This window comes from Sandaracinobacter neustonicus (assembly GCF_006385875.1).
Lineage (GTDB): Bacteria > Pseudomonadota > Alphaproteobacteria > Sphingomonadales > Sphingomonadaceae > Sandaracinobacteroides > Sandaracinobacteroides neustonicus.
Genome location: NZ_VFSU01000028.1, coordinates 108,817 through 201,322, shown reverse-complemented (window position 1 = coordinate 201,322; position 92,506 = coordinate 108,817). Strand labels below are relative to the sequence as shown.

Here is a 92,506-nt window from a genome sequence, read left to right as displayed (position 1 = left end):
CATCAAGGAAGGTAAATATGCCTTCCACTGGACGCGGCTGTCATGCCGGAAGTTCCGCGACAATGAGGTGCGACTGCAACTGCATGCGCTGGCCTACAACCTGGCCATCTTCTTGCGCTGCATCGAGTTGCCCGAGACGATGGCCGACTGGTCGTTGACCAGCCTGCAACTGAAGCTGATCAAGATCGGGGCACGTGTCGTCCGCCATGCCCGCGCCATCACCTTCCAGCTGGCCGAGGTGGCCGTCACCGGTCCGATGGTCCGCGCCATCCTCGCCGCCATCCGCCGATTGCGAGCGCCTCCGCTATGCGCATGACCGCCATCCACGCCCAAACTGAACGAAAACGGCAGGATGGGTCTGTCCGCTGCGCTGAAAAACACCGCCACCAGGGCACAACACGGCGGCTTCGCGGGCCGATCTGCCCTGTCTCAGCGCCTTGCGCGCCCGACGACGCCGCTCGGGACGGAAAATGATTGTCCTGCGGTCGGATTCAGGCGAAACTCACGTCAGACGGCATGCCACTTGGGGAATGTATGTTGTTATGTTCTTGATACGGTTGATGTGGGAATTTCTTAGCAGAGTTCCAGCCTGTTAACCGTGATCAACTGTTAAATCGGGCGCGTGACAATTCGCGGCCAGCCGCCAGTCTGGTTGCGCGCCCATGTGGCTTGCCGCTTGGCATATTGCCGCGTATCCAGTCGCCATCTTTCAATCATTTCAGCTACTTGCACTTCGCCGCGCAGCAGCGCCAGCAGCGGTGGCACGCCGATGGCACGCATCACCGGCAGGGTTTGTGACAAATTGCGTGCGGCAAGGCGCCGCACCTCTTCCAGCGCGCCGGATTGCCACATCGCCTCGATTCGCCGGTCGATCCGCTTTGAAGGCCCATTCCTTGTCGGTGGAATCTTCCTTGTCGGTGTATTCCAGCAGGGACATCGTGTATTTCGACGGGTCGAGGAAGGCTGCCTCGCCCTTGGTCACATCGAAGCCGGGGCGCTGCCAGTCGGAAAAGTCGAACGTCACGCCGAACGCGCCTGCGCCCTGCAGCCGCTGACGGAAGCGGATCGGATCGATGGAGCCATCTTCCTTCTGCTCCGCGCGGGACCAGCTGCCGGAATAGTCCAGCGTCCACGGCCCCACATCGGTGCGGCCACCCGCCACGATGGAGGTCGTCGTCTGCCATTCGCGGCGGTCCTTCAGGTCGCGGCGGATTTCCATACGCCCTGCGCTGCCGGCGGCGCTTTCGAAGGTGAAGCCGGTGTCAGTGGCGGAAATGGGGGCAGGCGTCGGCTTGAACACCAGCCGGGTGCGAAGCTCGGTGTCGTCGAACTTGGAATAGAGGCCGCGCACATACAGCGTGGTGTTGTCGGCCGGGCGCCAGTCGATGCTGAGGTTGCCGCCCCAGCGTTCGCGCTGCACGTCATAATCGCGATATTCGATGGTCTTGGCATAATCATAGCCGTCCTTGGTGGTCGCCCAGTCGGCCGCCTCGATATTGTCGGTGGAGAATTTCCGCTTGTTCCACGAGAAACCGCCGGAAATGCCGAAATCCTCGGTGATCAGCTTGGCGAAGTTCGCGCCGAACTTCGGCGACCATTCTTCCGAAAGCTGGTTGTAGCTGCCCTCGGCGCTCAGCGTCACGAAATCCTTCTTGCGGTCGAACGCGGATGTCGTGTTGATTTCGATGGAGCCGCCGATGGTGTCGCCGTCCATGTCCGGCGTCAGCGTTTTCTTGATCTCGATGGATTCGATGAGTTCAGACGGGATCACGTCCAGCGCCACCATCCGGTCTTCACCGCCGGTCGCGGGCACCCGCGCGCCGTTGATGGAGGTGGAGTTCAGGTTCGGATCAAGCCCGCGAACCGCCACGAAGCGGCCTTCGCCCTGATCGTTCAGCACGTTGATGCCCGGCGCGCGGCGCAGCGATTCCGCCACATTCTGATCGGGGAACTGGCCCATTGCATCCTTCGTCAGCACCGTCACCACCGTGTCGGCGGCGCGCTGGCGCGAGATGGAGGAGAGCATGTTGGCCTGCTGGCCGACCACGAGGATGGTCTCGATATCGGTGCCGTCCGGCGCGAGCGCGAAGCTCATCTGCGCCACGCTGCCTTCCGCGCCCACCGTCACGCTCTGCGTGGAGGCCGTGGCGCCCGCGAAGCTCACCACCACATCATAGGTGCCGGCGGGCAGGCCGGTGAAGCGGAAGCGCCCGGCGGCGTCGGCGCTCGTCACCCGGCCAAGCGCGGGGATGCGCACATCCGCACCCTGCAGCGGGCGGACGCCGCCCGCATCGGCGACCGTGCCCGTCACCGTGGAGGCGATGGCCGGCGCTGCGATCGCAGACGTCAGGAGAAGGGCGGACAACAGGCGAACATTCACGGAACTGCGACCTTTCGGCAGATTGGCAGGAATGCGCGCCAACTGCCGGGCTTCGATGACAGAAGCCGGTCATTGTTGTTTCAGACTTGCGACAAATTTGTTTCAATCCCGAGGCGCGACTATTCGGCCACAGGCCGCGTTCAGGCTGCTTTCTGCAGCGTCACCTCGATGGATTTGTAGCTCGGCGTCCCGCTCAGCCGGTCATGATCGTCCAGCGGCACAAGGCAGTTGGCTTCGGGATAATAGGCCCCCAGCGATCCGCGCGCGATGTCATAGGCCACCAGTGTCAGCCCCGGCAGAACGCGGCCCGGCCCCGCCATCACATCCACCTTGTCGCCCTGCATCAGCCCCAGTTCGGCCATGTCGTCGGCGTTGGCGAACAGGATGTCCCGCCGCCCGAAAATGCCGCGATAGCGATCATCCAGCCCATAGATTGTGGTGTTATACTGATCATGGCTGCGCAGCGTCGTCAGGATCAGGCCCTTTCGCTGCGCTTCCGCAGGCAGCAGCGGATGCGGCAGGAACTGCGCCTTGCCGCTGGGCGTGTTCCACACCCTGTCGGATGCGCCCACCGTCAGCCGGAAGCCGCCGGGCACGCGGATGCGTTCGTTGAAATCGCGGAAATCCGGGAACACCGCCTCGATGCCGTCGCGGATACGGTCATAATCGGCCACCAGCCAGTCCCAGTCGATGCCGCTCTCCAGCGTCGCCTTCGCCATCCCGGCCACAATCGCAGGTTCTGATTTCAGCCCCCCGGATGCCGGTTTCAGCTTGCCCGCAGAGGCATGCACCATCGACATCGAATCCTCGACCGTCACCGATTGCGGCCCACCCGCCTGCACGTCCAGCTCGGTGCGGCCAAGGCAGGGCAGCACGATGCTCTCCGTTGCGGGCAGCAGGCAGCTGCGGTTGAACTTCGTGAGGATATGCACGGAAAGATCCAGCCCGCGCATCGCTTCGAAGCAGACATCCGGGTCGGGCATGGCGATGGCCAGATTGCCGCCCAGCGCGATCAGTGCCTTCGAACGCCCCTCGCGCATCGCCTCCATCGCTTCCACGGCGGCATGGCCGTGCGCGCGCGGGCTGTTGATGCCGAACGCCTTGTCCAGCCGCGCCAGAAATGCCTCGGTCGGGATTTCGGTGATGCCCACCGTGCGGTCGCCCTGCACATTGCTGTGGCCGCGCAACGGGCAGATGCCTGCGCCGGGCTTTCCCATATTGCCGCGCAGCAGCAGCAGATTGGCCAGCTGCTGCACATTGGCGGTGCCATTGGCGTGCTGGGTGATGCCCATGCCATAGCAGATAATCACCCGCTCCGCGCGCCAATAGGTCTCCGCCATGGAGCGGATCGCGGCCTCGTCCAGCCCGGACCCGGCAACGATATCGGCCCAGGCGGTCGCTTCCACCTCCGCCTGCAACGCCGCCAGACCCTGTGTATGCGCGGCGATGAAGGCGCGATCCAGCAGGCCGGGGCCGCCGCCCGTCACATCCACCCGGTCGGCTTCGAACAGCGCCTTCATCATCCCCGTCAGCATGGCGGCATCGCCGCCCACGCGCGGCTGGTGATAGGCAGACGCCAGCTGCGTCGAATGGGTGGAGAGCATCTCGGTCGGATGCTGCGGCGATTTGAACCGCTCCAGCCCGCGCTCCCGCATGGGGTTCGCCACCACGATCGGCACGCCGCGCCGCGCCGCCGCGCTCAGCGTGGAGAGCATGCGCGGGTGATTGGTGCCGGGGTTGTGGCCGATGCAGAAGATCGCGTCGGCCAGATCGAAATCCTCCAGCGTGACGGTGCCTTTGCCCACGCCAATCGATTGCGGCAGCCCCACGCTGGTGGCTTCGTGGCACATGTTGGAGCAATCGGGGAAATTGTTGGTGCCAAACGCGCGGGCGAACAGCTGATACAGGAACGCCGCCTCGTTCGAGGCCCGGCCCGAGCAATAAAATTCAGCCCTGTCGGGATGGTCCAGCGCCCTGAGCCCCGCGCCGATGCGCGCGAAGGCCTCGTCCCAGCTGATCGCCACATAATGGTCCGTTGCCGCGTCATAGCGCATCGGCTCGGTCAGCCGTCCGGCGTCTTCCAGCGCATGGTCGCTCCAGCCCCACAGCTCGCTTACGCTGTGCGCGGCGAAGAAGCCGGGGTCGACGCGCTTCACCGTCGCCTCCCATGTCACCGCCTTCGCGCCATTCTCGCAGAATTCGAAGCTGGAGGTGTGGCGCGGATCGGGCCATGCGCAGCCCGGGCAATCGAAGCCGTCGGGCTGGTTCATCTGCAGCAGCGCCCTTGTGTCGGCGGAGGCCCCCATCTGCTGCTTCACCGCCAGCGCCACTGCGCGCAGCGCGCCCCAGCCGCCCGCAGGCCCGGCATAGGGCTCGACGCCTTTCACGTCCGGTTCCTCGCTCATGCCCGCATCATGGCACCAAGCCGCCGCCATTTCCACCTTGAGCCGCCGGGCCGGGAGGGGAATAACCCGAAGCCATGACCGGTTACGCCCCCATCCCCGCCCTGCTCAGCCCCTATGCGGCGGGCGGCGAACCGGTGACGCGCGATATCCCGCTGGAGACCCCCATCGCCATCGAGATCAGCGGCATCAGCTATGCGGTGATGATGGCGACTCCGGCAGACATCGCGGATTTCGTCACCGGCTTCCTCCTCTCCGAAGGATTGGCAAGCGTTGCGGAGATCGGCGAAATCGCCATCCACCCCGTGCGCGGCGGAGAGGGGATGGTCGCCCGCACCAGCCTGCCCGCCGAACGGATGGAGCCGATCCTCGCCCGCGCCCGGCGGCGGCTGGGTGACAGCAGTTGCGGCCTGTGCGGGCTGGACAGCGTGGAAGAAGCGCTGCGCCCGCTACCCCGCCTCGCCATCCGCAGCAGCGTCAGGCCCGAAGCCATCCGCCTCGGCCTTGCCGCCATGCGCGACGCGCAAGCGCTGGGCGCGCGCACCCGCGCCACCCACGCAGCCGCCTTCCTGTCCGAAACGGGCGCACTGGTCGCGCTGAGGGAGGACGTTGGCCGCCACAATGCGCTGGACAAGCTGATCGGCGCGCTGGCCCGGCAAGGCATCAGCCCGGCGCAGGGCTTCATCGCCGTCACCTCGCGCTGTTCCTATGAACTGGTGGAAAAGACCGTGCGCGCAGGCTGCCCGCTGCTCGTCGCTGTCTCAGCCCCCACCCAACTCGCCGTGTCCCGCGCGCAGGCCGCAGGCCTCGCCATGGCGGCCATCGCCCGCGACGACAGCCTGCTGTGGGTCAGCGGCCCGGCGCTGGACGGCGAATGACGACTGCGGTTGTCATACAAATTCTGCTATTGGCGCAGCGTCCCCTTCGCGGGCAGGATGCCCGACAGTCGGGCAAGACCTGTTCCGCGGCGACGGGACACCCCGACCGCGAAGGAGACCAGCCATGACCAGCAGTTTCGTGACCACCACAGACGGCGTGCAAATCTTCTATAAGGATTGGGGGCCGAAAGAGGCCCGGCCCATCATGTTCCACCATGGCTGGCCGCTCTCGTCAGACGATTGGGACGCGCAGATGTTGGCCTTCCTGCAAAAGGGCTTCCGCGTGATCGCGCATGATCGCCGGGGCCATGGCCGCTCCGCGCAAGTCGATTTCGGCCACGATATGGATCATTACGCGGCAGACGCAGCTGCAGTCGCCAATCATCTGGATCTGAAGAATGCGGTCCACATCGGCCATTCCACCGGCGGCGGCGAAGTCGCCCGCTATGTGGCGCAGCACGGCCAGCCGAACGGTCGCGCCGCCAAGGCCGTGCTCGTCAGCGCGGTGCCGCCGCTGATGCTGAAAACCGATGCCAACCCCGGCGGCCTGCCCATCGAGGTGTTCGACGGCTTCCGCGCCGCGCTCGCCGCCAATCGCGCGCAATTCTTCGTCGATGTGCCCGCAGGCCCCTTCTACGGATTCAACCGCCCGGGTGCGACGGTGAGCCAGGGGCTGATCGACAATTGGTGGCGGCAAGGCATGGCGGGCGGCGCGCTCGCGCATTACCACGGCATCAAGGCCTTTTCCGAAACCGATCAGACGGCCGATCTGAAGGCCATCACCGTTCCCACCCTGGTGCTGCACGGCGATGACGACCAGATCGTCCCCATCGATGCCAGTGCCCGGATGTCGGCCCCGCTGCTGCCGAACGGCACGCTGAAAGTCTATCCGGGCCTGCCGCACGGCATGCTTTCCACCCACCCGGACATATTGAACGCAGACCTTCTCGCCTTCGCGCAATCCTGAACTATGGCCAGCGGCGGCGGACAAGCGCGCCCGCCGTCGCTGCCCGCAGAATCACCGCCCGGCAGCGGATTCGCGCCCGACAAACACCGCCGCGCAATGGAGCAAAGGCTCCAATTTCCTGATTTTCAAGAGAAAGTGGAGCGGGCGAAGGGATTCGAACCCTCGACTTCAACCTTGGCAAGGTTGCGCTCTACCCCTGAGCTACGCCCGCGTCCTGATCATCTGGCAGGGCTGTCAGTGCCGCCCTGCCGGGGTGAGGGGCGCGCTTTAGCCAAGCATTGCACACAGCGCAAGCCCTTCCATAACGCAATTTTCGCACCCATATGCACCAGCAACAGCGAACCAGCGCACTAAATACCGGGAGCAGTACCTTGGCCAGCCTTTCCTCCATGGGCGGACCGTCCGCCGAAGACCGCGCCGCCATCGAGGCTTTCCGCCGTGACGTGCTGGAGGCTTCGCTCACCTCGGTGGTGCTCGTCCGCTTCACTGCGGACTGGTGCGGCCCCTGCAAACAGCTCGCCCCGCTGATCGACAAGGCCGTCGCCGAAGTGGGCCATGGCCGGGTTTCGCAGGTGGTGATCGATATCGACCGCCAGCGCCTGATCGCCGAACAATTCCGCATCCAGTCCGTCCCCACCGTCTACGCCTTCGTCGGTGGCCAGCCGGTGGACGGTTTCGTCGGCGCGAAATCCGAACGCGAAATCAAGGCGTGGATCGAAAAGCTGCTCACCGCTTTGCCTCCCACCGAAGAAGAAGTCTCGCTGGACGCCCTCATCGAAGCCGCCAACGAACTGCTGGCCGCCGGAGAAGCGGAACAGGCCGCGCAGGCCTTCGCCGCGCTGGCGCAGGAAGCCCCGGATCGCGCCGACGTGCTCGCCGGATTCGCCCGTGCCCTGATCGCGCTGGGCGAACTGGACGCCGCCGAATCGACACTTTCGGGCATCGCGGCAGACAGCAAGGATCAGGCCGTGGTGCAGGCCCGCGCGGCGCTGGACCTTGCCCGCACCGCCGCCCCCAGCGGCGAACTCGCCGCACTGGAAGCGCGAATCGCCGCCGATCCGGCCGATCATCAGGCGCGAATCGATCTCGCCAACGCCCTGTTCGCCGCCGGGCAGCGTGATGCCGCCGCAGATCAGCTGCTGGCGGCCATCGCGGCAGACCGGGAATGGAATGAGGGGGCCGCCCGCGCCCAGTTGCTGAAGCTGATCGAAGCGGTCGGCTTCGGTGACGCATGGTCCGTCGGCATCCGCCGCAAGCTCAGCCAGATCCTGTTCGCCTGAGGGGGCGGGCCGCATGACACTGGAGCCGCCCGCAAGCCCCGCCGACCTGCCCGCCACCGTGCGGCTGTTCCCGCTGGGCGGCGTGATCCTGCTGCCGCGCGCGGTGCTGCCGCTCAACATCTTCGAGCCGCGCTATCTCGCCATGGTGCGCGACGCCATGGCGACAGACCAGATGATCGCCATGATCCAGCCCCGGGAATCGCACCCACGCGACGAGGTCGCAAAGCCGGACCTCTATGATATCGGCACCACCGGCCGGATCACCCAGTATAGCGAAACCGGCGACGGCCGCTTCCTGATCTCCCTCACCGGCCTCGCCCGCTTCCGCCTGACAAGCGAACTGGCCGCCACCACCCCCTATCGGCAGGCAGCAGTGGATTACAGCGCCCACGAACGCGACTGGTCCCCGGCGGAGCCGCTGGCCGCCGCCACCCGCGCCCACCTCGAAACCATGCTGAAATCCTACCTCGAAACCCAGGGTCTTTCCGCCGACTGGGACGCGGTGAAATCCGCCGACGACGAAAGCCTGATCAACACGCTGGCCACAGTCTGCCCCTTCAGCAACGCCGAACGGCAAGCCCTGCTGGAAGCAGCCACCCTGCCCGCACGCGCCTCCACCCTCTCTACCCTGATGCAATTCGCCAGCGGCGAAGCCGGGGAAGCGACGCTGCAATAGCGCCAACGCGAGAGGCCTCCGGCGGGGCGGGCGCTGCCCGCCACCCGGCAGGGAGCCGTGCTCCCTGCACCCACATTTGAATTTTTGGCTTCAGAGTCGGCGTATAGTTTCGTTCGTCCGAATGACGCAACTGGATCATCCGGCGGCAGGTAGCCACTATTTACAGCCTCACCTCTTCGACGAACTCGCCGCGCTCGAACTCCCACAACCTCGCCATGTTCAACACGTCCTCGAACGCCCCTTCCGGATGAGATGTGGTGCAGAGAAAGCGCGTTTCGTCGTTTCCATCACCCACCACGATGGCGTCGATCATATCCTCGATCCTCGCACAATCCGGCCCAAACACGGCCAGCAGCGAAACGCCATCATTCAGACATTGCTCAACAAAAGCATCCAGTAAGGCTTCGTCTGATAGCGGGACATGAAGGATGATTTTACGGGCGAACGGCACGCCAGAAATATGCGGATGAAATGCCTGTGGGGCAAGCAAGCCCAACGCCGCAGGCCAAAAACATTCTCAAACGCACAGCGCCGAAGATTCGACACAATGCCAATTTTTGGGATCATGTGCTTTGCAATCCCTTCGGCTTTTCAGCCCTAACCGCCGCTCCTCTCCCCCCGCTCAGGCTGAGCTTGTCGAAGCCCAAGGAGCATTCTCGCCGCGCTCACCATTGAGCTTTCACGCGCGGGGCTTCGACAAGCTCAGCCTGAGCGGAACAGAGAGCAGGCGGGCGATGCGTGTTCGCAAAGAAACAATCGCCAAATTTAGAGGGTGCAGGGAAATCATTTCCCTGCTGGGTTCCAAGGGCAAAGCCCTTGGCCGCGCGGCGCGCAAAAACCCCCGCCGTCGCGCCTACCCCAACTCCCCCCGCAGCAGCGGCGGCAAATCCCCTGCTTCGCCGCGGGCGATTTTCATGAAGGCGCGGCGGAGCGGCGGGATTCGGTTCACAGCGGCCAGCCCCGTCGCGCGGATGCTGGTGGCGGTGCGGCCCGGCACGCCGAACAGGCGGGTGAGGATGTCGGTGGCGGCGGCGGTGGCGCTGTTGTCGCTGCGCCGCCAGCGTTCGTAGCGGCGGGCGACGTCGGGGTGGCCGAGGTCCAGCCCGAGGCGGGCGCTGTCGGATAACACTTCGGCCAGTGCGGCGACGTCGCGCAGGCCCATGTTCAGGCCTTGTCCGGCGATGGGGTGGATGCCGTGGGCGGCGTCGCCCACCAGAATCAGCCGCTCCGCCCAATAGCGTTCGGCGTGCTGCAGGTTCAGCGGATAGGATTGCACCGGCGCGATCAGCTCCAGCTTGCCGAGGAAGCTGCCCATCTTCTTCTCGGCCTCGTGTGCGATGGCGCGGGGGGAGAGCGCCTTCAGCCCGTCCGCATCCTTGCGCCGCACCGTCCACACCAGCGCGGAGCGGTGTCGGCCATCCGGCAAGTCTATCATCGGCAGCTGCGCGAAGGGGCCGTCGGCGTAGAACAGCTCAGAAGCGACATGGTTGTGCGGCTTTTCATGCGCCAGCATCGTCACGATGGCGGTGGCGTCATATTGCCAGCTGGCCAGCCGAATTCCGGCCTGCTGCCGCAACTGGGAGCCGCGCCCGTCGCAGGCGATGATCAGCGGCGCGGTGAGCAGGCGGCCGTCTGCAAGGGCCACACTGGCCATGTTCGGCCCGCGCTCCGTTCGGGCGATGGCGGTGGGGGCGAACAGGCTGATCCCCGGCATCTGCCGCAGCTTCGCCAGCAGCGCGCCGCGCAGGGCGCGATTTTCCAGCATGGTGCCCAGCGGCTCGGCCGGATCGGCTTCGGCTGAATCGAAGTGCAGGAAGCGCGGGTCCAGCCCGTCGGTCACGCGGATGGCGCGGATGGCGCAGCCTTGCGTGTCCAGCAGGTCGCCCAGCCCCAGTGCCCGCAGCATCCGCGCCGTGGACGACGCGATGGCAGAGGCGCGGCCGTCGAATTCCGGGGCCATGTGCGCGTCTGGATCGGCGCGCTCCACCACCGCGACGGACAAGTCATGCGCAGCCAGCGCGATGGCCAGCGTGAGGCCCACAAGGCCGCCGCCGACAAGAATGCAATCGAAGGGCTGGAGGACCGCAGCCGGGGGGGAAGCCTTTGCCATGGCCATGTGATAGCGCAGCGCCGGGCGCGCCCCAACCCCCGTAGTGTCGCACCCGATGTGCCCGTTATTCAGGCATTGCCCAACAACGCAGCCCGCCATGCCGAATTTTTAGGCAATTCCATCGCATGACGGCCGCATCATCCGCTTGTCCGCAGTTGGCACGGCTTTTGAATGTTACAATTTTGGGTGCCTTCGGGCTCCTGTGCTCGCTTCGGGACTTTCCAAAGTCCTCCCCTTCCCCGGCCCGGAACTCCCCATGGTTCCGGGCCGCTTTTATGTCGGCCAGCAGTGACTCCCCCGCCACAAGCCCGCACAAAAGGGGAACAGACTCTTGACCGACGGAGTCCGCTGCGGGCAAACTCCGTGCAGCAAGCGCCGCCCCGGCGCGCGGGAGTTTTTTCACCAGTGGCCAGCACCCCCCAATCGCTGATGGATGCAGCCCCGTGGCGACGGGCCGGCGCCCAAAAGGACGGGCGCCGAACTGGGCGCGACGGCGGCCCCAGCCTTGGCGACCGCGCACGCGATTTCGGGCGGGGCACGTTGCGCGTTCTGGCCGGGCTTCTGATCGTCATCGCGGGCCTTGCGCTGGCCGCCGCGCTGATCAGCCACAACCCGGCGGACCCGTCGCTGAACAGCGTCACCGGCCGCAGCGCCACCAACATCGTCGGCGCGCCGGGCGCATGGCTGTCAGACCTGCTGCTGCAAGGCTTCGGCTTCGCCTCGGCGCTGCTGGTGCCGCTGTTCCTCGTCGCCGGGGTGCGCATCATCACCGGCAGCCATCCCGGCCGCCTGCGCCGCGCCGCCATCTTCACCGGGCTTGCCACCCTGTTGGGCGCGGCCGCATTGGGGCTGGCATGGCCCGCGCCCATCGGCAGCCTGAACGCAGGCGCAGGCGGGGTCACCGGCTTTGCCGCGGCACATCTGGTGTCGCTGATCCCGCTGCCGTCGGGCTTCGATCCGGCGCTCGCCGCGCTGGCAGGCGCGCTGATCTTCGGCCTTGCCGCGCTGGCGCTGTTCATTCTCGCGCTGGAGCCACGCCGCAGCGAACTGGGTGGGCTGTTCGGCGCGCTCAGCTTCCGCCGCCCCCCCCGGGAGGATTATTGGGAAGAGGATGAGGCGGACGAGGATGAACCAGCCCCCCGCCCCGCCCCGCGTCAGGCCCGGCCCAACCCGCTTCCGCCCGCCGACGCAGAGCCGGAGGCGACGCAGCGCCGCATCGAAGGCCCCGCGCCGCGCCCGCAACCGCCGAAAAAGGCGCATGACGCGCAGCGCAGCCTCGATCTGGGGGACCGTGCGGACCTGCCGCCGCTGTCGCTGCTGAAGCCCCCGCCCAAGGGCGGCAAGGCGCAGATCGACGAAGCCGCGCTGGAGCAGAACGCCCGGCTGCTGGAAGCAGTGCTGGACGATTATGGCGTGAAGGGCCGGATCGTCGGGCTGGCGCAAGGCCCCGTCGTCACCCTGTATGAACTGGAACCCGCGCCCGGCATCAAGGCCAGCCGCGTGATCGGCCTTGCAGACGATATCGCCCGCTCGATGAGCGCGGTGTCCGCCCGCGTCGCCGTGATTCCGGGCCGCAACGTGATCGGCATCGAACTGCCCAATCTGAAACGGGAAATGGTCTCGCTGTCGGAACTGATCGCGGCGGACGCCTTCCATGCCTCGGGCGGCACGCTGCCGATGGTGCTGGGCAAGGATATCTCCGGTAACCCCGTGGTCGCCGATCTCGCGCCCATGCCGCACCTGCTGATCGCCGGGACCACCGGCTCGGGCAAATCGGTGGGCCTGAACGCCATGATCCTGTCCTTGCTCTACCGGCTGCGCCCGGATCAGTGCCGGATGATCATGATCGATCCGAAGATGCTGGAACTCAGCGTCTATGACGATATCCCCCATCTGCTGGCCCCGGTGGTGACGGAGCCGCAGAAGGCCATCCGCGCGCTGAAATGGGCGGTGGAGCAGATGGAGGAGCGGTATCGCAACATGGCGCACATCAATGTGCGCTCCTTGAGCGGCTACAATGAAAAGGTGCGCGAGGCGCAGAAGGCCGGCAAGCCCTTCGTGAAGCGCGTGCAGACCGGGTGGGACGAAGAAGGCAAACCCGTCTTCGAGGATGTCTCCCTGCCGCTGGAGCCGCTGCCGCTGATCGTGGTGGTGGTGGACGAACTCGCCGACCTGATGATGACGGCCGGGAAAGAGGTGGAATTCCTCATCCAGCGCCTCGCCCAGAAGGCGCGCGCGGCTGGCATCCACCTGATCATGGCGACACAGCGCCCATCGGTCGATGTCATCACCGGCGTTATCAAGGCCAATTTGCCCACCCGCATCAGCTTCCAGGTGACGAGCAAGATCGACAGCCGCACCATCCTCGGCGAAATGGGCGCGGAGCAGCTGCTGGGCAAAGGCGACATGCTCTACATGCCCGGCGGCAAGCAATGCGTGCGCGTGCATGGCCCCTTCGTGTCCGATGAGGAGGTGGAGGAAGTCGCGAAGCACTGGAAGGCGCAAGGCACGCCGGATTATGTCTCCAGCGTGACGGAAGAGCCGGACGGGCCGGATGGCTTTGAAGGCATGGGGGCAACGCCCGGCTCGCCGCGCGGCGGCGCTGGCGGGGCCGCTGCGGACGATCCGCTGCAACAGGCGATTCAAGTGGTCGCCACCAGCCGCAAGGCGACGATCTCCTACCTGCAGCGGCAACTGCGCATCGGCTACAACTCGGCCGCGCGGCTGATCGACCAGATGGAGGAAATGGGCCTCGTCTCCTCGCCGGACCATGTCGGCCGCCGCGAAGTGTTGATGGACGAAGCGGGCAACCGGCTGCCGTGACTGGCGTCACCGCGCATCCGGCGCTGCTCTATCCGGCGGCAGCGCTGGCGGAAATCGCGGGCTGCTTCACCGTCTGGGCGTGGTGGCGCATGGGCGCAAGCCCGCTATGGCTGATCCCCGGCATGGCCAGCCTTGCCGCCTTCGCCGTCCTGCTGGCGCTTGTGCCCGCCGATCATGCGGGCCGCGCCTTCGCGGCCTATGGCGGCGTCTATATCAGCGCCTCCATCCTCTGGGGCTGGCTCGCCGAAGGCACCCGGCCGGATCGCTGGGATCTCACCGGCGGCCTGATCTGCCTGATCGGCGCGGCACTGATCCTCGCAGGGCCACGCCCGGCCTGAGCCTATGATCAGACCTTGATGTCGAAGCTCGCCGCCGTCTGCCAGCCGCCGCGCGTGAAATCGGGGATGTCCTGCGCGGCGCTGCGGTTTTTCACCGATCGCTGCGTCAGATCGAACAGGCTGGACCAGCTGGCCCCGTCATACACCGGCTGATCCACCGGCCAGCCTTCGCGCAGACAGGAAATCGCCCGCCACAGCATCACGAAATCCATTCCGCCATGGCCGCCGCGCTCCAGCGCCAGTGCCGACAGTTTCGACCATAAGGGATGGTCATATTTTGCCTGCCACGGGGCCATGTCCGTATCCCACTTGTGGTGCGCATTGCCGCCGTCATCGATGGCGATCCGCGCCGGATAGCCGCCGAACGCGCCCTTGGTGCCTTGGATGTAATTCAGCCGATCATAAGGACGCGGCGTGTTGATATCGTGCTGCACCAATATCGTCCGCCCGCGCACCGTTTTCACCAGCGCGCTGCTCATGTCACCGGCGATGAAGCGCCAGTTCCGCTGCGGGTCGCCCGCGGGCAGCCGCTCCTGCGCGAAGGCCGCCATCCCCAGCGCAGGCGAATCCATCGCCACCAGATAATCGAAGCGGTCGCCCCGGTTGATGTTCATATATTGCGCCACCGGCCCCAGCCCGTGCGTGGGATAGAGATTGCCCCGCTGCCGCGTCTGCCAGCCCGGCCGCCACACGCCCTCGCCCCGCTCCGTGCGGAGCATCTGCCCGCGCAGTTCGTGGATATAGGCCCCCGCGCCATGCGTCAGTTCGCCGAACAGGCCCTGCCGCACCATGTTCAGCAGCATCAGTTCCTCGCGGCCGTAGCAGCAATTCTCCAGCATCATGCAGTGCTTGCGGGTCGCCTCGCTGGTTTCCACCAGTTCCCACAGCTGGTCGATGGTCACGCCCATCGGCACTTCCACGAACGCGTGCTTGCCTGCCTTCATCGCCGCCAGCGCCATCGGCGCGTGCAGATCCCATGGGGTGAAAATGAACACGGCGTCCAGATCGTCGCGCCCGGTCAACTGCCGCCACGCCTCAGCCCCGCCGCTGATGCGCGCAGGCGCGCGGCCCTGCTTCGCCGTCACTTTTGCCACGGCGCGGTCCAGCACAAAGGCGTCGGTGTCGGCGATGGCGCGGATGTCCACCCCGTCCAGCGTCAGCAGCAGGTCCGTCATCGGCGTGCCGCGTTCGCCGACGCCGATGATGCCGATGCGCACTGTGCTCAGCTTGGGCGCGGCGAAGGCCATCATGGAACCGGCGGTGGGCGGGGGTGCTTTTGCGGTGGCGGCGGTGGCGAGGGCGGTGCCTGCTATCAGGGTGCGTCTGGTCAGGTCTGTCATGCGGGCCAGTTTGCACGGGTCGCGGCCGCAGGCAAAGCCTGCGAGTCCGCTGCGGTGACGGAAAGAAGGGTGATTCCATCCTTTTCCAACAGGCATCGCTCACCTGTCCTCTGTCCCGCTTCCTCAGTCCCCGCTCAGGCTGAGCTTGTCGAAGCCCCAGACGTGGAAGCACAACGGCTCAAGCCGTAGGGGGCATACTCCATGGGCTTCGACAAGCTCAGCCCGAGCGGGAAAATCGGTCTGAGTGGGGGAGATAGGAGCGGCAGTACAGCGCGCCGCGTGGGGCTGGCCGGCGATAGAGATCGCCGACTCAGCCGGCCGACATTTCGGCGAGTCTGCGAGTTATGGCTTCGCCATAATCGCAGCCGCCTTCACTCACATGTTCGGATAATTCGGCCCCCCGCCCCCCTCCGGCGCAACCCACGTAATATTCTGCGTCGGATCCTTGATGTCGCACGTCTTGCAATGCACGCAATTCTGCGCGTTGATCTGGAACCTCGGCTCGCCTGTGTCCTGCCCCACCACTTCATACACCCCGGCCGGGCAGTAACGCTGCGCCGGTTCGTCATACAAAGGCAGGTTGATGCGGATCGGCACCGTCGGGTCCGTCAGCTTCAGGTGGACCGGCTGGTTTTCCTCGTGATTGGTGTTGGAAAGGAACACGCTGCTCAGCTTGTCGAAGCTGATCTTCCCGTCCGGCTTGGGATAGTCGATCGGGAAGCAGGCTTCCTTGCGCCAGATTTTGGTGTTGTCCGGCTCATGCTTCAGCGTGAAGGGCATGCGCAGCCCCAGCCATTCCGCCCACATCGTCGCGCCCGCCAGCAGCGTGCCCACCGTGCCGCCGAACTTGCTCACCAGAGGCTCGGTGTTGCGCACCAGCCGCAGCTCCTCATACACCCAGCTCGATTCATAGGCGGCGCTGTAGGCTGTCAGCTCGTCGCCCTGCCGCTGGCTGGCGATGGCATCCACGGCGGCTTCCGCCGCCATCATCCCCGTCTTCATCGCGGTGTGGGTGCCCTTGATCCGGGGCACGTTCACGAACCCGGCGGAACAGCCGATCAGCGTCGCGCCGGGCATCGTCAGCTTCGGCACCGCCTGCCAGCCGCCCTCGTTGATGGCGCGCGCGCCATAGGAAACCCGGCGGCCGCCCTCCAGAATCGCCTTGATTTCCGGGTGGGTCTTCCAACGCTGCATCTCGTCGAACGGAGAGAGATGCGGGTTGCGGTACGACAGCGCCACCACGAAACCCAAGGCCACCTGATTATTGGCCTGATGATAGAGGAAGCCACCGCCCCACGCATCGGAAAGCGGCCAGCCCTGCGTGTGGATCACCCGCCCCGGCACATGCTTGGCCGGATCGATATCCCACAATTCCTTGATACCAATGCCATAAACCTGCGGCTGGCTGTCTTTCGCCAGATCGAAATGCTTGATCAGCTGCTTGGACAGATGCCCGCGCACCCCTTCGGCGAAGAAGGTGTATTTCGCGTGCAGCTCCAGCCCCGGCTGATAGTTCGGGCCGTGCGTGCCGTCGCGCTCCACACCCATGTCGCCGGTGGCGACGCCCTTCACCGAACCATCTTCGTTGAACAGCACTTCAGCGGCCGGGAAGCCGGGGAAGATTTCCACCCCCAGCGCTTCGGCCTGTTGCGCCAGCCAGCGGCACAGATTGCCAAGGCTGCCGGTGTAGGTGCCCTTGTTGTGCATGAAGCTGGGCGTGATGATGTGCGGGAAGTCGTATTTCTTACCCTTGGTCAGCACCCAGTGATGATTCTCCGTCACCGGGGTTTCCGCCATCGGGCAGCCCTGATCGCGCCAGTCGGGGATCAGCTCGTCCAGCCCCTTTGGGTCCACCACCGCGCCGGAGAGGATATGGGCCCCCACTTCAGAGCCCTTCTCCAGCACGCAGACGGACAGATCGAGGCCCTTTTCGGCCGCAACCTGCTTGGCCCGGATCGCGGCCGAAAGCCCTGCCGGGCCGGCGCCCACGATCACCAGATCATAGGGCATTGCTTCACGATTGCTCATTCACTCTCTTCCGCTTGCATCTGCTGATGGCGATTGTTGGCCTCTATTCATCGCGCTGTCATGGGTTTTCAACCCGAAATCCAGACAGGTTGGCCGATGGATGCTTGACCGTTGCCGCTGAACTGTCATTTGTCGCCCCCCATGGGACCGGGTGCGGATGCGGCCCGCGCGGCCGGAATGGATCCGGCGGCGCTCGCCGCGCTTCTGAATTGGTGGAAACTGGCCGGCGTGGAGTCGCTGGTGGGGGAGAACCCTGTGCCGTGGCTGCGCGCCGCCGAGCCGGACCAACTCACCGCACCCGCCCCTCGTGCCCCTGCCCCGCCGCCACGCACGGCTGCCGAGGGCTGGTGGACCAGCGCGGAGTCCCTCGCCGCCCTCACCGCCGAAGTCGCCGCCCGCCACCCACGCGCGCCCTTCGCCGATGGGAACGCCGCATCCGGCCTGATGATCATGGGCGAAGCGCCCTCTGCCGAGGATTTGCGCAGCGGACGCCCCTTTTCCGGCCCGGCCGGGATTTTCCTCGATCGCATGCTCGCCGCCATCGGCCGGGATCGAAGCAGCTGCTACATCGCCCTGCTCTGCCCACGCCGCGCCACCCCCGGCCCGGCCGCGCCGGAGGATATCGAACAGGATATCGCCCTGACGATGGCGCATATCCGGCTGGCCGCGCCCCGCCACCTGCTGCTGCTGGGCGCGAACCCGGCGCAGGCTTTAACGGGCGAAACCGCCCCCATCACCCGGCTTCGGGGAAACTGGCTGTCTGTGGGGGGAATTCCCGCGCTCGCCAGCTTTAACCCGGCCTATCTGCTTCGCCGGCCAGAGGAAAAGGCCCTTGCATGGGCCGACCTGCTGGCGCTGAAGCACAGGATCAACCAGTGAAATTTCTGCTTTTCGCCTCCGCGCTCCTGCTGGCTGCCCCTGTGGCCGCGCAGGAAACCATCGAAGTCACCGCAACCCCGCTGCGCTCGCCTTTCACCGCAGCCGAGCGTTCGGTGCCCGCGCAACTGTCGCCCGCGCAGCGCGAAGCCTATGGCCGCGTGTTCCGCGCGATCGACAGGGGGCAGATCAGCGCCGCCTCCGCCGAACTGGCCTCCATGCCGCGCGGGCTGCTGCACCCCACCGCCGAAGCGCAGATTCTGGTGGCGCAAGGCTCCGGCGCGGGGCTGATGCGGCTGGTTGCTTTCCTTGAACAGAATCCGGACGCGCCGCAGGCGGGCACCATCGCCGGGCTGGCGCGCAAGGCCGGGGCGACCAACCTGCCGCCGCTGGCGCGCACCAAGCAGCTGATCCCGGTGCGGCTGACGCCGCCGATGGGTCCGCGTGGAGCCCGGCTGGAGACCTCTGCCGACCAGAGCTTCGCGGCAGCCGCCAAGGCGGCGATCACCGCCAGCAATCCGGGCGAAGTCGAGGTGCTGCTGGATCGCTATGGCCCGCAGCTATCCGCCGAAGTGCGCAGCGAATGGGCGCAGCGCGCCGCATGGGACGCCTATCTGGAACTGAACGACAGCCTTGCCCTGAAGCTGGGCGCGCGCGCGGCGGACGGGCAGAGCGAATGGGCCGCCATGGGGCATTGGGTGGCGGGTCTCGCCGCCTTCCGGCTGGTGGACTGGGACACCGCCGCGAAGCATTTCGACGCCATCTCGCAAGTCTATTCCGCCTCCAACGACCTGCGCTCGGCGGGGGCCTATTGGGCGGCGCGATCCTATGTGCGGGCGGGCAAGCCATGGCTGCAGACGGAGCGGCTGAAATCCGCCATCGCGCGCGATCGTGATGGCTTCTATGGCCTTCTCGCCAGCTATGCCCTTGGTCTTGAACCCAATATCGACTGGCGGGAACCCGATTTCATTCAGGCCGACTGGACGACGCTGAAGGGCCATCCGGGCGCGGCGCGCGCCGTGGCGCTGGTGGAAATCGGTCAGCTGGGCCTTGCCGACCGGGAGCTTCGGCATCTGGCCGCCGCCACCGCGAACGACACCTATGAACCGGTGCTGCGGCTCGCCGCGCGGCTGAACCTGCCCGCCACGCAATATTGGCTGGCCCAGAACCCGCCGCCCGGCATGATGCCGCCGATGTCCGCCCGCTTCCCCACGCCGGACTGGCGACCGGTGCGCGGCTGGCGGGTGGATCGCAGCCTGGTGTTCGCCCATGCCTTGCAGGAATCGAAGTTCATCACCTCCGCGCGGTCCGGCGTGGGGGCGAAGGGGCTGATGCAGATCATGCCCGGCACCGCGCGCGATCTCGCCAAGGCGCTCGAGCTGGACCCGACGCCGGAGCAATTGGCGGACCCGTCCTTCAACGTGGAATTCGGGCAGTCCTACCTCGAAATGCTGCGCGACAGCCCGCACACCGGAGGGTTTTTGCCCAAGGTGATCGCCGCCTACAACGCCGGGCCGGGTTCGGTGCAGAAGTGGAACAATGGCGGCGTGCGCGACAATGGCGACGTGCTGCTGTTCATCGAAAGCATCCCCTTCCGGGAAACCCGCCACTATGTGGAAGTGGTGATGCGCAACTACTGGCTGTATCAGGCGAAGGAGGCCGTGCAGGAGCCGAAGCGCGCAGCGGCCGCCCCCAGCATCGCCTCCGTCGCGGCCAACAAATGGCCGCTGTTCCCCGTCACCCAGCCAGCCGGGCGCTGATGCCCATCGATCCCGCGCGGCCGTTCATCCCCGTCCGCATCGCCATCCTCACCGTGTCAGACACGCGGACCGCCGCAGATGATCGCAGCGGCGACACGCTGGCCGCCCGCATCGAAACGGCGGGGCATGTACTAGCGGATCGCGCCATCGTCGCGGACGACACCGACCTGATCCTTGAACGCATGGCTGGCTGGGTGGAGGATGCGGGCATCGACGTCATCATCTCCACCGGCGGCACCGGCGTGACCGGGCGGGATGTCACACCGGAAGCCGTGGAAGCCCTGTGCGACAAGCTGATCCCCGGTTTCGGCGAGCTGTTCCGCTGGCTCAGCTTCGCGAAGATCGGCACCTCCACCATCCAGTCCCGCGCGGTGGCGGGGGTTGCGCGCGGAACCTATGTGTTCGCGCTGCCCGGCAGCACCGGCGCGGTGAAGGACGGTTGGGACGAAATCCTGTCCCACCAACTGGATAACCGACACATGCCTTGTAATTTCGTTGAACTCATGCCACGGCTGCGCGAGGTTTGACGAAGCCCCGGCAAGAGGAGCAGGGTCGTGGAATATATCAACCTCAACCTTGTGCCGATTACCCTTGCGGCGGCCGTGGGACTTTTGATCGGACTTCTTCATTTCCTGATCTCGCGCCCCGGTGATCGCCCCGGCGTGGACTTCCTGTTGCTCTCCGCGATTGCCGAATTCTGGATCGCCTGCATTTTGGCCGGGGCGCTGATCATCGCGCCGCCGCTGGATCAGCCATGGGTGATGGCGGTGGCGACCCCGGTTCTGCTGTGGATCGGCCTGCTGGTGCCCGCGCTGATGGTGAACCTGCGCTTCCGCGGCATGCCCGGCCACATGGCCGCGGCAGACAGTTTGCACTGGCTGTTTGTGCTGCTGTCTCAGGCGCTGGTGATGAGCGCGATCGGGCTGACCCGCCCGCCCGGCCTTTAACGCCCGGCGCCGGACTCCAACCCATGGAACCCCGACCATGCTGCGTCTGCACCTGCCTGATGTGCGCACTGCCCCCCTGTCTGCCGAAGTAGCGGCCGGCGGCGGCCTGCCCCTGCAACCCGCGCCCGGCGCGGACGAAATCCGTGCCGCCGTGTGGATCGATCTGGCCTTCCCGCTGCCGCATGAACGGCAGGCGGTGGAGGATGCGCTGGGCATTTCCCTGCCGGACAAGGCCGACATGATGGAGATCGAAGCCTCCAGCCGGGTCTATCGCGAAGCGGGCGCGCATGTGATGAACGTGCTGATGGTGGTGGGCGTGGACAGCCATGAACCCGCCGCCGTGCCCGTCAGCCTGATCCTGATGCCGGATCGGCTGATCACAGTGCGCTATTCGGATCCGTCCGCCTTCCGCACGCTGGACCAGAGCTGCACGCGGGTGCCGGCGGGGGCCAACAGCCGGTCCCTGCTGTATCGGCTGATCGAGAATGTGGTGGACCGCACCGCCGACATCTTGGAGCGGATGGGCAACGAGATCGACAGCCTGTCAGGGCAGGTGTTCGGGCGCGATCAGCCCAAGACGCTGCGGCTTTCCACCGACGATCTGCAGACCATCCTGCGCCGCATCGGCACCACCCAGTTCGTGCTGAACAAGGTGCATGATTCGCTGGTGACTCTGGCGCGCGCGACGAACTTCCTGCAGGTGGGCACCACCGAGACGGACGGCAATGGCAAAAGCCAGCTGAGCCGGATCGACAAGGTGGGGCGCGAGCAGCTGAAATCGGTGGCGCGAGACGTGGCGAGCCTGTCGGAGAATTGCAGCTATCTCACCAGCCACACGGGCTTCCTGCTGGACGCAGCGCTGGGGCGGATTTCCATCGAACAGAACGCCATCGTGAAAATCTTCTCGGTGGCGGCGGTGATCTTTCTGCCGCCGACGCTGGTCGCTTCTGTGTATGGCATGAACTTCGTGCATATGCCCGAACTGGAGTGGGTGGGCGGTTACCCGATGGCGCTGGGGTTGATGGTGTTGTCGGCGGTGCTGCCGTATTTGTGGTTCAAGAGTAAGGGGTGGCTGTAGCCGGCCGCGATTAAGGCGAAGCCTTAACTCGCAGACTCGGCGAAAGCCCGGCCGGCGGAATCGGCGATCTCACTCGCCGATATCCGTCCGACGAATCCGGCTTTGCCGGACTTTTTCTTTCTTCCTTTTCTTCTCTCTATCCCCAAGCGGACTCGTCGGCTTCGCCGACGGCCGCTCTTGCAAATATGTTCCCTATATGTTCCACTCACCCTATGCCCACCCCCAAAGGCCGCGCCGCGCCCGAAAACCAGCTCAGCACCCGCTTCAACCTCCCCGCGCGGCAGGCCGAGGGCGACTGGCTGGACTGGGCCATGCAGGACTGGGCCACAGAGGAAGGCGAACTCCCGCCACTGCGCACCAGCGTGCAGATCGAGCGCCCGCGCACCGCACTCAACCGCAACGACAGCCCAGATATTCCGTTCGACCGCAGCTTCAACGCCTATCGCGGCTGCGAACATGGCTGCATCTATTGCTTCGCCCGGCCGACACACGCGTATCACGATCTCTCGCCGGGGCTGGATTTCGAAACCAAGCTGTTCGCCAAGCCCACAGGCCCGGCCCTGTTGCGCGCGGAATTCGCGAAGCGCGGATACCGGCCCGACGTGCTGGCGATGGGCACCAACACCGATCCCTACCAGCCGATCGAGGCGCGGTTCCGCATCACCCGCGCGGTGCTGGAACTCTGCCTTGAAACCCGCCACCCGGTGGCCGTCACCACCAAATCCGCGCGCGTGCTGGAGGATCTGCCGCTGTTTGCGGACCTCGCGCGGCTGGGGCTGGCGGCGGTGATGCTCTCCGTCACCACGCTGGACCCGGCGCTGGCCCGCGCCATGGAGCCGCGCGCCAGCGCGCCGCGGCTGCGGCTGAAGGCCATCGCCGTGCTGGCGCGCGCAGGCGTGCCGGTTTACGTCTCGGTCTCGCCGATGATTCCGGCATTGAACGATCATGAACTGGAGGCGATTATGCAGGCCGCGGCAGAGGCTGGCGCGGTGCATGCGATCACCATTCCGGTGCGGCTGCCGCATGAAGTGGCCCCGCTGTTCGAGGCATGGCTGGATGCCAACCGGCCCGACCGCAAGGTCCGGGTGCTGAACGCCATTCGCGCCATGCGGGGCGGGCGGCTGAACGATCACCGATTCGGGGCGCGGATGCGGCCGCAGGGGGAATGGGGGCGGCTGATGGCCACGCGGTTTGCGACAGCCCGAAAGCGATATGATCTCAACCGGTTCGTTGCCCCATTGCGCACAGATTTGTTCACGCCGCCCCGGCTTGATGAACGGCAGGGTGAACTCTTTTTGACGGGTTGAAAATCAGGCTTGCCATCGGAATTGACAGGTTTAACGTCTGAATTCTGGTCAACCTTGGGGGAATGACGATGCTTTCCAACGCATTCGGTATCGGATTGTGGACGATTTTGTTCTGGCTGGCGCTCGGCGTGGCGCTGGGCGGCCTGCTCGCGCGGCTGCTTGGCAGCACGGCCACATCCACGGCAACCGCACTTGGCCTCGGCGATTTCGAGGGCAAATCGGTGACGGTGAAGGCCGAAACCAGCCATCTGGCGGATCAGCTGGAGGCCATTGAGGGCGTCGGCCCGCAGATCGCCGAACTGTTCCACAAGAATGGCGTGCACAGCTTCGCGCAGATCGCGAAGATGACGCCCGGCGACATTACGAAAATTCTGGCGACGGGCGGCAGCGCCTTCGCCATCGCCTCCCCCACCACATGGCCGTTCCAGGCCAAGCTGCTGGAAAATGGCTGGATCGCCGAATTCCTGACTGTGGGCCAGAAGCTGATCGCGGGCCGCCTGCCCGTCACCGGCCTTGCCGGAATCGGCGAAGCGACCGCCGCGCGCCTGCAAGCCGCGGACGTCGGCTCTGTCGAGGCGCTGGCCGGCGCGGATGTCGCCGCCCTCACCACCAAGCTGACGGACGCGGGCGAGAGCATCTCCGAATCGCGCCTGACGGGCTTCATCGACGAAGCCAAATCCATCCTCGCCGGTGATTTCACCAAGCTGGCGGGCTTCTTCGGCCTGCCCGCCGCCGTTGTCGGCAGCCGCGCCACCGCGAGCTACAAGAAGACTGCAGACGTGACCGGCCCGATCGTGGGCGCGCAAGGGCTGCTCTCAAGCCTGCCCACCGCGACAGCTACCGCCACTGGCGGCGCTTCGATGCTGCCGGTGTGGATCGGCCTCGGCACCGCGGGCTTGCTGGCGCTGCTCTGCCTGCTGGGCATCGTGTGCCCGAAGCCGCTCACCACGAATGTGGACGTGCGCGGCGTGGTGATCACGCCCCCCGCCCCCGCGCCGGAACCGGTGATCCCCACCGGCTCGGGCCTGATCAGCCGCCTGCTGGAAGGCAAGCCGGAACTGGTGATCTACTTCGACACGGCCAAAAGCGACGTGACGAACGAACTGACGCCGGAATCCGCCAAGCTGAAAGAGTATCTGGATAGCCACCCGGATACCAAGCTGTCGGTTTCGGGCTATGTCGATCCGCGCGGCGACGCGGCGTTCAACGCTCAACTCGCCAAGGATCGCGCCACCAAGGTGCGCGATGCGCTGGTGGCCGCCGGCATCCTCGCCGAGCGTATCGACCTCGACAAGCCTGCCGACATCGTCGCCGACGAAGCCAGCATGGCCAACGAGCGCAAGGTGGAAGTGAAGATCAAGGACGCGGGCGAAGTCGCCCCGGCCGCTGCGGAACCGGCTGCGAAGTAACCGCTGCCAGTTCTGAACGAATGGGGCCTGCCCGGATCATCCGGGCAGGCCCTTTCTTTTTTGAAAGGATGCGTTCGGATCATTGCAGTTGCACATGGCCCCGCAATGCCCAAATGACGCGGCATGGAAAACGCCCCGCCCCGCATGCCCGCCCTGTTCATCGGCCATGGCAGCCCGATGAACACGCTGGAGCGCAACATCTGGACAGACGGCTGGCGCGCGCTCGGCGCGGAACTGCCGAAACCCCGCGCGCTGCTGGTGGTGTCTGCCCACTGGTATATCGGCGCCACCGCCGTGACGGCGATGCCCGCCCCGCGCACCATCCATGATTTCCACGGCTTCCCGCCGGAGCTGTTCGCCTTCCAGTATAACGCCCCCGGCGCGCCGGACGTGGCGCGCGAAGTCGCCGAAATCGCCAAACCCACCCCCGTTGCACTGGATGACAGCCAGTGGGGGCTGGACCATGGCACATGGAGCGTGCTCGCCCACCTGTTCCCCAAGGCCGACGTGCCCGTGGTGCAGCTGTCCATCGATCGCACAAAGGGCGGCGAACATCATCTGGAGCTGGCCAGCCGCCTGAACGCCTTGCGCGATCAGGGCATCATGATCCTCTCCAGCGGCAATGTCGTACACAACCTCGGCCGCATCGACTGGCATGCGGGCAATACGGGTGCGGACTGGGCTGACCGCTTCGACATCCATGTGGAACAGCTGATGCGCGACCGCCCGGGCGACATCCTCGCCAGCACCCGCCACCCGGATTTCCGAGCCGCCGTCCCCACGCCGGACCATTTCATCCCCCTGCTGACCACGGCAGGCCTCGCGGCGGAGAGCGGCGAAGCCGTGCTGCCGATGTTCGTGGGCCGGACGATGGGGTCGCTGTCGATGACGAGCTATGCCGTGGGGCTGGCACGGAACTGACGCTGCGCGTGGAAATTGAGGGAGCTCTGCTCCCTCAAACTCCCCCGTCCCCACCCCATGAACAAGTTCATGGGGACCCCGGGCAGGGGCGTGACGCCCCTGCACCCCCAAACTTTTAGCTCCTCCTCCTTTAGGGAGGGGTTGGGGTGGGGGTCCTCCGCCGGGCGCGAGGTTGGGAGTTATGGCCTGCGGCGCTTTTTGGGCGGTGTCCCGCTATCCATCCCATGCTCACGCTGCCCTCCCCGCTCAGGCTGAGCTTGTCGAAGCCGCGCGGAGCATGTCCCCGAACTCAGCCATTGCGCCTTAGCTTCGGGGGCTTCGACAAGCTCAGCCTGAGCGGGTGGACAGCTAGTTGGGGAGCGGGTTGGGGTGGCAGCGGTTTGTGGGGATGGAGGTAGATCAGGCCAACCGGTGACACCCCCTCTCCTACTCTCCCCCTTGCAGGGGGAGAGGGCTTCATAGCGCCGCAGGCAATCGAATCTAATCACTCGCACGCTGTGCTGGAATTTTGGCGCAACGCCAATGTTGAGGGTGCAGGGAAATCATTTCCCTGCCCGCCGGAGGCAAAAAAACGCGGGCCGGGTTCCAACGGCAGAAGCCTGGCCTTCCCTCTCAAACCGTCACCCCACAGGCGGCGAAAACGCAGCCCGCGCCTCGGCCGCGCGGGCGCGGATCGCGCAGCCTTCGGCGTGATCGTTGATCAGCCCCATCGCCTGCAAAAAGGCGTGCACGGTGGTGGGGCCGACGAAGCGCCAGCCGCGTTTCTTCAGATCTTTGGAGAGCGCGACGGACGCGGCCGAAACAGAGGCCGTCTGCGGGGTGGCCAGCGTGGCCGGGTCTGGCTCGAACCGCCAGATATAGCTGGCGAGCGAGCCTTGTTCGGCGATCAGCGCCTGCGCTTGGCGGGCATTGTTGATCACGGCCTCGATCTTGCCGCGGTGGCGCACGATGCCGGCGTCTTGCAACAGCCGTTCCACATCGGCTTCGGTGAAGGCGGAGACGCGGTCGATCTCGAAGCCATGGAAGGCGGCGCGGAAATTCTCCCGCTTCATCAGGATGGTGCGCCAGCTGAGGCCGGACTGGAAGGCTTCCAGGCTCAGCTTTTCGAACAGGCGTCGGTCATCCGAAACCGGGAAGCCCCATTCCGTGTCGTGATAGGCGAGATAGTCCGGCGTGACGGCGCACCAGTTGCAGCGCGGCAGGCCGTCCGGGCCGGGGATGGTCATAGCACGGAATCGCCCACGAACGGGTTGGTCTGCCGTTCGCGGCCGAAGGTGCTGATGGGGCCGTGGCCGGGCACGAACGCCGTCTGGTTGCCCAGCGGCCACAGGCGGCCGGTGATGGATTGCACCAGCTGCTGGAAATCGCCCTTTGGGAAATCGGTGCGGCCCACGCTGCCCTGAAACAGCACGTCGCCCACGATGGCGAGGTTGGAGGGCGGGTGGTGGAAGATCACATGGCCCGGCGTGTGGCCGGGGCAGTGATACACGTCCAGCACCAGATTGCCCACCGTCACCTGATCGCCATCGAACAGCCAGCGGTCCGGCGTGAAGGCGGTGGCCCCGGCGATGCCATATTTCGCGCCGGTTTCCGGATTCATGTCGATCCAGAATTTGTCGTCCGGGTGGGGGCCTTCGATGGGCACGCCCAGCCGCTCGGCCAGCACGCCCGTCAGCCCGCAATGATCGATATGGCCGTGCGTCACCAGCAGCTTTTCGATCTCCACCCCCTGTTCGGCGGCGACCTTCAGCAGATGATCCAGATCGCCACCCGGATCGGTGAAGGCGCCCTTCATCGTTTGGGTGCACCAGATCAGGGTGCAATTCTGCTGCAGCGGCGTGACGGGCACGATTACCGCCTTCATGGGAGGATTGGGCATAGCACCCATGTGGCATTGCGGGCGGCCCGCTGCAATGCCACATGGCAGGCTGTGACGCCGCCTTCCCCCTCTCCTTCCCAAGCCAGCACCGGCCGGCAAGACCCCGGCTTTGCCACGCTGAAGCGGTTCCTGCCCTATCTGTGGCCGGCGGATCAGCCGCAACTGAAGCTGCGCATCATTATCGCCATGCTGCTGGTGCTGCTGTCCAAGGCGATCCAGCTTTCGATGGGCTTCCTCTATGCGGGCGCGGTGGATCGCATGGCCCCGGGGCTGCAATCCGGCGCGGGCATCGCCATGGCGCTGGTGGTGGCCTATGCGGGCGCGCGCTTCGGCGCGGTGCTGTTCGATAATTTGCGCAACGTGGTGTTCGAACGTGTGGGGCAGGATGCCACGCGGCGGCTGGCCGAACATGTGTTCGCGCACCTGCACCGGCTGTCTTTGCGCTTCCACATGAACCGCTCCACCGGGGCGCTGGCCAAGGTGGTGGAGCGCGGCACCAAGTCCATCGACGTGATGCTGTATTTCCTGCTGTTCAACATCGCCCCCACGCTGATCGAACTGGTCGCGGTGGCGGCGATCTTCTGGACCCGCTTCGGCGTGGAACTGGTGATCGCCACCGGCGTGATGGTGGCGGCCTATATCCTGTTCACGCAAAAAGTGACGGACTGGCGCAATGCCCTGCGCGAGGAAATGAACGAGTTGGACACCGCGACCGTCGCCCGCAGCGTGGACAGCCTGCTGAACTATGAAACGGTGAAATATTTCACCGCCGAGGGGCGCGAGAGCGACTATTATGGCCGGGTGGCGCGCCGTTACGCAGACGCCGCGGTGAAATCGGAAAACTCGCTGGCGCTGCTGAACATCGGCCAGTCCCTGTTGACGAACCTGCTGATGGCGGGCGCGATGGCCTATAGCGTGTGGGGCTGGAGCGTGGGCAAATTTTCCACCGGCGACGTGGTGCTGGTGAACACGCTGCTGACGCAGCTGTTCCGCCCGCTGGACCTGCTGGGCATGGTCTATCGCACCATCCGGCAGGGGCTGGTGGACATGGCCGCGATGTTCGCGCTGATCGATTCCGAAACCGAGATCGTGGATGCGCCCAACGCACAGCCGCTGGCGGTGAAGGCGGGCGAAATCCGCTTCGAAGAGGTCCGCTTCGCCTATGAACCCGAACGGCGCATCCTGAACGGCATCAGTTTCACCGTGCCCGCGGGCACCCGCACCGCCATCGTCGGCCCTTCGGGCAGCGGCAAATCCACCATCGCCCGGCTGCTGTTCCGCTTTTACGATGTGGAAGCCGGGCGCATCCTGATCGACGGGCAAGACCTGCGCGAGGTCACCCAAACTTCGCTCCGCGCCGCCATCGGCATCGTTCCGCAAGACACCGTGCTGTTCAACAACAGCATCGGCTACAACATCGGCTATGGCCGCGACGGCGCATCGCAGGCCGAAATCGACGCCGCCGCCCGATCGGCGCAGATCGCGGGCTTCATCGAGAGCCTGCCCGAGGGCTATGCCACCAAGGTGGGCGAACGCGGGCTGAAGCTCTCCGGCGGGGAGAAGCAGCGCGTCGCGATTGCCCGCACCCTGCTGAAAAACCCGCCGATCCTGATTCTGGACGAAGCCACCAGCGCGCTCGATTCCGCGACCGAGGCGGGCATTCAGGACGCGCTGGAACTGGCGGAAAAAGGCCGCACCACGCTGGTGATCGCCCACCGCCTCTCCACCATTATCGACGCGGACCAGATATTGGTGATGCGCAGCGGCGAGATCGTGGAACGCGGCACCCACGCCGCCCTGCTGGCGAACAACGGCCTCTACTCAGAGCTGTGGGCGATGCAGGCAGCGGAAGACGAAGCCCGGGTCGACACACCCGGAGAGATCGCAGGCGAAACGGATCAGTCCGCGCTGGCGTGAACCTGCTGGCTGCCGACATTGTTGGCGACGGCGACAACGGAAAAGCCGCCGAGGAACCCCAGCGTGATCGCAATCAGCAAAATCTTCCCGTTCGACATAACGCCGCTCATGTCCTGAACCCTTTGCGATTCGCACGCCCTCACGCATACGCCCTCGCAACGCCACCCTGCTGCCACAGGGAGGCAAACGCCAAGTTAACGATTGTAACGGACGCGGACGGAACAGGTTGAGGGGGGCAGCGCCCCCTCATTTCTGCAGACCGTCTACCGCGCCTCCGCGCCCACGCCCGCCGCCAGCAACTCCGCGTTGAAGCGGTTCAGCGCGAAGCCCAGCGGCTCCTTGGCGGCGGCGAAATCGCGGCTGATGGCGGTTTGCGCCAGATCGTCGAACACGCGGTCGATCGAGAGTGGTTGTTGCACCAGCAGTTCGTCGCGCCAGGCCGGGGCGAAATAGGTGCGCAAATTGTTGGCCGGTTCCGGCCCCAGCAGGGAATCCGGCTGGATATGCCCGGCGGAAAGCTGGTCGATCGTCAGGCGATAGGCGGTGTCGGGCACATAGGCCCCCACGCGAACGGCGCGGTCTGCATCCCATTGCGGGGATGCCGGTTCGGCGTGGATCAGGTCGCGGAACAGGCGGCTGTCGGCGATGGAATCCTGCCAGTCGTGCCGGTCCTGCATGGTGGCGCTGGGCATCAGCGCTATCCAGTTGCCGCCTGCGTCTGCGGTGACGGCGGTGGAGCCTGCGGGCGCGCCGCTCGAATCGACGAGGCTCAGCACCAGCCGCGCGCCGGATTGCGCGGTGCCGGAGTAGATGCCGTCGATGCGCGGCAGCCGTTCGACATGCCGGTCTTTCAGCCAATGGCCTGAGGGTTGCTCGCGTTTCGGCACGTCTCCGGGAAGGACGTTCACGCTTGCGGTGTCTTCGCTGCCTGCCGGGCGGCCGCCTTCGCCGGGCACCTGATCCCATGTGACGGTCGCGGTGTTCAACAGCGGCACGGTGGGATCGACGGTGTAGGCGATCTGCGCGTCGAAGCGGATCACCAGTTCCGTGCCCAGCGGCAGCAGCGGAATGGAGACGGTGGTGCCCTGAATGCTGACGGGGATGCTTTCCGGCGCGGAGACGATGATCATCGAGCCGGGCACCAGCGTGAGGCCGGGGGCGAGGGTGTCGATCACGGCCACATCGGCCGCCACCACCGAATCCGGCGAGTGGTAGACGCGGATTTCATAGCTGGCGATCTGCCCGAGGAAGCGGTCCGGCGTGAGGGCGATCTTGTCGATCCTCAGCGTCGGCTCGACGATATCCAGCGGGACGGAGGCGACAGCGGTGCCGGTGCCGAAATCGAGCAGCACGGGGGCGTCCAGCCGGTTGCCGCTGACGTTGCGAGGATCATCCGGCACGCGGGCCGTCACGTCGATGCTGATCGTGTCCCGCGCGTCGATCACATTGTCACCCAGCACGGTGACGCGGCCGAAATCGAAGCGGAAGCTGTCCACCAGCCCGTCGCCATCGGTATCGAACAAGGTGGGTTCCGGGTTCGGATGTTCGGCGATCACGTTCGCGCCCAGCACCGGGCGGCCCAGCGCGATCAGTTGCAGCACACCGCCCGGCCCGGCGGGCAGGTGATCGGTGATGACGACATGGGTGGTGCCTTCGGCCAGCACCGCCGTCAGCCGGGTGGTCACTTCCTCGCCGATCGTCAGGTCCGTCACGTCCGGCTCGAACGCACCGGTGCCGCTGTTGGGGTTGCTGGTGGCGATCACCGTTTTCACGACCGTGCCCGCGCCTTGCAGGAAAATCTGCGCGTCTGCGGCAGCGCTGTCCGCGCGGCCGCCGGGGCCTGCCAGCGTATCATATCCCAAATCCACATGGTTGGGCAGCGCGCTATCATACATCGTCGAATCGAGGATTCGCGCCTGATAGCTGATGGTGAAGCTTTCGCCCGGCAGCAGCAGCGCGACTTGCGCCGTGATGTTGTTGCCGTTCACGCTCAGGTTCACGCCCGCCATGCTGGCCACCACCGAACCGGGGACGATGGAGAGGCCGTTCGGCACCAGATCGCTGATCGCCAGATCATAGGCCGGGCCGGTGGAGCCGGGGGCCTGCCCCACGGTGATGGTGTAGGTGAAGATGTCGCCCGCCGTGCCCGACAGCGGCGCGGCAGGCGGCAGCAGGCCGTGGAGGCTGCCGCTGTCTGCGACCGTTTTCACCGCCGTCTTGGTGAGGGTGAGGTCCGGCTGGACGAGATCGACGCCCGCAGACGCGGTGAGCGGCTGGATGCTGCCGTTGGCCGTATCGTAGGTAAGGCTGGCGGCGAGGTCGAGTTGGTCGCCGCCCTGGTTGGCCGGGATATCCAGCGCCATCACCTCATAGTGGATCACCAGCGGGTAGGTCGCCGGATCGGCTGCGCCGGGCACCGTCAGGCTGGCGAAGTGGAACGACACGCTGTCGGCGATGCCGTCATTGTCGGCATCCACCAGCGTGACCGTGTAGCTGGCCGGATCGAGCACGATGCCGCCGAGGCTGACTGAAACGCTGCCGGGCAGGAAACCCAGCTTGGCGTCGGCGGTGGTCAGTTGATCGGTGATGGTGACGTTCTGGATCGTGCCGCGCGGCAGTGTGGCCGCCAGTTCGATCTGCGCGGTCTCGCCGATGCCGAGGTCTGTGATGCCGGGGCGCAGTTGTGCGTCGCCGGTGTTGGCGTCGCTGGTGGGCGGCACCGGGATGGATTTCACCAGCGCGGGCTGGGTGGAGGGCGTGACCGTGACGGCCGCGTCATCGGTGACGGGGCCATATTCGCGCTGGCCGGTTTCTGTTCCGGGCAGGGAATCATAGCCGGTGGAAATCGTGTTCGGCAGCACGGAATCGACCAGCACGCCGTCTGCCACGCGGGCGGCGTAGCTGATGATCGCGACTTCGCCGGGCAGCAGACCGGCAATCACCACATCGTTGATAGAGGCGAACTGCGTGCTGACGCCATTCAGCAGCAGCGTCACCGGGCCTTCGGGCAGCAGCCCCGCCGCCTGCACGTCCGTCAGCACCATATCATAGGCCGGGCCGTTGCCATGGTTGCGGATGGTGACCTGATAGCCCACCAGCACGCCCGCCTCGCCGACCATGGGGGTGACGATCTTTTCGATCCCCAGCCCCGGTTCAACGATGTCCGCGCCCGCCGAGGCGGTCAGCGGCTGAATCGCGCCATTGGCGGTTTCGTAGGTGAGGCTGACGGCGAGATCGAGTTGGTCGCCGCTTTGGTTCGCCGGGATATCCAGCGCCATCACCTCGTAATGGATCACCAGCGGATAGGTCGCCGGATCGGCTGCGCCGGGCACCGTCAGGCTGTTGAAGTGGAAGGAGACGCTGTCGGCGATGCCGTCATTGTCTGAATCCACCAGCGTGACCGTGTAGCTGGCGGGATCGAGCAGCGTGCCGCCGAGGCTGATGGAGACGCTGCCGGGCAGGAAGCCCAGTTTCGCGTCGGCCGTGGTCAGTTGATCGGTGAGCGTTACATTCTGCACGGTGCCGTGCGGCAGCGTGGCCGTCAGTTCGATGCGGCCGGTTTCGCCGATGCCGAAATCCGTCACGCCCGGGCGAAGCTGCGCGTCTCCGGTGTTGGGATCGCTGGTGGGCGGAACCGGGATCGCCTTTGTCAGCGTCGGCTCCTGCACCGGCGTCACGGTAACGACGGCGTCATCGGCGACCGGCGCGTAGCTGCGTTGCCCGGCATCCGCGCCCGGCAGGGAATCATAACCGGTGGAGACTGTGTTCGGCAGCACCGAATCGACCAGCACGCTGTCGGCGATGCGCGCGGCATAGCTGATGATGGCGACTTCGCCGGGCAGCAGCCGGGCCACGACGACATCGTTTGCCGAGGCGAACAGGGTGCTGGAACCGCCTTGCAGCAGCGTGGCCGGGCCTTCAGGCAGCAGCCCGGCGTCCGCGAGATCGGCCAGCGCCATGTCATAGGCGGGGCCGGTGCCGAGGTTGCGCAGCGTCACCTGATAGCCGACGACCGTGCCCGCTTCGCCCACCACCGGGGTGACGATCTTTTCGATCCCAAGTTCCGGCTCAACGAAGTCCACGCGGATGGAATCCACCACATTCCCATAAACATAGTCGAGGTTAGCGGGCAGCGTCAGCAGGTCTCCGCTGCTGTTGCCGGGCACATCCGGCACGCGGGCGACGACCGAGATGATGATGTGATTGTCGCCGCTGCCGGTGAAGTTGACGGTGCCGAAATCCCACGCCAGCCGGTCTGCGATGCCGTCTCCGTTGGTGTCAGTCTGCACCAGCGTCGGGTTGGGGATGCTGGCCGTCACGCCCGAGCCGATGGCGATGGTGGGCGCGCCCACCAGTTCCAGCGTGCCGAACGCGCCGAGCGACAGCAGCCTGTCTGTCACCAGCACGCCGGTGTCGCCATCCGGCAGGGTGACGATGATGTCGTAGAACAGCAGTTCGCCGATGGCGAGATCCTGCACGCCGGGGCGATATTGTTCGTCTCCGGTGTCGGCGAGGCTGCTGCCGGTGATGACCTTGTTGAGGTTGGGCACGCCGAAGGTGAAAGTGTCGCTGGCGCTGTCCGGGCGGCCGCCGGGGCCTTCGGCGCTGTCGAAATTCGCCTGCGCGATGTTGGGCACGCTGGCACCCGGCGGAACGGTGCCGACAATGGCGCGATATTCAACGATGGTTTCCTCGCCCAGCGCCAGCGTGGGGATGGAGATGGAGACGCCCGAGCCGGAGACGCTGCCGGGGCCGGACAGCACCACCAGCGAGCCGGGCACCAGCGTGAGATCGCCGGTGGAGAGATCGTCGGTCAACAGGATGTCGCGTGCGGCGGCGGTGGAATTGCCCGCGTGCGTGAGCACCAGCCGGTAGGTGATGACGTCGCCCGGAATGCCGGTGGTGGCGCTGGCGGTCTTGTCCAGCACCAGTTCCGGCTCGACGATTTCCACCGAAACCTGATCGGCGCGCAGGCCCAGCGGCGTGTCCAGCGTGGCGGGCAGCAGTTGCACCCGGCCGGGCGCGGCGAAATTGGCAGCCACGTCCGGCACGAGCGCCGAATAGCTGATGATGATATGATTGTTGGACGGATCATTGTCGCCGGGCAAGGCGATGGTGCCGAAATCGAACAGCAGCCGGTCGCCGATGCCGTCGCCGTTGGTGTCCGTCACGGTGGGGGTGAAGCTGATGGCGACGCCGCCGATTTCCACCTGCACGCTGCCGGGCACAAGGTCGAGCGTGCCGAAGGCAGAGAGCAGCGTGTCGGTGATGATCACCGGGCCGAGCACGCCTTCGGGGATGGTGGCGACGAGGCGGAAATCCACCCGCTCGCCGATCACCAGATCTGGCACGGCGGGGTCGAACTGCTCCGATCCGGTGAGGCTGTCCGACGTGCCGGTGATGCTTTTCACCAGCGATTGCGGGCCGGTGACGTCGATGGTGGCGGTGTCCAGACCGCTGTCCACCCGGCCGCCGCTGCCGGGCAGGCTGTCCCACCCCACGCTCGCGCTGTTGGTGATGGCGGATGGCAGCAGGTTGGTGTCGTCGATCCGCGCCTGATAGTGGATCACCAGCTCCTGCCCCATCGCCAGTGTCGCGCCCGTTACGCGGATGCTGTTGGCGGGGGCGGATGGGTCGATGGCAGCGCCGGGCGCGCCCGTGCCGGAGAGTGTCGGCGTGCCGACAAGCGTCAGGCCCGTGGGCAGCAGATCGGCGATGGTGAAATCGCGCGCGTCTGCGCCCGACGTACCGCTGTGGCGCACGGTGACGGTGAAACTGACGAGATCGCCCGCGTCTCCGGCGCTGCCGCCATTCACGGAGGCCGCCTTGTCGATGTCCAGACGCGGCTCGACGATGCTGACGACGGGCGGTGTGGGATCGGTGAAGCTGCCGAGGCTGGTGATGGCCGTGACGGGGTTGACGAGGTTCACGCCCTGGAAGTTCAGCGGCACGTCGCGCACCAGCGCCTGCAGCGTCACGATCACCCGGTCGTCTCCGCCCGGATCCGGCGGGTTCACCAGCGAGCCGAAGGCGAAATCCACCTGCTGGCCGGATACGGAAACGGCGAAACCGGCAGGCACCGTGCTGCTGCCGAAGGCCGAGACGAAGCTGGCCGAGCCGACCACATATTCAAGGCCGGCAGGCAGCACATCGCGCAGGTTCAGCGAGATGGTGCCGTTCGGCAGGGTGGCGACGATCTGGTAGGTCAGCAGTTCGCCGATCACCACATTCGGGCTGGTATCCCCGTTCACCGAGGTGAAGATCAGCGCTTTATCCACCAGCACCGGCCCCACCACGGGGATCGACACGCTGGAAGACGGCGGCGGGCTGGGCACCCGGCCAAGGTCCGTGCCGGGCAGGCTGTCGTAGCTGGTGCTTGCGGTGTTGACGATGTTCGTGCCGTGCGACGCCGTATCCAGCACCAGCGCCTGATAGCTGACCGTCAGGCTTTCGCCCGGCCGCAGCTGCGCCAGCTGGATGTCTGCGAAGCTGGTCGCGGTGCCGCTGGCGATGCCGCTGAAACTGATATCCCCGATGCGCTGGATATCCGGGTGCAGCGGGTCCGCCACCGTCACGTCGAAGGCGATGCCGTCGCCATTGTTGCGGATGGTGAAGCTGTAACTGATGACATCGCCCGCCTGCACCGAGGCAGGGACGGCGGATTTCACGATGCCGAGGTTCGGTTCGATAATGTCCAGAGACGATGTCGCCTGACGGCTGCCGGTGCTGAACAGGGCGATGGCCGTGTTGGTGACGACATCGTCTGAAGCCGTATTCTCCGGCACGTCCGGCACGACGACGGTCACGCGGATGATGATCTGGTCTGCCGCAGTGTGGCCGGGGCTGGCGAGCGTGTAGACGTCGCCCAGCGCGAAGCTCACCGTCTTGCCGTCGCCCGAGAGCGTGCCGGTGGAGCCGACGCCCAGCAGGCTGCCCGAGATGTTGCCGCCCGCCGTCGCGCCCGCCGTGCTGTTGCCGCCGATGGAGATCAGTTCCGCCGAGACGAAGTTCAACGTGGCGGCGCCCGTGGGCAGCACGTCGCGCAGCACCAGCGATTTGGTGAGACCGTCCGGCAAAGTGGCAACGATGTCGAAGGTGGCGGTTTCGCCGATCTGCACCTTCGGATTGGCGTCATTGCCGATGGAGGTGGTGATCAGCTGCTTGGTGATGCCGGTGCTGGCGATGGTGAGCGTGGCGCTGGCCGGGGGCTCGTTGGTAATGACGCGCGCGTTCGGATCGTCGCCGGGCAGCGTCGCATAATCGGTGATGCGCGCGACGTTGGTGAGCGTGGAGCCGGTCTCCACCGTGTCTGAGACCTTCGCGGTGAAGGTGACGGTGATGCTGCCGCCGTTGATCAGACTGTCTGCCGAGACGCGGACGATGCCGCCCGCATCCGCCGTGGCCGCCGCGTTCACCGCGCCCGACGAGGAGACGCCGGTGATGGTGACGTTGCTGAAGCCCAGCGACGCCAGATCGCTGTCGATCAGGTTCAGATCGAAGGCGGTGGTGCCGTAGGTGTGGGCGGGGTTGCTGACGGTGAGGGTGTAGGTGACGATATCCCCGCCATCGGCAGTGGTGGGGTTCACCGTTTTCGTGAGCGCGAGATCGGGCGCGACCATCCGCACCGTGGCGTTGGCGGACAGCGCGCCCGCCACCAGCGAGCCGCCTTCCAGCGTGGTGATCCAGTTGATGTGGCCGCTGTTGGTCGCGGTGTCCCCGCGCTGATTGCGGACATCATCCGTGGCGCGCGCGACAACATCGAAGACGATGCTGTTGTTCGACGCCACATTGTCGCCGGCGTTGACGACATTGCCGAAATCGAAGCTGAACGTGTGGCCCGACAGCGTGGCGGACGAGCCGATGGCGGGGATGCCCGCGCCGCTGATCCCGCTGCCCACAGAGACCAGCGTGGCGCTGATCGGAGTCAGGGTGCTGGCCATGCTGTCCGGCAGCACGTCTGACAGCTTCAGGTTGTTGGTCGTGCCTTCGGGCAGAGTCACGGTGATGCGGAAGGTCACGGTTTCGCCGATGGCGAGGTTGTTGCCGCTGGTGAAGCTGTGGCTGCTATCGATCACCGTCTTGCTGATCGTGGGATCGGGCGTGGTGACGGTGGCGGTGTCGCTCAGATCCTCGAACACGAAGTTCGCACCGCCCGGAAGCGCCGCGAAGGCGAACAGCGTCGCCTCGTTCGTCCATGTCTGGCGCGGCTGCACGCTATCCAGCGCCACCAGATCATAGGTGATGATGATGATGTCGGCGGTGCTGGTGCCGCTGGTGCCGCTGCCGTCCTGATCGGGGGCGATGGCGCCGCTGCTGGCGCTCGGGTCCGTCAGGCGGATGCCGCCGTCGAACAGGCCGCTGCCGATCAGCGCATAGGCAACCGGGGTTCCATCCCCGGTCGTCACTTTCAGGTTCAGCCCCGCGCCGTCGGTGGGGATGCCGAAGCCTGCGGGCAGCGTGTCGCGGAACTGCACGTCGAACGCACCGTTGCGCCCGGTGCCGTTGTTGTTGATGACGATGGCGAAGGTCAGCTTGTCGCCCGCGTCCGCCCCGCGCAGGTTGGCGTCGATCGCGCCCAGCGTCAGCCCGGCATCGGTGATCTGGCCGGTGAAGGCGGCCGCACCGGTGTTGCCCACCGCTCCGGCGAACGACACCCCCGGCGGCGAGCGCGAGCCATCGAACGTGACGCTGTTCGAGCCGAGATAATCCACCACGCCCTTGCTGATCACCAGTTCCGGCTGGCTCAGTTTGAACTGCCCCAGCGCGCTGGTGGAAACGGTGTTGCCCTGCGATCCCGCCTCGCTCGCCGTCACAAGGTTGGTGAGTTGCAGCTGGTCTGCGAAGGCCTGATCCGTCACGCGGACGGTGAACAGGATCTGCACCACCGAGGCTTCGGCCTGCGGGTTCCCCGGCTGGGTCTGCAGACTGTAGGAACCGAAATCGAAGGTGATCGAATTGGCGGCGGTGTCTGCCGTCACCGTCGGCGTGGGGGCGTTCAGCAGGGTGTGGAAGCTGTCCGCCGTGCCATAGCCCCACTGGCCCACGTCGGGGATGCTGCCCACCGCGCCGGTGGATTGCGTCAGCCTCATCGCCTCGAACACGGGCAGCGGCAGGAAATCCACCAGCCGGAATTCATCCACCGAGCTGTTGGGAAGGGCATAGGTTATGCGGAACGTCACGGTGTCGCCCTGCGTCACCACCGGGCTGTTGCCCACCATCACCGGGGCCAGCCCGTTCACCGCCACCACTTCCTTGGCGTTCACATGCCCCACCGGCACCACCAGCGAGACATGGCTGTCGTCTGTGATGCTATTGCCCGTGGGGGCCTGCGTGACATTGTTGCGCACCGTCGCCGAGACATCGACGTCGTTGCCGATGCGGTCGCCCTGGCTCACCGCCTGCCCGTTCACCTGCGGAGAGACATATTCCGCCTGCACCACGGCGCGGAAGGTGATGCTGAGCGTGGTGGCCCCCGTCAGCAGCGCGGCATCCCCCGCCTGCGTACGACCGCCCGCCAGCACGCCGTCGCCACCGAACAGATTCTGCCCGATCAGCTCCTGCGACATGTCGATTGAAATCGCCGTCTGCCCGGTCGCGCTGTTGTAAATGGTGGTGAAAGCCCCGCCGCCGAATTCGCCGCCCGAGGCAGACACGCCCGCGAAGCCCAGCGCGCCGGACGCGATTCCGCGTTCCGTTACGGTAAAGGTCGGCAGGAAGCTGGTGTCGATGCGTTGCCCGTCTGACAGAAGGTCCGTCAGGTTGATGTCGCCCAGCGTGAAATAGTCCGACAGCTGGACCTGGATGGTGTAGATCACCACATCGCCAGCGGAGAGGCCGGACGAATTGTTGTCAACGAGGCTGCTGCTTTTCTGCACCGCGATCGCGCGGTTCGTCAGGATATGATCGTCCGGCCGGGCATCTTCCAGCATCACCGTCACCGGATCGCGGCCATCGATGGGGGTGAACTCCCCGGTCGCGCGCACGTCATTGATTGTTTGTGTATCGCCGCCGGTGACAGGGTCGATCACGTTGCTGCCATCGCCCGCCACATCAGCAACGTAGAAGCTGACGACGATGCGCGCATCCACCCCGGCCACGCCGGTGACAGAGCCGAAATCATAGGAGAGGAGATTGTCGGCCGGATCGACCACCACGCCGACGGCGGGCGCATCGACCAGCGTGCCGCTGCCGATGCTGACGACAGAGCCCATGTAGACGATATTGGCGGGCAGCAGATCCTGAATGTTCAGCGACGTGATGGTCTGCCCGGTCGCGATGTCGAGATCGATGGTATAGGTGCGCAGGAAGTTCGGGCCGGTCGCGGTTTCATTCTCGGGCGCGTTCGACACCTTCGTCAGCGTGACGAGCGAGGGCGAGACCGACAGCGACACCGGCGGCTGCTGCAGCACCGGCGCGTCTGTTGTGGGGTTGTCGTGCGGGTCGCGGCCAAGGAAGAAGCCGCCTTGCGCCAGCAGCGTCAACTGATCGGAAATATGCCCCGGATCATAATCGGCCAGCGGCGACATGTTCAGGTTCACGGTAACCACGGCTGCCGTCTGCTCCGGCGTGAACGAGCCGAACGGCAGCGTCAGCACCGCCAGCGTGTCGCCGGGCGTGCCATGCACCACGCGCGCATTGCCGCTGGCATCGCGCGCGAAGGGGTGGATCGCATCGCCATTGGCGTCGAACGTCAGCAGAGTCGTCTGCACCGGCACGCCCAGATAGGTGGCCGAGCCGAAGGTGATCCCGTCATCCGCCGCCGCGCCCGCGCCATCCTTGCCGGTGGTGGGGATGATCAGGTCGATATAGGGACCATAGCCGACGTTGCTGCCGGGATCGCCATCCGCCACATTGTCGAACGTCAGCGTGATGGCGAAGCTGCCGCCCAGCGGGGCCGTGGCCGGGCCGTCGATGGTCACCTGCGCTTCGGCGTCCAGCATGATGCGCTCTTCCAGCAGCATCACCGCTTCGTCTGTCGGCCTGCGCGCCGCCAGCGAACTGCCGCGAAGCCAGCGGGCCAGCCGCCCGCCCAGCCCTGCGTCCGCCGTCACTTGCCCGCCGCCCGGCCCAGCCGATAGCGCGGCAGATTCGCCTTGCCGCTGGCCGGGTCTTCATCCGCCACGATCTCATAGCCAAGGTCCGCCAGCAGCGTGCCCCTTGCGCGGGACAGGTTCGCCCGCGCCACCATCACCGTCGCCTGCGCTTCGGCGAAATCCAGTTCGGCGCGCATCAGCCTGTCCTGCCCCGTCAGCAGCTGGTCCAGATAGAAGACGCCATCCGCACCGGCCCCGCCGCTGCCGATCCCGGCCTTCCACCGTTCCTCCGTCACCTTCTGATCATCGGACGCCAGCGACAGCGCCTCGGCCCGTTCCGACAGTTCATTCTGCGCGGTTGCCATTTCGTTGGCGGACACTTCCAGTTCCAGCAGCACGGTATCCACCGTGGTGCGCGTCTGCAGCGCCTGCTGCACCGTTTCCAGCCGCCGACGCTTGTGCCGCGCGTCCCGCTCGTCCGGGCCGAGCGGGATCGAGAAGCGGACGCCCGCCGTGTAGCTGGGCCGGTTGTCATAGGCGTCGTTGAAGGGGGCGGAGATGAACTCGCCGTTCCCGCCGCCGTTCACCGAGCCTTCCAGCACCAGATCGAGCTGCGGCATGCTTTCATTCTGCGCCATGCCTTCACGCAGCAGCGCCGAGCGATAGCCAAGGAAGGCCGAGCGGATTTCCGGCCGCTGCCGCATCGCCGTTTCCACCAGCGCCTGCGGATCGACTTCGGTGCGTTCGAGGTTGGGCCGGTCCGCCGGGACGATAGCGGGCGCGCCCGCATCGGTGATCAGCGGATCGTTGATCAGCGCCTTCAGCCGCGCCTCTGCGTTGCGAACGGCGTTTTCCGCCCGCACCAGCCCCGCCGAACGCGTGGCGCTGACGGCCCGCGCGCGGCTGATCTGCAGCGGCAGCGCATCCACGCCTTCCCGGCCGGACAGCCGCTTCGCCAGCGCCCCCACCTCGGTTGCGCCGCGCTGCTCCTGCGCGAAATTGCTGCGCGCCAGATAGAGCACCCAATAAGCGCGGATCACTTCCAGCAGATGGCTTTCGGCCTGCCGCCGGAACTCGTCGCGCGCGGCCTCCGCCTCGTTGCCGGCCACGCGCTCCACCGCCCGGCCATAATCCACCCCCGCGCCGCGCCACAGCGGCTGCACAAGGCCAAGGCTGGTGCGCGCGCGGGACTGGCGGCGCGGATTATAGGTGATGATATTGCTGTCCAGCCGGGAGAAGCGCTGCGCCAGCGTGACTTCCGCGCCGGTGCGGAACCGGGTGCGAACACCGGCTTCCGCGACATATTCCGTGTCTTTCTGGCGCGGATCGCCCGCCGTCTGCGACAGCGCCGTGGTCGGCTCGTTGCGATAGGCGTGGCGGCCTTCGGCGAACAGCTCGGGGGCATAGCGGCCCTCCGCCTCATCCACCGCCGTGTCGCGAATCGCGGGCAGGGTGCCGAAGGTATTGATCTGCAACGATGATCGCGAGGCTTTGTCCACCAGCGTGGCCAGCGGCACCGCGCTGGCACCCGGCCCGGCGGTGGTGGCCGCCGCCTCCCACCAGCCCAGCCCGGCAGCGCCCGGCGCCATCGGCGCCAGCACCGGAGGCCGGGCGATGCCGCGACGGGCGACATTGTCTTTCACGAACTGTTCGAAATCGCGCGCCTGCCGATCCACTTCAGAGAGCAGGATTCGATGCCCGGGCGCGCCGCTGGGAATCATCTGAGAGGGAAGTTCAGGCCCCTGCGCCTGCCCGGCGGCATGGGCTGACTCGGCGGCGAAGCCCACAGCAAGTGCAACCGAAACGCCACACATTGTCAGAAAACGGCTTTGCGGCCCCACGCCGCCAGACGCCAGAACACCACGATGCGGCAGATTTCCACCCTGTTTCACAATCGACCCCACATTCAAGAGGGGCTCGAATCTCGCACCCGGTACATGGGCCTTCCCCCACGTCCCGATCCAGGCCCCTTGCTCGCGTTAACCGGACTTTAGCACCGGCGCACGCGCACACCATAGCCAAATCGACGCAGTCGGCGCGGGCCATGTAAATAATTACCGTCATGACATTTTTCTCCATTTTCGAGCTGCCCGGCCATGCCCCGCACGCATAGCTGCGGCCGGAAGTCGTGGCGGCCCGGCAATGGCCGGTTTCGATCGTCGACCTGGCCCATTGACTGTGCGAATGAGTTGCAATAGCCGCCGCCCCCGAAAGGGGATTCTATCCTATGTCTGCACCTGATCGTTCCGCCGCCACGCCCGCCTTCCTCGCGCTGGGCTGTGTCGGCTTCATCGCCTCCGCCACGCCCGCCCTTGCCCAGCAAACGGCCAAGCCCGAAACCCAGTCAGGCGGAACGCTGGGCCGGGTGACGGTGACAGACACCGAAGTCTCCGCAGACAGCTATCGCACCGAAGCGCTCTCCAACCCGCGCTTCACAGAGCCGCTGCTGGATACCCCGCGCTCCGTCACCGTGCTGCCGGAATCGCTGCTGCGGCAGACGGCGACCACCAGCCTTGCCGATGCGCTGCGGCTGGTGCCGGGCATCACGCTGGGCGCGGGCGAAGGCGGCAACCCGCAGGGCGACCGCCCCTTCATCCGTGGCTTCGACGCGCAAGGCTCCACCTACATCGACGGCATCCGCAGCGTCGGCGGCCAGTCGCGCGAGATTTTCGCCATCGAATCCGTTGAGGTGGTGAAGGGCAGCGATTCCGCCATCGGCGGGCGCGGTGGCGCGGGCGGCAGCATCAATCTCGTCTCCAAGCGGCCACATCTGGGCACGGACGCGCGGGTGGAAGGCAGCCTCGGCAATGCCGATTACAAGCGCCTCACCGCCGACGTGAACTACCAGATCAACGACATTGCCGCCGTCCGCCTGAACGCGATGTGGCACGATCAGGATGTCGCCGGGCGCGATGCCATCAACTATAGCCGCTGGGGTGTCGCCCCTTCCGTCGCGCTGGGCCTCGGCACGCCGACGCAAGCCTCGCTGTCCTGGTATCATTTGCAAAGCGATGACCTGCCAGACGCGGGCATCCCGTTCGAGCGCAACCAGGCGCAGGCTGTCGCCACCGGCCTGCTGGATATCCGCCCGGCAACGGAGGTGAACGGCCAGAGCGTGCCGCGCGGGGCCTTCTATGGCCTGATCGACCGCGACTTCCGCGAAACCAATGTCGATGAACTGCACCTTCGGTTCGCGCACGAGATCACGGACGCGATCACGGCGACGTTCAACGCCAAATATGCCAATGTGCAGCAGGCCTATATCATCAGCCAGCCGGACGACAGCCAGGGCAATGTCGCCAACGGGCTGGTCTGGCGGCGGCACAACAGCCGCTGGTCCGATGTCGACAGCTTCGTGATCCAGCAGGATTTCTCCGGCAGCTTCGAAACCGGCTCCATCACCCACAATTTCTCCGCAGGCGGGGATTACAGCTGGGAAAATTCCCGGCGGGGCAGCTTCGTGAGCGCGGCGGGCAATGTCGCGATCAACACCTCTCCGCGCTGCACGGCGGCCGGGATCGCGCTGTACAATTGCACCAGCCTGTTCAACCCGAACCCCGCCGATCCGTGGGTGAACCTGATCAACAACACCCCCAGCGACATCGTGCGCAGCCCGGTGACGGGGCGCAACACCGCCACCACATGGTCTCTGTTCGCGTTCGACACCGTCCACTTCAACGACAAGCTGCTGCTGAACCTTGGCGGCCGCTACGACAATTACCGCCAGCGGGCGATCACCGCGTCAGCCATCACCGGCGCGCCCACGTCCGACCTGTTCCTGAAGGATGATTTCATCAGCTATCAGGTGGGGCTGGTCTATAAGCCGCTGCCCAACGGCAGCATCTACCTGTCGCACGGCACCTCCGTGTCGCCGCCGGGCAGCTTTGTGGGCGAAGGCTCGGAAGGCAACAGCATCGGCACCTCGGTCACCATCACGCTGGACGATCTGAAGCCGGAAAAGACCAAATCCTATGAACTGGGCACCAAATGGGACCTGATGGACGGCGCCTTGTCTCTGGCAGCTGCCGTGTTCCGCACCGAAACCCGCAATGCCCGCACCACCAATGCCAACGGGCTGCTGGAATATGTGGGCCATCGCCGCGTTCAGGGCGTGGAACTGTCCGCCACCGGCCGCCCCTTCCCGTTCTGGAACCTGTTCGCCGGTTATACGCTGATGGATTCCGAACTGGTGAGCGCGGGCGACAATGCCACCCCCGCCACGCTGGCCGGCGTGGGCAAGCCCTTCACCAACACCCCGCGCAACAGCTTCACCGCGCAGACGGACTTCACCTTCGCCGAGCGCTACACGCTGGGCGCGGGCGTGATCCACAACAGCCGCCAATATGGCAGCTTCGGCGTCGGCGGCGTCAGCCGCTCCATCGATCCCTACTGGCGGGTGGATGCCAATGCGTCGGCGAAGATCACCGACAATATCGAAGTCCGCGTCAACGCGCTGAACCTGCTGAACGAGCGCTATTATGATCGGACCTACACGACGCACTTCGTGAACCAGGCCGCCGGCCGCACGGTGATCGGAACGCTGTCGCTCAGCTATTGATGGGCCTTGCAGGGCTGCCGCGCTGAATCGACGCATGGCAGCCCTGCAATTGCTTCTCAATTCCACTCTTGATAGGGCTGCGGCACAGGAAATGGCGACCAGCGCTCTTCCAGCCCATGGGGCACCGCCTGCGGCAGAGCGGCCGATCGCCGTCCGCGCGCCCATGCACATCGCGCCTGCACCTGAAGACCCTGCACCCCGGCCCGCCGCCCCGCGCAAGCCCCTCAGCTTCAACGCATGGGCCGCACTGGCCGTGGCGGTGCTGCACATCGCCCTGTTCGCGCTGCTGCTGATCCAGCACCATGTGCGCAGCCGGCAGCAGCAGCCCGTGGCGATGGAACTGCTCTCCATCCCGCCCGCCCCGCCGCCGCCGCCCGCCACCACGCCGGAGCGGCTGGTGGAAACCCCGCCCGTCGTCATCCCGCCGCCGGTGATCCAGATCGAGGACCGACCGCCCAGCATCACCGCCGTGGTGGTGGAAAACCCGCCGCCGCCGGTCTCCACACCCACGCCCGCCGCCGTCGCGGAAGGCCCGCCCTCCCCCGCCCCGGTGCGCGCGCCCGCTACCGTTTCGGCCGGAGACCTTTCCGCCACGATGATCGAGGCCGTGCCGCCGCGTTACCCCTATGAATCGCGCCGTCTGAAGGAACAGGGCACCGTCGTGCTGGATGTGCTGCTCGGCACAGACGGCCGTGTCAGCAATATCGGCATCCGCAGCTCCAGCGGCCACCACCGGCTGGACAAGGCCGCGCTGGAGGCCGTGCGGCACTGGCGCTGGTCCCCCACGATCCGCGACGGGCAGGCGGTTCCGGTGCGCGGCCTCGTGGAAATCCCCTTCACCCTCACACACGCGAACTAAACCCTATGCTGATCGCAATTCCCGACGTGCTGTCGGCAGACGAAGTCGCCTATTTCCGCGCTCTGATGGCAGACGCCGAATGGGTGGACGGCAACGTCACCTCCGGCGCGCAATCCGCCATGGCGAAAGTGAACCTGCAACTGCCCGAAGACGGCCCCGCCGCGCGCGAACTGTCGCAGCGCGTGCTGGCCGCACTGGGCCGCAGCCCCGCCTTCATCGCTGCCGCGCTGCCCGCCAAAGTCTATCCGCCGCTATTCAACCGCTACCGCACCGGCGAAACCTTCGGCACCCATGTAGACAACGCCGTCCGCGCCAAGCCGGGCACTGATTTCCGCATCCGCACAGACCTCTCCGCCACCCTCTTCCTCGCCGGACCAGACGAGTATGACGGCGGCGAACTCACCATCGAAGGCCAGTTCGGCGAACAAAAGGTCAAGCTGCCCGCCGGGCACATGGTGCTCTACCCCTCCTCCAGCCTGCACCGCGTCACCCCCGTCACGCGCGGCGAACGCATCGCCTCCTTCTTCTGGATCCAGTCCATGGTCCGCGACGACGCCGCCCGCCGCTCGCTGTACGAACTGGACGTCTCAATCCAGAAACTCGCCACCCGGCTGGGACTGGGAGACCCGGAAGTCGTGGCGCTGACAGGCATCTACCACAATCTGCTGCGGCGCTGGGCTGAGGTTTAGGCGCGCGGGGCGGGTTTTGCCTCCAGCGGGCGGGGTTTGTGCCTCCGGCGGCCAAGGGCTTTGCCCTTGGAACCCGTGCCAAGGAAATGATTTCCCTGCACCCTCTAAGTTGGCATCGCGGCCCAACCGCTACCGCCGTGCGTGTGATCAACTTTGATTGCCTGCGGCGCTACGCGGCCCTCTCCCCCTGCAAGGGGGAGAGATGGAGAGGGGGTGTCACCGCAGGGCCTGATCCACAACAATAAAACACGCTCAATGAAAAGCGCCGCAGGCAATCAACCGCCATCCTCGCGCCAGGCGGATGGCCCCCACCCCAACCCCTCCCCTAAAGGAGGAGGGGCTAAAAAGTTCGGGGGTGCAGGGGCGTCACGCCCCTGCCGGGTGCCGGGCAGAGCCCGGCCCGCCGGAGGCCTCCACGGCCCCGCCAATCACCCCAGCATCCCCGCCAGCGCAGGCGTCAGCACCTCCCGGAACCCACCGCCCTCGCGCAACAGGATCTGTGCCGCCAGCCCGCGTGATACGGCCCAATCATAGCCTTGCGCTGCGCCCAGCACGGTAATGGCGGTGGCTTCGGCGTCGGCAATCATGCAGCTTCGGCCCAGCACCGCGACCGAGGCGACTCCTTCGGCGATGGGCTGGCCGGTGGTGGGGTCGATGCTGTGGGAGAAGCGTTTCCCGCCGCGCATCACCGCGCGGCGGTAATCGCCGGAGGTGGCGATGCTGAGGCCGGAGAGCGCCACGCGCAGCGGCGGCAGGGCGGCACCGGGGGGCTGTTCGATCTCCACCCACCATGGCTGGCCGTCGGGCTTCACGCCTTCGCCGCGATATTCGCCGCCGATCTCCATCAGGAAGTGCGCCGCGCCTGCTTCGCGCAACGCGGCGGCGGCGCGATCAACCGCCTGCCCCTTGGCGATGGCGTTCAGGTCCAGCGCGATGGTGCCGGGCTGGATGAGCCTGCCATTTTCCAGCTTCATCGCCCGCCATTCCCCGGGTTCGGCGTTTTCGCGTGCACCGCCGGGGCCGAAGCCCCAGCTGTCCGCGATGGCGGCGAGGCCCGGATCGAACGCGCCGTTGCTGGCTTCGGCGATGGCAAGCGCGGCCCCCACCACCTCGGCGAAACCGGGGGAGACGGGCAGCGAGACCCCCGCAGGCGCGCGGTTGAACCGGCTGATTTCGGACTCAGCCTCCCACAGGCTGGATTCCGCGATCACTTGCGCCAGCACCGTCTCGACCCTTGCGCGCGCATCGGCCGGGCCGGCGGCGATCGCCAGAGACCAGCCGGTGCCCATCGTGCGCCCGGCGAAGCGGCGGATGCGGGCGGCCGGGTCGCGCCCGCGGAACAACGCGGGCGACAGATCGGCGGGAATCGCGACCCTTGGCTCGAACTCCAGCGTCAGGGGGCGAGCACTTCCAGCGTGGTGATATAGACCAGCCGCCGCTGCGTCGCGCCGGGCACGCTGGGCTTGTTATCCTGCAGCTGCGCTTCCAGCCACACCATGCCCGGCGTGGCGAAATCCAGCGTCAGCACGCCGTTCGCGTCGGTTTTCAGCGCGCGGTCGTTCAGCTTGTCGCGATAGCGCACACCGCCCGGCACCACTTCCACGTCGATCCCGGCGGCGGGCTTGCCGTCTGCCAAGAAGCGCAGCTTTACCGTCTCACCCACCACGATGTCGTTCGGGTGCGTCAGCCATTCCACTTCCAGCCCTTTGCCGCTGGGCTTCAGCACGGTGGTGGTGGGCGCACCCACGGTCACGAAAGTTTCGTTGCGGCTGCTGTTCTCGCTGATGCGCACATCGGTCGCACCCGCCGGGATCAGCTTGGCGAGATCGGCGGCAGCGGCCCCACGCGGCAGACGCTGTTCCTGCCCGTTCAGCTTGTAGCTGCCCATGATGCCGGACATGCCGGTTCCGATCTTCCACGTGCCTTGCTGGTTCAGCTCCACATCAAACACGCTGCGATAGCGGCCGGTGGAGGCGTTCTGAATTTTGCCCTCGCTGCCGTCCGGCTGCCAGACTTTCATATTGTCCAGCCTGAGCGGCATATGCTCGAAATAGAAGAGGTCGTTGGACACAGCGGCATCCACCGTCACCCACGCCTTGTCACCCGAGAGCACGGTGGCAGAGGGGTGCAGCCACTGGCGGTGAGCGGCGGCGGGCGCGGCGATCAGCCCGGCCAGCAGGGTGGCGACAACTGCGGTCTTGCGGAACATCCTGTTTCTCCCTCGTTCGAATTCTAACGTTGCAGCGTGACGGACGCCGCGCCCAGTTCGGTCGATCCGGCGGCCTTCACCACCTCGCCGCCCTTGGGCGGCCACTGGAACGGCAGGCGTAGCAATTCCCGCCCGCCCACTTCCCGCGCGGCTTCCACCACCAGCTCATACTTGCCCGGTGCCAGCTTCCCCAGCGGCCCCTGCCCTTCAGTGAAGCTGATCTTGTGGGTGCCGGGCGCGCGGGTCGCGCCGGAGACGCCATCCACCGGGAAGCTCAGCGTGCGGCCGGATTTCCGCCACCAAGTGCGGATGTCGCGCAGCCACTTCTCGCCTTCCTTGTCTTTCAGCTTGATGTCGTACCACACCGCCAGCGTCTTCGCTTCGCCGCCTTCCGGCTCGATCCAGATGGCGACATAGGGCCGATGATATTCCGCCACCTTCAGCGTGGGGATGGTGAGCGAAACGTCCAGCCCGGCGGCAAAGGCTGGCGATGTCGCCAGCAGCAGAACGGGTGCGGACAGGATGTTGGTGCGCATGAAATCCCCTAATGAATGAAGAACATCGCCAGCAGCAGCGGGATCAGAAGCCCCAGCCCGACCAGCGGCCAGGTGGAGGGGCGGCGGTGGGAATGCAGCCACAGCAGCACAAGCCCCGTCAGCGCGAACACCAGTGAGGCGACCGCGAAGATATCGATGAACCAGCTCCACGCCGGGCCGGTGTTGCGGCCCTTGTGCAGATCGTTCAGGTAGGAAATCGCCCCGCGCGAGCTGCTCTCCGTCAGCACCTCGCCGGTTTCCCGATCAATGGAAACCCAGCCGTCTCCGCCGGGGCGCGGCAGCGAGAGGTAGACTTCGTCAGCCGACCATTCCGCCGTGCCGCGCGACTTCACGGAGAGTTCGGTGCGCAGCCAATTCTCCAGTTGGGGCGGCAGAGGCCGGTCTTCTTTCTCTGTGCTTTCGCCGGGCTTCGGCGCCAGCAGCGGCAGCAGGGCATCGGGCAATTGCGCCTCGCGCTCGGCCGTGACGGGCTTGCCCTCGATCTGGCCCGCATGGTTCAGCGTGATGCCGGTGATGGTGAACAGCAGCAGCCCCACAAGGCTGACAGCAGAGCTGATCCAGTGCCATGTGTGCAGCTGCTTCAGCCAGAAAGCGCGCTTCGCCTTGGCTGTCTGCGGCGGCGGCACCACCTTCTTCGCGGCGGGCGGAACAGCAGGAGGAGGGGCAGATGTGCCGTGCATAAGCGCCTGCTATCGCCGCGCCGCACCAAATGCAACTCATTCGCAACAACATGGCGTCCATGTCGTCAGCGCAAGGCAGGCGGCGGCCCGTGTTTGTCCGTCAGCCGGTTGCGGCAGAGGCGAAGCCGTCCGCCAGCCGGGGCATCACGTCAACCGCGACGTCCATCGATTGCCCGCCACCCCCGTGGAACACACCGTCCAGCGGGGCGACATCGGCATAATCCCGGCCCATCGCCGTGAAGATATGGCTGGAATCGGCGAGAATATTGTTGGTGGGATCGAAACCAACCCAGCCCAGCTGATCGCCGCACCACAAATTCACCCATGCGTGCATGGCGTCCGCGCCCACCAGCCGGGGCTTGCCCGGCGGCGGCAGCGTGCGCAGATAGCCGCTGACATAGGCGGCCGGAATGCCCCACGCCCGCGCCGCCACGATCATCACATGGGAAAAATCCTGGCAGACGCCGCGCCGTTTCTGGAAGGCCTCCTGCGGCGGCGTATCCGTGCGGGTCGCCTTCGAATCATAGCGGAAATGGGCGTGGATGGCCGACATCAACGCCCGCCCGGCCTCCATCACCGAGACATTCCCCGCCATGTAAGGCCGCGCCCATTCGGCGATGGCGGCGGATGGCCGGGCAATGCCAGAAGCATAGAGATAGGCCGACGGCCCCAGCGCGGAGAGGTCATGATGCGCCAGCGCATCCGCCCGCACCTGACACAGACGGGGCGAGGCGACGCTGTCCATCAGGAACGACGGCTCCTCCACCTCCACGGTGAAGCGGCTTTCCACCGTGAGGCTCTTGGTCGGCTCGCGCAGCGTCAGCCGGCTGCGGTTGACCAGATACGGCCCCATCTCGCTGGTGATGGAGGCGGGCCGGGGCGTGACGATCAGCTCATGGCTGTGCAGCAGCTGGCCGCGCCATGGCGCGGGCACCAGCCTCAGGTTGAAGCGCGCCAGCCGCACCGGGCCGTCATAGTCCACAGTCGTCAGGTGGCGGACATCATAGATCATGCGAGAAACTGTCCGGCCACGGGCTTCGCCCTGTCGAATTGCAGGAAATAACGCAGCGAAACCGCTTCGGAGAGGGCCAGCAGCCGCTCCTCCGTCTGCATCAGCAGCGCGTCGTCGATGCTGTCCGCCGTCATCGCCGCGAAGCTGGCGAGGATCGCGCGCGAAGCCAGTTGCGGCGCTTCGGGCAGGCCATTTTCCGCCAGCGTGGGCAGCGCCTCCAGATGGCCGTTCAGCGCCTGCAGCTGGAAGATCAGCGAGCGGGGGTTTTCCGGGTCCAGCAGCAGCAGGTCCAGCACCGGCTCCCGCGCGGGGCTGGAGAGATAGCGCGAGCGATAGCTGATCTGGCTGTCGCACAGGTCGAGCATGGCAGACAGCGCGTCCGCCTCGCTTTCGGCCCGCTCCATCTGGCGCAGCATGCGGCAGATCGCCAGCGCCCGCTCGATACGGCGGCCGATGTCGAGGAAGCGCCATGCCGGGCTGCGCACCATATCTTCCGCGATCAGGCCGGAAAGCGCGCTGAAGCGTTCCAGCAATTCCCAGACGCCGCGCTGCAGCACGGTGCCGCGCGCGTTGGGGATTTCGGGCAAAGGGCGGCTGGCGACGCGCCAGAAATCCGAGGCGAAACGATCGCGCAGCGCCAGCCCGATGTCGCGGATGGCAGCGAGCAGCGCCGATACGCCCCCCGGCCGCGCCTGTTCCAGCAGCGCCAGCCGGCAGACCTGCGCCATCGGCAGTTCCAGCGAGTCCTCATCCACAGCGTTCCACAGGTAGAGCAGTTGCGCCAGCAGGCCGCGCACCTGCTGATCGCGCAGCGCCAGCGAATCGACGTCGATGGAGCTGCCCAGAATGGAGCGCACCACCCGCACCGTCGCTTCCGCGCGCTCCACATAGCGGCCGAACCAATAAAGATTGTCCGCCGCCTGGCTGGCGAGGATTCCGCCGCCGCGCCGGACAGGCGGGCTGACATGGAACAGCGTGGGCAGCTGATCGCGCCCCGGCCCTTCATCGACGATGCAGACATCGGCAGACAGATCGCCTTCGCCCATCAGCGAACTGCGCAACGCGCCCGAGGAGGACAGGCGGGCGAAGCCGCCGGGCATCACCGTCCATTGCCCGTTGCCGTCGCGCGCGACGAAGGCGCGCACGGTGAAGGGGCGCGGCTCGAACCCGTCCCCCACCAGCGCGGGGGTGGTGGAAAGCTGCACAATCTCCTGCCCGCAATAATCCATCGGCCGGCGCGCCATCGCGTCCAGCAACTGCGCGCGCGCGGCGGGGCTGAGCGCTGCACCCGGCTGTGGCAACTGGCCGGAAATCCCCTCCACCGCTTCGCCAAAGGCGGGCACGATCTGCAACTCGTCCAGCCGGGCGCGCACCTGCTCCGCCTCTGCCGTCTGCCCGCACCACCATGTCGCGACATTGGGCAGGATCGGCGCTTCACCCATCAGCTGTTGGCAAAGCGCAGGCAGGAAAGCGGAAAAAGCCTGCGATTCCAGCAACTCCACCCCCGGCCAGTTGGCCAGTTCCAGCTGCCCGCGCGTCCACGCCTCGAACAGGTCGGGCACGCCCAGCTGCGATCGGCTGTCGAAGCGCAGCGGATCCAGCGCGTTGGTGTCGATCCAGCGCCACAGCGCGTCGATCCGTTTCGGCCCGGCGATGGTGCGCACATAGAGCTTGTCGTCGCTGACGGTGAGATCGCGCCCCTCCACCAGCGGGAAGCCCAGATAGCGCGCCAGATGCGCCTGTTCCGGGTAGCTCTGGTTGAAGCGGCCGGGGGTCAGCAGGGCGATGCGCGGCGATTCGCGGCCACAATCCCGCGCGATCCCCGCGCGCAGGTCGGCGAAGAAGCCCGCCAGCCGCCGCACATGGATTCCCGCCAGTAGCGCCCCGGTGCTGCGGCTGAGCGCAAGCCGGTTTTCCAGCGCATAGCCCGCGCCGGTCGCCAGCTTCAGCCTGTCCGCCAGGATGCGCCATTGTCCGCGCGGCCCGCGCGCCAGATCGGCGGCATAGACGTGCAGATAATGGTCTCCGCGCGGCCGCTGCCCGATCATATCGCGCGCGAAATAGCGGCTGCCCGTCACCACGGCGGCGGGCAGATGGCCACCCTGCACCAGCGATTGCGGGCCATAGATGTCGGCGGCGATGCGCTCCATCAGTTCGGCGCGCTGCACCAGCCCGCGCTCCACCTCGCTCCATTCCTCGGCACCGATGATCAGCGGCATCGGCGTCAGCGGCCAGCTGCGTTCCTCCGTGTCGCCGGTGATGCGGAAGCTGAAGCCCAGTTCCTGCACCTGCCGCGCCACCAGCTCCTGCGCGCTGCTGCCGGCTTCGGCCGAAAGCGCCAGCAGGCCGTTCGCCATCGCCGTCCATTTCTCGGCCACGTGCGGCGGGGCGTGGCGATAGAGATCGCCCGCGTCGACGTCGGCCGGATAATGGCGCAGCCGGTTTTCCGCCGGTGCCAGAGGGATCACGGAGGTGTTCAGCGGCCAGACCCCCTTGCGGCCAACCCTCTTGAAGCTGGGCGCCTCAGATCAAGCGACATCGGAAACTCCCCCGGCAGTTCCTCGGCCGGCATCTCCTGCGGCCCCGGCGAATGGCCATGATCCTGAAAGCGCGATTTCCGCCGCGCCTCCGCCTCATAGCCGTTCACCGGCACATCGTCATAGGATCGTCCGCCCGGATGCGCCACATGATAGACACAACCACCCAGCGAGCGGCCGTTCCAGCTGTCCAATATGTCAAAGGTCAGCGGCGCGTGCGCGGGCATCAGCGGGTGCAGGCAGTTGGCGGGTGCCCACGCCTTGTAGCGCACGCCGCCCACCGCTTCGCCGGACGAGCCGCTGGGGTGCATCGGCACCCGCCGCCCGTTGCAGCTGATGATGTGGCGGCCGGGCACCAGCCCCGTGGCGCGCAGCTGCAACCGCTCCGTCGAGCTGTCCACATAGCGCACCGTGCCGCCGATCGCCCCGGTTTCGCCCAGCACGTTCCACGGCTCCAGCGCGTGCGCCACTTCCAGCGTGACGCCGCCGCCTTCCACTTCGCCATGCACCGGGAAGCGGAACTGCCGCTGCGCTTCGAACCACACAGGGTCGAAATCGAAGCCCGCCTGCCGAAGCTCGTCCAGCACCTCCAGGAAATCCGCCCAGACGAAATGCGGCAGCATGAAGCGATCGTGCAGCGCCGTGCCCCAGCGCACCAGCGAGCCTTCGCGCGGGTGCTTCCAGAACATCGCCGTCAAGGCGCGCAGCAGCAGTTGCTGGGCAAGGCTCATCTTCGCGTCCGGCGGCATCTCGAAGCCGCGAAATTCCACCAGCCCCAGCCGCCCGGTGGGGCCATCCGGGGAAAACAGCTTGTCGATGCAGATTTCGGTGCGGTGGGTGTTGCCCGTCACATCCACCAGCAGGTTGCGGAACAGCCTGTCCACCACCCATGGCAGCGGCTGTTCCACCTCTGGCCCCGGCACCTGTGCCAGCGCGATTTCCAGTTCATACAGGCTGTCGTGCCTTGCCTCGTCGATGCGCGGCGCCTGGCTGGTGGGGCCGATGAACAGGCCGGAGAACAGGTACGACAGCGAAGGGTGTCGCTGCCAGTAGAGCACAAAGCTTTTCAGCAGGTCGGGGCGGCGGATGAAGGGGCTGTCCAGCAGGCTGGCCCCGCCCAGCACGATATGGTTGCCGCCGCCGGTGCCGATGGAGCGGCCGTCCACCATGAACTTGTCCGCCGTCAGCGCACATTCGCGGGCGCAATCATACAGCGTTTCCGTCACCTCAACGAGTTCGCGCCAGCTGCCCGTGGGGTGGATGTTCACTTCGATCACGCCCGGATCGGGGGTGACTTTCAGCACGATCAGGCGCGGATCGGCGGGCGGCGGATAGCCTTCGATGCGCACCGGCAGACCGCTGTCCTCGGCCACTTTCTCCACGGCGGCCACGAGGTCCAGATAATCCTCCAGCGATTCGACTGGCGGGATGAACACGGAGAGATAATCGCCGCGCGGCTCCACCGTCAGCGCGGTGCGCACCGCGCCTTCGATCGCCACCTGCTCCACACGCTGCTGCGCCGCTGTGGCGGGGCCTTCCACGGCGATGGTGGCCTGTTCCGCCGCCAGCGCCTCGCGCATTTCGCTGGCGCGTTCCACCTGCTGCGCGCGCACATCGGCAATCGGCTGGCGCGGCTCTGCCGTGTCGCGCGGGTGGATATAGGGATAGGCCGATTCCGGCACATAGGGCAGCGAACCCAGCGGCAGGCGATAGCCCAGCGAACTGTCCCCCGGCACCGCGAACAGCGCGCCGCGCCGCACCTTCCATTGCTCGCTTTTCCAGCGCGGGGTTTTCGACGGAACCGCCTGCCAGCGCTGGACCGGCAGCACATAGCCCACCGGCTTCGAAAGCCCGCGCTGGAAGGTGCGCATGAAGCGTTCGCGCACCTCCGGATCGTCCAGCGCCGGATCGTCCGGCTTCGTGTTGGCGGGCAGTTCCGCCTCTTTCACGATCCATTCCACCGCATCTTCGAACACTGGCTGCACGAAGCCGGTTTCCAGCCCCAGATTGCCCGCAGCCGCCTTCAAAAACTGCTCGGCGGAACCGCTGTCCACCTCTGCCGTTGCGGCTTCCGCAGGCATCCGCACCCCGGCCAGCAGCTTTTCGTCGCGCCAGATCGGCACGCCGTCCTTGCGCCAATAGATGGAATAGCCCCAGCGCGGCAGGCTTTCGCCGGGATACCATTTGCCTTGCCCATGGTGCAGCAGCGATCCGGGCGCGAACTTCGCGCGCAGCATGCGGATCAGCTTGTCTGCATAAGCCGCCTTGGTGGGGCCGACGGCGGCGCTGTTCCATTCCGGGGCCTGAAAATCGCTGTCGGCGATGAAGGTGGGTTCGCCGCCCATCGTCAGCCGCACGTCCTGCGCGGTCAGCTCCGCGTCCACCTTGTCGCCCAGCGCCAGCAGCGCGGCCCAGCGGCCATCGGTGAAGGGCTTGGTGATGCGCACGGCCTCTGCAATGCGCGACACGCTCATCTCGAAGTGGAAATCCACTTCGGCGGGTTCGGCCAACCCGGTGATCGGCGCGGCGGAGCGGTAATGCGGGGTCGCCGCCAGCGGGATATGCCCTTCGCCCGCGAACAGGCCCGATGTCGGGTCCAGCCCCACCCAGCCCGCGCCGGGGATATATACCTCCGCCCATGCGTGCAGATCGGTGAAGTCCGCTTCCGGGCCTTTCGGCCCCACCTTCGGCTCCACATCGGCCTTCATCTGGATCAGGTAGCCAGAGACGAATCGCGCCGCGAAGCCCAGCCGCCGAAGCAGTTGCACCAGCAGCCACGAACTGTCCCGGCAGGAGCCGGTCGCCAGCGTCAGCGTGTCTTCCGGCGTCTGCACGCCCGGCTCCATGCGCACGACATAGCCGATGCGGCTTTCCAGCGCCTGATTCACCGCCACAAGGAAATCGATGGTGCGGCCTTCATGCCCGGCGAAGCGGGCCACCAGTGCCTCGAATTCCGGCCCCTGCTCCTCCGTTTCGAAATAGGCGGCCAGATCCTCTTTCAGCGCCGGATCGTAGTTGAAGGGCATCTCCTCCGCGTCGGGATCGAGGAAGAAATCGAACGGATTGATGACGGCCAGTTCCGCCAGCAGGTCCACTTCGATGGAGAAATGGTCGATCTTGTCGGGAAAGACGATTCGCGCCTGCCAGTTGCCATGCGGGTCTTGCTGCCAGTTCAGGAAATGGTTCGAAGGGCTGATCTTCAGCGAATAATTGGGCACCGCCGTGCGGCTGTGCGGGGCCGGGCGCAGCCGCACGATCTGCGGCCCCAGCGCCACCGGGCGGCTATAGCGATAACGGGTGAGGTGATGGAGGCCAGCCTTGATCATGGCCCGATTGTGCGACGCAGGCTGTTGCGCCGCAACATGATTATGCAACTTCCAGTCCCGAAACGCCCGCTTCGGTTCAACCCTGTCGCGCCGGATCGCCGAAGGCAGAGGGTGGCAGCCCCACCTCGCACAGATCGCACAGGGCCTCCATCACCGCGCGCACCTGCGCATCCGCCAGTCGATAACGCACCTGCTGCCCTTCACGTAGCGGCGCGACCACTCCGGCTTCGCGCAACAGAGACAAATGCTGCGACACGCGCGACTGCGACAGCCCCGTCAGCGTCACCAGTTCGCCCACCGTCGGGCGGCGGCCGCCGTCCATGTCGCCCATACCCATTCGACACAGCATCTTCAGCCGGTCCGGGTTGGCCAGCATCTTCAGCACGCGGGCCATCGCGTCTGCATCCCGGCCCAGCGCCATCAGTTCGCCCGCTTCGGGCGGCGAGCTTATTCCCACCACGTCTCGCCATCATCATCGGCGTGGAATTCATGCCACATGCCGTTCAGGATGCCGAAGCCCACTGCAAGGCCGAGGCCCAATATCCAGGTAAAATACCACATGGCAGGCCCTTCTTCAGTAAAAGTCTGCGGAGGAACGGACGTCGTCCGTCGTCACCCGCCCGAACAGCACCTTGTACACCCACGCCGTATACAGCAGCACCAGCGGCAGGAAGATCAGCGTCGCCAGCAGCATGATCCACAGCGTGAGATGGCTGGAGGAGGCGTTCCACACCGTGAGGCTGGAAGCCGCATCCACCGTGCTGGGCAGGATCACCGGGAACATCGACAGGCCCACGGTGGAAATGATCCCCACCACCCCCAGCGACGAGCCGAGGAACACGCCCAGATCCCAGCGCCGGGCAATGCCCAGCATCGCCAGCAGCGGCCCGGCAAAGCCCAGCAGCGGCGCGATCAGCATCCACGGATGCTTGCCATAATTGGCCAGCCACGCGCCGGGCGCGGCAGTTGCCCCATGGATTAACGGGTTGGACGGGCCGTTGGGATCGACGCCATCGGCAATCGCCACGCCCATGTCGCCCATGGCGACGAACAAGCCCCCGGCCGCGAACAGAAGAATCGCCAGCACGCCCGCGCCCAGCCCGATGCGCCGCGCCCGTTCCAGCACCGGCCCATGCTCGATCTTCAGGCTGAGCCAGCCCGCGCCGTGCAGCACCAGCATCGCCACAGAGAGCAGCCCGGCCAGCAGGGTGAAGGGGGTGAACAGGTCCAGCAGTCCGCCATCCCAGAAGGCGCGCAGGTCGCTGTCCAGATGGAAGGGCACGCCCTTCAGCACATTGCCAACCGCCACACCGAACACCAGCGCGGGCACGAAGCCGCCCACGAACAGCGCCCAATCCCAGCGGGCGCGCCATTTCGGATCGTCTTTCTTGGATCGATATTTGAAGCCGACGGGCCTCAGGATCAGCGCCATCAACACCAGGAACATCGCCAGATAGAAGCCGGAAAAGCTGATGGCATAGACAAAGGGCCATGCCGCGAAGATCGCGCCGCCGCCCAGAATGAACCACACCTGATTGCCTTCCCATGTGGCACCGATGCTGTTGATCACCAGCCGCCGCTCTTCATCCGTGCGGGCAACGAAGGGCAGCACGGCGGCCACGCCAAGATCGAAGCCGTCCGTCAGCGCGAAGCCGATCAGCAGCACACCCAGCAGCAGCCACCAGATCAGCCGCAGCGTTTCATAATCGAAGGGAATGGGCATCGCCTGAACTCCTTATTCGGCCGGCAGCGGAACAAAGGCCCCGCGCGCGCGATCTTCATCGGCGGCCGGGCCGCGTTCCGTGCCCCTGTCCGGCCCGTGGCGGATCGCCGCCAGCATCAGCCGCACCATGATCACCGCCAATATGCCATAGGCCAGCGTGAAGCCGCCGATGGTCGTCCAGATCTGCGGCAGCGTCAGGCTGGACGAGGCAAGGAAGGTGGGCAGCGCGCCTTCCACCGCCCAGGGCTGGCGGCCATATTCGGCCAGCACCCAGCCCATTTCCGCCGCCAGCCAGGGCAGCGGGATCACCGCCACGGCCAGCTTCTGGAACCAGCGCACGTTGAAGCGGCGCTTGCTGGCCATCCAGAAGGCGGTGCCGAAGAAGGCGATGAAGAAGAAGCCCAGCCCCGCCATGCCGCGGAACAGCCAGAAGATCACCGGCACATTGGGCACCGTGCTCCACGCCGCCTGCTCGATATCGGCCTTGGTCGCCGCGCGCGGATCATCCACGAAGCGCTTCAGCAGCATGGCATAGCCAAGGTCCGCCTTGTGCAGTTCGAACTGCTCCCGCGCGGCGACGTTGCTGCGATCCTTTTTCAGCGTTTCCACCGCATCATAGGCGAGGATGCCGCGCTGCACCCGCACTTCGGCGGTTTCCACCAGTTCGCGAATGCCCGTCACTTCACCCATCAGCGAGCGGGTGGCGATCAGCCCCAGCACGGCCGGGATCTTCACTTCGAAGTGCGTCACCTGATTGGCTTTGTCTGGAATGCCGAAGATCGTCAGCCCGGCGGGCGCGGGTTCGGTTTCCCACATCGCCTCAATCGCGGCGAGCTTCATCTTCTGGTTGTCCGTCAGCGCATAGCCGGATTCATCCCCCAGCACGACGACAGACAAAGAACCGGCAAGCCCGAAGGCCGCCGCCACCACGAAGCTGCGCCGGGCAATCGGCAGGAACCGCCCTTTCAGCAGATACCAGCTGGCGATCCCCAGCACGAACACGGAACCCGTCACATAACCGGCGGACACCGTGTGCACGAACTTCGCCTGCGCCACGGGGTTCATCAGAACCGCCATGAAATCAGACACTTCCATCCGCATCGTATCCGGGTTGAAGCGCGAGCCGACCGGGTTCTGCATCCAGCCATTGGCCACCAGAATCCACAGCGCAGACAGGTTGGTGCCCAGCGCCACCATGAACGTCACGAACAAATGCCCCACCCGCGACAGCTTGTCCCAGCCGAAGAACATCAGCCCCACGAAGGTGGCCTCAAGGAAGAAGGCCATCAGCCCCTCGATGGCCAGCGGCGCGCCGAAAATGTCCCCCACATAGTGGCTGTAGTAGGACCAGTTGGTGCCGAACTGGAACTCCATGGTGATGCCGGTGGCAACCCCCAGCACGAAGTTGATTCCGAACAGCTTTCCCCAGAAACGGGTGGCGTCGCGCCACACCGCCTTGCCGGTCATCACATAGACGCTTTCGAAGATCACCAGCAGGAACGACAGCCCCAGCGTGAGCGGAACGAACAGGAAATGGTACATCGCCGTCAGCGCGAACTGCAGGCGGGACATTTCGACAACGGCCAGATCGACCATGGAATACCCCTACATGGCGGGCGGCGAGTCGATTGCCCGTCGCTCGAGTCATAGTATATGCAGCTTTCCTAATCTCAAACCCGAAGCGATGACAGCGACAGAACCGCGCACCCCCCGCCATGGCAGCCATGCAGCAACCGCATCCTGGGCGGCAGACGCGCTTGGCGCGGCGCTGGCGGCGGGCGGCCTTGCGCTGGGCGTGGCGGCGGTGGCGGGCACGCCGCAATGGCTGGGCGCGGTGCCGCCGATGTGGCTGGCGGCCCTGCTGCTGGGGGCGGGCGGGCTGCTGCGCGCCGGCGCGCAATGGGTTGCCACCGATCTGGGCCTGAGGGCGGCAATCGCCCGCAAATCCGCCGAGCGCGCCCGGCACTGGCCCGCGCTGCTGGCCGCCCCGCGCGCCACTAGGCTGACGGGCGAAGACGTCAGCCGCGCGGTGGACTCGATCGAGATGCTGGAGGGCTATGAAGCCCGCTTCCGCCCATTGCGCTCCGCCGCCGTGGTTGCGCCGCTGCTCGTGGCGCTGATCGTGGCGCTGGCCAGCCCGGCGTCTGCGGCGATCCTGCTGTTCACCCTGCCGCCCTTCGTCGCGGGCCTCGCGCTGGCGGGAACCGCCGCCCGCGCCACGGCGGAACGGCAGCTGGGCGCGCTGGGCGACCTGAACGCGCTGTTCCTCGATCGCCTGCGCGCGCTGCCGGAAATCCGCCTGTTCGGCGCGGAAGACCGGGTGATGCGGCAGATGGCGGAGGCCAGCCGCGATCTCGCCCACCGCACCATCGCCACGCTGCGCATCGCCTTCCTCTCGGGCGGGGTGATCGAGTTTTTCGCGGCGATCGCGGTGGCGCTGGTCGCCATCTATGCCGGGTTCAGCCTGCTGGGCATCCTGCCCTTCCCTGTGCCGGAAAGCCTGTCCCTGTTGTCGGCCTTTTTCGTGCTGGCGATGGCCCCGGAATTCTACCTGCCGTTCCGCCGCCTCGCCGCCGCCTACCATGACAAGCAGTTGGGCGAGGCCGCCGAAGCGGCGCTGGCTGTCGCGGAGCCTTTGCCCCCCAGCGGCACGGCCCCCTTCACCGGCCTTTCCGCGCGCGCGCTGATCGTGCGGCACCCGCAGGGGCCGGAGATCGGCCCCGTTTCGTTCGAGCTGCCCGCCACCGGCCTGCTGGTGCTGCGCGGGCCGACGGGTTCAGGCAAATCCACCCTGCTGGCTGCCATCGCCGACCATGCCGACATCGCGGGCGGCACGCTGGACTGGGCAGCCGGCGGGCCGCCGCCGCTGGCATGGGCGGGGCAGCGGCCGCTGATCCTCGCGGGAACGCTCGCCTCCAACCTCGCACTCGCCGCGCCGGAGACCCCGCCCGACGCTATCGAAGCCATCGCCCGCAGCCTCGCGCTCGGCCCATTGATCGAGGCGCGAGGGCTGCACGGAGAGATCGACTGGCGCGGCTCCGGCCTCTCCGGCGGAGAGCGCCGGCGCATTGGCGTGGCCCGCGCGCTGATTGCCGGGCGCCCGCTGACGCTGCTGGACGAACCCACCGCCGATCTGGACGAAGAAACGGCAGCGGAATTGCGCAGGACGATCTCCGACTGGTCCCGCAAGCAGGCGATCATCATCGCCACCCATGATCTCGCGCTCACAGCCCGTGCGGACAAGGTTCTGCTGCTGCCATGAGCGAGATCGACGCCCTGATCGCCGAACAGGCTGCCGCTCAGGCGCGCACCATGCGCCGCGCCATCGCCTGCGCTGTCGCAGCCGCGCTGGCCGGGTCCATCCTGCTCGGCCTCTCCGGCTGGTTCCTTGCAGGCGCCGGACTGGCGGGCCTCGCCGGGGCGGCAGCCGCCTTCAACTATCTGATCCCCTCCGCCTTCATCCGCCTCTCGGCCATCGTCCGCACCGCCGGGCGCTATGGCGAACGGTTGCTCTCCCACAAGGCGGCCTTCTTTGCGCTGGCGGAAGTCCGCACCGGCCTGATCGGCCGCCTCGCCGCGCTGGACCCACGGCAGGCGCGCCCGCTCACATCGGGCGAAGCCGTCGCCCGGCTGACGGCCGATATCGACGCGGTGGAAGCCCGGCTGGTGCAGGCCCCCGCCCGCCCCGCCGCGCTGGCGGCCATCGCCATCGCGCTGATCCTTGCGGCATGGGCCAGCCCGCTGGCGCTGGCCCCGCTAGCGCTGGTGTTTCTGGCGCTGCCATGGGCCACGGCCCGCATCGCCCGCCGCTTCGTGGACAGGCCCGCCGCCGACGCGCAGCGCCTGCATGGCCAGCTGAAGGCCGAACTCGCCGAACTGCTGTCGGGCGGCCCCGAACTCGCCATCTATGGCCTTGCCGACACCGCCACCGCCCAGCTTCGCGCTACCGCAGAGCGGATGGATCAGGCCCGCCGCGCCGCCGCGCGCGGCTCCGCGTTCGCCGCCGGGCTGCTGGCGTTGTGCGGCCCGCTGCTCGCCGCGCTGATTTTCGCGGCCGCGCCCGGCAACGCCCCGGCGGCGGCAGCAGCTGCGCTGGCCGTCCTCGTCGCCGTTGAAGCGATGGCCGGGCCGCTGCGCTTCCGGCTGGAGGAAGCCCGCACCCGCACCGGCCTCGCCCGGCTGGAAGCGCTCTCCGCAGAGCCGGAGCCGCGGCGCCGCCATCTGCCACCCGGCGCGCAGCCAATCGAGATCGACGGGCTGCGGCTGGAGCCGGGGCAGACGCTGGCGCTCACCGGCCCCTCCGGCTCCGGCAAAACGCGCATCCTCGAAACGCTGGCGGGCCTGCGCACCGACGCCCCCGAGCCGCTGGCGGTAAACGGCGAAGATCCGCGCCAGTTGCAGTTTGAGAGCCTCAGCGCGCAATTCGCGCTGGCCCGACAAGACCCGGCGCTGATCGCGGGCAGCGTGGAGGACAATCTCCGCCTCGCCCGACCCGGCCTCTCTGAAGCGCAGCTGTGGGCTGCGCTGGAAACCGCCTGCCTCAGCGCAGATGTCCGCGCCCTGCCCCACGGCCTTTCTACTTTCCTCGGCGACAGCGGCGCGCGCCTGTCAGGCGGGCAGCGCAAGCGGTTGGCACTGGCCCGCGCCCTGCTGGCAGGCCGCCCATGGCTGCTGCTGGACGAACCCAGCGAAGGGCTGGACGCCGCGACGGAAGCGGAACTGGCGCGCCGGTTGACGGCTTGGCTGGCGGAGACCGGGGCGGGTGCGGTGATCGCGACGCATCGGCCGGCGATGCGCGGGGTGGCTGGGTTGGAAATGAAAGGGTTCCACCCCTTCACCCCGGCAGGGGCGTGACGCCGCTCGCACCCCCGACGTTTTCTTAGCCCCTCCTCCTTTAGGGGAGGGGTTGGGGTGGGGGCCATCCGCTTGGTACGAGGTTGGGGGTTTATGGCCTGCGGCGCTTCTGTTGCGCGCGTTGTGACGTCAGCGGATCGGGCCCTGCGGTGACACCCCCTCTCCATCTCTCCCCCTTGCAGGGGGAGAGAGCTTCGTAGCGCCGCAGGCAATCGAAGATGATCACACGCACGGGGCTAGAGGCTTGGCGTGACGCCAATTTTGAGGGTGCAGGGAAATCATTTCCCTGCTGGGGGAGTTTGAGGGGGTAAAGCCCCCTCATCTCAACGCCCACCGCTCTACCCCAACGTCGCCCGCTGCAAATCAGGCCGCCTTCGTCGCCCCCGCAGCCCCCGTGCGGAACCCGGCCAGTCGTTGGTCCAGAATGGCGTCGGCTTCGCTGATGATGCGGTTGATCAGCTGTTCGCAGGTGGGGATGTCGTGGATCAGGCCTTGCACCATGCCGGCCCAGAACACGCCCTTGGACAGGTCGCCGGTTTGCAGAAGCTCCTTGCCGGCCACGCCGGAGACGAGTTCGCGCACGTCTTCGAATTTGGCGTCCGGGTTTTTCAGGCGGCGCACCACTTCGTCTGAGACGTCGGATTTGCCGACGCGGGCGGTGTTGTGGAAGTTGCGGAAGATCAGGTGCGAGCCGCGTTCGTCATTCTCCAGATACTTCTGTTTCACGTTGGGGTGGATGGGGGCTTCGGCGGTGGCGCAGAAGCGGGTGCCCATGTTGATGCCTTCCGCGCCCAACGCCAGCGCGGCGACAAGGCCGCGCCCGTCTCCGAAGCCGCCGGAGGCGAGCATGGGGATTTTCACCTTGTCTGCCGCGGCCGGGATCAGGATCAGGCCGGGGATATCGTCTTCGCCGGGGTGGCCCGCGCATTCGAAGCCGTCGATGGAGATGATGTCCACGCCCTTGCGCTCGGCGGACAGCGCGTGGCGGACTGCGGTGCATTTGTGCAGGATCACGGTGCCGGGCACCGCCTTCACCACTTCCCACACTTCGGCGACGGCCTGCGTGCCGGCGGTTTCGAAGATGCGCACCCCGGCATCGAGAGCGGCCTTGGCGAAGCCGACATAATCGGGCGACATGGTGGTGGGGAACACGGTGACGTTCACGCCGAAGGGCTTTTGCGTCATCCCCCGGCAGCGTTCGATTTCGGCTGCGAGCGCAGCGGGGCTGGGCTGGGTGAGCGCCGTCAGGATGCCGAGGCCGCCCGCGTTGGAAACGGCGGACGCGAGTTCGGCGACGCCGATGGACTGCATCCCCCCCTGAACGATCGGGTGCTCGATCCCCAGCATATCGGTGATCCGGGTGCGAAACGGCATGGCAATTCTCCTGTTTTTCACGCGTTCCTTAGGGCGAGCCAGCGCCTTCGCGCACCTGTTTTGAGTGCCAGCCTGAGTGCCGACGGCGCAACAGTCCGCTTTTGAAGTGGCGGGGGTGCGGACAAACTCTGCCGAATGGGTTGATATGAAGCCTGCTTGGGCGCATGGCCTTGGCCACGATGCTGAACATGAAGTCGCGTTACGCCATGCGGGCGCTCCTCTATCTGGCGGGTCGCTATGGCGAAGGCCCTGTGCAGATCGGCGAAATCGCCGACAGCCAGCGGATTCCGCGCAAATTCCTCACCGTGATCCTGTCTGAACTGTCCCGCGAAGGCATCATCGGCACCAAGCGCGGCCGGGCGGGCGGTTACTGGCTGGAGCGGGAGCCTTCCGCCATCAGCTATGGCGACATCGTGCGCATCACCCGTGGTTCCCTCGCGCTGGTGCCCTGCGCGGCGCGACTGGCCTATGAGCCTTGCGACAATTGCGTGCCGGAAAGCGAATGCCATCTGCGGCTGGTGATGCTGGCCGTGCGCGACGCCACTGCAGACGTGCTGGACCGGCTGACGCTGGCCGATCCGCTGCCGGGGCAGGTGGAACTGCCGTCGCAGCGGGCAGAGGCACCCGCGCAACCCGTCCAGTAATAGGATCGCTTTAACCGGCCCAAGAACTGCTTGGGGCCGCTCCACTTGTCTACAGTTGCGATTGAGTTAGGCTCCCCTCCATCATCAGGAAGGGAGACGACGATGCCGAACAGCAGCCGATTCGCCGCCGATCAACCCGGAGGCCCCGCGCGTGGCGGGACACCGCAGATCCTGAACATCCCCGGCCTGAACAACAGCGGCCCCGGCCATTGGCAGAGCCGCTGGGAACAGCTTTACCCCTGGTTTTCCCGTGTCGATCTGGGCCTGTGGGACACGCCGGATCGCCAGCTGTGGGTGCAGCGGATCGATCAGACCGTCCGCGCCGCGCGCCAGCCGGTGATTCTGGTGGGGCACAGCCTTGGCTGCATCGCCATCGGCTGGTGGGCAGCGCTGGCCGGGATCGCGGCGCGGGATTCGGTAGCGGGCGCGCTGCTGGTGGCCCCGGCGGATGCGGATTCGGCGCTGGCCGGGCCGCCGCTGCGCCAGTTCGCGCCGGTGCCCGCCGGGCCGCTGCCCTTCCCCTCCATCCTTGTGGCCAGCCGCAACGATCCGCACGCCAGTTTTGAGCGCTCAGCCCGTTTTGCGCGGAGCTGGGGCAGCCATCTGGTGGATGCCGGGCACGCAGGCCACATCAACGCTGACAGCGGGCTGGGGGACTGGCCGCTGGGCATTTCCCTGATCGACCGGCTGGGCGACAGCGCCAGCCTGCGCGCCGACGCGGAGCGGTCGCTGGCAGACGCGGCCCGTTTTCATTCCCGCACAGCCGACCCGCAACCGGAGGCCCGACCATGGTGACGCAGCCGCTTCGTAAGGATTCGCCACGCCCGGAGCCGGTGCCTGACTCGGCCGTTTCCCTGATCGTGGAGGCGCTGGGCCGCGTGCGCTTCGGCGACATCCGCCTGACGGTACATGAAGGGCGGCTGGTGCAGATCGACGTAACGGAACGCACCCGCTTTCCAAACAACTGACCCAACTGGCGCGGCCACCGGACGACCGGCGCCGCTCCGCTTGTTCAACTTCGCTTCGGCGGCCCCGGAAAGGGCCGTCCACCCGCCTGCCCGCAGGGACGGCGGGCGCACACGCAATCAATCAGCCCGTTCAGGGCGCATCAGGGATTCAGGGGATTTTCGCATGACCATCCGCAGCTTCATTTTCGCGGGCGTCGCGCTCGCAGCGCTGGCCGCACCGGCCGCCGCAGAGGAGGCCGCCGACGCAGCCGACGCCGCATTCGCGGATGATGGGGCCATCGTCGTCACCGCCCGCCGCCGTGCGGAAAATGTGCAGGACGTGCCGCTTGCCATCTCCGTGGTGGATGGCGCGACGCTGGACGCGAAGGGCGTGTTCAACATCAGCCGCCTGACGCAGTTGCAGCCCTCGTTGCAGTTCTTCTCCACCAACCCGCGCAACACCTTCATCAACATTCGCGGTATCGGCGCGCCGTTCGGGCTGACGAACGACGGCTTCGAACAGGGCGTCGGCGTCTATGTCGATCAGGTCTATTACAACCGCATCGCGTCCGCGACGCTGGACTTCGTGGATGTGGAGCAGATCGAAGTGCTGCGCGGGCCGCAGGGCACGCTTTACGGCAAGAACACCACGGCCGGGGCCATCAACATCACCACCCGCGCCCCCAGTTTCGAGTTCGAGGGGCGCACCGAAGTCTCCATCGGCAACTTCAATTTCAAGCAGGCCAAGGCGTCCGTTTCCGGCCCCATCACCGACAAGCTGGCGGCGCGCATCAGCGTTTCCGCGACGGACCGGCGCGGCACGATCTACAATGTCGCGACCGACACATGGATCAATTCGCAGGACAATATCGGTATCCGCGGCGCGCTGCTGTGGAAGCCCACCGACACGTTCCGAGTCACCTTCTCCGGCGACTGGAACCTGCAGGATCCGATCTGCTGCGGCCAGATTTATGCCCGGCTGGGCACCACCCAGCGTGTCGCCAGCCGCCAGTATGCGGCGCTGACGGCGCTGTTCCCCGGCTATAAAGTGCCCAGCACCAATGCGTTCGACCGGCTGACCGATCTGGACGCGGACATCGCCGCCCGCAACGAACTCGGCGGGCTTTCCATCCGCGCCGAATGGGATGTCGGGCCGGGCAGCCTCACCTCTGTCTCGGCCTGGCGCTATTGGGACTGGGGGCCGAAGAATGACCGCGATTTCACCGGCTTGCCTGTCTACACCAAGGTGAACAACCCCACCAAGCAGGACCAGTGGACGCAGGAACTGCGCTATGCCTTCGAAACCGGGCCAATCGACGCGGTGGTGGGCGGCTTCCTGTTCTACCAGAAGATCCGCACCAGCGGCGTGCAGGAATCCGGCCCCGCCGCCAGCGCGTGGTTGCTGAACCCCAGCAGCGCCTTGTCCCGCAACCCAGCGGTGCTGAACGGGGTGATCGCGGAGAATGACATCCGGCTGGACAACCTCTCCCTCGCGACCTTCGCCAAGCTGAACTGGAAGGCGACGGACCGCCTCACCGTCTCCCCGGGCATCCGGCTGAACTATGACAAGAAGGACGGTTCCTACGATTCCGTGGTGACGGGCAATGCCTCGGACGGCACACGGCAGATCGTCAGCAACAGCCCCACCGCGCCCTATTACAACGATCCGTGGATCGCCGCGCAGCGCGGACTGCAAGCCTCGCAATATTTCGAACCGAATTTCTCGGCGTGGAACCTCTCGTTCGATCTCAACCTGTCTTACGAGATCAGCGACGATGTGCTGGGCTATGCGACCTATGCGCGCTCCTTCAAGACGGGCGGCATCAACCTGAACGGCGTGCCCAACCTTGCGAACGGCCTGCCCGCGCTGGAAGTGGCGCAGATCAAGCCGGAAAAGGTGGATCATTTCGAACTGGGGCTGAAAAGCCAGTTCTGGGACCGTCGGGCGACGCTGAACCTCGCCGCCTATTGGACGGAAATCCGCGACTTTCAGGCCAGCGTGATCAGCAACATCTCCGGCTCCAGCACGCTGCGCGGCTATCTCGCCAACGCCGACAAGGTGCGGGTGCGCGGGGTGGAGGCGGACTTCTCCGTCCGCCCGTCGGAGCGGATCAACGCCTATCTCTCGGGCGCGTTCACCGATCACCAGTTCGTGAAGTTCGTGGACGCCCCCTGCCCGCCGGAACTGGCGGGCGGGCCGAGCGGCACACCCATCGGCGCGCCCTCCACGCCGGGGGCGAACAGCCCGGCCAATTGCGACGTCTCCGGCCAATGGCTGCCGGGCATTTCGCGCTGGTCCTTCTCGTGGGGCGCGGAAGGCAATCTGCCAGCCACGCTGCTGGGCAAGCAGGGCGAAGTCTATCTGGGCTATGAAGCGAGCTATCGCTCCACCTTCTCGTCCAACGCCTCGCGGTCGATCTACACCGATATCCGCGGCTATTCGCTGCACAATTTCCGCTTCGGCTTCCGCGACGAGGCGCTGGATATCTTCGGCTGGGTGCGCAACGCCTTCGATCAGAATTACTATGAATCGCTGGCTGTTACGCCGGGCAACACCGGGCTGATTTCGGCCCAGCTGGGCGATCCACGCACCTTCGGCGGCACCATCAGCTATCGCTTTTAAGGTGGTTGGCGGGGGACATGCGCCCCCGCCGACTTGAGCAATCGGCAAAACCGCGCCATCCTGCACGGCGATGAGGATGGGCATCAAGCTGCACGGCACCGCCGGCGCATCACAGGTTCGTGCGGCGCGATGGCCCGCCCGATAAGTGTCGAGCAACTGGCAGCGCTCGTCGCCACGCGCCATGGCGACGGGGTGCATGGCCCCACCATCGCCGGGCTGACAGGCTCGGTCGCGGTGGGGAAATCCACCCTTGCAGCCTCACTGGCCGCCGCGCTGGCCCCCTATTGGCGGGTGGAGGTGATCCAGACGGACGGCTTTCTGTTCCCCAATGCCGAACTGGAATCGCGCGGCCTGCTGATGCGCAAGGGCTTCCCGGAAAGCTATGATTCAGCCCGGCTCGCCGCCACGCTGGAAGCCGCCCGCAACGGCCCGGTGGAGGTGCCCGCCTATTCGCACAGCCTTTACGATGTGGACCCGGCCCTCACCCGCCGGATCGACCGGCCCGACATCCTGCTGGTGGAAGGCCTGGGCTTCGCCCCTGTTTCAGGCGACAGCCGCGTGATCCACGCGCTGGACAGCCTCCTCTATCTGGACGCCACCGAGGAAGATCTGGAACATTGGTTCCTTGACCGCTTCATGAGCTATTGGCGCGCCGCCGAAACCGACCCCACCAGCTTCTACGCCCAGTTCCGCCACCTGAGCGAGGCCGAAGCCCGCGGCTTCGGCCGCACCGTGGTGTGGCGGCAAATCAACCTGCCAAACCTGCACGAACATATCTCCCGCGCGCGCCCGCTGGCGGACATTCTGGTGGCGAAAGCGCGGGATCACAGCCTGAAGCTGGTGCGGCCGGAGTTGGATTGGGAGTGAGGGTGTGGGTGCTGGTGGAGGCGCTGGAGGCCTCCGGCGGCTCGGGCTCTGCCCGAGACCCGGCAGGGGCGTGACGCCCCTGCACCCCCGGACTTTTATGTAGCCCCTCCTCCTTTAGGGGAGGGGTTGGGGTGGGGGCCATCCGCTTGGTGCGAGGCTGGGATTGATTGCCTGCGGCGCTTTTGGGCGTGCTCCACCATCCTCCCCCCAACGTCACCCCGGGCTTGATCCGGGGTGACGTTGGGGGGTTGGTGGAGAGGGTGGCGGTTTTCTCAGGGGCCTTCGACAAGCTCAGGCTGAGCGGGTGGGGAGGGTTTGTTGGTCAGGCCCGGCGTTGCTCCCCTCTCTCCACCTCTCTCCCCAGCGGGGAGAGAGAGCCTCCGGTGCGCCGCAGGCAATCAAAGCTGATTACTCAGACGATGCTGGAATTCGGGCGCAACGCCAATTTTGAGGGTGCAGGGAAATCATTTCCCTGCCCGCCGGAGGCAAAAAACCCGCAGCCCACCCCTCAAGGCGTCACGATCGGGAAATCCGTGGGTGGTGCTTCGAACAGCCCCAGAAACACCGGCAGCAGGTCTGCCCGGCCTTCGATCTGCGGGGGTGGGCCGCTGGCTCCTGCCCCGGCGATGGCGCGCAGGAAGGTGGCTCGGGGCATGGTGACGGTCACGTCGGCGGTATCTGCCACGTCGGATTCGTGGATCATCACGCCGTTGCGGATGGTGATGAAGTGGCGTTCGGCCACGTCCGGCAACACCAGCGCCACGGTGAAGGGGGTGGCTGGCGCGCGTTCGGGCACCAGCCGCACGGCCATCAGGTCCAGCAGCATGGTGGTGGGGATCAGCCGGGCGATTCCGGTTGCCCCGGTGGAAACGGCGCGGGGGCCGTTTTCCAGTTCGGTCGCGGCTGTCAGATACATGTTGCGCCACAGTGAGCCTTCGGCGGCGTAGGCCATCTGGCGGTAACTGTCTGCCAGCAGCGCCTTGGCTTCGGGCGTGGACGCGCCGGAAAAGACGAGGTGATCCAGCAGCGTCGCGGCCCAGCGGTAATCGCCTTGGGCCACGGCAACTTTGGCGAGCGCGATCACGCGGTCCGGCCCACCCAGCGCCTCGACATAATGCTTGCCCAACGCTTCGGGCGGGTAGGGGTTCAGATCGGCGGGGTTGCCGGAATACCAGCCGAGATAGCGCTGATAGACCGCCTTCGAATTGTGGTTCATCGTGCCATAATAGCCCCGGTTGAACCAGCGCGCCTTCAGGGCGGGCGGCAGATCGATGGCCTCCGCGATCTCGTCCTTCGTCAGCCCCATGTTCATCAGCCGGACGGACTGGTCGTGCAGATATTTGTAGGCATCGCGGTGGCTGGCGATGAAATCGGCGACGACGGGCTGGCCGAAACGCGGCCAGCCATGGCTGGTGACGAGGATGTCGCTTTTGCCGCCCCACAGCCTCAACGCCACGGTCAGCTGATCCGCCCAGGCCTTGGAATCGCGCACCAGCGCGCCTCGCGGGGTGAGGATATTGTGCATGGTGGGGTTGGCGTTTTCCGCGAGGTGCAGGATGCGGAACTGCGGCAGATAGAAGTTCATCTCCGCCGGGGCCTCTGTATCGGGCGTCAGCTGGAATTCAAACTGCACACCGTCGATGCGGCGGGTGTCTCCGGTGGCTTTCACGGACTCGTTGGGCGGGATCAGGCCGATGCTGCCACCGGAAGCAGCCGGGCCGATGCCCGCCGTCACCCGGCCGTCTGGCGCGAACGGCAAGGTCGCGCCGAACTGGAAGACGGCGCGGCGGCCCATGGCGTTTCCGGCGATCACATTTTCGGCGACCGCATGTTCAAGGAACCCCTCCGGCGCGAGGATCGGGATGGCTTTCGCCTCTGCCTCGGTGATCACGCCTGCCGCGCCGCCGAAATGGTCGGAATGGCTGTGGGTATAGATCAGCCCCGTCACCGGCCGGTCGCCCAGCTTCTGCCGCACCAGTTGCAGCGCGGCGCGCGCGGTTTCGGCGGAGAGCAGCGGATCGACGAGGATATAGCCGGTGTCGCCGCGAATGATCGTCATCACCGAAAGATCGAAGCCGCGCACCTGCCACACCCTGTCTGACACGCGGAACAGGCCATGCTTCGCCAGCAGCAGGGAATGCCGCCACAAAGAGGGGTTCACGCTGGCGGGAGCGGGGCCTTTCAGCCGGTCCAGCGCGGCGAAATCCCATGCGATGCCCTTACCATCATCCCGGGGGATGGTGGGCGATGGCCATGTGCCCAGAAATCCGCGCGCGGCGAAGTCGGCATCCTGCCCGTCATCCGCCGGAAGCGAGGCCGCCATGGCCGCGTTCGCCGCACGCGTGGAGGCGGAAACCGCCTGCGCCGCGCCCGGCCCGCCGTGCAGCAGCGACGCCGCCACCATCAGCCCCATCCATCCCCGCTTCATGCCTGCTTCTCCTCCGCAACGCCCCATTTTTTGTCTTAAATCATGCCGGTTTCCGGCTATGCCTGATATATTCGATGATGAGCAGGCGGTTCGTCCGAAACTGGGCACTGGCAAGCGCTCGCCTGCCCGGCTAGCAGTTCAAACCGGCTCTGATGGGAGGAAACGCGATGAAGGCGATTCTTGTGGCTGTTGGCCTTGCAGTTTCGGCCCCGGTTCTGGCGCAATCCGCCACCATTTACCGCGATACGAACTTCAGCGGCCCGGCGGTCGCGGTAGACCGCGCCAACGCCGACATGCGGCTGAACTTCCAGGTCAACTCCATCCGCATCGCCAGCGGAGAGTGGGAGCTTTGCCCCGAACCCAACTTCCGCGGTCGCTGCCTGACGGTGACGCGCTCCAACGCCGATCTGCGCCGCGCCTTCGGCTGGCCCGGGCGGCTGCAATCGATGCGGCCCACCGGCAGTTGGGGTGGCGGGCCGGGAGGCCCCGGCGGACCCGGCGGCGGCCCCATCACCGGCCAGCGCCTGAAGGGCATGGCCTCTGAATATTTCCCCGCCCCCCGGCAGGGCAATTCCCGGGTGCTGGCCTGCCGCAACGGCTCGGCCACGGCGACGTGCGCGGCGCAGACGGCGGATCGCTTCTGCGTGGATGCGGGCTGGCGCGGGGCTGCCTATCAATTGATGGAAACGGAAAACCGCCGCGTCTATCTGGCCGATGTCCTTTGCGTTCGAACGGGATTCTGAACCGATGAAACTGCTGCTGCCAGCCCTTGCCCTTTCCTGTGTCGCGGCCGCCCCGGCAGCCGCGGAAATCGCCATGTTCAGCCAGCGCAACTTTCAGGGCGCGCGCTATTCGCTGGAAGCGGAAAGCGCGAATATGAACTTCTCGCCCCGCTCCGTGCGGGTGCTGGAAGGGCAGGCATGGCAGATCTGCCCCCGCCCCTTCTTCGGCGGGGATTGCCGCACCATTCACGAATCCAATCCCAAGCTGAACCTGCCACGCGCCTTTTCCGGCATGGTGCGTTCGGCGCGACCGTTGCCGATGGCCGCGACGGCCAAGCCTGCCCCGCCCGTGCATGTCGCGCCACCGAAGCCCGCGCCGGAGGTAAAGCCCAAGCCGGACGAGCCGAGCAAGCATCATGAAGCTGCCAAGCCGGATGAGGCGAAGCCCGCCGACAGCAAGCCCAAGGCCTGACAAGCCGCGCACATGTTTCGTGAAGCCGCCGCCGCGCAGGATTGGGCCGCCATCGCCGATTGGCTGCGGCCCCGCGGCATCGAACTGGATGCCGCCGAAGCGCCGCGCCAGTTCGCGGGCGGGCTGGCGAACCTGAACTATCTGGTGCGCGCGAACGGCAAAGCGGCGGTGTTCCGCCGCCCCCCGGCCGGGCCGCTGGCACATGGCGCATCAGACATGGCGCGCGAGGCCCGCGTGCTGACGGCGCTCAACCCGCTGTTTCCGCTGGCCCCGCGCAACCTTGCCTTTTGCGACGATCCCGCCGTGATCGGCGTGCCGTTCCAGCTGCTGGAATATCGCCCCGGGCTCGCCATCGGCGGAGAGCTGCCGCCGGGCCTGACTGCGACAGACAGCGGCTGGCTGATCGAGGCGATCACCGGCACGTTGGCCCGACTGCACGCGCTGGAGCCGGAGGCGGCGGGCCTTTCCAATCTCGGCAAGACCACGGGCTTTGCAGAACGGCAGCTGAAGGGCTGGACGAAGCGCGCCGAAGCCGCCTTCGCAGCGGAGGCCCCGCCCGCGCTTGCGCCGTTGCTGGCACGGCTGGGAGCGCTGCTGCCGCCTGATCCGCCCGCGCGGCTGCTGCACATGGATGCGAAGTTCGACAATCTGCTGGTCGATCCTGAATCCCGTACACCCACGGCCCTGATCGATTGGGACATGGGCACGCTGGGCCCGCCCGCCTTCGATCTGGCGGTTCTGCTGTCTTACTGGATCGAGCCGCGGGACCCGGCGGAAACCCATGCGCTGAACGCCATCCCCTCGCTGTCGCCCGGCTGGCCGGGGCGCAAGGCCGCCGTTCAGGCCTATGCCCGCGCGGCCGGAGATATCCCGCCGCATCTGGGCTGGCATCTCGGCCTCGCGCGGCTGCGGCTGGCGACGGCATGGATGCAACTCTATCGCTTGTGGCAGCAGGGAGGGCTGGCCGGGAGCCGCTATGCGGGCTTCGCATCCCTTGCCGGGGCGATCCTCGCCCAGGCGCTCGACCAGTTTGAGGACCGGCCATGATCGACTTTTCCATTTCCCCCGAACTTGCGGCACTCGCCGCGCGCACCCGGAAGTTCGTGATTGACGAGATCGTCCCTTATGAACGCGACCCGCGCCTGACTCAGCACGGCCCAACGGACGAGCTGCGGCAGGAGATGGTGGAAAAGGCCCGCGCGGCCGATCTGCTCTCTCTGCAATGCCCCACCACTTTCGGCGGCAAGGGGCTTTCCCACATCGAAATCGCCGTGGTGCTGGAAGCCTCGGGCTGGTCCACCCTTGGCCCGGTGGCGATGAACTGCGCCGCGCCGGACGAGGGGAATATGTATATCCTTTCGAAAATCTGCCGCCCCGATCAGGCCGAACGCTGGCTGAAGCCGGTGGTGCAGGGGCACCAGCGCTCCGTCTTCGCAATGACGGAGCCGGAGGGTGCCGGTTCTGATCCGGCGCAGCTGAAAACAGAGGCCCTGTTCGATGGCAGCCACTTCACCATCAACGGGCTGAAATGGCTGATCACCGGGGCCAACGGCGCGAAAACATGGATCATCATGGCCCGTGTTCTCCCCAATTCGCATGGGCCGGATGGCCCCACCCTGTTCCTGTGCGATGGCGACACGCCGGGAATCGAGATCGAGCGGGTGATGAACTCGATGGACCGCAACTATGTCGAAGGGCATGGCGTGGTGCGCTTCAACAATCTGAAGCTGCCCGCCAGCGCGCTGCTGGGTGAGGTGGGGCAGGCGTTCCGCTATGCGCAGATGCGGCTGGCACCCGCGCGGATGACGCACTGCATGCGCTGGCTGGGGGCAGCCGCCCGCGCGCACAGCATCGCCATCGAGCATGCCCGCACCCGCACCGCGTTTGGCAAACCCATCGGCGAGCATCAGGGCGTGTCGTTCATGCTGGCCCAGAATGAGATCGACCTGAAAGTGAGCCGCCTGCTGACATGGCAGACCGCATGGCTGATGGATCAGGGCATTAAGGGCCGCCACGAAAGCTCCATCGCAAAATCCGAAATCTCCGAACGGCTGTTCCAGGTGACGGATCGCTGCGTGCAGGTGCTGGGCGGCATCGGCGTGACGGACGAAACCGTCGTGGAAATGATCTATCGCGACATGCGCCCGTTCCGCCTGTATGATGGCCCCACCGAAGTGCATAAATATGCCATCGGCCGGCAGATCCTGCGGCAAGGTTCGGAATTCGAAGCCACGCCCACGGCCGACGGGCTGCCCATCCCCTATGTGAAAGCCGCCGAATAGTGAGCACTGCCGTCTGGAAGGGCAAGTTTCTGGAAGCCCATGTCGCGCCATGGGGCGATGGCGGGCAGTGGGAGTTTGTGAAGCGCGCGCGCGGCATTCAGGCGGCCGTGATCGTTGCCCTGACAGATTTGCACGAACTGGTGCTGGTGGAACAATATCGCGCGCCGCTGGGCTGCCCCTGCATCGAGTTGCCCGCCGGATTGGTGGGCGACGAGACCGAGGGCGAGGATGTGTTCGACAGCGCCCGGCGCGAGCTGTTCGAGGAAACCGGCTTCGAAGCGGAGACTTGGGAAGCCTTCGGCGAATTCGCCTCTTCGCCGGGCATGGTGGGGGAGATTTTCCACCTCTACCGCGCCACCCGGCTGACCCGCACGGGGCCGGGCGGCGGGGTCGATAATGAGGGAATCGTGCCGCATATCGTGCCGGTCTCGCAGATTCCGTCGTTTATCGAATCCGCGCGGGCGCGAGGGTGTGCGATTGATACGCGGCTGTTGATCGGGCTTTCGCTGGTTTAAGCGCGGTTGCCCGCGCGGCGCAGCAATTCCACCCGGATGGCACTGGCGAGCGGGGTGCTGCGGGCTTCGTCCAGCGCGGTGATCCAGCCGGTTGGGGTGATGTTGTCGGCCGCGACGGCGGCGTCGAACGCGGCCCAGAATTCGGGTTCCAGCGCGACTGAGGTGCGGTGGCCTTGAATTGTGAAGCTGCGTTTCTTCAGCATGGGGTGGGTATAGCGGCCGGCAGCTTAGCTGCCGAGTCCGCTTTGGTTGGGTGTGGGAAGAAGGAAGAAAAGAAAGAAAAACGCGGGCAAAGCCCGCGCCGTCGGCCGGATATCGGCGATAGAGATCGCCGATTCCGCCGGCCGTGACTTCGGCGAGTCCGGAAGTTAGCGCTTCGCGCTAATTCCGGCCGCCTTTGTCAGTACATATGCTGTCCGCCATTCACACTCATCGTGCTGCCTGTGATAAACCCGGCATCCTCACCCGCCAGAAACACCACTGCCCGTGCGATTTCCTCGGCATGGCCCAGCCGCCCCACCGGGATTTTCGCCACGATCTTTTCCAGCACATCCGGCGGCACCGCTGCCACCATGTCGGTGTCGATATAGCCCGGCGCGATGGCGTTCACCGTCACCCCGAATTTCGCGCCTTCCTGCGCCAGCGCCTTAGTGAAGCCGTGAATGCCGCTTTTCGCAGCCGCATAGTTCACCTGCCCATATTGCCCGGCCTGCCCGTTGATGCTGCCGATGTTGACGATCCGGCCCCAGCCGCGCTGCCGCATGCCCGGGAACACCGCCTTGGCGATGTTGAAGCAGCCGCCCAGATTCACGTCGATCACTTCTTTCCACGCCTCAAAGCTCATCTTCAGCAGCGTGCCGTCGCGGGTGATCCCGGCGTTGTTCACCGCGACATCCACCGGACCAAGCTCCGCTTCGATCGCGGCCACGCCGTCCAGCACGGCCTGATGATCGGCCACGTTGAACTTCCACGCCTTGATTCCGGTGCGCGCGGTGAAGTCCGCCGCCCGCTCATCCGATCCCACATAAACCGCCGCCACGCTGAAGCCCGCAGCCTTCAGCCCCGTGCAGACGGCTTCGCCGATGCCCCGGGTGCCCCCGGTGACCAATGCAACGCGTGCCATGAAACCTCTCCCTATCCTCTTAGCGCCACGCTAGCGACCACGCAGCGCGCGCACAAGTTGCGCATTCGCAGAACGGCTCAACGAATTGCGCTGTCCTGAAACTCGCCCAGCAACTGCTGCAACATGGCAACGCCTTCGTCGGATGCATTGAGGCAGGTCAAGGCGGCGAACTCCTCGCCGCCCGCCGCACGGAATGTCTCGCGCGCGCCGATGGCGATTTCCTCCAGCGTCTCGATGCAGTCCGCAGCAAAACCGGGCGTCAACACCGCCACCCGCCGCGTGCCGCCGCGCGCCATCTCCGCCAGTAACGGCTCGGCATAGGGTTGCAGCCACTCGGCGCGGCCAAAGCGGCTCTGATAGGCCAACGGCATCTCCGCTTCGCTGCGCCCGCACGCCAGCCGCAGCAGTCGCGCCGTTTCCCGGCAATGCCGTTCATAGGGATCGCCGCGTTCCACGCTGCGTTTGGGCAGGCCGTGGAAGCTCAGCAGCACCGCTTCGGGCACAAAATCGAGCGCCGCCAGCTGCCGCTCCAGCGAGACTTTCAGCGCAGCAATATAGGCGGGATGGTCATAATAGGGCGGCAGCACATGCAGCGCAGGCTTCCAGCCCTGCCGCCCGAGTTCGCGCGCCAGTTCGTCCTCAACGGTGCCCGTCGTCGCGCCCGCATATTGCGGGTAAAGCGGTGCAGCAAAGATCCGCTCGCAGCCCGCCGCGCGCAGCCTCTCCAGCCGCTCACCGATGGAGGGCGTGCCATATCGCATCGCCCAATCCACCACCACATCCGCGCCGAACGCCCCCTCCAGCGCCGCCGCCTGCGCGCGGGTGATCACCTTCAGCGGGCTTTCATTCGCCTGCCTGTCCCAGATTTTCGCATAGTTGGCGGCAGAGATTTTCGGCCGCGTGCGCAACACGAACAGCTTCAGGATCGGCTGCCATATCAGCGGCGGAATCTCCACCACCCGCCGGTCGGACAGGAACTCGTCCAGATACCGCCGCACAGCCTCCTCGGTCGGCGCATCCGGCGACCCCAGATTAATCAGCAGCAATCCCGTCCGCCCGCTTGCCATCAGGCGGTATAAGCTTTCGCCAGCGGCAGTTGCCGCACCCGCTTGCCGGTCGCCGCCGCCAGCGCGTTGGCGAGTGCAGGCGCAGCGCAGGGTAGGCCCGGCTCGCCCACGCCGCCCAGCGGGCCGTCGCTCGGCACGATCACGGTTGCCAGCCGATGCGGCGAATCCGCCAGCTTCAGCACCTCGTACATGTGGAAATTCCGCTGCTCCGCTTCGCCCTCGGCGAAGGTCACTTCCTCGCCCAGCGCGGCAGACAGGCCCATGATCGCCGCGCCTTCCAGCTGCTGCCGCACGGAATCGGGCGCGATGGCGCGGCCGCAATCCAGCGCGCTCACCACTTCCAATATCTGCACCCGCCCGCCGACAACGCCCGCCGTCACCACCATCGCCGCTATGGAGCCGAAGCTTTCATGCAGCGCGATTCCGCGCGCGAAGCCCTTGGGCGCGGCCTCGCCCCATTTGCCATGATCGGCCGCCGCCTTCAGCACGGCGGCATGGCGCGGCTTGTCTGTCAGATGCGCCAGCCGGAACGCCAGCGGATCGGCCCCGGCGGCGGCTGCCAGTTCGTCCATGAAGCTTTCCACGATGAAGCCGGAAAAGCTGTGCCCCACGGATCGCCAATACCCCAGCGGCGCGGGCTGCCCCACCGGCACATGGATGGCGCGGAACGCCTCCACCGCATAGGGGATTTCGGCCAGCCCCTCGATGTCGCCGGCGTTGGGCTTGTCCTCGTCGCTCGCCATCATCGGCAGGTTGCGCTGCGCGAAGCTGTTGCCCAGCGCGGGCACGGCGATCCGGCTGTCCCAGCCGATCAGCTTACGGTCCGCCGTCAGCACCCCGCGCAGCTTCGCCTGCACCGGCGGGCGGAAACGGTCGGTGCCGATATCCTCCTCCCGGCTCCAGATCAGCTGCACCGGCTTGCCCACCGCCTTGGCGATCAGCGCCGCCTCCACCATGGCGTCCGGCTCCGCCTTGCGGCCGAAGCCGCCGCCAAGGAAGGTGGGGTGGATCACCACAGCATCGGCTTCCAGCCCCAGCGCCTCGGCCACCTGCCAGTGCGCCAGCGTCAGCGATTGTATCGGCCCCCACACCTCTGCCCGTCCGCCGACGATGCGCGCCGTCGCCGTCATCGGCTCCATGCAGACATGCGCCAGATAGGGCAGGCCGTAATCCGCCACGATCACCGTGCCGTCTGCCGCCGCCACATCCCCGTGCGAGGCCACCTCTTTGCCGCCATCTCCGGCAGCCGCCTTCGCCAGTTCCTCGGCGATCCACGACCCGGCCTTACGGCCCGAAACGCTGAAGCTCGCCTCCACGCTGTCCAGCGCGCGCCGGGCTTCCCACGTCGTCAGCCCCGTTGCCGCGACCCAATTCGGCCCCTTCACCAACGCCACGCCCTTGGGCGCAGACGCCGCTGCAAGGCTGCCGCCCACCGGCCCGTGCCGGATCGCCGCATAGACCATCCCCGGCAGCCGCACGTCCGCACCGAAGCGGGCAGACCCATCCACCTTCAGCGGCAGGTCCAGCCGGGGCAGCGGCTTGCCGTCCAGCGGCCGCGTCGCCACGGCGCGCAGCACCGGCGCGGGTGGTTCCTTATCCGGATCAACCAGTTTCGCCGCCGCGCCAAACGGCATGCGGTTCGCCTTGTAGACGATGAAGCCATTCTCGCTGTGCACTTCGCTGGCGGCCACGCTCCATTCTTCGGCGGCCGCCGCCTCCAGCCGCGCCCGCGCTTCCGCTGCTGCTGCGCGCAACTGGTCATGATAGCTGCTGATGCTGTTGCTGCCGCCCGTCAGGTGCAGGTTCAGGCGGCGGATCGCCTCCTCGCCCAGCCGTTTGCCAAGGCCGCGCACCACGCCGGGCAGCCCGCCCGTCATCGCGCCCGCAATTCCCACATTGGCATAGGCCGGATGCCACGGCGCAGGCTCCACCGCCATCATCTGCCAGTTCGCGCCCAGTTCATCGGCCACGATCTGAGCAAAGCCGGACATCACGCCCTGCCCCATTTCCGCCTGCGGCACCGGCACCGTCACCCGGCCGTCCGGCCCGATCTTCACCCACGGCCCCAGCAGCGTTTCGCCTTCGCCCGCTTCCCATGCGTTGGGCCAGCTGCGCGGCCATAAGGCATAGCCCACCACCAGCCCAAGCGTCGCCCCCGCGCCGATCAGGAACCCCCGGCGAGAGGGCACGAACCGGGATTTGCGAGGCGGCGCGTCTGGCGGTGTCTTCAGCATGGCGGGACTTTACGCGCGAAACTCATGCGCCGCGAATGAAATCCTTCAGCGCCGCGATCAGCTCGGGCTGGGCATAGGGCGAAATCGCCCCGGAAGGCTGGCGCGCTTCGGCCAGAAGCCGGTCGATCATCGGCCCCACGTCCGGGGCTTCCGCCGCCACATGCAGCCCGCCGCGCCCGGCGAAACGAGCGGCGGTGGCCAGCTGATGCTCGTTGCGATGCTCCCCCAACGCGGCGCGGCGCGCCATCATCAACAGCGGCTTCGCCATCGTCAGCGCGGAAATGATACTGCCCATCCCGGCATGCGCCACCAGCAGGGAACAGCTTTCCAGCCGCTCCTGAAACTCGTCGGCGGAAATGAACAGTTCGTAGGGGAAGTTGCGCGGCTTGTAGCTGCCCGCCTCCAGCCGTCCCAGCTGGCCGAACACCGGCACATCATGCGCGCCCGCCCATTCGTCCACCGCTTGCACCAGCCGGTCGAACGGCTCCTGCGTGCCCACTGTCAGGAAAATCAAAGCACCGCCCCGCGATAAAGTGGCCCGCCCGGCTTCGCCACCTCGGGCCATTGCGTCAGGAACAGGTCCGCGTGCGGCCCTGCCTTTTCGCCGGAGAGGGAAAGTTCGTCACCATTGGCGATGCTGTCGATCCAGCAGGTGCGCGCGCCCGTCAGCCGCCCCACCCGGATGGCGAAATAGCCGACGCTCGCGCCCGTCGTTACGATCACATCCGGCCGCAATTTCAGCAGCAGCGCCACCACTTCCAGCATCTGCTTCACCAGCTTGGCCTTGGTCCAGCGGTTCGCGTCGGTGATCGCGGTATAGCTCGCCACCGGCTGCCCCAACCGCTTCGCCGCTGCGTTGAGCCGCGCTTCATGATCGGCGCTGGTGCAGGCCCAATGCACCTCGCACCCCTCGAACGCGGGCATCAGCCGGTTCAGCTGCACCCAATGCCCCCCGGTGGAGGAAATCGCCAGAACACGGGTCATGCGAAGGCCCTACTCATGAAAAAGCCTGCAGCCCCGTCTGCGCCCGGCCGAGGATCAGCGCGTGCACGTCATGCGTGCCTTCATAGGTGTTCACCGCCTCCAGATTCATCACATGGCGGATCACGCCATATTCGTCTGACACGCCATTGCCGCCGTGCATGTCCCGCGCTTCGCGGGCAATGGCCAGCGCCTTGCCGCAATTGTTGCGTTTCAGGATGGAGATCGCCTCCGGCGCCAGCTTGCCTTCGTCCATCAACCGGCCTGCGCGCAGCGCCAGCAGCAGCCCCAGCGTGATTTCCGTCTGCATGTCGGCCAGCTTCTTCTGCACCAGCTGGGTTGCGGCCAGCGGACGGCCGAACTGCCTGCGCTCCAGCGTGTAGGTCCGGGCGGCGTGCCAGCAATATTCTGCCGCCCCCATCGCCCCCCAGCCAATGCCATAGCGAGCGTTGTTCAGGCAGCCGAACGGCCCCTTCAGCCCGTGTACATTGGGCAGCAGCCGGTCCGCCGGAATCTCCACATCGGCCAGCACGATCTCGCCCGTCACCCAGGCGCGCAAGCTGAACTTGCCTTCGATCTTCGGCGTGGAGATGCCCTTGTCCCCGCGCATCAGCACGAAGCCGCGAATCTGCTCGCCCTTGCCGTCGCCCAGATCGCACTTCGCCCACACCACGAACAGATGCGCATAGGGGCTGGAGGTGATCCACATCTTCGCGCCGTTCAGCCGGAAGCCGTCCGCCGTTTTCACCGCGCGGGTGGTCATCCCCGCCGGGTCCGATCCGGCGTCCGGCTCTGTCAGGCCGAAGGCGCCGATCCATTCGCCGCTGGCCAGCTTCGGCAGCCACGCCTGCCGCTGCGCTTCGGTGCCATAAGCCCAGATCGGATACATCACGAGGGAGGATTGCACCGAAAAGGCCGAGCGATAGGCCGAATCCACCCGCTCCACCTCGCGCGCGATCAGGCCATAAGCGACATAGGAGACGCCCGCGCAGCCATAGCCATGGATGGTCGGCCCCAGCAGCCCGGCTTCGCCAAAAGCCTTCATCAGCGCCGGATCGCTGGTTTCGTGGCGGTTGGATTGCTTCACGATCGGGGCCAGATGCTGATCCGCGAAGGCGCGCGCGGTGTCGCGCACCATGCGCTCCTCCTGCGTCAGTTCCTGTTCGATCAGCAGCGGATCGGCCCAGTCGAACCCCGGCCATGGCTTCGCGGGCGAAGCCCTGTTCCCGTCCGCTCCGGTTTCCGGCGCACTCGCGTTCGCAGCAGCCATGCCCCTTGATCCTTCCATCAAACCCCTTCGCCCGTTACGACAGCGCGGCGCGGGTGCCAAGGCGCTTCGCCCATGCTAGGGCGCAGCAGATGCACGCGCCCGCCGAATCTCCGAAACCCACCCTTGGCTTCATTCTACTCGCTGGCGCGCTCACCGCCTTCGGGGCAGTCTCCATCGATTTCTATCTGCCCGCACTGCCGGATATCGCCCGCCACTTCGGCGCGACGGCTGCTGCCGCGCAGCTGACGATGTCCGCCTTTCTGGCCGGGATGGCGATCGGCCAGCTGGGCTGGGGGCCGCTGGCGGATCGGGTCGGCCGCCGCCCGCCGCTGTTGGCCGGAATCCTGATCTATACGCTTGCTTCGCTGGCGCTGACGCGAGTGCCCGGCATAGAGGCGCTGTCGGCGGGCCGTTTCGTGCAGGGGCTGGGGGCGAGCGCCGGGCTGGTGATCGCCCGCGCCGTGATCCGGGACAGGTATGACACCATCGAATCCGCCCGGCTGTTCAGCCTGACCTTCCTTGTGCTGGCCATCGCGCCGATGCTTGCCCCCACCGCCGGGGCATGGCTGCTGGCGCATGCCGGTTGGGAATCGATCTTTCTGGTGCTGGCGGCGTTCGGGCTGATCGTGGGGGTGTCTGTGCTGTTCGGCCTGCCGGAAAGCCGCAGCGCCGCCACCGCCGAACAGGCGGCAGGGGAAACCCCGCTGCAAAGCTATGCCGCCGCGCTGAAGAACCGCCGCGTGCTGGCGTTCGTGGGGGCGGGGGCCTTCAACAGCGCCGCGCTGTTCACCTATGTCTCGGCCTCTCCCGCGCTGTTCATCGAACATTATCGCCAGCCGCCGTCTGCCTTTGGCGGAATCTTCGCACTGAACGCGCTGGGGCTGGTGATCGCCTCGCAACTGAACCGGGCGGCGCTGAGCCGCTGGCACCCGGCCGTGGTCGCCCGCTGGGGCTCGGCTGCGGCGCTCGGCTTCGCCACGCTGTTGCTGCTGCTGTCTCTGGCGGGGGTGGACAGCATGATCGTCACCATGGGCTTCCTGTTCTTCGGGCTGGGCAGCTATGGTTTTGTGTCCGCCAACGCCTCGGCGCTGGCGCTGGGGGCGATGCCGCAGCGCGCGGGCTCCATTTCCGGGCTGATCGGGGCGGGGGCCTTCCTGTTCGGGGCGCTGGCGAGCGCCATCACTGCGCCCTTCGCGGCCTCCGGCCCGCTGCCGATGGCGGCGGCGATGGCCATGGGCTTTCTGGGGGCGATGCTGTGCATCCGCCTCGCCATCCGGTCATGACAGGCTGGATTCCCATCAACCGGGGACTCGCCATTCACACCGACGAGATCGGGCTGCGCTTCGTCCGCGCCTCCGGCCCGGGCGGGCAGAATGTGAACAAGGTCTCCACCGCGGTGGAACTGCGCTTCGATCTCGCCAATTCGCCCTCGCTGCCGGATGCGGTGAAGGCGCGCGCGGCCGCGCTGGCGGGTTCGCGCTTCACCGATGCGGGGGAAATCCTGATCTTCGCGGAGCGCTTCCGCACGCAGGCGATGAACCGGGAAGATGCGATCCAGCGGCTGATCGAGCTGCTGGCAAAGGCGGCAATCGCCCCCAAGGCGCGCCGCCCCACCAAGCCCGGCAAGGCCGCCAAGGCCCGGCGGCTGGATGGGAAAAAGCGCCGGTCAGACGTGAAGTCCAACCGCAGCCGCCCCGTTTCGGATTGAAGCCGCACCCGTCAATTTTTTGACGCCACAGCGCTGCCGGGCGTCAACCATCTGACGCCGCAGCCCTTTCACAAGCGCACTCTCCCTAGGGGCGGCCAGTTGGCACGCCCCTTGCTTCTCCCTGTTCACGGCCGATCCCCGAAAAGCTTGCCTGCCCTTTGCAAGCGGTTCGGCCAAGTGCCCGCCGGGTTTGCGACCCCCCGGCGGGCACCTTCGGGGCCCGCCTTTTCCCCTGTGGAACGGGCCGGGCAGCTTCGGGGGCGGGGGACATAAAAAACAGGATGGGAAGCAAATGACGGACACGCAAAGGGATCAGGAAGCGCTCGGCCGCCAGTTCGCGAATCTCCTCGCCGCACCACCGATGCAAGGCCCTGTCGCGGCCGATCCGCTCAGCCGCAGCCTGCTCGCCCTTGCCACGCAGGCCGCCCGCTCCAGCGCAACCATTCTTGTCACCGGCCCGTCCGGCGCGGGCAAGGATGTGATCGCCCGCTTCCTGCACGCTGAGAGCCAGCGCGCGGGTGCCCCCTTCCTCGCGCTCAACTGCGCCGCCCTTCCCGAAGCGATGCTGGAAAGCCTGTTGTTCGGCCACGAACGCGGGGCCTTCACCGGCGCGCTGGCCGCCGCGCCCGGCCTGTTCCGCGCGGCAGGTGCAGGCACATTGTTTCTGGACGAGATCGGCGAATTGCCGCTGCCGCTGCAAGCCAAGCTGCTGCGCGCCATCGAAGCGCGCGAAGTGCTGCCGCTGGGGGCGACCGCTCCGGTGCCGTTCGAAGCCCGGCTGATCGCCGCCACCAACCGCGATCTGCAAGCCGAAGCCCGCGCGGGCCGCTTCCGCGAGGATCTTTACTGGCGCCTCTCCGTCTTCCCGCTCGCACTGGCGCCGCTGGCGGATCGCCCGGCGGATATCCTGCCGCTTGCCGCGCACATGCTGCGCGACGCGCAGGCCGCTCTCTCCCCGGCGGCGCTCGGCGCGCTGGTGCGCCACCCGTGGCCCGGCAACGTCCGCGAACTCGCCAACCGCATCGAACGCGCCCGCATCCTCGCAGGCGACGGCCCCGTGACGGATGCGCATCTGGACATCCCCGCCGCGCCCATCGCCACCATCGCCCTGCCCGGCCAGATGCGCCGCCACGAAGCAGACGCGCTCTCCCGCGCGCTGGCCGAAACCGGCGGACGCCGCCGCGAAGCTGCGCGGCGGCTGGGCATTTCCGAACGCGCGCTGCGTTACAAGCTGGCCGCACAAGAGGGCCGCCCCCGCGCCAGCGCCGGTGCAGGCGCACCGGCATGAGCCTGCCCCCCATCGGAACGGGCGCGAACATGGGGCTTTCCGGCGTGCTGCAACTGCGCGCGGAAATCCTGCAGAAAAGCCAGTCGCTGGGCAACGCCGCCGCACCCGCCGAGGCGCAACCCACCGGATTCGGCGGGGCGATGCAGGATGCCCTGAAAGCGGTGGACAAGATGCAGGCGCAAAGCGGCGCAGACGCCGCCGCGTGGGAAAAAGGCGAAACGCAGGACATCGCCGCCGTGATGCTCAGCCGCCAGAAGGCCTCCATTGCGTTTGAGGCCACCTTGCAGGCCCGCAACCGCCTGCTGTCGGCCTATCGCGACATCATGAACATGCCGGTGTAACATGGCAGACGACGCCCCCACCCCCGCCCGCCTGCCCGTGCCTGCCGTGCTGGACGCGCCGCTGCAACGGTTGCGCGCCAGCCCGCTGTTCGCCCGCTTCGGCTGGCCGATTGCCGCCACCACGGTCGCCGCGCTGGCGCTGGGCGGCTGGCTGGCCTTTTCCGAACCCACCCGCAGCCCGATCTTTTCGCAACTGCCCGAAGCGGACAAGGCCGCCGTCGTCACCGCGCTGGAAGATGCCGGCATGAGGGTCGCGCTCGATCCGCGCACGGGGGCGGTGCTGCTGCCGGAACAGGATCATGCCCGCGCCCGCATGCTGCTGGCGGCGCAGGGCCTGCCCAAGGCCGCGCCCGGCGGCGCGGAGCTGATGGCGAACATGCCGCTCGGCACCTCTCGTGCGCTGGAATCCGCCCGGTTGAAAACCGCGCAGGAACGCGAACTCGCAGCCTCGATCGAAAGCCTGGACAGTGTGCAGGCCGCGCGCGTGCTGATCGCCCGCCCCGAACCCTCGCCCTTCCTGCGGGATCGCGCCCCCGTCACCGCCGCCGTCACCCTCACGCTGGCCCCCGGCCGGGCGCTGTCGGAGTCGCAGTCGCGCGCAATCCTGCACCTTGTCGCGGGCGCGGTGCCCGGCCTTTCACCGGACAATGTCGCCATCTCCGATCAGGCCGGTCGGCTGCTGGCGGGCGAACCCGGCGCAGGCCGTATGCTCGCGGACGACAGGCGGCTGAAATTGCAGGCGGAAATGGAGGCGCGGACCCGCCAGTCCATCCTCGAACTGCTGGGGCCGGTGGTCGGCGCGGACAATCTCACCGCGCAGGTCCGCATCGAGCTGGACTTCGCCGCCCGCGAAGCCTCGGAAGAGCGTTACCAGCCGGACGGCGCGCTGCGCTCCGAACAATTCAGCCGGGGCACCTCGTCCGAACCGCGCGCCATCGGCATCCCCGGCGCGCTCAGCAACACCATCCCCGCCGCCCCGAACGTCACCGCCACACCCCCCGTCGCCAGCGGCCCCACGGTGCAGACGACGGGCAGCGAATCCGGCACCCGCAACTATGAACTGGGCCGCTCCGTACAAATCACCAGCCGCGCGGGCGGCGATATCCGCCGCCTGACGGCCGCCGTCGCCATCCGCGCCGACGCCCTCGGCCCGCCCGCTGGCCGCGCAAAGCGGCTGGCGGATTTGCGCAGCCTGGTGGAAGGCGCGGTTGGCTATGACCAGCAACGCGGGGACCGCATCGCCGTCTCCGCCAGCAGCTTCGCCCCCACCGCCGAAACCGAGGTGCCGATCTGGAAAGAACCGGTCGTCGTCGAAAGCTCCAAGTGGCTGGCGGCGGCGCTGGTCGCCATCGCCCTGCTCGCCTTCGTGATCCGCCCCTATGTCCGCCGCGCCATGGCCCGCGCCGACGCCCGCGCCGCAGAGGCAAGGGCGGCCGAAGCAGAGGCCATCGCCCTTGCCCCCGTGCCGTTGCCTGCGCTGCCGGATTACAGCCGCAAGCTCGCCGAAGCCCGGCTGCTGGCCGCGACGGACGGCGCGAAAGCCACCGCCGTCGCCCGCCGCCTGCTGTCGGGCGCGCCCGCATGAGCCTGTCGGGACCGGAAAAGACGGCGCTGCTGCTGCTGCTGCTGGAGGAGCCGGAGGCCGCGGGCCTGCTCGCCCGGCTGGATGCACAGGAAGTGGAACAGGTCGGCCGCGCCATGCTTTCCGTCGCGGAAGCCTCGCCGCAGACCATCGACGAGGTGCTGGGCGAAGTGCTGGAGGTGGCGCGCGACATCGTCTCCGTGTCCGAAGGGCCGCCCGCCGTGCGCGATCTGCTGGGCCGCGCGCTGGGCGAGGAACGCGCAGGCGGCATCATCGAGCGCATCGGCCATGAGGCCCGGCCGCCCCTGTTCGAACAGCTGGGCTGGCAGGAGCCATGGGCCATCGCCACCCTGCTGGAGCCGGAGCATCCACAGGTTCAAGCCTTCGTGCTGGCGCAGCTGCCCACACCGCGCGCGGCGCTGATTCTGGCCCGCCTGCCCGCCGCCGGGCAGCCCGATCTGGTGCGCCGCATCGCCACGCTGGGGCCGGTGATGCCCACCGCCGCCGAAACGCTGGACGCCGCGCTCAGCGAGCGCATCGCAGCCACCCGCCCGCGCCAGCCGCTCGCGGAACTGGGCGGGATGCAGCGCGCGGCGGACCTCATCAACCTTGCCGGGGTGGACGAAGCCCGCGCGCTGGAAGCGCTGTCCACCGTGGACAAGGGCGCGGCGGACCTGCTGAGCGAAACGCTGTTCACCTTCGCCGACCTCTCCCGGCTGGACAGCCGGGCGCTGCAGACGCTGCTGCGCGGGCTGGATGCGGACATGCTGGTGCCGGCGCTCCGCGCCGCCCCCGCGCCGCTGCGCGCGCTGCTGCTCGGCGCGATGCCGCAGCGGGCGGCGGAAGCGCTGAACGACGAGATCGACAATCGCGGCCCGGTGAAGATCGACGAGGCCGCGACCGCGCAAAAGGCCATCGCCGCCGCCGCGCGCAAGCTGGCCGCCGAGGGGACGATCAGCTTGCCCGGCAAGGGGCCGGCCTATGTCTGAAGCCCGACCCATCCCGCTGGCCCGGCTGTTCCGCACCGCGCCGCTGCCGCCCGCGCCACCCAGCGAAGCAGAGGTTCGCGCCAGCGCCGAAGCCCATGCGCGGGCAGAGGCGGACGCCGAATGGGGCGCGCATGTCGCCGCGCTGGAGGCCGCGCACGCCGCCGAACTGGCCCGCGTCGGCAGCGCAAGCGCGCAGCAACAGGTGCTGTCAGCCGAATTGGTCGCCGCGCTGGAGGGGCGGTTCGCGCAGGCGCTCGCCAGCCTCGCCTTCGATATCGCCCGGCAGCTGATGGCGGCCGAACCGTCGCTGCCGTCGGAGACCCTGCACATGCTGATCGCCGAGGCGCTGGCCGCCCTGCCCGAAGGCGCGGCTGGCGTGCTGCACCTTGCGCCGGACAGCCTGCCGCATGTCACGCCGCCGCCCGGCTGGCGGCTGCACGCCGACCCCAGCTTGCAGCAGGGCAGCATCCGCGCCGAAGCCGGCCCGGCGCTGGCTCGCGCCAGCCTGCCGTTGCGGCTGGAGGCGCTCGCCGCCCGCATACAGACGCCCCCCGGCATGGAGACGCCCCGATGAACGCTCACACCCCCGGCCTCGCCGCAGCGCTTCGGGCGGCGCAAGCCAGCCTCGCCGAAGTCCCCTGCCCGCTGCACGCCGCCCAGCCCGGCGGCCGCATCCGTGCGGCGGAAGGGCTGCTGCTCTCGTCAGACGGGCCGGAAGCCCCCGTCGGCGCGCTGCTGTCGGCCGATACGCCCACCGGCCCCGTGCCCTGCGAAGCGATCGGTTTCCGGCAGGGGCGGCTGCTGATGATGGCGCTGGCGGAAGCCGCCGTCGCGCCCGGCAGCGCCGTCTGGCTGGACGGCCCGGCGGGCGATGCCCCGGCAGGCCCGGCACTGCTGGGCCGGGTGACGGGCGCGCTGGGCGAAGCGCTGGACAGCCTCGGCCCGCTGGGCGCGGAGACCCGCTGGCCGCTGACGGGTAAGCCGCTGCCGCCGCTGGACCGCGCCGATGTCTCCCTGCCACTGGCCACCGGCGTGCGCGCCATCGACGCGCTGCTGACGCTGGGGCGCGGCCAGCGCGTGGGCCTGATGGCGGGCAGCGGCGTGGGGAAATCCACCCTGCTGCAACAGCTTGTGCTGGGCGCGGAGGCCGATTGCGTGGTGGTGGGGTTGATCGGCGAACGCGGCCGGGAAATCTCCGGCTTCCTCGACGCGCTGTCGCCGGAAGCCCGCGCCCGCACCCATATCGTCGCGGTTCCCGCAGATGCCGCCGCGCCTGCCCGGCTGCGCGGCTGCCTCGCCGCCTTCGCCTCGGCCGAAGCCCTGCGCGCCACCGGCCGCCATGTGCTGTTGCTGGTGGACAGCCTCACCCGCGTCGCCCATGCGCAACGCGAAATCGGCCTCGCCATCGGCGAACCGGCGGGCGCGCGCGGCTATCCGCCGTCTGCGCTGGCGCTGATCCCGCGCCTCGTGGAGCGGGCCGGGAACGACGCCCGCTCCGGTGGGGCGATCACCCTGCTCGCCACCGTGCTGGCAGACGGCGACGACACCGTGGCAGACCCGGTGGTGGACACCGCGCGCGGCGTGCTGGACGGGCATATCATCCTGAACCGCAGCATCGCCGCACGCGGCCGCTTCCCGGCCATCGACCTTGGCCATTCGCTCAGCCGCACCATGCCTGCCTGCGTGGGGGCCGCGCAGATCGCCGCCGCCACCGCCTTCCGCCGCGACTTGTCTTTGGCAGAGGCCAATCAGGATCTCGTCGCCATGGGGGCCTATTCGCCGGGCCACGATCTCGTGTTGGACAGGGCGCTCGCCCGCCGCGCGGAAATGGACAGCTTCCTCGCCCAGCCCCGCGACCGCGCCGTGGCGTTCGCAGACTCCGTTTCCACCCTCGTCGCCGGATGGTCGAACTGATGCCCGATGCCCGCACCCGCCTTCGCCGCCTGATCCTGCTGCTGCGCGCCGCCCGCGTGCGGGAAGCCACCGCGCTGCGCGAACTGGGCGCAGCAATTTCTGCCGAAGCGGACGCCTCGGCCCGCCGCAACCGCATCCTTTCCCTTTTGCAGGATACCACGCCGCTGATGGGGGCGATTCCCTCCGGCTCGCTGGCGGCGGGGGCGCAACTGCGCAGCCTGCTGGCCCCGGCACAGGCGAGCGCAGCCGTTGAGATCGAGGCCGCAGCCCGTCGCCGCGTCCGCGCGCAGCAGGCCGTGGAATCCGCCCGCGCCCGCTGCCGCCGCCTTGCAGACAGCCTGACCGCCACCCGCCGCGAAGCCGACGCCGAAACCGAGCGGTTCGCAGACCCGGCCCCGCGCAGGCTGCGCGCATGACAGCCGCGCTGGATGCCCCCGGAGCCGCCGATCTGCTGCTGCCCGCCGCCGGGCGCGCTCCGCCTAAGGGCGCGCATGCTGCGCAGCAGCCCCGCTTTGAACTTCCGGGAGAAGCCGCCCCGGAAGGCCAGCGCGACGCCGCGCTCTTCGAAGCCCTGCCGCCGCAAAGCGCCCCCGCGACCGATGGCGATGCGGACAACCCAGCCACGCCAAACATCAGTCCGCCTGCCGAGCCGCCGGCCACCCCGCTTCCGCCCCCGCCTCTGGCCGTGGCAGCCCAACCGCTTGCAACTGATGGCGGGCCGGATGGGGCTGAGGCAGACGGGACAGACGCAGGAATCGACGCCATCGAAACCGTCGCCAACGCCGTCCAGCTGCCCGATGCCCCGCCCTCCCGCACTGCGTCGCATAGCACCGCCGCGTCGCACACTGTCGCCATGCCGCTCAGCGGCGGCAGCCCGGCAGCGTCTCCGGAAGCCGATTCGCCCCCTCCGCCGCTGCCTGCGCGATCCACCCCCGTCGCCGCGAACGCCGCCCAGCCCGCACCACAACTGCCGCCACTGCGGATGGAAGCCGAAGCCCCCCACCGGCCCGCGGCAGAGCCTGCCACGGCCACGCCCGCCACGCCGACCGTCGCGTCAGCCGCCCCTGCCACGCCCGCCCCTCCGGCGGATATCCGCATCAGCACGCCGGGCGAACAGGCGCTGCAAGTCACCATCGTCGCCGGCAGTTCGGATCTCAGGGATCGAATCTCCGCCGCCCGGCCGGAACTGCGCGCGGACCTTGCGCGGGTTGGGGCCGAAGTGGACCTGATCTCTGTGGAACTTCGCCCGGCACCCGGCCCATCCTCTGCGCAGGCCAATCCGTCGCAACAGGGCAGCGACGGGCCCGGCAAACAGGCAAACGGGGGAGGCGACGCCAGCGCCATGACATCATCTTCAGCAGATTTCGGCACTGCGACAGATTCCGGCAACGCAGAGCCGGGCAGCGCCGGTTTCGGCACGGGCGATTTCGCGGCCGCCATCCGGCATCATTCCCCGGCCGACCGGCCCGCCCACGAACTGCCAAGCGACCTGTCCGCAGAGGCCGGCCCCGCCGCGCCGCAATCGGCAGACCCGACAGCAGGCACGGGCCCGCAGGACAGCCGCGCACAGGATGGCGGCGCGCAGGCAGACCCCCGCCCGGATAAACCCTCCGATCAATCCTCCGCCCGCGCACAGGCAGACGGCGGCCGCCCCGGCCAGCACAGCCGCCAGCCCGCGCGCCTGCAAGACGCCCAGTCCGGCCTCCGCCCCCCTCTCCCCGCGCCGGTTATCGCCCGCGCCGAAACCCGCAGGATCGACCGTTATGCCTGATCTCCCGCCGA

The 92,506-nt window shown here is 67.1% G+C and carries 72 protein-coding genes, 1 tRNA gene and 1 pseudogene; 41 read left to right on the top strand and 33 right to left on the bottom strand.

Features of this window, described 5'->3' with window-relative positions:
* The coding region (locus FJQ54_RS12450) for a transposase (RefSeq protein WP_181160143.1) at nt 1-316 on the top strand (316 nt) is incomplete at its 5' end.
* Between the two features lie 293 nt (nt 317-609).
* On the opposite strand, the gene FJQ54_RS17840 is transcribed toward FJQ54_RS12450, so the two are convergent.
* The 3 genes and pseudogenes from FJQ54_RS17840 to FJQ54_RS12440 all read right to left on the bottom strand — a co-directional run bounded on the left by FJQ54_RS17840 (nt 610) and on the right by FJQ54_RS12440 (nt 4,785).
* Nucleotides 610-852: a tRNA dimethylallyltransferase gene (locus FJQ54_RS17840; RefSeq protein WP_235890439.1), complete on the bottom strand. Its 243-nt coding sequence runs from the start codon at nt 850-852 to the stop codon at nt 610-612.
* Between the two features lie 850 nt (nt 853-1,702).
* Nucleotides 1,703-2,311 (bottom strand): annotated as a pseudogene (locus FJQ54_RS17835) (TonB-dependent receptor plug domain-containing protein); the annotation flags it as partial.
* A 209-nt stretch (nt 2,312-2,520) separates the two neighbouring features.
* Nucleotides 2,521-4,785: an FdhF/YdeP family oxidoreductase gene (locus tag FJQ54_RS12440; protein WP_140928729.1), complete on the bottom strand. Its 2,265-nt coding sequence runs from the start codon at nt 4,783-4,785 to the stop codon at nt 2,521-2,523.
* A 74-nt stretch (nt 4,786-4,859) separates the two neighbouring features.
* Here FJQ54_RS12440 and fdhD point away from each other — a divergent pair, with 74 nt between their 5' ends.
* Both fdhD and FJQ54_RS12430 read left to right on the top strand, forming a co-directional pair.
* Nucleotides 4,860-5,660: a formate dehydrogenase accessory sulfurtransferase FdhD gene (fdhD, locus tag FJQ54_RS12435; protein ID WP_140928728.1), complete on the top strand. Its 801-nt coding sequence runs from the start codon at nt 4,860-4,862 to the stop codon at nt 5,658-5,660.
* Between the two features lie 124 nt (nt 5,661-5,784).
* On the top strand, nt 5,785-6,627 hold the full coding sequence (locus FJQ54_RS12430) for an alpha/beta fold hydrolase (protein ID WP_140928727.1): 843 nt from the start codon (nt 5,785-5,787) through the stop codon (nt 6,625-6,627).
* Between the two features lie 136 nt (nt 6,628-6,763).
* Here the strand turns inward: FJQ54_RS12430 and FJQ54_RS12425 are convergent.
* Nucleotides 6,764-6,838 (bottom strand) — tRNA-Gly (locus FJQ54_RS12425).
* Between the two features lie 160 nt (nt 6,839-6,998).
* On the opposite strand from FJQ54_RS12425, the gene FJQ54_RS12420 reads away from it, so the two are divergent.
* Together FJQ54_RS12420 and FJQ54_RS12415 are read left to right on the top strand one after the other, a co-directional pair.
* A complete protein-coding gene (locus FJQ54_RS12420) occupies nt 6,999-7,907 on the top strand; it encodes a tetratricopeptide repeat protein (RefSeq protein WP_328592182.1) in 909 nt (302 codons plus the stop codon).
* A 13-nt stretch (nt 7,908-7,920) separates the two neighbouring features.
* A complete protein-coding gene (locus FJQ54_RS12415) occupies nt 7,921-8,583 on the top strand; it encodes an LON peptidase substrate-binding domain-containing protein (RefSeq protein WP_140928726.1) in 663 nt (220 codons plus the stop codon).
* A gap of 160 nt (nt 8,584-8,743) precedes the next feature.
* Here the strand turns inward: FJQ54_RS12415 and FJQ54_RS12410 are convergent, their stop codons facing one another.
* Together FJQ54_RS12410 and FJQ54_RS12405 are read right to left on the bottom strand one after the other, a co-directional pair.
* Nucleotides 8,744-9,034, bottom strand: a complete 291-nt coding sequence (locus FJQ54_RS12410; RefSeq protein ID WP_140928725.1) for a hypothetical protein — start codon at nt 9,032-9,034, stop codon at nt 8,744-8,746.
* Between the two features lie 402 nt (nt 9,035-9,436).
* On the bottom strand, nt 9,437-10,693 hold the full coding sequence (locus tag FJQ54_RS12405; RefSeq protein ID WP_181160142.1) for a UbiH/UbiF/VisC/COQ6 family ubiquinone biosynthesis hydroxylase: 1,257 nt from the start codon (nt 10,691-10,693) through the stop codon (nt 9,437-9,439).
* A gap of 405 nt (nt 10,694-11,098) precedes the next feature.
* Here FJQ54_RS12405 and FJQ54_RS12400 point away from each other — a divergent pair, with 405 nt between their 5' ends.
* Both FJQ54_RS12400 and FJQ54_RS12395 read left to right on the top strand, forming a co-directional pair.
* Nucleotides 11,099-13,516: an FtsK/SpoIIIE family DNA translocase gene (locus FJQ54_RS12400; protein WP_235890438.1), complete on the top strand. Its 2,418-nt coding sequence runs from the start codon at nt 11,099-11,101 to the stop codon at nt 13,514-13,516.
* Nucleotides 13,513-13,854 (top strand): YnfA family protein, encoded by a 342-nt coding sequence (locus FJQ54_RS12395; RefSeq protein ID WP_181160141.1) that lies wholly within the window; start codon nt 13,513-13,515, stop codon nt 13,852-13,854. Before FJQ54_RS12400 ends, FJQ54_RS12395 begins: the two co-directional genes overlap by 4 nt.
* Nucleotides 13,855-13,862: 8 nt before the next feature.
* Here FJQ54_RS12395 and FJQ54_RS12390 read toward each other — a convergent pair whose 3' ends face one another.
* Nucleotides 13,863-15,194 carry a Gfo/Idh/MocA family protein gene (locus FJQ54_RS12390; protein ID WP_140928723.1) on the bottom strand — a complete coding sequence of 444 codons (1,332 nt, stop codon included), beginning with the start codon at nt 15,192-15,194 and terminating at the stop codon, nt 13,863-13,865.
* Nucleotides 15,195-15,569: 375 nt separating this feature from the next.
* Nucleotides 15,570-17,222 carry an electron transfer flavoprotein-ubiquinone oxidoreductase gene (locus FJQ54_RS12385; RefSeq protein WP_140928722.1) on the bottom strand — a complete coding sequence of 551 codons (1,653 nt, stop codon included), beginning with the start codon at nt 17,220-17,222 and terminating at the stop codon, nt 15,570-15,572.
* A gap of 141 nt (nt 17,223-17,363) precedes the next feature.
* Between FJQ54_RS12385 and FJQ54_RS12380 the strand changes: the two genes are divergently transcribed.
* From FJQ54_RS12380 to ygiD, 8 genes are all read left to right on the top strand, one after another.
* Complete coding sequence (locus tag FJQ54_RS12380; RefSeq protein ID WP_140928721.1) at nt 17,364-18,101, top strand: uracil-DNA glycosylase; 738 nt, start codon at nt 17,364-17,366, stop codon at nt 18,099-18,101.
* Nucleotides 18,098-19,858: a lytic transglycosylase domain-containing protein gene (locus FJQ54_RS12375; RefSeq protein ID WP_181160140.1), complete on the top strand. Its 1,761-nt coding sequence runs from the start codon at nt 18,098-18,100 to the stop codon at nt 19,856-19,858. The genes FJQ54_RS12380 and FJQ54_RS12375 overlap by 4 nt, the downstream gene beginning before the upstream one ends.
* Nucleotides 19,858-20,385 carry a molybdenum cofactor biosynthesis protein B gene (moaB, locus tag FJQ54_RS12370; protein ID WP_140928719.1) on the top strand — a complete coding sequence of 176 codons (528 nt, stop codon included), beginning with the start codon at nt 19,858-19,860 and terminating at the stop codon, nt 20,383-20,385. Before FJQ54_RS12375 ends, moaB begins: the two co-directional genes overlap by 1 nt.
* Before the next feature lie 27 nt (nt 20,386-20,412).
* The gene (locus FJQ54_RS12365; protein ID WP_140928718.1) at nt 20,413-20,805 is read left to right on the top strand and encodes a hypothetical protein; all 393 of its coding nucleotides are present in this window, start codon (nt 20,413-20,415) and stop codon (nt 20,803-20,805) included.
* A 37-nt stretch (nt 20,806-20,842) separates the two neighbouring features.
* Nucleotides 20,843-21,883, top strand: coding sequence for a magnesium transporter CorA family protein (locus tag FJQ54_RS12360; RefSeq protein ID WP_140928717.1), 1,041 nt, complete (start codon nt 20,843-20,845; stop codon nt 21,881-21,883).
* A gap of 212 nt (nt 21,884-22,095) precedes the next feature.
* Nucleotides 22,096-23,190 carry a PA0069 family radical SAM protein gene (locus tag FJQ54_RS12355; protein ID WP_140928716.1) on the top strand — a complete coding sequence of 365 codons (1,095 nt, stop codon included), beginning with the start codon at nt 22,096-22,098 and terminating at the stop codon, nt 23,188-23,190.
* Between the two features lie 68 nt (nt 23,191-23,258).
* Complete coding sequence (locus tag FJQ54_RS12350; RefSeq protein ID WP_181160139.1) at nt 23,259-24,599, top strand: OmpA family protein; 1,341 nt, start codon at nt 23,259-23,261, stop codon at nt 24,597-24,599.
* 123 nt (nt 24,600-24,722) lie between these two features.
* On the top strand, nt 24,723-25,520 hold the full coding sequence (gene ygiD / locus FJQ54_RS12345; protein WP_235890437.1) for a 4,5-DOPA-extradiol-dioxygenase: 798 nt from the start codon (nt 24,723-24,725) through the stop codon (nt 25,518-25,520).
* A gap of 620 nt (nt 25,521-26,140) precedes the next feature.
* Here ygiD and FJQ54_RS12340 read toward each other — a convergent pair.
* Together FJQ54_RS12340 and FJQ54_RS12335 are read right to left on the bottom strand one after the other, a co-directional pair.
* Nucleotides 26,141-26,746 carry a DNA-3-methyladenine glycosylase I gene (locus FJQ54_RS12340; RefSeq protein WP_140928714.1) on the bottom strand — a complete coding sequence of 202 codons (606 nt, stop codon included), beginning with the start codon at nt 26,744-26,746 and terminating at the stop codon, nt 26,141-26,143.
* Nucleotides 26,743-27,399 carry an MBL fold metallo-hydrolase gene (locus FJQ54_RS12335; protein ID WP_140928713.1) on the bottom strand — a complete coding sequence of 219 codons (657 nt, stop codon included), beginning with the start codon at nt 27,397-27,399 and terminating at the stop codon, nt 26,743-26,745. Before FJQ54_RS12335 ends, FJQ54_RS12340 begins: the two co-directional genes overlap by 4 nt.
* Nucleotides 27,400-27,450: 51 nt before the next feature.
* Here FJQ54_RS12335 and FJQ54_RS12330 point away from each other — a divergent pair, with 51 nt between their 5' ends.
* Nucleotides 27,451-29,316: an ABCB family ABC transporter ATP-binding protein/permease gene (locus FJQ54_RS12330; RefSeq protein ID WP_235890436.1), complete on the top strand. Its 1,866-nt coding sequence runs from the start codon at nt 27,451-27,453 to the stop codon at nt 29,314-29,316.
* Here the strand turns inward: FJQ54_RS12330 and FJQ54_RS17970 are convergent.
* From FJQ54_RS17970 to FJQ54_RS12320, 3 genes are all read right to left on the bottom strand, one after another.
* Nucleotides 29,298-29,426: a hypothetical protein gene (locus FJQ54_RS17970; protein WP_268920582.1), complete on the bottom strand. Its 129-nt coding sequence runs from the start codon at nt 29,424-29,426 to the stop codon at nt 29,298-29,300. The genes FJQ54_RS12330 and FJQ54_RS17970 overlap by 19 nt on opposite strands.
* 153 nt (nt 29,427-29,579) lie before the next feature.
* The gene (locus FJQ54_RS12325) at nt 29,580-40,367 is read right to left on the bottom strand and encodes a DUF7507 domain-containing protein (RefSeq protein WP_140928712.1); all 10,788 of its coding nucleotides are present in this window, start codon (nt 40,365-40,367) and stop codon (nt 29,580-29,582) included.
* The gene (locus FJQ54_RS12320; RefSeq protein ID WP_140928711.1) at nt 40,364-42,241 is read right to left on the bottom strand and encodes a TolC family protein; all 1,878 of its coding nucleotides are present in this window, start codon (nt 42,239-42,241) and stop codon (nt 40,364-40,366) included. Before FJQ54_RS12320 ends, FJQ54_RS12325 begins: the two co-directional genes overlap by 4 nt.
* A 335-nt stretch (nt 42,242-42,576) precedes the next feature.
* On the opposite strand from FJQ54_RS12320, the gene FJQ54_RS12315 reads away from it, so the two are divergent.
* From FJQ54_RS12315 to FJQ54_RS12305, 3 genes are all read left to right on the top strand, one after another.
* A complete protein-coding gene (locus FJQ54_RS12315; protein ID WP_140928710.1) occupies nt 42,577-44,907 on the top strand; it encodes a TonB-dependent receptor in 2,331 nt (776 codons plus the stop codon).
* A 91-nt stretch (nt 44,908-44,998) separates the two neighbouring features.
* Nucleotides 44,999-45,766, top strand: a complete 768-nt coding sequence (locus tag FJQ54_RS12310) for an energy transducer TonB (RefSeq protein ID WP_140928709.1) — start codon at nt 44,999-45,001, stop codon at nt 45,764-45,766.
* 5 nt (nt 45,767-45,771) lie between these two features.
* The gene (locus FJQ54_RS12305; protein WP_140928708.1) at nt 45,772-46,455 is read left to right on the top strand and encodes a Fe2+-dependent dioxygenase; all 684 of its coding nucleotides are present in this window, start codon (nt 45,772-45,774) and stop codon (nt 46,453-46,455) included.
* A 428-nt stretch (nt 46,456-46,883) separates the two neighbouring features.
* Here FJQ54_RS12305 and FJQ54_RS12300 read toward each other — a convergent pair whose 3' ends face one another.
* From FJQ54_RS12300 to FJQ54_RS12250, 11 genes are all read right to left on the bottom strand, one after another.
* Nucleotides 46,884-47,798: an FAD:protein FMN transferase gene (locus FJQ54_RS12300; RefSeq protein WP_328592181.1), complete on the bottom strand. Its 915-nt coding sequence runs from the start codon at nt 47,796-47,798 to the stop codon at nt 46,884-46,886.
* Nucleotides 47,799-47,848: 50 nt separating this feature from the next.
* Nucleotides 47,849-48,664, bottom strand: coding sequence for a DUF4198 domain-containing protein (locus FJQ54_RS12295; RefSeq protein WP_140928707.1), 816 nt, complete (start codon nt 48,662-48,664; stop codon nt 47,849-47,851).
* A 23-nt stretch (nt 48,665-48,687) separates the two neighbouring features.
* A complete protein-coding gene (locus tag FJQ54_RS12290) occupies nt 48,688-49,200 on the bottom strand; it encodes a DUF2271 domain-containing protein (RefSeq protein WP_140928706.1) in 513 nt (170 codons plus the stop codon).
* 8 nt (nt 49,201-49,208) lie between these two features.
* The gene (locus FJQ54_RS12285; RefSeq protein ID WP_140928705.1) at nt 49,209-49,901 is read right to left on the bottom strand and encodes a PepSY-associated TM helix domain-containing protein; all 693 of its coding nucleotides are present in this window, start codon (nt 49,899-49,901) and stop codon (nt 49,209-49,211) included.
* A 100-nt stretch (nt 49,902-50,001) separates the two neighbouring features.
* Complete coding sequence (locus tag FJQ54_RS12280) at nt 50,002-50,913, bottom strand: transglutaminase family protein (RefSeq protein WP_140928704.1); 912 nt, start codon at nt 50,911-50,913, stop codon at nt 50,002-50,004.
* Nucleotides 50,910-53,381 (bottom strand): circularly permuted type 2 ATP-grasp protein, encoded by a 2,472-nt coding sequence (locus tag FJQ54_RS12275; RefSeq protein ID WP_140928703.1) that lies wholly within the window; start codon nt 53,379-53,381, stop codon nt 50,910-50,912. The genes FJQ54_RS12280 and FJQ54_RS12275 overlap by 4 nt, the downstream gene beginning before the upstream one ends.
* Before the next feature lie 8 nt (nt 53,382-53,389).
* Complete coding sequence (locus FJQ54_RS12270) at nt 53,390-56,776, bottom strand: transglutaminase family protein (protein WP_140928702.1); 3,387 nt, start codon at nt 56,774-56,776, stop codon at nt 53,390-53,392.
* A 76-nt stretch (nt 56,777-56,852) separates the two neighbouring features.
* Nucleotides 56,853-57,233 (bottom strand): ArsR/SmtB family transcription factor, encoded by a 381-nt coding sequence (locus FJQ54_RS12265; protein WP_235890435.1) that lies wholly within the window; start codon nt 57,231-57,233, stop codon nt 56,853-56,855.
* A complete protein-coding gene (gene cydX, locus FJQ54_RS12260; protein WP_140928701.1) occupies nt 57,224-57,337 on the bottom strand; it encodes a cytochrome bd-I oxidase subunit CydX in 114 nt (37 codons plus the stop codon). Before cydX ends, FJQ54_RS12265 begins: the two co-directional genes overlap by 10 nt.
* A 13-nt stretch (nt 57,338-57,350) precedes the next feature.
* On the bottom strand, nt 57,351-58,499 hold the full coding sequence (gene cydB / locus FJQ54_RS12255) for a cytochrome d ubiquinol oxidase subunit II (RefSeq protein WP_140928700.1): 1,149 nt from the start codon (nt 58,497-58,499) through the stop codon (nt 57,351-57,353).
* Nucleotides 58,500-58,511: 12 nt separating this feature from the next.
* Nucleotides 58,512-60,095 carry a cytochrome ubiquinol oxidase subunit I gene (locus FJQ54_RS12250; protein ID WP_140928699.1) on the bottom strand — a complete coding sequence of 528 codons (1,584 nt, stop codon included), beginning with the start codon at nt 60,093-60,095 and terminating at the stop codon, nt 58,512-58,514.
* A gap of 88 nt (nt 60,096-60,183) precedes the next feature.
* On the opposite strand from FJQ54_RS12250, the gene FJQ54_RS12245 reads away from it, so the two are divergent.
* Together FJQ54_RS12245 and FJQ54_RS12240 are read left to right on the top strand one after the other, a co-directional pair.
* Nucleotides 60,184-61,761, top strand: a complete 1,578-nt coding sequence (locus FJQ54_RS12245) for an ATP-binding cassette domain-containing protein (RefSeq protein ID WP_140928698.1) — start codon at nt 60,184-60,186, stop codon at nt 61,759-61,761.
* Nucleotides 61,758-63,353, top strand: coding sequence for an ATP-binding cassette domain-containing protein (locus tag FJQ54_RS12240; protein ID WP_140928697.1), 1,596 nt, complete (start codon nt 61,758-61,760; stop codon nt 63,351-63,353). Before FJQ54_RS12245 ends, FJQ54_RS12240 begins: the two co-directional genes overlap by 4 nt.
* Before the next feature lie 363 nt (nt 63,354-63,716).
* On the opposite strand, the gene FJQ54_RS12235 is transcribed toward FJQ54_RS12240, so the two are convergent.
* Entirely contained in the window at nt 63,717-64,727 is a 1,011-nt protein-coding gene (locus FJQ54_RS12235) for an NAD(P)H-dependent flavin oxidoreductase (protein WP_140928696.1), read from the bottom strand.
* Nucleotides 64,728-64,906: 179 nt separating this feature from the next.
* Between FJQ54_RS12235 and FJQ54_RS12230 the strand changes: the two genes are divergently transcribed.
* From FJQ54_RS12230 to FJQ54_RS12210, 5 genes are all read left to right on the top strand, one after another.
* A complete protein-coding gene (locus FJQ54_RS12230; RefSeq protein ID WP_140928743.1) occupies nt 64,907-65,371 on the top strand; it encodes an RrF2 family transcriptional regulator in 465 nt (154 codons plus the stop codon).
* Between the two features lie 102 nt (nt 65,372-65,473).
* Entirely contained in the window at nt 65,474-66,166 is a 693-nt protein-coding gene (locus tag FJQ54_RS12225; RefSeq protein WP_140928695.1) for an RBBP9/YdeN family alpha/beta hydrolase, read from the top strand.
* Nucleotides 66,160-66,339, top strand: a complete 180-nt coding sequence (locus FJQ54_RS12220; RefSeq protein ID WP_140928694.1) for a YezD family protein — start codon at nt 66,160-66,162, stop codon at nt 66,337-66,339. Before FJQ54_RS12225 ends, FJQ54_RS12220 begins: the two co-directional genes overlap by 7 nt.
* 163 nt (nt 66,340-66,502) lie before the next feature.
* The gene (locus tag FJQ54_RS12215) at nt 66,503-68,941 is read left to right on the top strand and encodes a TonB-dependent receptor (RefSeq protein WP_140928693.1); all 2,439 of its coding nucleotides are present in this window, start codon (nt 66,503-66,505) and stop codon (nt 68,939-68,941) included.
* Nucleotides 68,942-68,974: 33 nt separating this feature from the next.
* Complete coding sequence (locus FJQ54_RS12210; protein WP_140928692.1) at nt 68,975-69,808, top strand: nucleoside/nucleotide kinase family protein; 834 nt, start codon at nt 68,975-68,977, stop codon at nt 69,806-69,808.
* Between the two features lie 508 nt (nt 69,809-70,316).
* On the opposite strand, the gene FJQ54_RS12205 is transcribed toward FJQ54_RS12210, so the two are convergent.
* A complete protein-coding gene (locus FJQ54_RS12205) occupies nt 70,317-72,236 on the bottom strand; it encodes an alkyl/aryl-sulfatase (protein WP_140928691.1) in 1,920 nt (639 codons plus the stop codon).
* A 167-nt stretch (nt 72,237-72,403) separates the two neighbouring features.
* Here FJQ54_RS12205 and FJQ54_RS12200 point away from each other — a divergent pair, with 167 nt between their 5' ends.
* The 5 genes from FJQ54_RS12200 to FJQ54_RS12180 are packed head-to-tail and all read left to right on the top strand — an operon-like array spanning nt 72,404 to nt 76,227.
* Nucleotides 72,404-72,979 carry a beta/gamma crystallin-related protein gene (locus FJQ54_RS12200; RefSeq protein ID WP_140928690.1) on the top strand — a complete coding sequence of 192 codons (576 nt, stop codon included), beginning with the start codon at nt 72,404-72,406 and terminating at the stop codon, nt 72,977-72,979.
* A 4-nt stretch (nt 72,980-72,983) separates the two neighbouring features.
* Entirely contained in the window at nt 72,984-73,430 is a 447-nt protein-coding gene (locus FJQ54_RS12195) for a beta/gamma crystallin-related protein (RefSeq protein ID WP_181160138.1), read from the top strand.
* Between the two features lie 12 nt (nt 73,431-73,442).
* Nucleotides 73,443-74,477, top strand: a complete 1,035-nt coding sequence (locus FJQ54_RS12190; RefSeq protein WP_140928688.1) for a phosphotransferase family protein — start codon at nt 73,443-73,445, stop codon at nt 74,475-74,477.
* Nucleotides 74,474-75,712 (top strand): acyl-CoA dehydrogenase family protein, encoded by a 1,239-nt coding sequence (locus FJQ54_RS12185; RefSeq protein ID WP_140928687.1) that lies wholly within the window; start codon nt 74,474-74,476, stop codon nt 75,710-75,712. Before FJQ54_RS12190 ends, FJQ54_RS12185 begins: the two co-directional genes overlap by 4 nt.
* On the top strand, nt 75,712-76,227 hold the full coding sequence (locus tag FJQ54_RS12180; protein ID WP_328592180.1) for an NUDIX hydrolase: 516 nt from the start codon (nt 75,712-75,714) through the stop codon (nt 76,225-76,227). The genes FJQ54_RS12185 and FJQ54_RS12180 overlap by 1 nt, the downstream gene beginning before the upstream one ends.
* Here the strand turns inward: FJQ54_RS12180 and FJQ54_RS12175 are convergent.
* The 7 genes from FJQ54_RS12175 to FJQ54_RS12145 form a co-directional block, all read right to left on the bottom strand.
* Complete coding sequence (locus tag FJQ54_RS12175) at nt 76,224-76,430, bottom strand: ribbon-helix-helix domain-containing protein (protein WP_140928686.1); 207 nt, start codon at nt 76,428-76,430, stop codon at nt 76,224-76,226. The genes FJQ54_RS12180 and FJQ54_RS12175 overlap by 4 nt on opposite strands.
* Before the next feature lie 197 nt (nt 76,431-76,627).
* On the bottom strand, nt 76,628-77,350 hold the full coding sequence (gene phbB / locus FJQ54_RS12170) for an acetoacetyl-CoA reductase (protein WP_140928685.1): 723 nt from the start codon (nt 77,348-77,350) through the stop codon (nt 76,628-76,630).
* A gap of 77 nt (nt 77,351-77,427) precedes the next feature.
* Entirely contained in the window at nt 77,428-78,417 is a 990-nt protein-coding gene (gene hemH, locus FJQ54_RS12165) for a ferrochelatase (RefSeq protein ID WP_140928684.1), read from the bottom strand.
* A complete protein-coding gene (locus FJQ54_RS12160; protein WP_140928683.1) occupies nt 78,417-80,651 on the bottom strand; it encodes a xanthine dehydrogenase family protein molybdopterin-binding subunit in 2,235 nt (744 codons plus the stop codon). The genes hemH and FJQ54_RS12160 overlap by 1 nt, the downstream gene beginning before the upstream one ends.
* A 22-nt stretch (nt 80,652-80,673) precedes the next feature.
* A complete protein-coding gene (locus FJQ54_RS12155) occupies nt 80,674-81,165 on the bottom strand; it encodes a glycosyltransferase (RefSeq protein WP_181160137.1) in 492 nt (163 codons plus the stop codon).
* Nucleotides 81,162-81,635 (bottom strand): UDP-N-acetylglucosamine--LPS N-acetylglucosamine transferase, encoded by a 474-nt coding sequence (locus tag FJQ54_RS12150; RefSeq protein ID WP_140928681.1) that lies wholly within the window; start codon nt 81,633-81,635, stop codon nt 81,162-81,164. The genes FJQ54_RS12155 and FJQ54_RS12150 overlap by 4 nt, the downstream gene beginning before the upstream one ends.
* A 13-nt stretch (nt 81,636-81,648) precedes the next feature.
* The gene (locus FJQ54_RS12145) at nt 81,649-82,902 is read right to left on the bottom strand and encodes an acyl-CoA dehydrogenase (protein WP_140928680.1); all 1,254 of its coding nucleotides are present in this window, start codon (nt 82,900-82,902) and stop codon (nt 81,649-81,651) included.
* Between the two features lie 5 nt (nt 82,903-82,907).
* Between FJQ54_RS12145 and FJQ54_RS12140 the strand changes: the two genes are divergently transcribed.
* From FJQ54_RS12140 to FJQ54_RS12095, 10 genes are all read left to right on the top strand, one after another.
* Nucleotides 82,908-84,185, top strand: a complete 1,278-nt coding sequence (locus tag FJQ54_RS12140) for a multidrug effflux MFS transporter (RefSeq protein WP_181160136.1) — start codon at nt 82,908-82,910, stop codon at nt 84,183-84,185.
* Complete coding sequence (gene arfB, locus FJQ54_RS12135) at nt 84,182-84,610, top strand: alternative ribosome rescue aminoacyl-tRNA hydrolase ArfB (protein WP_140928678.1); 429 nt, start codon at nt 84,182-84,184, stop codon at nt 84,608-84,610. The genes FJQ54_RS12140 and arfB overlap by 4 nt, the downstream gene beginning before the upstream one ends.
* A 292-nt stretch (nt 84,611-84,902) precedes the next feature.
* Complete coding sequence (locus tag FJQ54_RS12130) at nt 84,903-85,898, top strand: sigma 54-interacting transcriptional regulator (RefSeq protein WP_140928677.1); 996 nt, start codon at nt 84,903-84,905, stop codon at nt 85,896-85,898.
* Complete coding sequence (locus FJQ54_RS12125) at nt 85,895-86,239, top strand: flagellar hook-basal body complex protein FliE (protein WP_140928676.1); 345 nt, start codon at nt 85,895-85,897, stop codon at nt 86,237-86,239. The genes FJQ54_RS12130 and FJQ54_RS12125 overlap by 4 nt, the downstream gene beginning before the upstream one ends.
* A gap of 1 nt (nt 86,240) precedes the next feature.
* Complete coding sequence (gene fliF, locus FJQ54_RS12120) at nt 86,241-87,824, top strand: flagellar basal-body MS-ring/collar protein FliF (protein WP_140928675.1); 1,584 nt, start codon at nt 86,241-86,243, stop codon at nt 87,822-87,824.
* Nucleotides 87,821-88,810: a flagellar motor switch protein FliG gene (locus FJQ54_RS12115; protein WP_140928674.1), complete on the top strand. Its 990-nt coding sequence runs from the start codon at nt 87,821-87,823 to the stop codon at nt 88,808-88,810. The genes fliF and FJQ54_RS12115 overlap by 4 nt, the downstream gene beginning before the upstream one ends.
* Complete coding sequence (locus FJQ54_RS12110) at nt 88,803-89,384, top strand: FliH/SctL family protein (protein ID WP_140928673.1); 582 nt, start codon at nt 88,803-88,805, stop codon at nt 89,382-89,384. Before FJQ54_RS12115 ends, FJQ54_RS12110 begins: the two co-directional genes overlap by 8 nt.
* A complete protein-coding gene (locus FJQ54_RS12105; RefSeq protein ID WP_140928672.1) occupies nt 89,381-90,724 on the top strand; it encodes a FliI/YscN family ATPase in 1,344 nt (447 codons plus the stop codon). Before FJQ54_RS12110 ends, FJQ54_RS12105 begins: the two co-directional genes overlap by 4 nt.
* Nucleotides 90,712-91,140 (top strand): hypothetical protein, encoded by a 429-nt coding sequence (locus FJQ54_RS12100; RefSeq protein WP_140928671.1) that lies wholly within the window; start codon nt 90,712-90,714, stop codon nt 91,138-91,140. The genes FJQ54_RS12105 and FJQ54_RS12100 overlap by 13 nt, the downstream gene beginning before the upstream one ends.
* Nucleotides 91,137-92,495, top strand: a complete 1,359-nt coding sequence (locus FJQ54_RS12095) for a flagellar hook-length control protein FliK (RefSeq protein ID WP_140928670.1) — start codon at nt 91,137-91,139, stop codon at nt 92,493-92,495. Before FJQ54_RS12100 ends, FJQ54_RS12095 begins: the two co-directional genes overlap by 4 nt.
* Nucleotides 92,496-92,506: the final 11 nt, after the last annotated feature.

Bases quoted from the DNA above. Each gene is read 5' to 3' on its own strand.
- FJQ54_RS17840 (WP_235890439.1), bottom strand. From the start codon at position 852: ATGTGGCAATCCGGCGCGCTGGAAGAGGTGCGGCGCCTTGCCGCACGC.
- FJQ54_RS12440 (WP_140928729.1), bottom strand. From the start codon at position 4,785: ATGAGCGAGGAACCGGACGTGAAAGGCGTCGAGCCCTATGCCGGGCCT.
- fdhD (WP_140928728.1), top strand. From the start codon at position 4,860: ATGACCGGTTACGCCCCCATCCCCGCCCTGCTCAGCCCCTATGCGGCG.
- FJQ54_RS12430 (WP_140928727.1), top strand. From the start codon at position 5,785: ATGACCAGCAGTTTCGTGACCACCACAGACGGCGTGCAAATCTTCTAT.
- FJQ54_RS12415 (WP_140928726.1), top strand. From the start codon at position 7,921: ATGACACTGGAGCCGCCCGCAAGCCCCGCCGACCTGCCCGCCACCGTG.
- FJQ54_RS12405 (WP_181160142.1), bottom strand. From the start codon at position 10,693: ATGGCAAAGGCTTCCCCCCCGGCTGCGGTCCTCCAGCCCTTCGATTGC.
- FJQ54_RS12390 (WP_140928723.1), bottom strand. From the start codon at position 15,194: ATGACAGACCTGACCAGACGCACCCTGATAGCAGGCACCGCCCTCGCC.
- FJQ54_RS12385 (WP_140928722.1), bottom strand. From the start codon at position 17,222: ATGAGCAATCGTGAAGCAATGCCCTATGATCTGGTGATCGTGGGCGCC.
- FJQ54_RS12380 (WP_140928721.1), top strand. From the start codon at position 17,364: ATGGGACCGGGTGCGGATGCGGCCCGCGCGGCCGGAATGGATCCGGCG.
- moaB (WP_140928719.1), top strand. From the start codon at position 19,858: ATGCCCATCGATCCCGCGCGGCCGTTCATCCCCGTCCGCATCGCCATC.
- FJQ54_RS12360 (WP_140928717.1), top strand. From the start codon at position 20,843: ATGCTGCGTCTGCACCTGCCTGATGTGCGCACTGCCCCCCTGTCTGCC.
- FJQ54_RS12355 (WP_140928716.1), top strand. From the start codon at position 22,096: ATGCCCACCCCCAAAGGCCGCGCCGCGCCCGAAAACCAGCTCAGCACC.
- FJQ54_RS12350 (WP_181160139.1), top strand. From the start codon at position 23,259: ATGCTTTCCAACGCATTCGGTATCGGATTGTGGACGATTTTGTTCTGG.
- ygiD (WP_235890437.1), top strand. From the start codon at position 24,723: ATGGAAAACGCCCCGCCCCGCATGCCCGCCCTGTTCATCGGCCATGGC.
- FJQ54_RS12340 (WP_140928714.1), bottom strand. From the start codon at position 26,746: ATGACCATCCCCGGCCCGGACGGCCTGCCGCGCTGCAACTGGTGCGCC.
- FJQ54_RS12335 (WP_140928713.1), bottom strand. From the start codon at position 27,399: ATGCCCAATCCTCCCATGAAGGCGGTAATCGTGCCCGTCACGCCGCTG.
- FJQ54_RS17970 (WP_268920582.1), bottom strand. From the start codon at position 29,426: ATGAGCGGCGTTATGTCGAACGGGAAGATTTTGCTGATTGCGATCACG.
- FJQ54_RS12315 (WP_140928710.1), top strand. From the start codon at position 42,577: ATGTCTGCACCTGATCGTTCCGCCGCCACGCCCGCCTTCCTCGCGCTG.
- FJQ54_RS12310 (WP_140928709.1), top strand. From the start codon at position 44,999: ATGGCGACCAGCGCTCTTCCAGCCCATGGGGCACCGCCTGCGGCAGAG.
- FJQ54_RS12305 (WP_140928708.1), top strand. From the start codon at position 45,772: ATGCTGATCGCAATTCCCGACGTGCTGTCGGCAGACGAAGTCGCCTAT.
- FJQ54_RS12295 (WP_140928707.1), bottom strand. From the start codon at position 48,664: ATGTTCCGCAAGACCGCAGTTGTCGCCACCCTGCTGGCCGGGCTGATC.
- FJQ54_RS12290 (WP_140928706.1), bottom strand. From the start codon at position 49,200: ATGCGCACCAACATCCTGTCCGCACCCGTTCTGCTGCTGGCGACATCG.
- FJQ54_RS12285 (WP_140928705.1), bottom strand. From the start codon at position 49,901: ATGCACGGCACATCTGCCCCTCCTCCTGCTGTTCCGCCCGCCGCGAAG.
- FJQ54_RS12280 (WP_140928704.1), bottom strand. From the start codon at position 50,913: ATGATCTATGATGTCCGCCACCTGACGACTGTGGACTATGACGGCCCG.
- FJQ54_RS12270 (WP_140928702.1), bottom strand. From the start codon at position 56,776: ATGATCAAGGCTGGCCTCCATCACCTCACCCGTTATCGCTATAGCCGC.
- cydX (WP_140928701.1), bottom strand. From the start codon at position 57,337: ATGTGGTATTTTACCTGGATATTGGGCCTCGGCCTTGCAGTGGGCTTC.
- cydB (WP_140928700.1), bottom strand. From the start codon at position 58,499: ATGCCCATTCCCTTCGATTATGAAACGCTGCGGCTGATCTGGTGGCTG.
- FJQ54_RS12250 (WP_140928699.1), bottom strand. From the start codon at position 60,095: ATGGTCGATCTGGCCGTTGTCGAAATGTCCCGCCTGCAGTTCGCGCTG.
- FJQ54_RS12245 (WP_140928698.1), top strand. From the start codon at position 60,184: ATGACAGCGACAGAACCGCGCACCCCCCGCCATGGCAGCCATGCAGCA.
- FJQ54_RS12240 (WP_140928697.1), top strand. From the start codon at position 61,758: ATGAGCGAGATCGACGCCCTGATCGCCGAACAGGCTGCCGCTCAGGCG.
- FJQ54_RS12235 (WP_140928696.1), bottom strand. From the start codon at position 64,727: ATGCCGTTTCGCACCCGGATCACCGATATGCTGGGGATCGAGCACCCG.
- FJQ54_RS12230 (WP_140928743.1), top strand. From the start codon at position 64,907: ATGCTGAACATGAAGTCGCGTTACGCCATGCGGGCGCTCCTCTATCTG.
- FJQ54_RS12225 (WP_140928695.1), top strand. From the start codon at position 65,474: ATGCCGAACAGCAGCCGATTCGCCGCCGATCAACCCGGAGGCCCCGCG.
- FJQ54_RS12220 (WP_140928694.1), top strand. From the start codon at position 66,160: ATGGTGACGCAGCCGCTTCGTAAGGATTCGCCACGCCCGGAGCCGGTG.
- FJQ54_RS12215 (WP_140928693.1), top strand. From the start codon at position 66,503: ATGACCATCCGCAGCTTCATTTTCGCGGGCGTCGCGCTCGCAGCGCTG.
- FJQ54_RS12205 (WP_140928691.1), bottom strand. From the start codon at position 72,236: ATGAAGCGGGGATGGATGGGGCTGATGGTGGCGGCGTCGCTGCTGCAC.
- FJQ54_RS12200 (WP_140928690.1), top strand. From the start codon at position 72,404: ATGAAGGCGATTCTTGTGGCTGTTGGCCTTGCAGTTTCGGCCCCGGTT.
- FJQ54_RS12195 (WP_181160138.1), top strand. From the start codon at position 72,984: ATGAAACTGCTGCTGCCAGCCCTTGCCCTTTCCTGTGTCGCGGCCGCC.
- FJQ54_RS12190 (WP_140928688.1), top strand. From the start codon at position 73,443: ATGTTTCGTGAAGCCGCCGCCGCGCAGGATTGGGCCGCCATCGCCGAT.
- FJQ54_RS12185 (WP_140928687.1), top strand. From the start codon at position 74,474: ATGATCGACTTTTCCATTTCCCCCGAACTTGCGGCACTCGCCGCGCGC.
- FJQ54_RS12175 (WP_140928686.1), bottom strand. From the start codon at position 76,430: ATGCTGAAGAAACGCAGCTTCACAATTCAAGGCCACCGCACCTCAGTC.
- phbB (WP_140928685.1), bottom strand. From the start codon at position 77,350: ATGGCACGCGTTGCATTGGTCACCGGGGGCACCCGGGGCATCGGCGAA.
- hemH (WP_140928684.1), bottom strand. From the start codon at position 78,417: ATGGCAAGCGGGCGGACGGGATTGCTGCTGATTAATCTGGGGTCGCCG.
- FJQ54_RS12160 (WP_140928683.1), bottom strand. From the start codon at position 80,651: ATGCTGAAGACACCGCCAGACGCGCCGCCTCGCAAATCCCGGTTCGTG.
- FJQ54_RS12150 (WP_140928681.1), bottom strand. From the start codon at position 81,635: ATGACCCGTGTTCTGGCGATTTCCTCCACCGGGGGGCATTGGGTGCAG.
- FJQ54_RS12145 (WP_140928680.1), bottom strand. From the start codon at position 82,902: ATGGCTGCTGCGAACGCGAGTGCGCCGGAAACCGGAGCGGACGGGAAC.
- arfB (WP_140928678.1), top strand. From the start codon at position 84,182: ATGACAGGCTGGATTCCCATCAACCGGGGACTCGCCATTCACACCGAC.
- FJQ54_RS12130 (WP_140928677.1), top strand. From the start codon at position 84,903: ATGACGGACACGCAAAGGGATCAGGAAGCGCTCGGCCGCCAGTTCGCG.
- FJQ54_RS12125 (WP_140928676.1), top strand. From the start codon at position 85,895: ATGAGCCTGCCCCCCATCGGAACGGGCGCGAACATGGGGCTTTCCGGC.
- fliF (WP_140928675.1), top strand. From the start codon at position 86,241: ATGGCAGACGACGCCCCCACCCCCGCCCGCCTGCCCGTGCCTGCCGTG.
- FJQ54_RS12115 (WP_140928674.1), top strand. From the start codon at position 87,821: ATGAGCCTGTCGGGACCGGAAAAGACGGCGCTGCTGCTGCTGCTGCTG.
- FJQ54_RS12110 (WP_140928673.1), top strand. From the start codon at position 88,803: ATGTCTGAAGCCCGACCCATCCCGCTGGCCCGGCTGTTCCGCACCGCG.
- FJQ54_RS12105 (WP_140928672.1), top strand. From the start codon at position 89,381: ATGAACGCTCACACCCCCGGCCTCGCCGCAGCGCTTCGGGCGGCGCAA.
- FJQ54_RS12100 (WP_140928671.1), top strand. From the start codon at position 90,712: ATGGTCGAACTGATGCCCGATGCCCGCACCCGCCTTCGCCGCCTGATC.
- FJQ54_RS12095 (WP_140928670.1), top strand. From the start codon at position 91,137: ATGACAGCCGCGCTGGATGCCCCCGGAGCCGCCGATCTGCTGCTGCCC.